The sequence below is a fragment of the Duncaniella sp. genome (assembly GCF_029056165.1).
Classification (GTDB): domain Bacteria; phylum Bacteroidota; class Bacteroidia; order Bacteroidales; family Muribaculaceae; genus Duncaniella.
This window is the reverse complement of record NZ_JAIDBW010000035.1, coordinates 1-115,343: the sequence shown is the minus strand read 5'-3', so window position 1 is coordinate 115,343 and position 115,343 is coordinate 1. Positions and strand designations below refer to the sequence as shown.

General features: G+C 51.9%; 85 protein-coding genes and 1 pseudogene. 58 read left to right on the top strand and 28 right to left on the bottom strand.

From position 1 onward, the window contains the following. Window positions 1–30 precede the first annotated feature (30 nt). The 11 genes and pseudogenes from nifJ to recA form a co-directional block, all read left to right on the top strand. The gene (nifJ, locus tag K2G41_RS07890; RefSeq protein ID WP_300117061.1) at window positions 31–3,585 is read left to right on the top strand and encodes a pyruvate:ferredoxin (flavodoxin) oxidoreductase; all 3,555 of its coding nucleotides are present in this window, start codon (window positions 31–33) and stop codon (window positions 3,583–3,585) included. 191 nt (window positions 3,586–3,776) lie between these two features. Further along, the gene (locus K2G41_RS07885; protein ID WP_300117059.1) at window positions 3,777–4,730 is read left to right on the top strand and encodes a phosphoribosylaminoimidazolesuccinocarboxamide synthase; all 954 of its coding nucleotides are present in this window, start codon (window positions 3,777–3,779) and stop codon (window positions 4,728–4,730) included. An 83-nt stretch (window positions 4,731–4,813) separates the two neighbouring features. Next, the gene (gene ubiE / locus K2G41_RS07880; protein WP_300117057.1) at window positions 4,814–5,554 is read left to right on the top strand and encodes a bifunctional demethylmenaquinone methyltransferase/2-methoxy-6-polyprenyl-1,4-benzoquinol methylase UbiE; all 741 of its coding nucleotides are present in this window, start codon (window positions 4,814–4,816) and stop codon (window positions 5,552–5,554) included. 48 nt (window positions 5,555–5,602) lie between these two features. Next, window positions 5,603–5,944, top strand: a complete 342-nt coding sequence (locus K2G41_RS07875; protein WP_300117055.1) for a DUF3467 domain-containing protein — start codon at window positions 5,603–5,605, stop codon at window positions 5,942–5,944. A 138-nt stretch (window positions 5,945–6,082) separates the two neighbouring features. Further along, window positions 6,083–7,564 (top strand): cysteine--tRNA ligase, encoded by a 1,482-nt coding sequence (gene cysS, locus K2G41_RS07870; protein ID WP_300117153.1) that lies wholly within the window; start codon window positions 6,083–6,085, stop codon window positions 7,562–7,564. Further along, a complete protein-coding gene (locus K2G41_RS07865) occupies window positions 7,549–8,766 on the top strand; it encodes a mechanosensitive ion channel domain-containing protein (protein ID WP_300117053.1) in 1,218 nt (405 codons plus the stop codon). Before cysS ends, K2G41_RS07865 begins: the two co-directional genes overlap by 16 nt. Window positions 8,767–8,792: 26 nt before the next feature. Further along, on the top strand, window positions 8,793–9,758 hold the full coding sequence (locus tag K2G41_RS07860; RefSeq protein ID WP_300117051.1) for an aldo/keto reductase: 966 nt from the start codon (window positions 8,793–8,795) through the stop codon (window positions 9,756–9,758). Window positions 9,759–10,017: 259 nt separating this feature from the next. After that, on the top strand, window positions 10,018–11,715 hold the full coding sequence (locus K2G41_RS07855; RefSeq protein ID WP_300117049.1) for a hypothetical protein: 1,698 nt from the start codon (window positions 10,018–10,020) through the stop codon (window positions 11,713–11,715). 551 nt (window positions 11,716–12,266) lie between these two features. Next, complete coding sequence (locus K2G41_RS07850) at window positions 12,267–13,031, top strand: hypothetical protein (protein WP_300117047.1); 765 nt, start codon at window positions 12,267–12,269, stop codon at window positions 13,029–13,031. A 14-nt stretch (window positions 13,032–13,045) separates the two neighbouring features. Continuing rightward, complete coding sequence (locus K2G41_RS07845; protein ID WP_300117045.1) at window positions 13,046–13,486, top strand: hypothetical protein; 441 nt, start codon at window positions 13,046–13,048, stop codon at window positions 13,484–13,486. Window positions 13,487–13,920: 434 nt separating this feature from the next. Next, a pseudogene (gene recA, locus K2G41_RS07840) lies at window positions 13,921–14,958 on the top strand (recombinase RecA); the annotation flags it as partial. Window positions 14,959–15,372: 414 nt separating this feature from the next. Here recA and K2G41_RS07835 read toward each other — a convergent pair. The 5 genes from K2G41_RS07835 to K2G41_RS07815 all read right to left on the bottom strand — a co-directional run bounded on the left by K2G41_RS07835 (window position 15,373) and on the right by K2G41_RS07815 (window position 19,781). Then, window positions 15,373–16,653 carry a DUF2851 family protein gene (locus K2G41_RS07835; RefSeq protein ID WP_300117043.1) on the bottom strand — a complete coding sequence of 427 codons (1,281 nt, stop codon included), beginning with the start codon at window positions 16,651–16,653 and terminating at the stop codon, window positions 15,373–15,375. A 69-nt stretch (window positions 16,654–16,722) separates the two neighbouring features. Continuing rightward, entirely contained in the window at window positions 16,723–17,193 is a 471-nt protein-coding gene (gene ribH / locus K2G41_RS07830; protein WP_300117041.1) for a 6,7-dimethyl-8-ribityllumazine synthase, read from the bottom strand. Between the two features lie 28 nt (window positions 17,194–17,221). Further along, window positions 17,222–18,238 carry a hypothetical protein gene (locus K2G41_RS07825; RefSeq protein ID WP_300117039.1) on the bottom strand — a complete coding sequence of 339 codons (1,017 nt, stop codon included), beginning with the start codon at window positions 18,236–18,238 and terminating at the stop codon, window positions 17,222–17,224. A 77-nt stretch (window positions 18,239–18,315) separates the two neighbouring features. After that, window positions 18,316–19,179, bottom strand: coding sequence for a hypothetical protein (locus K2G41_RS07820; RefSeq protein ID WP_300117037.1), 864 nt, complete (start codon window positions 19,177–19,179; stop codon window positions 18,316–18,318). Beyond that, window positions 19,176–19,781, bottom strand: coding sequence for an SIS domain-containing protein (locus K2G41_RS07815; RefSeq protein WP_300117151.1), 606 nt, complete (start codon window positions 19,779–19,781; stop codon window positions 19,176–19,178). Before K2G41_RS07815 ends, K2G41_RS07820 begins: the two co-directional genes overlap by 4 nt. A gap of 220 nt (window positions 19,782–20,001) precedes the next feature. Between K2G41_RS07815 and K2G41_RS07810 the strand changes: the two genes are divergently transcribed. The 4 genes from K2G41_RS07810 to metF all read left to right on the top strand — a co-directional run bounded on the left by K2G41_RS07810 (window position 20,002) and on the right by metF (window position 24,052). Further along, window positions 20,002–20,793, top strand: a complete 792-nt coding sequence (locus K2G41_RS07810) for a dihydrodipicolinate reductase C-terminal domain-containing protein (protein ID WP_300117034.1) — start codon at window positions 20,002–20,004, stop codon at window positions 20,791–20,793. Window positions 20,794–20,893: 100 nt separating this feature from the next. After that, window positions 20,894–22,363 carry a signal peptidase I gene (gene lepB / locus K2G41_RS07805; RefSeq protein WP_300117032.1) on the top strand — a complete coding sequence of 490 codons (1,470 nt, stop codon included), beginning with the start codon at window positions 20,894–20,896 and terminating at the stop codon, window positions 22,361–22,363. Window positions 22,364–22,390: 27 nt separating this feature from the next. Continuing rightward, a complete protein-coding gene (locus K2G41_RS07800; RefSeq protein WP_300117030.1) occupies window positions 22,391–23,056 on the top strand; it encodes a WbqC family protein in 666 nt (221 codons plus the stop codon). A 42-nt stretch (window positions 23,057–23,098) separates the two neighbouring features. Further along, window positions 23,099–24,052 carry a methylenetetrahydrofolate reductase [NAD(P)H] gene (metF, locus tag K2G41_RS07795; RefSeq protein WP_300117028.1) on the top strand — a complete coding sequence of 318 codons (954 nt, stop codon included), beginning with the start codon at window positions 23,099–23,101 and terminating at the stop codon, window positions 24,050–24,052. Between the two features lie 101 nt (window positions 24,053–24,153). Here metF and K2G41_RS07790 read toward each other — a convergent pair whose 3' ends face one another. The 6 genes from K2G41_RS07790 to K2G41_RS07765 form a co-directional block, all read right to left on the bottom strand. Next, window positions 24,154–26,190 (bottom strand): alpha-glucuronidase, encoded by a 2,037-nt coding sequence (locus K2G41_RS07790; protein ID WP_300117026.1) that lies wholly within the window; start codon window positions 26,188–26,190, stop codon window positions 24,154–24,156. A gap of 109 nt (window positions 26,191–26,299) precedes the next feature. Further along, window positions 26,300–28,204 carry an ATP-dependent DNA helicase RecQ gene (locus K2G41_RS07785; RefSeq protein WP_300117024.1) on the bottom strand — a complete coding sequence of 635 codons (1,905 nt, stop codon included), beginning with the start codon at window positions 28,202–28,204 and terminating at the stop codon, window positions 26,300–26,302. A 37-nt stretch (window positions 28,205–28,241) separates the two neighbouring features. Beyond that, window positions 28,242–29,963, bottom strand: a complete 1,722-nt coding sequence (recJ, locus tag K2G41_RS07780) for a single-stranded-DNA-specific exonuclease RecJ (protein ID WP_300117022.1) — start codon at window positions 29,961–29,963, stop codon at window positions 28,242–28,244. 389 nt (window positions 29,964–30,352) lie between these two features. Next, the gene (locus K2G41_RS07775; protein ID WP_300117020.1) at window positions 30,353–34,162 is read right to left on the bottom strand and encodes a C10 family peptidase; all 3,810 of its coding nucleotides are present in this window, start codon (window positions 34,160–34,162) and stop codon (window positions 30,353–30,355) included. A gap of 632 nt (window positions 34,163–34,794) precedes the next feature. Beyond that, window positions 34,795–35,718, bottom strand: a complete 924-nt coding sequence (locus tag K2G41_RS07770; RefSeq protein ID WP_300117018.1) for a mechanosensitive ion channel domain-containing protein — start codon at window positions 35,716–35,718, stop codon at window positions 34,795–34,797. Window positions 35,719–35,755: 37 nt separating this feature from the next. After that, window positions 35,756–36,976, bottom strand: a complete 1,221-nt coding sequence (locus tag K2G41_RS07765; protein ID WP_300117016.1) for a clostripain-related cysteine peptidase — start codon at window positions 36,974–36,976, stop codon at window positions 35,756–35,758. Window positions 36,977–37,322: 346 nt separating this feature from the next. On the opposite strand from K2G41_RS07765, the gene K2G41_RS07760 reads away from it, so the two are divergent. Further along, complete coding sequence (locus K2G41_RS07760) at window positions 37,323–38,990, top strand: nucleoside kinase (protein WP_300117014.1); 1,668 nt, start codon at window positions 37,323–37,325, stop codon at window positions 38,988–38,990. A 131-nt stretch (window positions 38,991–39,121) separates the two neighbouring features. On the opposite strand, the gene K2G41_RS07755 is transcribed toward K2G41_RS07760, so the two are convergent. The 4 genes from K2G41_RS07755 to pelA all read right to left on the bottom strand — a co-directional run bounded on the left by K2G41_RS07755 (window position 39,122) and on the right by pelA (window position 46,144). Next, window positions 39,122–39,739: a hypothetical protein gene (locus tag K2G41_RS07755; protein ID WP_300117012.1), complete on the bottom strand. Its 618-nt coding sequence runs from the start codon at window positions 39,737–39,739 to the stop codon at window positions 39,122–39,124. Between the two features lie 34 nt (window positions 39,740–39,773). Continuing rightward, a complete protein-coding gene (locus K2G41_RS07750; protein ID WP_300117010.1) occupies window positions 39,774–42,221 on the bottom strand; it encodes a thiol protease/hemagglutinin PrtT in 2,448 nt (815 codons plus the stop codon). 298 nt (window positions 42,222–42,519) lie between these two features. Beyond that, on the bottom strand, window positions 42,520–44,685 hold the full coding sequence (locus K2G41_RS07745) for a glycoside hydrolase family 97 protein (protein ID WP_300117008.1): 2,166 nt from the start codon (window positions 44,683–44,685) through the stop codon (window positions 42,520–42,522). A gap of 289 nt (window positions 44,686–44,974) precedes the next feature. Continuing rightward, window positions 44,975–46,144 (bottom strand): pectate lyase, encoded by a 1,170-nt coding sequence (gene pelA, locus K2G41_RS07740; protein WP_300117006.1) that lies wholly within the window; start codon window positions 46,142–46,144, stop codon window positions 44,975–44,977. Between the two features lie 395 nt (window positions 46,145–46,539). Here pelA and ruvX point away from each other — a divergent pair, with 395 nt between their 5' ends. Together ruvX and def are read left to right on the top strand one after the other, a co-directional pair. Next, window positions 46,540–46,962: a Holliday junction resolvase RuvX gene (gene ruvX / locus K2G41_RS07735; RefSeq protein WP_300117004.1), complete on the top strand. Its 423-nt coding sequence runs from the start codon at window positions 46,540–46,542 to the stop codon at window positions 46,960–46,962. A 73-nt stretch (window positions 46,963–47,035) separates the two neighbouring features. After that, window positions 47,036–47,602, top strand: coding sequence for a peptide deformylase (gene def, locus K2G41_RS07730; protein ID WP_300117002.1), 567 nt, complete (start codon window positions 47,036–47,038; stop codon window positions 47,600–47,602). 3 nt (window positions 47,603–47,605) lie between these two features. Here def and K2G41_RS07725 read toward each other — a convergent pair whose 3' ends face one another. Beyond that, window positions 47,606–48,757, bottom strand: a complete 1,152-nt coding sequence (locus K2G41_RS07725) for an MFS transporter (protein WP_300117000.1) — start codon at window positions 48,755–48,757, stop codon at window positions 47,606–47,608. Between the two features lie 205 nt (window positions 48,758–48,962). Between K2G41_RS07725 and ettA the strand changes: the two genes are divergently transcribed. From ettA to K2G41_RS07710, 3 genes are all read left to right on the top strand, one after another. Then, complete coding sequence (ettA, locus tag K2G41_RS07720) at window positions 48,963–50,648, top strand: energy-dependent translational throttle protein EttA (protein WP_300116998.1); 1,686 nt, start codon at window positions 48,963–48,965, stop codon at window positions 50,646–50,648. Between the two features lie 220 nt (window positions 50,649–50,868). Next, the gene (locus K2G41_RS07715; RefSeq protein WP_300116996.1) at window positions 50,869–54,120 is read left to right on the top strand and encodes a SusC/RagA family TonB-linked outer membrane protein; all 3,252 of its coding nucleotides are present in this window, start codon (window positions 50,869–50,871) and stop codon (window positions 54,118–54,120) included. A gap of 30 nt (window positions 54,121–54,150) precedes the next feature. Continuing rightward, a complete protein-coding gene (locus K2G41_RS07710) occupies window positions 54,151–55,575 on the top strand; it encodes a RagB/SusD family nutrient uptake outer membrane protein (RefSeq protein ID WP_300116994.1) in 1,425 nt (474 codons plus the stop codon). Between the two features lie 180 nt (window positions 55,576–55,755). Here the strand turns inward: K2G41_RS07710 and K2G41_RS07705 are convergent, their stop codons facing one another. The 10 genes from K2G41_RS07705 to bioA all read right to left on the bottom strand — a co-directional run bounded on the left by K2G41_RS07705 (window position 55,756) and on the right by bioA (window position 66,106). Continuing rightward, on the bottom strand, window positions 55,756–56,550 hold the full coding sequence (locus K2G41_RS07705) for a formate/nitrite transporter family protein (protein WP_300116992.1): 795 nt from the start codon (window positions 56,548–56,550) through the stop codon (window positions 55,756–55,758). Between the two features lie 49 nt (window positions 56,551–56,599). Then, window positions 56,600–56,800: a hypothetical protein gene (locus tag K2G41_RS07700; protein WP_300116990.1), complete on the bottom strand. Its 201-nt coding sequence runs from the start codon at window positions 56,798–56,800 to the stop codon at window positions 56,600–56,602. 60 nt (window positions 56,801–56,860) lie between these two features. After that, the gene (locus tag K2G41_RS07695) at window positions 56,861–57,502 is read right to left on the bottom strand and encodes a 3'-5' exonuclease (protein ID WP_300116988.1); all 642 of its coding nucleotides are present in this window, start codon (window positions 57,500–57,502) and stop codon (window positions 56,861–56,863) included. Window positions 57,503–57,653: 151 nt separating this feature from the next. Further along, complete coding sequence (locus K2G41_RS07690; protein WP_300116987.1) at window positions 57,654–58,175, bottom strand: hypothetical protein; 522 nt, start codon at window positions 58,173–58,175, stop codon at window positions 57,654–57,656. A 1,023-nt stretch (window positions 58,176–59,198) separates the two neighbouring features. Beyond that, entirely contained in the window at window positions 59,199–59,879 is a 681-nt protein-coding gene (locus K2G41_RS07685; RefSeq protein ID WP_300116985.1) for a hypothetical protein, read from the bottom strand. Between the two features lie 729 nt (window positions 59,880–60,608). Next, entirely contained in the window at window positions 60,609–61,382 is a 774-nt protein-coding gene (locus K2G41_RS07680; protein ID WP_300116983.1) for a hypothetical protein, read from the bottom strand. A gap of 170 nt (window positions 61,383–61,552) precedes the next feature. After that, window positions 61,553–62,188 carry a dethiobiotin synthase gene (gene bioD / locus K2G41_RS07675; protein ID WP_300116982.1) on the bottom strand — a complete coding sequence of 212 codons (636 nt, stop codon included), beginning with the start codon at window positions 62,186–62,188 and terminating at the stop codon, window positions 61,553–61,555. A gap of 30 nt (window positions 62,189–62,218) precedes the next feature. Further along, window positions 62,219–63,640 carry a pimeloyl-ACP methyl esterase BioG family protein gene (locus K2G41_RS07670; protein ID WP_300116980.1) on the bottom strand — a complete coding sequence of 474 codons (1,422 nt, stop codon included), beginning with the start codon at window positions 63,638–63,640 and terminating at the stop codon, window positions 62,219–62,221. Between the two features lie 13 nt (window positions 63,641–63,653). Beyond that, window positions 63,654–64,799 carry an 8-amino-7-oxononanoate synthase gene (locus K2G41_RS07665; protein WP_300116979.1) on the bottom strand — a complete coding sequence of 382 codons (1,146 nt, stop codon included), beginning with the start codon at window positions 64,797–64,799 and terminating at the stop codon, window positions 63,654–63,656. Further along, window positions 64,787–66,106, bottom strand: coding sequence for an adenosylmethionine--8-amino-7-oxononanoate transaminase (bioA, locus tag K2G41_RS07660; protein WP_300116978.1), 1,320 nt, complete (start codon window positions 66,104–66,106; stop codon window positions 64,787–64,789). The genes K2G41_RS07665 and bioA overlap by 13 nt, the downstream gene beginning before the upstream one ends. Window positions 66,107–66,354: 248 nt before the next feature. On the opposite strand from bioA, the gene K2G41_RS07655 reads away from it, so the two are divergent. The 32 genes from K2G41_RS07655 (at window position 66,355) to K2G41_RS07500 (ending at window position 106,021) form a co-directional block, all read left to right on the top strand. Next, window positions 66,355–66,903 (top strand): outer membrane beta-barrel protein, encoded by a 549-nt coding sequence (locus tag K2G41_RS07655; RefSeq protein WP_300116976.1) that lies wholly within the window; start codon window positions 66,355–66,357, stop codon window positions 66,901–66,903. Between the two features lie 675 nt (window positions 66,904–67,578). Next, window positions 67,579–67,932: an NADH-quinone oxidoreductase subunit A gene (locus tag K2G41_RS07650; RefSeq protein WP_289288125.1), complete on the top strand. Its 354-nt coding sequence runs from the start codon at window positions 67,579–67,581 to the stop codon at window positions 67,930–67,932. Next, window positions 67,923–68,531: an NADH-quinone oxidoreductase subunit B gene (locus tag K2G41_RS07645; RefSeq protein WP_300116974.1), complete on the top strand. Its 609-nt coding sequence runs from the start codon at window positions 67,923–67,925 to the stop codon at window positions 68,529–68,531. The genes K2G41_RS07650 and K2G41_RS07645 overlap by 10 nt, the downstream gene beginning before the upstream one ends. 66 nt (window positions 68,532–68,597) lie before the next feature. Next, complete coding sequence (locus K2G41_RS07640; RefSeq protein WP_300116972.1) at window positions 68,598–70,232, top strand: NADH-quinone oxidoreductase subunit C; 1,635 nt, start codon at window positions 68,598–68,600, stop codon at window positions 70,230–70,232. Window positions 70,233–70,316: 84 nt separating this feature from the next. After that, the gene (gene nuoH, locus K2G41_RS07635) at window positions 70,317–71,393 is read left to right on the top strand and encodes an NADH-quinone oxidoreductase subunit NuoH (protein WP_300116971.1); all 1,077 of its coding nucleotides are present in this window, start codon (window positions 70,317–70,319) and stop codon (window positions 71,391–71,393) included. Between the two features lie 80 nt (window positions 71,394–71,473). Then, window positions 71,474–72,979, top strand: coding sequence for a F0F1 ATP synthase subunit beta (gene atpD, locus K2G41_RS07630; RefSeq protein WP_300117147.1), 1,506 nt, complete (start codon window positions 71,474–71,476; stop codon window positions 72,977–72,979). A 59-nt stretch (window positions 72,980–73,038) separates the two neighbouring features. Next, complete coding sequence (atpC, locus tag K2G41_RS07625; RefSeq protein WP_300116969.1) at window positions 73,039–73,275, top strand: ATP synthase F1 subunit epsilon; 237 nt, start codon at window positions 73,039–73,041, stop codon at window positions 73,273–73,275. Window positions 73,276–73,282: 7 nt separating this feature from the next. Next, window positions 73,283–74,452: a F0F1 ATP synthase subunit A gene (atpB, locus tag K2G41_RS07620; RefSeq protein WP_300117145.1), complete on the top strand. Its 1,170-nt coding sequence runs from the start codon at window positions 73,283–73,285 to the stop codon at window positions 74,450–74,452. Window positions 74,453–74,491: 39 nt separating this feature from the next. Next, on the top strand, window positions 74,492–74,743 hold the full coding sequence (atpE, locus tag K2G41_RS07615) for an ATP synthase F0 subunit C (RefSeq protein ID WP_162496197.1): 252 nt from the start codon (window positions 74,492–74,494) through the stop codon (window positions 74,741–74,743). A gap of 24 nt (window positions 74,744–74,767) precedes the next feature. Then, entirely contained in the window at window positions 74,768–75,265 is a 498-nt protein-coding gene (gene atpF / locus K2G41_RS07610) for a F0F1 ATP synthase subunit B (protein WP_300116967.1), read from the top strand. Window positions 75,266–75,411: 146 nt separating this feature from the next. Then, the gene (locus K2G41_RS07605) at window positions 75,412–75,957 is read left to right on the top strand and encodes a F0F1 ATP synthase subunit delta (RefSeq protein ID WP_300116965.1); all 546 of its coding nucleotides are present in this window, start codon (window positions 75,412–75,414) and stop codon (window positions 75,955–75,957) included. 22 nt (window positions 75,958–75,979) lie between these two features. After that, window positions 75,980–77,551, top strand: coding sequence for a F0F1 ATP synthase subunit alpha (gene atpA, locus K2G41_RS07600; protein WP_300116963.1), 1,572 nt, complete (start codon window positions 75,980–75,982; stop codon window positions 77,549–77,551). A gap of 98 nt (window positions 77,552–77,649) precedes the next feature. Next, a complete protein-coding gene (gene atpG, locus K2G41_RS07595) occupies window positions 77,650–78,537 on the top strand; it encodes an ATP synthase F1 subunit gamma (RefSeq protein WP_300116961.1) in 888 nt (295 codons plus the stop codon). A gap of 59 nt (window positions 78,538–78,596) precedes the next feature. Further along, window positions 78,597–79,346 (top strand): 4Fe-4S dicluster domain-containing protein, encoded by a 750-nt coding sequence (locus K2G41_RS07590; protein WP_300116960.1) that lies wholly within the window; start codon window positions 78,597–78,599, stop codon window positions 79,344–79,346. Window positions 79,347–79,372: 26 nt separating this feature from the next. Beyond that, window positions 79,373–79,888 carry an NADH-quinone oxidoreductase subunit J gene (locus K2G41_RS07585; protein ID WP_300116958.1) on the top strand — a complete coding sequence of 172 codons (516 nt, stop codon included), beginning with the start codon at window positions 79,373–79,375 and terminating at the stop codon, window positions 79,886–79,888. Window positions 79,889–79,902: 14 nt separating this feature from the next. After that, the gene (gene nuoK, locus K2G41_RS07580; RefSeq protein ID WP_300116956.1) at window positions 79,903–80,214 is read left to right on the top strand and encodes an NADH-quinone oxidoreductase subunit NuoK; all 312 of its coding nucleotides are present in this window, start codon (window positions 79,903–79,905) and stop codon (window positions 80,212–80,214) included. Window positions 80,215–80,223: 9 nt separating this feature from the next. Continuing rightward, window positions 80,224–82,170: an NADH-quinone oxidoreductase subunit L gene (nuoL, locus tag K2G41_RS07575; protein ID WP_300116954.1), complete on the top strand. Its 1,947-nt coding sequence runs from the start codon at window positions 80,224–80,226 to the stop codon at window positions 82,168–82,170. A 33-nt stretch (window positions 82,171–82,203) separates the two neighbouring features. Continuing rightward, window positions 82,204–83,709, top strand: coding sequence for an NADH-quinone oxidoreductase subunit M (locus tag K2G41_RS07570; protein WP_300116951.1), 1,506 nt, complete (start codon window positions 82,204–82,206; stop codon window positions 83,707–83,709). A gap of 16 nt (window positions 83,710–83,725) precedes the next feature. Beyond that, window positions 83,726–85,168, top strand: a complete 1,443-nt coding sequence (locus K2G41_RS07565) for an NADH-quinone oxidoreductase subunit N (RefSeq protein WP_300116949.1) — start codon at window positions 83,726–83,728, stop codon at window positions 85,166–85,168. A gap of 148 nt (window positions 85,169–85,316) precedes the next feature. Beyond that, complete coding sequence (gene murI, locus K2G41_RS07560) at window positions 85,317–86,147, top strand: glutamate racemase (protein ID WP_300116947.1); 831 nt, start codon at window positions 85,317–85,319, stop codon at window positions 86,145–86,147. A gap of 231 nt (window positions 86,148–86,378) precedes the next feature. Then, on the top strand, window positions 86,379–88,919 hold the full coding sequence (locus K2G41_RS07555) for a DUF4493 domain-containing protein (RefSeq protein WP_300116945.1): 2,541 nt from the start codon (window positions 86,379–86,381) through the stop codon (window positions 88,917–88,919). Window positions 88,920–89,048: 129 nt separating this feature from the next. Continuing rightward, window positions 89,049–89,732, top strand: coding sequence for a DUF4923 family protein (locus tag K2G41_RS07550; RefSeq protein WP_300116943.1), 684 nt, complete (start codon window positions 89,049–89,051; stop codon window positions 89,730–89,732). A 53-nt stretch (window positions 89,733–89,785) separates the two neighbouring features. Continuing rightward, window positions 89,786–90,766: a glycosyltransferase family 2 protein gene (locus tag K2G41_RS07545; RefSeq protein ID WP_300116941.1), complete on the top strand. Its 981-nt coding sequence runs from the start codon at window positions 89,786–89,788 to the stop codon at window positions 90,764–90,766. Then, window positions 90,763–91,323: a phosphoribosyltransferase family protein gene (locus K2G41_RS07540; protein WP_300116939.1), complete on the top strand. Its 561-nt coding sequence runs from the start codon at window positions 90,763–90,765 to the stop codon at window positions 91,321–91,323. The genes K2G41_RS07545 and K2G41_RS07540 overlap by 4 nt, the downstream gene beginning before the upstream one ends. Then, the gene (locus K2G41_RS07535; protein ID WP_300116937.1) at window positions 91,296–91,982 is read left to right on the top strand and encodes an HAD family hydrolase; all 687 of its coding nucleotides are present in this window, start codon (window positions 91,296–91,298) and stop codon (window positions 91,980–91,982) included. Before K2G41_RS07540 ends, K2G41_RS07535 begins: the two co-directional genes overlap by 28 nt. Before the next feature lie 322 nt (window positions 91,983–92,304). Further along, window positions 92,305–95,343, top strand: a complete 3,039-nt coding sequence (locus K2G41_RS07530) for a TonB-dependent receptor (protein WP_300117141.1) — start codon at window positions 92,305–92,307, stop codon at window positions 95,341–95,343. 23 nt (window positions 95,344–95,366) lie between these two features. Further along, complete coding sequence (locus K2G41_RS07525) at window positions 95,367–97,151, top strand: RagB/SusD family nutrient uptake outer membrane protein (RefSeq protein WP_300116935.1); 1,785 nt, start codon at window positions 95,367–95,369, stop codon at window positions 97,149–97,151. 471 nt (window positions 97,152–97,622) lie between these two features. Beyond that, complete coding sequence (locus K2G41_RS07520) at window positions 97,623–99,140, top strand: NAD(P)H-hydrate dehydratase (protein WP_300116933.1); 1,518 nt, start codon at window positions 97,623–97,625, stop codon at window positions 99,138–99,140. A 69-nt stretch (window positions 99,141–99,209) separates the two neighbouring features. Next, window positions 99,210–100,304 (top strand): DUF4831 family protein, encoded by a 1,095-nt coding sequence (locus tag K2G41_RS07515; protein WP_300116931.1) that lies wholly within the window; start codon window positions 99,210–99,212, stop codon window positions 100,302–100,304. A 160-nt stretch (window positions 100,305–100,464) separates the two neighbouring features. Further along, complete coding sequence (locus K2G41_RS07510) at window positions 100,465–100,722, top strand: hypothetical protein (protein WP_300116930.1); 258 nt, start codon at window positions 100,465–100,467, stop codon at window positions 100,720–100,722. Window positions 100,723–101,630: 908 nt separating this feature from the next. Then, window positions 101,631–104,156 carry a hypothetical protein gene (locus K2G41_RS07505; RefSeq protein WP_300116928.1) on the top strand — a complete coding sequence of 842 codons (2,526 nt, stop codon included), beginning with the start codon at window positions 101,631–101,633 and terminating at the stop codon, window positions 104,154–104,156. After that, window positions 104,153–106,021 carry a hypothetical protein gene (locus tag K2G41_RS07500; RefSeq protein ID WP_300116926.1) on the top strand — a complete coding sequence of 623 codons (1,869 nt, stop codon included), beginning with the start codon at window positions 104,153–104,155 and terminating at the stop codon, window positions 106,019–106,021. Before K2G41_RS07505 ends, K2G41_RS07500 begins: the two co-directional genes overlap by 4 nt. Before the next feature lie 121 nt (window positions 106,022–106,142). Here K2G41_RS07500 and K2G41_RS07495 read toward each other — a convergent pair whose 3' ends face one another. Beyond that, window positions 106,143–106,316: a histone H1 gene (locus K2G41_RS07495; RefSeq protein ID WP_300116924.1), complete on the bottom strand. Its 174-nt coding sequence runs from the start codon at window positions 106,314–106,316 to the stop codon at window positions 106,143–106,145. Window positions 106,317–106,554: 238 nt separating this feature from the next. On the opposite strand from K2G41_RS07495, the gene K2G41_RS07490 reads away from it, so the two are divergent. The 5 genes from K2G41_RS07490 to folK all read left to right on the top strand — a co-directional run bounded on the left by K2G41_RS07490 (window position 106,555) and on the right by folK (window position 113,769). Beyond that, window positions 106,555–107,862: a pitrilysin family protein gene (locus K2G41_RS07490; RefSeq protein WP_300116922.1), complete on the top strand. Its 1,308-nt coding sequence runs from the start codon at window positions 106,555–106,557 to the stop codon at window positions 107,860–107,862. Window positions 107,863–108,125: 263 nt separating this feature from the next. Then, window positions 108,126–108,593, top strand: a complete 468-nt coding sequence (gene rimP / locus K2G41_RS07485) for a ribosome assembly cofactor RimP (RefSeq protein WP_300116920.1) — start codon at window positions 108,126–108,128, stop codon at window positions 108,591–108,593. 49 nt (window positions 108,594–108,642) lie between these two features. Continuing rightward, the gene (nusA, locus tag K2G41_RS07480) at window positions 108,643–110,025 is read left to right on the top strand and encodes a transcription termination factor NusA (RefSeq protein ID WP_300116917.1); all 1,383 of its coding nucleotides are present in this window, start codon (window positions 108,643–108,645) and stop codon (window positions 110,023–110,025) included. Window positions 110,026–110,101: 76 nt separating this feature from the next. Further along, window positions 110,102–113,188 (top strand): translation initiation factor IF-2, encoded by a 3,087-nt coding sequence (gene infB, locus K2G41_RS07475; RefSeq protein WP_300116915.1) that lies wholly within the window; start codon window positions 110,102–110,104, stop codon window positions 113,186–113,188. Between the two features lie 77 nt (window positions 113,189–113,265). Continuing rightward, on the top strand, window positions 113,266–113,769 hold the full coding sequence (gene folK, locus K2G41_RS07470) for a 2-amino-4-hydroxy-6-hydroxymethyldihydropteridine diphosphokinase (protein ID WP_300116913.1): 504 nt from the start codon (window positions 113,266–113,268) through the stop codon (window positions 113,767–113,769). A 441-nt stretch (window positions 113,770–114,210) separates the two neighbouring features. Here folK and tnpA read toward each other — a convergent pair whose 3' ends face one another. After that, a complete protein-coding gene (gene tnpA / locus K2G41_RS07465; RefSeq protein ID WP_300116911.1) occupies window positions 114,211–114,651 on the bottom strand; it encodes an IS200/IS605 family transposase in 441 nt (146 codons plus the stop codon). Window positions 114,652–115,343 lie beyond the last annotated feature (692 nt).

Below are 115,343 nucleotides of genomic sequence, written 5' to 3'. Positions count from 1 at the left end.
CAATTCTTTAAATAGATTACCCAAAACACTATGAGCAAAGAAAAAAAATTCTTGACCTGTGATGGTAACCAAGCTGCCGCACACGTGAGCTACATGTTCTCGGAAGTTGCAGCCATCTACCCCATCACTCCCTCGTCAACTATGGCTGAATATGTGGACGAATGGGCTGCCGCCGGTCGCAAAAACATCTTTGGCGAAACCGTGCTGGTACAGGAAATGCAGTCAGAAGGTGGAGCCGCAGGCGCCGTTCACGGTTCGCTTCAGGCCGGTGCTCTCACCACCACCTACACCGCATCGCAGGGTCTCCTGCTTATGATCCCCAACATGTACAAGATCGCCGGCGAGCTTCTCCCCAGCGTCTTCCATGTTTCGGCCCGTACGCTTGCATCTCACGCCCTCTCAATCTTCGGTGACCATCAGGATGTGATGTCCTGCCGTCAGACCGGCTTCGCCATGCTCGCCGAAGGTTCAGTGCAGGAGGTGATGGATCTCGCAGGTGTGGCTCACCTCGCCACCATCAAGAGCCGTGTGCCCTTCATCAACTTCTTCGACGGTTTCCGTACATCACACGAAATCCAGAAGATCGAGGAGATGGATCAGAACGATCTCGCTCCCCTCATCGATCAGGAAGCCCTCGCTGAGTTCCGCGCACGCGCACTCAACCCCAACAATCCCGTAGCCCGCGGTATGGCTGAGAACGGCGACGTATTCTTCCAGCACCGTGAAGCTTGCAACGAATACTACAACCGCGTTCCCGAAATCGTCGAGGCTTACATGAAGGAAATCACCCGTATCACCGGTCGTGAGTACGGTCTCTTCAACTACTACGGCGATCCCGAAGCAGAGCGCGTGATCATCGCTATGGGCTCTGTAACCCAGGCTGCTCAGGAGGCTATCGACCATCTCCGCGCACAGGGCGAGAAGGTTGGTCTCGTTGCAGTTCACCTCTACCGTCCCTTCTCTGCAAAGCACTTCCTTGCAGCAGTGCCCAAGACTGCCAAGGCTATCGCAGTGCTTGACCGCACCAAGGAACCCGGCGCAAACGGCGAGCCCCTCTATCTCGACGTTAAGGACTGCTTCTACGGCAAGGAGAATGCTCCCGTTATCGTAGGCGGCCGCTACGGTCTGGCTTCTAAGGACACCACTCCCGCCCAGATCATCGCAGTGTTCGAGAACCTCGCCCTCCCCATGCCCAAGGATCACTTCACCGTGGGTATCGTGGATGACGTTACTTTCACTTCACTTCCTGAGAAAGAAGAGATCGCCCTCGGCGGTGACACTTTCGAAGCTAAGTTCTACGGCCTCGGTGCTGACGGTACTGTAGGTGCCAACAAGAACTCTGTGAAGATCATCGGTGACAACACCAACAAGTATTGTCAGGCATACTTCGCATACGACTCCAAGAAGTCAGGCGGTTTCACCTGCTCTCACCTCCGTTTCGGTGACCAGCCCATCCGCTCTACTTATCTCGTGACCACTCCTAACTTCGTTGCTTGCCACGTTCAGGCATACCTCCACATGTATGACGTGACCCGTGGTCTCCGCAAGGGTGGCACATTCCTTCTCAATACTATCTGGGAAGGCGAGGAGCTTGCAAAGAATCTCCCCAACAAGATCAAGAAGTACTTCGCTGACAACGATATCACCGTTTACTATATCAACGCAACCAAGATCGCTCAGGAAATCGGCCTCGGTAACCGTACCAACACCATTCTCCAGAGCGCGTTCTTCCGCATCACCGAGGTTATCCCCGTTGATCTCGCAGTAGAGCAGATGAAGAAATTCATCGTCAAGAGCTACGGCAAGAAGGGTCAGGACGTGGTTGACAAGAACTATGCAGCCGTTGACCGCGGTGGCGAATACAAGCAGCTCGTCGTTGACAAGGCTTGGAGCAACCTCGAACCTGAGGCTCCCGCAGCTAACAACGATCCCGCATTCATCAACGACATCGTACGTCCGATCAACGCACAGGATGGCGACCTTCTCAAGGTCAGCGCATTCGCCGGCCGCGAGGATGGCACTTGGGAACAGGGTACCGCTGCTTACGAAAAGCGTGGTGTCGCAGCTTTCGTCCCCGAATGGCTCGAAGAAAACTGTATCCAGTGTAACAAGTGTGCATTCGTTTGTCCTCACGCTGCTATCCGTCCCTTCGTGCTCGACGCAAAGGAAATGGAGAACCTCCCCGTCAAGTCAGGTATCCCCGCTATCGGCAAGCAGTTCGCAGGCATGACCTTCATCCAGAGCGTTGACGTGCTCGACTGTCTCGGTTGCGGCAACTGTGTCGCTGTCTGCCCCGGCAAGAAGGGCGTGAAGGCTCTCGAAATGAAGCCCCTCGAAACTCAGCTCGAAGTCCAGAAGGAATGGGATTACTGCGTGAAGGAAGTTGCTTCCAAGCAGAACCTCGTCGATATCAAGAGCAACGTCAAGAACTCACAGTTCGCTACTCCGCTCTTTGAATTCTCAGGTGCTTGCTCCGGTTGCGGTGAAACTCCCTACGTTAAGCTCATCTCTCAGCTCTTCGGCGACCACGAAATCGTGGCTAACGCTACAGGCTGTTCTTCAATCTACTCTGGTTCAGTGCCCTCAACCCCCTATACTAAGAATGCCAAGGGTCAGGGTGTGGCTTGGGCCAACTCACTCTTCGAGGACTTCGCAGAATTCGGTCTCGGTATGACCCTCGCTCATGAGAAGCTTCAGGCACGTATCGCCGGTCTCATGCAGCAGGCTCTCGACTGCCCCGACTGCAGCGCAGAAATCAAGGAACTCGCCGGCAAGTGGCTTGAGAACCGCAATGACTTCGACGCTACCTCTGAAGTTGCCGAGAAGCTCATTCCTCTCTGCGAGGCTTGTGGCTGCGACATCTGCAAGGCTATCCTCGCCAACAAGGAGCACATCGTTAAGCGTTCACAGTGGATCATCGCCGGTGACGGTGCCGCATACGACATAGGTTTCGGCGGTCTTGACCACGTGCTCGCTTCAAATAAGAACGTCAACGTACTCGTTGTCGATACTGAGGTTTACTCTAACACCGGCGGTCAGTCATCAAAGGCTACTCCGCTCGGCGCAATCGCCAAGTTTGCCGCTGCCGGCAAGCGCATCCGCAAGAAGGACCTCGGCCTCATCGCTTCGACCTACGGTTACGTTTATGTTGCTCAGGTTGCCATGGGTGCTGACAACGCTCAGACTCTCAAGGCTATCCGTGAGGCAGAGGCTTACGACGGTCCCTCACTCATCATCGCTTACTCACCCTGTATCAACCACGGTATCCGCACAGGTATGGGTCACGCACAGGAAGAGCAGGCTAAGGCAGTTGAGTGTGGCTACTGGCACCTCTGGCGTTACAACCCCGCTCTCGAAGAAGAAGGCAAGAACCCCTTCTCACTCGATTCGAAAGAACCGCAGTGGGATAAGTTCGAGGACTTCCTCAAGGGTGAGGTGCGCTACGCTTCCGTAATGAAGCAGTATCCCGCAGAGGCAGCTGAGCTCTTCGCTGCAGCCAAGGCTAACGCACAGTGGCGTTATAACAACTACCGCCGTCTCGCACAGCAGCAGTGGGGTGTTGAGCCCGCTCCCGAAGTTAAGTAAGAATAAACTTACATAACATAGATCAGACAGTCACCCGTACGGCAACCCCGTGCGGGTGACTCGTTTTTTTATACCTTTTTTAGATGAGTTAGTGAAGAAAATATAATTGCCTGATGACTGTTTGACGCTATGACGAATTTTTTGTAATTTTGTCTCAATATATAACCTCATCAATAGCAAACAATACCATCATGGCTACAACATTGGTTAACACCGACTTTCATTTCCCCGGTCAGACCGCGGTATATCACGGCAAAGTGCGTGACGTTTATACCATCAATGATGATCTTCTCGTAATGGTCGCTACGGACCGCATTTCAGCGTTCGACGTGATCCTTCCCAAGGGTATTCCTTACAAGGGACAGGCTTTGAATCAGATCGCGGCATCATTCCTTGACGCCACGGCAGATATCGTTCCCAACTGGAAGCTTGCCGTGCCCGATCCGATGGTCACCGTCGGCTACCGTTGCGAGGGTCTGCGCCTCGAAATGATCATCCGCGGTTATCTTGCCGGCAGTGCTTGGCGTGACTACAAGAACGGTATGCGTGAGATCTGCGGCGTGAAGCTCCCCGAAGGAATGGTTGAGAACCAGCGTTTCCCCGAACCCATCATTACCCCCACTACGAAGGCTGATGCCGGCCATGACGAAAACATCTCGCGCGAGGAAGCTATCGCACAGGGAATCGTGACCGAGGAGCAGTTTGACACGATGGCTGCATATACCCGCGCCCTCTTCAAGAAGGGTACTGAAATGGCTGCAGAAAAGGGCCTTATCCTCGTGGATACCAAATATGAATTCGGTCTGCGCGATGGCAAAGTGATCCTGATTGATGAGATCCATACTCCCGACTCATCACGCTACTTCTATGCTGAAGGCTACGAGGAGCGTCTGGCCAAGGGTGAGCCCCAGCGTCAGCTCTCAAAGGAATTCGTGCGCGAATGGCTCATGGCCCACGGCTTCATGGGTAAGGAAGGCCAGCAGGTGCCCGAAATGACTGACGCTTTCTGCGAGGAAGTTTCGGAACGCTACATCGAGCTTTACGAACACATCACAGGCAAGAAATTCGAGCCCGCTCCCGAAACAAATCTTGCCGACCGTATCGCCGACAACGTGCTCAACTGTCTCAATACCCTCAATCCCTGATCGGATAGTCAGACAGGCTGTCGCACGGTCTTTAAGATCAACTCTATAACCGTCACACACACCATACCACTTTCCAACCGCAGATGCAGGTCGAGAAGATAACACCTTATACCGATGATTCGCGCCACAAGTCAGAACAGGTGCGCGAGATGTTCGATGCCATTGCGCCGGCTTATGACTTCATGAACCGCGCCATGACATTCGGCATTGACCGCCTGTGGCGACGCAAGGCCGTAAGGCTCATGCGTGACATCCCCCACGCTGAAGTGCTCGACATCGCTACCGGTACGGGCGATCTCGCCATACTTATGGCAGAGCGTCTCGGCGGCTCGCACATCACGGGTGTGGATCTCTCGGAAGGCATGGTGGAGATAGGATGCCGCAAGGTGGCCGACCGCGGGCTCTCTGACCGCGTGACGCTCACGACGGGCGATTGTCTCTGCCTCCCGTTTGCGGATAATTCATTTGACTGCATCACCTGCGCCTATGGTGTGAGAAACTTCGAGGATCTTGCGGCAGGTTATCGGGAAATGCAGCGAGTGTTGCGTCCCGGCGGACTTCTCGTGGTGCTCGAACTTTCTACTCCACCTTCGGCTCTGGTGCGCCCGTTCTATGATATATATACGCGCTATCTCATCCCGACGGTAGGGCGGATGGTATCAAAGGATACGCGTGCCTACAGCTATCTGCCGGAATCGATCGCAGCTGTCCCACAAAGGGAAAATATGTGTGAGGTGATGCGTGGTGCAGGTCTGACGGGCTGCAGCTATATCCCGCTGACGTTCGGCACGTGTACCATCTACACGGCTACCAAACCAAACTGAAAAAAGAATCAACTAACATTAAAAATAATCTCAAAAATCTAAAATCTTATGGCTAACAACAACAATAACCCCAATGAAATAAAGATCGAGCTTTCACCCGAAGTGGCACGCGGTATCTACTCTAACCTTGCCGTTATCTCACACGGTGCCAACGAGTTCTTCATGGACTTCATCACCATGGCTCCCAACATGCCTCAGGCCAAGGTGCAGTCACGCATCATCATGACTCCCGAAAATGCCAAGAATCTTCTCGGCGCGCTCATGGAGAACGTGAAGAAGTACGAGCAGACTTTCGGTGAGATCCGTCCCAAACGTCCCGTGAACACCGGTGGTGCCAACGGCGGCAACGGCGAGATCCCCAACCCCTTCATCATGGGTGGAAAGGCTTAAAGCTTAGTTCATAATTCATTTATTTAATTCATAATGCATAATGCATAATTCATAATAGGCTTACGCGTAACTTTCACCGTATCCACCAGTTATGAATTATGCATTATGCATTATGAATTATGAATTAATATAACGATGATTCCCAATAATCTAACTATCTACAACACCCTGACGCGCAGCAAGCAGCTTTTCGAGCCGCTCCACGAGGGAAAAGTGGGCATGTATGTGTGCGGTCCGACCGTCTATGGCGACGGTCACCTCGGCCATGCGCGTCCGGCTATCACTTTCGATATTCTTTTCCGCTATCTGCGTCATCTCGGCTACAAGGTGCGCTACGTGCGCAACATCACCGATGTGGGTCATCTCGAACACGATGCCGATGAGGGTGAGGACAAGATCGCCAAGAAGGCGCGTCTCGAACAGCTTGAACCGATGGAAGTGGTGCAGCACTATCTCACCCGCTACCATAAGGCTATGGACGCACTCAATGTGCTCCCCCCGTCCATCGAGCCTCACGCGTCCGGTCATATCATCGAGCAGATCGAGTATATTAAGAGCATCCTTGACAGCGGCTATGCCTACATCTCGGACGGCTCGGTCTATTTTGATGTCCCCAAGTTCAACAAGGAGCATCCCTACGGCAAGCTTTCAGGACGTAATATCGACGAGCTTTACGCCAACACCCGCACGCTCGACGGTCAGGACCAGAAGCGTCATCCCGCCGATTTCGCTCTTTGGAAGAAAGCTGCCCCTGAGCACATCATGCACTGGCCATCGCCTTGGAGCGAAGGATTTCCCGGCTGGCATCTCGAATGCTCGACGATGGGTGAGAAATACCTCGGTGAGACGTTTGATATCCACGGTGGAGGAATGGATCTCATGTTCCCCCATCACGAATGTGAGATCGCGCAGTCAGTGGCCCACAACGGTCATGAAACTGTCCGCTACTGGATGCACAACAACATGATCACCATCAACGGCAAGAAGATGGGCAAGTCGCTCGGCAACTTCATCACTCTCGATGAGTTCTTCAACGGCACGCATCCGCTGCTCGACCAGCCTTACTCGCCGATGACCATCCGCTTCTTCATCCTGCAGGCTCATTACCGAGGGACGGTCGATTTCTCCAATGAGGCCCTCAAGGCTTCCGAGAAGGCTCTCGGACGAATGCTCGAAGGCTATCGCCGTCTTCAGGAACTGACTCCGTCAGCCGAATCGACCATCGACGTGAGCGAAATCCGCCGCAAGTGCTATGAGGCTATGGACGACGATCTCAATACTCCTATGGTTATCGCCAACCTCTACGATGCCCTCCGTCTGGTCAATCAGGTAAAGGACGGCCATGCAAAGGCTACGCAGGCCGACATTGACGAGCTGAAAGCGGTATTCGACATCTTCCTTGTGGATATTCTCGGTGTGCGTACCGAAATGACAGGCAGCGGTGACAATCCAGAAGCTCTGCGTCCGTTTGAGGAAGCCGTCGATCTTCTGCTGGAAATCCGTGGCAATGCCAAGGCTGCCAAGGATTGGGCCACATCCGATCTGATCCGTGACCGCATGGCGGCTATAGGTTTCACAGTCAAGGATACAAAAGACGGTGCCGAGTGGAAGTTAAGCTGATAAGTGGTTACCTCGCTTGGGCTACTGAAACATTTCAAAGGTGGGGAGTGGGCGATGACCTGCTCCGCGCCTTAGCTACCTTGCTGATAGCCGGTGGCGCATTCCTTATAGCGTGTCTGCTCTACTTTGTGCTGACACGCTATGTCATTCCTGCGGTGTTGAAACTCGTGAGTTTCACCGAAGCGCGATGGGACGACGTGCTTTTCAACGAACGTCTCCTCCGCGTGGTCGCCGAACTCGCCTCCGTGCTGCTTATGCAGGCCACTGTCCCTCCGGGGCTTGAATATTATCCAACGTTGCAGACGGTTGCGGTCCTTACGTTCAAGATCCTGATCGTCTGTGTCGGGGTTCATCTCGTCAACCGCTTCCTGATTGCTCTCTACGATCTCGTGGAGAATTCCTCATCGGGACGCACGTCGTCACTCAAGGGTATCCGCCAGATGCTTCAGGTGATAGCGGTGTCGGTGGGCGTGATTATCGTTATCTCCATTCTTGCCGACAAGAATCCGCTTACGGTCATGACCGGTCTCGGAGCGGCAGCAACGGTGCTGATGTTGGTGTTCAAGGATTCGATAATGGGAGTAGTGGCCGGTGTGCAGCTTACGCTTAACGATATGTTGCGTCCCGGTGACTGGATCACAGTGCCAGCACGCAACATCAACGGAACTGTGCTTGAAGTTGGTCTGACGACCGTCAAGGTTCAGAATTTCGACATGACTATTGTCACTGTCCCGCCTTATGCGCTCGTCAGCGAATCGTTTCAGAACTGGCGCGGCATGACCGATTCGCGCGGACGCCGCGTGAACCGCGCAGTGACCATTGATGTGGATAGCGTCGATTTCTGCACGGACGAGATGATCGCTGCCTTCCGTCAGGAGGAGTGGTGGGGCGATCTTGATCCGGAGATGCGCCACGTCAATCTGACCGTCTTCCGCCGCTATCTGGAGCATTATATCTCACGGCTTCCCGATCTGAAATCGAGTCCGGAGATGGTCTATATGGTGCGAGAGCTTGCTCCTACGCCCAACGGCATACCTCTCGAACTCTATCTCTTCACATCGGTGACATCATGGAAGCCTTACGAGCACTTTCAGGCTGCCGTCATCGACCACGTGCTTGCTTCGGTGCATCGTTTCGGTCTGCGCATATATCAGGCTCCGTCGGGACGCGACATCGCGCTTCTGGCCGGCGCACGTCAATAAAAAAACTATACCATAAACCAATATTTATGAAATATCGCAAATGTGGGCGGAGCGGTGTCTTTCTGCCTGAAATATCGCTCGGCCTGTGGCATAATTTCGGTGAGGTCAATGACTATGCCGAGGCTCGCCGCATGATCCTTACCGCTTTCAGTAAGGGAGTGTGTCATTTTGATCTCGCCAACAACTACGGTCCGCCTCCCGGCAGTGCGGAGGGGACTTTCGGACGTGTGCTCCGTGAGGATCTTGCAGCTCACCGCGACGAGATGTTTATTTCCTCCAAGGCGGGTCACGATATGTGGCCCGGCGTCTATGGTACAGGCTCGTCGCGCAAGAATCTTATCGCTTCATGCGATGCGAGTCTGCGTCGCACGGGATTGGACTATTTCGACGTGTTCTATTCTCACCGCTACGATGGAGTAACGCCCGTCGAGGAAACCATGCAGGCTCTTATCGACATTGTGCGCTCCGGTAAGGCTCTCTATGCAGGTATTTCAAAATATCCTCCTGAGCAGCAGAAACTTGCTTGCGATATACTCCGTGAGGCCAAAGTCCCTTGTCTTCTGAGCCAGTATCGGGCCTCGATGTTTGATCGCAAGGCCATTGAGGAGAATTTCGACGTAGCGGTAGAGGCGGGGAGCGGAATCATCTGCTTTTCACCTCTCGCACAGGGCTTGTTGACAGATAAATACCTCAACGGTATTCCGGCCGATAGCCGTGCTGCAAATAAGGATGGCTTCCTTAAAATTACAGATGTCACTCATGAGAAAGTAGAGGCTGCACGGATGCTCAACGATATCGCGGCATCGCGCGGTCAGACGCTTGCGCAAATGGCCGTAGCGTGGCTTTTGGCCGACCGCCGTGTGACCTCGGTTATCATCGGTGCATCGTCAGTCCGTCAGCTTGAATCCAATCTTGCCGCCATCGACAGCCCGGAATTTACTTCCGGTCAGCTTGATGAGATCCGCCGTATAATAGAGCCATCCCTTTTATAAAATAAGATATTTATAAGTCAAAATGGGTGTTTTTATGATTTTTTTGCATGCACCAAATTACATAATGTTGATTTATAGAGAGACAAACCTCATAGAAATATGGAAATTTATTATAGCTCAAACGTTTTGAGCTATAATAAATCTCTGACTGATGGTATGTTTACAGAGATTTTAGCACCCATTTTGACCTATACGCCTAAAATAATCTCTGCTATCGTGTGTAAATGGAGTTTGAAATATTAAAATTATATTTTGATAAATGAAAATAAATATTGTTGTATGGCACATAGTATTATCAATAATCATCTTCGGACTAATGTCATGTAGATCTTCCGGGGAAAATAATGAAGTATTAGAATACATAGATAGTATGTGTTCCGTACATCCTCAGAAAGCCATTCAATTGCTTGACAGTATGAACGTCTGTGAGTTGTCTGAATCGGATAAACATTATTATGATTTACTTACTATAAAGGCAAATGATAAGGCTTATGTTGTTCATAAGTCTGATAGTCTAATCCGAGATGTAGTTGATTATTATTCTTCCTATGGAGATCAATCACTTTATCCAATTTCTCTATATTACGCTGGGCGCGTTTATTCAGATTTAGGAGATTATCCCACTGCGCTTCGTCACTTTCAAAATGTTCTCCAAATTATACCTGAGAAAAAGGAAAATTTATCATTCATCGCACCTGTAATAAGTCAAACAGCACGTGTTTTGGATCGTCTAAGATTGTACTCTCAGGCTCTTCCTTATTTACAGAAATCAATAGAAATTGGAGAATTATTGAACGATACTCTACAAATGGCCTATGGAAATGATCTAATGTGTAAGGTTCAACTTCACATAGGTAATTTAGATGCAGCGAGAAGATATAATTCCGAAGCCATAAAGTTTATGTCGTCTTTATCTTCTGTATCCCGCTCAGATATGAAAATTGACTTAGCGTCAATATTATATCGTGAGGGGAAAAATGATTCAGCACTACAAATCATTCGTAATTTACCGGATGAAGTAGATATCCTCTGTAGAAATTATGCACTTATAGTAGCTGCGAGGATATATCTTAAGGCAGGAATTGCGGATACTGCTTACATGTATGCCCATGAATTAGCTATGAGTAATGATCCCAATAATCGTAATGCATTCAAACTGATTTTTTCTTCTGATTTTTCTCAATATGTACCTAAAGATACCCTTCTTTCCTTTATCCCTCTATATAAGAAAGCTGTGGAGAATTACTTAAATAATAGTGAAGTAGAAGCAGCAGCAATTCAAAATTCATATTATAATTACCAAATGCATTTGCATGAAAAGGAGTCAGCTGTTAGAGTAAGGAATAGATTATTTATTATTCTTTTGATTGTATCACTAATAGCTATTTCAGCAATTGCCGTGGTTGTGTGTTTGCGATTAAAGAATCTTCAGCAGATTGTACGTCTTCAAAGAGCGTTGGCTTTAATAAAAGCCCTTCAACAATCCTCAACTGAACAAAATAAATTTATTACGGACTCATCTGTCAAATCCGAAACTACGGTTCTACGAGAGAAAATATTAAAGGAATTTGAAGTCTTAGAGAGAGATCGGAAACAGATATTTTCAGTACGACAAAATTTAATTCAGTCGGATATATATAACAGACTTTCTCTGATGATTCAAAAGAGGAAGGCACTTAAATATGATGATCCTCTATGGCATGATCTGCGACGAGTGATTGAGAATGATGCGCCTGGGTTTAAAGGTCGTCTAGATACTCTTACCAATTGTCATCTTTCCAATTCAGATTTCCAGATTGCTTTATTGATGCGTTTTGGGATATCTCCAACTAATATGGCTGTACTGCTGAATCGTACAAAAAGTACTATTACCTCCCGACGTTCGACCTTATGTAATAAAATTTTTGGTTCTAAAGTTAATATTAAGCTTTTAGATGCTCTAATTCTCTATATATAATTAATTGCTATTGATGTAGTTATAATGTAAAAGAACAAAACCGTACTATTTCCGTACTAGAAATTTTCGATATATATAGGATAAAGGTGTACTTTTACAAAAAATAACTAAATCAGTATGAACCGAAGTATTTTATTAATTACGTGTGTGATCTGTCTTTTATATTATGCAGTACCTGCGATGGCCAATAATTCTATCACAGTAGATATGGAAGAACAGATGTCCGAATCAGAGCCAGAGGATCCTGACGATATTCCATCAAAGGGTTTACGTTCACCGAGCAGAAGAATTATGTGTAAATTGAATATGGATAGTAAAACCATATTGCTACAATACTCATTAGAAATTACATCGTTTGAACTTTGGGATTCAGAACTAAATTACCCGATCATAATAACAGATGATCCGAATATTTTTGTAGACCGACTTCTGTATCTTGAGGGGTGTTATAAATTGAAGCTTATAAGTGAATCACACAAGTATGTCGGTAGTTTGTGCTTATAACTAAAAGTATTAGTAAATAAAAAAGTATTAGTAAATAAATTGTATTTATGCGGAAAATAATAACTTATTTTATAATAATTTTGGCCATTGGAATGGTAGCCTCATGTGCCTCAAATGAGGTAGCTCCCATATTTTCAACAGAGTCCAAAGAGCAGTATATGGATCCTACTATATACTCGATGATGATGTCAATACCTGAAAATGAACGACCGTTAGCATTTGAAAGAAGAAAGGCTGCTCAAATAGTGGGTGAATATATTGTGTTATCAGATAATCAATATTCTTTAGAACTCACACAGCAAGAAGCAGAAAAGCTTGGAGTCAGGGATACAATATATGATATTGTATTAAAAGAAATTAATGATATAAATAAATTTGTGACTGAACAAATGGAAAAGGGTGATACTCTGAGCCTTCCTGACATACAAGCATCACTAAAAAGATACAAGAATCCTGAAATTCAATATAAGCCCGAAACATTTAAATCTAAGAGACTTTCAAGAGCAGGTTCAATGAAGGCGGCTGGGCGATTAGAGTCGTTTTCGAATGAACCTGTGCAAGCTACTTTTAAAGCAGTTAGTGGTACTACTGAAGTGGTATTTTGGTGTGTTCCCAAAGTAGCTATCTTTCCAATTTATGTGTGCTCAGTATCTGCATTTGGTGCAACAAATTCAAAAACCTTGATAAGTGCAATTGGATGTAATAGAACTACTTCAGTCACCGTTCCTGCTTCAGGTTCAGATGTAATTGCTACTGTGGAGTTCAGAACTTCAGACATGAATGGAGGGTATTGTAGTTGGACCGCATATTAATAATTATTAGAAATATGAAGTATAAGAAACATTTTGAGGCACTGATGGTGCTTGCTCTGTCTTTTATCATGGCTGCGTGTTCGCAGTCAGCAACTCCTACGTCTGACACTCAGACGGGTGAAGAGATTATAGTGGCTTATGAGGATCCGGAAGCTGAACAGTTCGAAGACGCTATTAAGGATCTTCCAAAAGAGAAGCAGGACGAACTGCGTCTCCGGCGTAAGGCTGCACTTGCACTCTATCCTCACCTCAAACTTGATGGTCAGGAGTACCGTATTGATATCTCTGCGGAGGAGGCTGCAAAGTTAGGTGTTCCCGACTGGATCTATGAAGCGGTAAAGAGGGATCTCGCAGAAACCAATAAAACAATTGCCACCATGGCTGCCGAAGGTGTGGAATTGGATCTCCCCGATCCGGAAGAAATCGTCAAGAAAATGACTCCCATAAATAAGTAAGGAACTCGATGAAGGCGCACTGAAATCAACGGATAACAAAATAGCTGAGAATCTACTATTTTGTTATCCGTTGATTTTTTATATCCCTTCTCCGTATTCCAGATTCAAGGGTATAAAAACCAAACGAGAAGATGATATCACATCGTCTTCTCGCTTAGATAATAAACCAATCATTATCACATTTCTTGCAATGGAAAAAGTTTTTTTACTTTGTCTATAAAACGAATTAGCCTTGGAAATGGTTCGGTGCAACATAAAAAAAATGATATTTTATTTTAAATCCCTTGCCAGCTCCCTGATAAATGGCTAACTTAGCAATCGGAAAAATGAAACCGCTGTTAACATTGTTTAGCTGATGTGTGCATGATTGTTGCACATGCCATGTCTTAACTTTGCAGCGAAGGATGAATTGGAAATAATAAAACAAGATAAATATGGCAAAAAAAGAAGCAACCATAAAGGGAGCTAAGGAGAAGGAAACAGATCCCGCAAAGGCCAAACTCAACGCCCTTGCGCAAGCTCTCGGAAATATTGAGAAAAGTTTCGGTCGCGGAGCCATCATGAAGCTCGGCGATGAAAACATAGAGAATGTCGAGGTGATCCCTACCGGTTCGATCGGCCTCAATCATGCTCTCGGCGTAGGTGGTTATCCCAAAGGCCGAATCATTGAAATCTACGGTCCGGAATCGTCAGGTAAGACCACACTTGCCATCCATGCCATTGCCGAGGCACAGAAGGCGGGAGGTATCGCAGCCATCATCGATGCGGAGCACGCGTTTGACCGTTTCTATGCCGAAAAACTCGGTGTGGATGTCAATAATCTCCTCATGGCGCAGCCCGACAACGGCGAACAGGCCCTTGAAATAGCCGAGCAGCTCATCCGCTCGTCGGCCATTGACATTCTCGTGATCGACTCCGTGGCAGCTCTTACTCCCAAGAGCGAGATCGACGGCGATATGGGCGATAAGAACGTCGGTGTTCAGGCTCGACTCATGTCACAGGCTATGCGTAAGCTCACCGGTACTATCTCACGCACGAACACTACCTGTATCTTCATCAATCAGCTCCGCGAGAAGATCGGTGTGATGTTTGGCCCGTCGGAGACAACGACCGGTGGTAACGCCCTGAAGTTCTATGCCTCTGTCCGTATCGATATCCGTCCCAGCACAGCCATTAAGGACGGTGACGACGTGCTCGGCAAGCTCACCAAGGTAAAGGTCGTGAAGAACAAGGTTGCGCCCCCCTTCAAGCGTGCTGAATTCGACATTATGTTTGGTGAAGGTATCTCGCGCAGTGGTGAGATCATTGACCTCGGTGTGGAACTCGGCATTATCAAGAAGAGCGGTTCATGGTTCTCCTACAATGATTCCAAACTCGCTCAGGGACGCGATGCGGCCAAGCGTGTGATTCAGGATAATCCTGAACTTGCCGATGAACTTGAGGCTCTGATCATGGAGGCTCTGAAAAGTAAGGAAGCACGTCCCGGTGCTAAGAAAGACACTGCTAAGAAGGGTGACAAAAAGGAAGCGGCAGACTCTGACGAGCCTACAGCTGACGACATCAAGGCTGTCGATGACTCTCTCTTTGATGACGAAGACCTCCCCGACGACTTCTCGATCGAGGAAGATATCTGATTCCATACTCTCAAAAGCCCCTCACATCCACTGAATTTGTAGGGACGCGGCGTGCCGCGTATGCCGAATGAAATAGTAATAGCCTGTATTTCAAACAGATTGATTATCTCAGGCTGATGTATTCAATTCGGCATACGCGGCACGCCGCGTCCCTACAAATACAATTGTGATATTGCTGTAAGTCAATTTATTAGATGCGAGGATTTTTACCTGTTCAGTTCACTCCTAATTCCGGATGAGAAAGGTTTGTGCCTACCTCCTTGCCTTTGCGGCGAGTAGGCGATGGCCAAGGCGGCAATAGAGGCATTTGCGCGGTTGGCAATAGTTGCGTCGTAGATGTATTAGAGCCTGCGAGGTGAAAGCGTCCTTACTCCCTATTCCGGCCGAACCGAACAGAGTCACTATCGAATTATTCTCCGACGGTAAGTCATGCAGCAGATCCACGGCCCTGCTGCATAACTCTTCATCGCCATGTAGCGTTCCGTAGGCCATCATGAGCGGTGCGGCCACGTTGATCAGAAGAATGTCCGTCGAACTACGGCTCAGACATTCGTAACTGCGTTCGCTGGCCGGTCCGAAAGTGAAATGCGTGGCCCAGTAGCCAGTAAGAGGTTCATTGAATATACCACGGAGCGCATCAACTCCTTCCGACTTGATTATGCGGCTTACCAGACGGGAGTCGGAGGCCACGAGCCGTGCAAGTAAGGCTATGCGCCGGTGGGGAAAATTGTGCGGACGCATCCTTGCCATCTTCCATCCGAGAGGCTGGAGAGGCTTCAACGAGAATTTATGTGCGAAAAAGCGGTGTTCACGATCGAGAGTCGCCACGTAAGGGTCATCCTTGGGTGCTTTCTCAAGAAATCCTCCCTGTCCGAACATCAGAGCCTCGATAGCCACGTCTGAATCGCTGTGCTTGCGCAGGAAATGCAGCGGGAGCGACATGGCCAGACGCTCCATCGGTTCGGAATTGGTGCTGAAACCGAGGGCACGGGCAAGAATCACGTAGCAAGTCTGTTCCCAGTCGCCCGCATATTGTTTCAGCAGATCTTCGATATGACCCGCCTTGGCATAGAGGCGTTCGTAGGCAAGAGAGGTAAGCCAGTCAGTCAGATGGAGACTTGACAGCTCCGGAATCTCCCGCGCACATGGCAGGTCAATGTCGGCTCTATCCACGAGCTCATGATAACGGCAATGGAATTCCGGCGAGCAGGCCATGCGCATCTGGGGGATCACCTCGCCGTTACTGCGGCAGATCTGCGTGTCGTCCTTATCCACGACGTGGAGCACCACTGAATCATAAGCCCGGTCACCGTCGTGGCGATGACGGTGCCAGTCGCTTGCGCGGACATGAATCTCCACGTCACCGACCCAGAGATTGTCGCCGATCTTTACCTTGGCATTGAAAAAATCAGGCCCCGCGTCGGTATTGAGCCGACCGGGGTCTATGACTGATACCCTGCGGCCATCCACAGTGACGAGATCAGTCTGCACAAGCAGCCGATGTTGCCACACATATTGCATCAGTCGCTCCATTTTTGCGTCAGGAGTGGGGGATGGATTGGAGGGTAAGAATGGTTAGTTGTAAGATGGAAAGACAGGAGCTTAGAGATCGTCGGCAATACGGTTGAAAGCCACCATCTTCAGAGCCGTCTCGGCAAATTCCTTGCCTTTGCCTCCTGCGACACGGTCAAGAGCCTGCTGCTCCTCGTTGACAGTGAGCACACCGAATATCACCGGAATGTCGCAATCGGCATTGAGCTGTGTGATTCCCTGAGTGACGCTCTGACACACGTAGTCGAAATGGGGAGTATCACCCTTGATCACACATCCGATCACGATTACAGCATCGAAATTGCCCGACTCGATGAGTTTCGATGCAGCGAAAGTAAGCTCGACAGCACCGGGGACATCCACGGTAGCGATATCATCGTCCGTCAGACCGTAGTCTTTAAGCATCTTTACGGCATCGTCACGGAGCGCACCTGTGATGTGTGTGTTCCATTCTGCGGTAGCGATGGCGATTCTTACATTTTCAACTTCGGGGAGAGCACTCTTTGGGTTGTATTGTGACATTATTGTAGTTTAAGGTTATTTCTTTAATTTATTTCGGGAATATCTTGTGCCAGATGGCGAGTATGTCGAGCGATGAGCTGCGGGCGTTGAACAGTATATCCACAATTCTGCGGTGCTCCTCGGTCGCGTTGATCTTAGTGGCTTTATGGAGCATGGTGTTGAGCAGATGGATACCCTTTTCCTTCATGGCACTGACACGCAGCATAGCCTCTCCGAGCGATATGGACAGCTGCAGCTGGCGCAGGGTGAAGTCGGGTTCGATCTTGGTCAGATATTTCAGTGCGCGGGTATAGTACTGCATCGCTTCGCGGTGGCGTCCCATCTGTGCGAGGGTATCGCCTTCGGCCTTTATGGAATCTACCAGTCGGCCTGTGGCCTCGCTTACGCCAGCGTTGACCTCTTGCAGATAGGTTGAAGTGGCCACCTGATAGTGCGCGAGGAGTTCGGCTTGCTTCACGCGGTTACGGTAAGTGGCCGTCGCTGCGTTGAGAGCCATCACGTGGAGTGAGGCGTATCGTTCGGGATTGCTCTTGGCGAGACGTTCGAATATTTTAAGAGCCTTTGACAGTTCGCGTTCTGCCTGCTTGTATTCCTTGCGTTGGGTATGGAGGAATGCTATGTCGTAGAGCAACGCGCCGAGTATCTGCAGAAAGGGTTCATCCTTGCGCTTGGCTTCCTGCGAGAGCAGGGTCAGCACCGAGGCTGCGGTTGCTGTCGCAGCTTCAGTGTCCTCCTTCTCGATAAAGAGAGCGGTCAGTATCTGGAGGAGGGCTGCATGGATGTCAAGCAGGGCATGATCCTCCTCACCCGAACGTGTGATCAGCGCGTCGATTTCCTCAACATCTTGTATCGCCTTGTCGATTTCCCCACGTTCGACCATCTCGATGGCTGTCGTGCGCAGAAAATCGTAGGCAGTGTCAAACTCCACCTCACCTATGGCGTGACGGAGTTCCGACATGGAACGGTTGCGCTTCATCAGGGTGCGGAGCGAGGATATGTCGGTGGTCGGTTTTGCAAACAGACCTTCGAGCGAGATAGCTTTCATTTAGATGCTTCGGGGTTGGGGGAAATGGGTTGGGGGATGGTGTTGATCCGTCGGATAGTGCGTAGCGGGGACTGATATTATTTTATGCAGGGATGGCTGATGGTCGTGGCCAGTTCGCTGTGAGCGGTCTCATTGCCGTAAGCCATGATGTCGTCAGCATCGCGCTTTCCTTCGGTGAGCGCGCGGACGATACCTGCGAGTGCGCCCGCACTCCATTGAAATTCGGTATTCGTGGTAGGATGACATTGGCGTGTCCACGACTGATCCCCCTCGAAGAAGCGCATCACTTTGGTTGCGGGATCTATGTGGAGGAAACGACGGCAGTAAAAGAGGATATGATCCTTGAATACACCATCCATGCTTCCTGTCGGGAAGATGGCACGGATATCGGCATCACGTCCCACGACGAGGTCAGCGAGTTCGAGACAGTCGAACACAGAAGGCATCACACGGGTGATACGCGGCACCTGATGAGATTCAAAATAGGGGAGATATACGAGATAGGCCTTGCGTGCCTTCGCATATTTCAGGAAGTCGATCATACGGGCGTGATTGCGGGTCTCAAGAGCCATGTAAGAGCCGTAGATAATAATATCACCCTCGTCGATCCGGGGCCAGATGGCATTCATCGGTTCGGCCGGATATTTGCTGTGATCGACTGTGGTCGAGGAGTCATCGCCGGCAAACACTCTTACCGGACTCACTCCTTCGGTGAAGCGGTCGATGGATTCCGTGCCGACATTTGCCTCCTGAAGATATTTCAGGATATGGTCACCGACTGTTCCGGCCGCAGCTTCTCCGACCCAGATGGTCGGGAGTTCCATGCGTCCGTCGATCACGGCTGCGTTCACAGCCCAGTCTCCCACGCCGGTTTCGGCATGGCCATCGGCACACAGCGAGACGCTGAGTGCCAGTTCTCCGATGTAGATAGCCTTGTTCATATATCTGCTTCCTTTCGTGATTTGTATCCGAGAGAGCCTCCCTGATGTCGTTTGGCATACTCCTCGGCTGTAAAGTCTGTTAATCGTGTGACCGAGGCCACAAGCACGTCACCGATGACGCTCATGACCGTGGTCGAAGTGGTAGGGGTCAGACCGAGCGGACAGACTTCGTCAGGTCCACCGGTCAAAAGTGTAACGTCTGCCATGCGCGGAAGTTCACTTTTGTCATCGCCTGTCAGGACGATTATCGGAATTTCCGGGTAAAGTCGCTTGGCTATAGCTCCCAGCTCGACCACTTCGGCGGTATGACCGGAGTTTGAGACGAGGAGCATGATGTCGTTCGGCTGGAGCATGCCGATGTCGCCGTGCTGTGCCTCCGATGGATGAATGCTGACGGCGGGCGTACCCGTCGAGGAGAATTTAGTGGCTATGTTCAGGGCTATCTGCCCCGCTTTGCCCATGCCTGAGGCAACGAGTTTCCCACCGCGACGATGTACATGCTCGATTATCAGTCCGACGGCCTTTTCATAGGCGTCGCTGTACGGAATCGCTTGAAGAGCATGGGCCTCTGCCTCTATGATCTGCTTCATTGACTCCCTGATGGAAATCTGATGCATGACCTTGTGTAATCTTTTTTACTTAGATACTGTGTTTTTTCTGAAATTGGAAACGAAAGAAGGGGAGATATAAAGATCCGGACATTGTGAAAAATGACACCGGCTTCCCTACTGCAAATATACGGATTTTAGTCTATCCCTACAAAATAAATGGATTTTTTTGTAATTTTGCACAATATACTGAACCAACACTCTAAATAAAGTTATGAAAATAGCTCTGATAGGTTACGGAAAGATGGGTCACGCCATCGAACGCATAGCCCGCGAACGCGGCCATGAGATAGTTTCGATAATCGATCTCCATAACTCCGCCGATATAGAAGGCGAGGCTTTCGCTACAGCCGATGCCGCCATTGAATTCACCACTCCCTCCACTGCTCCTGACAATGTGATGCGCGCCGCCGCTGCCGGTGTGCCCGTCATCTGTGGCTCCACAGGCTGGGCTTCACGCCGTGACGAGGTGGAGAAGAGTGTCGTGGATGCAGGAGGTGCACTCCTCGCGTCAAGCAATTTCTCCATCGGAGTCAATATTTTCAACATAATCAACCGTAAGCTGGCCTCGCTCATGAGCCATCTTCCCCAGTACAAACCGCATCTCTACGAGACTCACCACGTGCATAAGCTTGACCATCCGTCAGGCACGGCCATCACTCTTGCCGAGGGTATCATTTCTGAGAACGAGCGCGTCAACTCTTGGGCCGACGAGGGTATGGTATGGATCGATGAGACCAATGCTTCGATGACTCCGCAGGAATTGGCCGCGAAGGTCGATGCTCCTGAAATTGCGTCAGACGCTCTTCCGGTGTTGAGTATGCGCGAAGGTGAAGTGCCCGGTACGCACACCATCGATTGGGATTCACCTGTCGATTGCATCTCGATCACGCATCGTGCCAAGAGCCGCGACGGTTTCGCTCTCGGAGCTGTCATGGCCGCCGAGTGGATCGCCGGTAAGAAAGGCATATTCACTATCGAGGAAATGATGTCGGAACTTCTCTGAATATCTTAACCGATTTTTTTATACAAAACGGTTTCGGCCATCGGTATGGCCCGAAGCATAGCTAAAGCAAAAATTTAAAAATATTCCCCCTTCTCCGTAAATGTCAACAACTACCTCTCCGCAACAGGAGTCAAAAAGTTTCACCGAGGATTTCATCCGCCGCGTGAAAGATAACCGTCCTACACGCTGGATACGTTTCGGTCTCGTATCGCTCATCTTTTTCATCTGGGTGGCATGGCTCGGAAGCTGGTGGGTGGCCCTTTTCTGGTTTCTCCTTTTCGATATCTACATCACGGGCTATATACCTCTGACATGGTGGAAGAAGTCGAAAAACGCTACCGTGCGTGCGGTCATGAGTTGGGTGGATGCTATTGTCTATGCCCTTATCCTCGTCTATTTTGTCTTTACTTTTATCGGACAGAACTATCAGATCCCGTCGTCATCGCTGGAAAAGTCACTTCTTGTCGGCGATTATCTTTGGGTAAACAAGATGGCCTACGGACCCCGTGTCCCCATGACTCCGGTTCATTTCCCGCTCGTGCAGAATACCTTCCCCATCATCAATACCAAGTCCTACCTCGAATCTCCCCAGTGGAGCTACAAGCGTCTTAAAGGTCTGGGTGAGGTGCAGCGTGGCGATATTGTCGTGTTCAATTTCCCTGCGGGTGATACGGTGGCCGTGAAGGTGCAGAATCCCGACTACTATACTCTTGTCAAAATGTATGGCCGTGATGCCATCTACAATAATCCCCAGACTTTCGGCGAGGTGATCTACCGTCCTGTTGACCGGCGTGAGAATTACGTCAAGCGTGCAGTCGGTCTGCCCGGTGAGCGTATCAAGATTGTTGATGGGGTCATCTATATCAACGGTGAACCTATAAAGCAGCCTGAAAATGTGCAGTACAACTACTATTTTCAGGTGAAGAATGGTTCGATGACCGAAGCAGACTGGGAGGAGCTCGGAATCTCTGTCGATGACCGCCATGAAGTGCCGGTCAGTCAGGAGGACACCCCCGGACTTCGTTCGCTCGGATTCACGGTCAACCCTGACGGTTCAGTCCCCTCGATCTATGCCTCACCCCTCACCCCTGCAATGGTCAAAGCCCTTGAGTCAGACCCTGATATCGCCAAGGTGATGAAGATGCCCGCACCTAAGGGTGAACCACTGTTCCCCGATGTCGTGAGTCTTGACTGGACGCGGTCGGACTACGGCGAGCTGTGGATTCCTAAAAAGGGTGCGCGTCTGGTCATGGGGCCGCGTGCATGGCAGATCTACGGGCGCGTCATCAAGGACTATGAGGGTAATTCCGATGCCGAATACCGCGATGGTAAACTATGGATCAACGGTGAGCCGCAAGATACCTATACGTTCAAGATGGACTACTATTTCATGATGGGTGATAACCGCGATAACTCTCTCGATTCCCGTTACTGGGGTTTTGTGCCTGAGGATCACATCGTGGGTCGTCCTGAACGTGTGCTCATATCCTTCGATAAGGATCATTCCATCTTTAACGGGGGCATCCGCTGGAACAGAATCTTCCGCAAGGCTAATGTGGATGAGTATTGATATGGTGTAAAGTTAAAGGCTTATCCGGTGGAAATTTCTCTGACTGAAGATATTGTGGTGTTGCCTCCGGTCTTTTGCGGATCGGTGGCCCACTATCTGCGTGTGCGCTTGGCCGGTGCTACCTCCATTGACTGGGGCAGACGTTTTGACAAGCGTTTCAAGGATACACACCGTTTTGCCATAGCCGATACCCGTGGCCGTCTCGAATTTACCGTGCCGATAGCAAAACCTGAGAGCAGTCGTTGCTCGTGGGGAGATGTGCGCATATCCGATCATGGAAAATGGTGGGATGTCCACCGTGTGGCTCTTGAAAGTGCCTACGGCCGTACACCGTTCTTTGAATATTATTTCGATGCGCTTCTGCCGATGCTTACATCCGGCGTTGAGGAGCGTTTCCCGTTGCTGCGTGATCTTTCTGATGCTTGGGACGGATGGATTCGCGCTAGACTGCTGCTTCCTGCTCCGGTTGTGTCCGCGCAGGATGGTATGCTTGATGAAGCAAGCGGAGGTGAGATGCTTCCCGCCAGTCCGGATGACTACGCTGTGGGTTACGATGATTTGCCTCCCTATTGGCAGGTGAGGGAGGATAAGCTCGGTTTTATCTCCGGCCTGTCCGTACTTGATCTGATATTCAATCTTGGACCTGAAGCAGTGGTGTATCTTGATCGGCTCTCGGAGTCTCCTTCTAAATAAACCAAAGAGCAATTAACGTCAGAATATAAATTTATAAATGTCATGAGAGTAATTGATCATCTCACTGCGCGTCCCGGTTCGACCGCGTTCTCTTTTGAGATCCTTCCGCCGCTAAAAGGCAACAGTATTGAAAAAGTCTATAATATCATAGACAAATTGCGTGAATTTGATCCCAAGTACATCAATATCACCTCTCACCGTAGTGAAATGATCTTCAAGGAGATGCCCGACGGTAGCTATCGCCCGCAGAAGATGCGTAAACGCCCCGGCTCGGTGGCCATAGCGTCGGCAATTCAGAATAAATATGGTATTACTGCAGTCCCCCACATTATATGTAAGGGTTTTACACGTGACGAGACTGAATATGCCCTGATTGACCTCAATTTCCTTGGTGTGCATGACCTCCTGCTGCTCCGTGGCGATTCCAAAGGACCGGAGAAGACTGCCGATCCCTCAAAGGTCAATCTTCATGCTACCGATCTGCAGGCGCAGGTCAATGATTTCAATCGTGGCATCTATGCCGACGGTGAGACTTTCGAGGCTAATGCCACTCCGTTCAGCTATGGGATGGCCTGCTATCCGGAGAAACACGAGGAGGCTCCGAATATGGAATCGGATCTCTATTATGCCCGTCAGAAAGTGGAAGCCGGAGCTGACTATCTGGTGACACAAATGTTTTTCGACAACGAGAAATACTATTCATTCGTTGAACGTTGCCGTGAGGCCGGTATCACCGTTCCTATTATTCCGGGAATAAAACCGGTAGTGTTCCGCAACCAGCTCAATGTGCTTCCGCGAGTGTTCCGTTCCGACATACCCGAACCCTTTGCGGCAGAACTGCGTAAATGCACTTCCGATGATGAGGTGAAGGAAGTCGGTGTCGAATGGTGCATCAATCAATGTCGGGAGCTGATGTCGCATGGAGTGCCAAGTATCCACTTTTACACCCTCATGGCCTCCGATTCAGTCCGTCGGGTCGCCTCTGCGATCTATTGATCCGGATGCTCCCCAATAAAGGGGGGAGTGGGAATATTGAAGGTTAATGCTGACACAGCCACAAACGGATTGGAATAATCCTGCTTGATGACTCATTTACCTCACGGGCGGAGGGTGTCGAGGAGAGCCGGGGAGGGGGATTCGTGGTTGGTGATGGGGAGTTTGATTTTCTTCAGATCCTCCAGCAGTGTCATCGTGACAGCGATCTCTGAAGGAATTTCCATACCGGAGAATTGTGCGAAGTATTGCAGACAGGCGTCACGCCACCAGCGTGCATCGCGTAGTTGTGTCTCCAGTCTGCGGCTCACGTCTGCATGGATGGTCTCATCCACGTAGGGACGTGCCGATTCCCAGACAGGTTGATATGAAGCGACCTTATCGACACCGCGCTGATATGCCTTACACAGCTCCTCCCACAGTGTATTGTCCGACTTCATGCGGTGATCCCAAGGCACGTGGTGAAACCATAGGATAAACTCTTCCGGACAGCTATCCATTGAAGCTAACCGCTGACGCAACGGTGCCGGATATTGACTGACAGCATTACTGCCTCCCGGCGACCGGTCGAAGCCAAGACCCGCGCTGTCGGCACGGTGATAGTATTTGGGAAGCCAGTCGGGACGTGCGCCTTTGACATCACACCAAGGTTCAGGTCCATAGTGATGGCCGAAGGCAAACAGATGGTGGAGGCCGAGAGGCATCATATAGTCAACCACTGCCTCGCGGCTTGAAGTCAGCATATCCTTTAGCGAGTTATAGATACCGGTGGGGACGGTCGCTTTGTTGACAAGCGTTTCGGACAGCCATTCATCGGCGATACTGTCTGCTGACAAATATGGATTCCATGCAAGACGGCCGAAGGCATACCAGTTGGCCTGTGCGAGAGGATTTCCGGTCCAGTTTGCATCATCGCCGATATTCGCCACACCTGCCACGGCCTTGATGGATACGGGCTTTACATAATCGAAAAATTCGGTCCACATCGGTGCGAGGAAAGCAAGGTGATTGGCATGGCCGAGATATTCCTGTGTTATCTGAAACTCCACCATCTCATCAGTCTGCGGCATCGCACCGAAAAGGGGCGAGTAGGGTTCACGCGGTTGAAAATCGACAGGACCGTTCTTTATCTGAATGATCACGTTGGGTTCAAGCTGTCCGTCAAACGGTTGAAATTCCAGATAAGCCTGTTTTGCACGGTCGGCATCGGCAGGTGAATATACAAACGCACGCCACATCACGATCCCGCCATAGATTCCGAGTGCTTTTGCAAGCATATTTGCACCGTCGGCATGACTACGTCCGAAATCCATAGGGCCGGGCTGTCCTTCCGAATTGGCTTTCACGAGGAAACCACCGAAATCGGGGATGAGGTTATGGATTTCTTCGGCTTTGTCGTTCCACCATCTTATGACCCTACGGTCGAGCGGATCGGCTGTCGGAAGACCGTCAAGCACCATTGGGGAGGCAAAATTGACCGATAGATATACCTTTATTCCGTATGGCCGAAAGAGGTCGGCAAGGGCTGCAACCTTCAGAAGATACTCCTCGGTAAGGATTTTGGGAGAGGCATTCACATTGTTGATTACCACTCCGTTAATACCGATGGCGGCATTGGCGCGCGCATATTCTTCGTAGCGTGGTGAAAGGACTGAGGGAAGCTCATCCCAGTTCCAGAGGGATTTACCTGCATAGCCGCGTTCGACACTGCCGTCGAGATTATCCCAGTGGTTCAGGAGACGCAGATCATAGAAAGGATTGTCGGTCAGATCGTACTTTTTCATGCTGGCCGGTTGACGCAAGAGGGCATAGACACCATAGAGCATACCAAGATCATCGGCAGCATAGATGTCAGCTTTTTTACCATCACGCTTTATCCGGAAGCCGTTTTGTTTCAGTCCGTAGGAACAATGGCCGTTATGGATAGTGACAGCTCCTCCTTTCCAATGGCGACGCAACTCATTGACAGCTATCTCCAGAGTCGCCGAGGGTTCTTTGGAGTCGTTAATGACCTTTACCTTGGTAGGCTTTTGGTTCAGCTCCGGAAGCCATCCGACGGATGATCCGTAAGTTGTGACCGATGTCTGAAAGATCAGAACAAAGAACAGTATTGTGAGAATAATGTGGCGGATATAGCGCATGGGATATACAGAAGAGTTGGAAGGAGTGATCGTTTATGTTGTGATTGTTGGCCGTCATGCCTGAGGTAAGTAGCGGTCAGAGACTGTAAGCGTCTTGTAGGTAGGCTTATTACGGCTGAGCCGTTATTCTCTGACCTGTGAGGTTGATATGGCCTGTATCGGCAAGCTCACGGATGATAGCTATGATCTTTTCGCGGTTCCCACGCAAGTCTGTGAGAAGACTTCCGACTTCCGCACCTCCCGGTTGCGTCGCACGGTAGATGATGCTTTTACGGAGGTCGTCATCGTCAGCGGATGAAGAGCGGGAGGCTGCTTTCAGGCGTGAACGGCAGACATCGCATTTGCCACAATCGGAAGCCTCTTCCTCACCGAAGTAGCGGAGCATACCTCTGACCCTGCATTGCGACGATGAAAAGACAAATTCTTTCATGGCATCGAGTCTCCTTGCCATTCTCTCGCGCTGTCGCTCATAAACTTCTGTCGGGATCACGATATGTTTAGGCAGTTCGCGTGAGGTGGTGTAGTATATGTAAGGTGTGGTGCGTCGCGGGATATAGTGTATGGCATGTATGCGGCCGAGGTAGAGGAGAGCCTGATAGACCTGTTCGGACGACAGCATTGTGGAGCGGGCTATGGTGATCTCGCTTATGCGCACATAGTCGGCAAAGAGCCCTGTATAGGTGCGTAGTATGCACTGGAACACATCTTCGGCTTCAGGCGTGAGGTCAAGGTCATAGAGCTCATCTTTTTTCATTATCACCATCATGCGTGACGATGAGGTCGTTTCCTCGATATATTCCAGATATCCGGCTCGTGTCAGGATATGCAGGGCACTCCTTGTAGGCGCGGGTGGCAGTGAATATGTACGGCAGAACTGTTCGAGACTGAATTCAAAGAGCTGTCCGTAACCGTCGCCGACGGCTACGTCGAGGAAATTTCCGGTAAGCTCATAGACACGCCTGATAAAGTCCTTTTCGGGGAAGCTCTCGCTGAGACGGCGCGAGAGAGAGGCTTTGTCGCGCTGTGAGGCTATCACTACTGCAAATGATTCACGTCCGTCGCGCCCGGCACGTCCTGCCTCCTGATAGTATTCTTCGAGTGACGAAGGGAGGTCGTGGTGGATCACGGTGCGCACGTCCGGTTTGTCAATGCCCATTCCGAACGCATTTGTAGCGACGATCACGCGCACAAGGTCATTTTTCCAAGCGTTCTGCCTCAATTCCTTCTCTTCCGGATCGAGACCTGCATGATAGTAGTCGGCACTGATCCCCTCGCGGAGTAGCATCTGTGCGATCTCACGGCATCGGCGGCGCGAACGGACATAGACTATGGCGCATCCCGTCGTAGCACGGAGCACGCGCAAGAGCACTTCCTCTTTGAAGTCGGTATAGCGCACGATGTATGACAGGTTGTCGCGTGAGAATGAGCGTGCAAACACTTTCGGTTCGGAAAAGTGAAGCTCGCGCATGATATCGGCGGTGACTTCGGGAGTGGCCGATGCGGTCAGGGCAAGGACGGGTACGTTATAACCGACGATCTCACGCAGACGTACGACTTTAAGATATGACGGCCGGAAATCATAGCCCCATTGGGAGATACAGTGGGCTTCATCCACTACGATCAGGCTTATCTTCATGGTGCGCAACTCGGCCATGAAATTGTCGTTCTGGAGACGTTCGGGCGAGACGTAGGCAAGTTTTGCCTTTCCGAGCCGGCATCTGGTCAGACCAAGTTCAGCCTCACGGCGTGTGAGTCCGGTGTGGAAGTGAACGGCACGGATGTCGCGTTCGCGGAGATTATCCACCTGATCTTTCATCAGGGATATAAGCGGCGTCACGACAATGGTAAGTCCCGGCAACAGTAGTGCCGGGACCTGAAATGTGATGGACTTGCCACCTCCGGTCGGAAGGAGTCCGAGAGTGTCGTGGCCTGCAAGCACGGAATCGATTATCTCGCGCTGCAGCGGACGGAAGGCGTCGTAGCCCCAGTATGTTTTCAGTACGCTCTGTGGCATCGTCGGAGAGTGGAATGGACTGTGGGGTCAGACCGGCCTATTCGAGATGGATAGCCTTGACAAAAAGCTGGATTGCCGAGCCTCCTTTATGCTTGTTCTCCTCAATGGTGTAGCAGATGCTGAACGGTTTGCCGGAGTGAATGTGGTCAAAGTGCTCGGCACTGTTGAATACAATGCCGTTCATTACCTTACCGCATGTCGGATCGACAAGATCGAGCTTGATGTGTTCGTTGTGACGGCCCACGAGTTTAGATGTGCCGAAATCGGTGACTCCGCGGGTGCAGAACACCGGTTTGTTATTGCCCGGTCCGAATGGATTGAAGAGACGCAGCAGTCCGAGGAACTCAGGAGTGATCTCCGAGAATGTGAGGTAGGCGTCGATATCGAGCTGCGGTGTGAGCTGATCAGGACGAATATTGTCGGCGACAAACTGCTCGAAACGGCGTGTGAATTCCGGGATGTTCTCCTCTTTGAGCGAGAGGCCTACGGCGTAGGTGTGTCCTCCGAAGTTTTCGAGTAGGTCACGCACCGATTCGACGGCACGATACACGTCGAATCCCTGCACCGAACGCGATGAGCCGGTAGCTAAGCCGTTTGAGAAGGTCAGGACGACCGAAGGCTTATAGTAAAGCTCTGTCAGACGAGATGCGACTATTCCGATGATGCCTTTGTGCCAGTTCTTGTTGTAGATGACTATCGACTTTTTGTCGGAGAGCGTCTCGCGATGTTCCTCAAGGATCGCGTTGGCCTCGTCAGTGATCTGCTTGTCAAGCTCCTTGCGGTCCTGATTGTAGCGGTCGATCTCCTTGGCACGGTTGTAGGCATCCATGACGTCGCGCGCCACGAGAAGATCCACGGCCTCCTTGCCGCTCTGCATACGTCCAGATGCGTTGATGCGGGGTCCGATCTTGAAGATGACGTCGCTTATGGTGATCTCGCGTCCTGAGAGTCCGCATATACGGATTATGGCACGCAATCCCATGTTGGGATTGGAATTGAGCCGTTTAAGGCCATGATAGGCCATTATGCGGTTCTCTCCCACCATCGGCACGATATCAGCCGCGATGGAGACAGCCACGAGGTCGAGCATCCCTTCGAGTTCGGCACTTCCGAGACCGTTGGACATGGCGAAGGCCTGCATGAACTTATAGCCCACGCCGCAGCCCGACAGGTGAGGGCACGGGTAGGGACTCCCTTCGAGTTTGGGATTCAGTATGGCCACCGCCGGCGGTAGAGTCTCGTCGGGCACGTGATGGTCACAGATTATAAAGTCGATGCCCAGAGTCCGGGCATATTCGATCTCTTCGGTCGCCTTGATTCCGCAATCAAGTATGATGAAGAGTTTGACCCCTTGTTCGGCGGCCGCGTCGATGGTGGCTTTCGAGATGCCGTATCCGTCCTCGTTGCGAGTCGGGATGAGGTAGTCGATATGAGAGTAGAAATTACGCAGATACTTATAGACGAGAGCGACGGCAGTAGTGCCATCGACATCATAATCGCCATAGACAATTATCTGCTCCTTTGCTCCCATGGCACGGTTCAGCCTGTTGACGGCTTTATCCATGTCCGGCATCATGAACGGGTCGTGCATGTCCTTCAGTGAGGGATGGAAGAATTTTTCCGCCTCCTCGACAGAGGAAATGCCCCGTTGCACCAGCAGCTCGCTAATAGGCGGCACTCCGGCATAGCGTTTCGCAAGGCCGGACTCCACTTCTTGTTCGTCGGATGTAAGGGGACTGTAATTCCATTTACTAGTCATTTATGTTGTTTCTTTTTTATTTCAAAAGAAGGCGGTCGGGGATTGGGCAGATTATACAGGCCATCTGCAATCCCCGATATGTCGGAGGATATCGGAGAGATGTGTATGAGGAGCCGGGGCTTATGTGACGCTTTATCCACACGCCGTGTGGCGGTCTCAGGTATAGTCCGAGTGTGCTTTGCACACGTCAGGATATACTGCCCCTATTATTTGCAAAAGTACGGAGAATATTTGGATAAATTGGCATAAGAAATGTTATTAATCCTTTAATCCAAACAAAAAGGAATTATAATGAAAAATCCCGCCCCCATCCGTCATAGGGTCATGTGACGGATGGAGGCGGGGTAGTTGAAATGTCCGGGTGTAGTGAGGCCGTAGGACTGAAAGAATCAAATTATCACCTTGAAGGTTTTCCCGGCGATGCGGATGAGATAGATGCCGCGTCCGCCGTCAATGCTGATTGATTCGTCAGTACCACGATAGATACACTGGCCGCTGATGTTGAAGATCTCCTTCATGCAGTCGGAGGCGGTGTGGATAGTGTTACCTTCGACGGTGATTTCATCGGTTGAGTCGGCCGTGATGTCGTCGATTGCCGTGATGCCTTCACGTGTCAGATTGATAGTGAAGTTAGTCTTGCGGTTTGTGGTCACATCGGTCAGGTACTTATATTCGAGTGTGACTTCTCGTCCGGCTTCCTCTGGAATTATGAGGACATCGTTGATGGTCGAAGCTTCCTGATGTTTCGATTCAGTCCCGTCATTCCAATAGATCCACCAATCGGATGCGCGTTTAGGGTCAAAACCTGTCGAAGAAATGGTCTTGAGATTGAGGTTTGGTGTCCCGATGGTGAGATTGGCTTTCTGTCCATGATGTGAATTTGAGATCAGGGCCTCAAAATCTTCCACATGGAAGTGGGTCAGGCAATTGTTGTCAATGTAGATTGTCTTGAGATATGGATGCTGGGCATATTTGAAGTAGGCAATATTGCTGCCGGATGCGTGGAGACTTTGAAGTTTCGGCGAGCCGGATATGTCGAGTGTGCCTGCGATTAGCGGGTTCATATCCATGTAAAGTATTTCCAGTTCGGGATGGTTGGTCAAGATGATTTCCTGAAGTTGATTGTTGTCCAAGTAGAGTTTCCGGATGACGGGACAGTGTGATAGATCGATTTGACCTTCAAGCCGGTTGTTGCTCACGCTGATGGTTTCCAGATCCGGATGGCTGCCAAACACGAGCTCGGAAAGTTCATTGTTGTAAGCGTAGATTGACGAGAGCTTGGTACAGGAACTTAAATCTATCTTGCCGGTCAGCTTATTATTGGATAGTGAGATGTTTTTGAGATTAGCGTGCTTTTTTAATAAGACTTCTTCAAGTGAGTTGTTTTCAGCATACAGGTTTTCGAGATTTTCGAGTGATGTCACGTCAAGGAGTCCTTTCAGTCGGTTGTTCGATAATCTGAGATAAGTGATCGCTTTATTTTTCTCACTTAAAATGAATTCATCAAGATTATTGTTGCTGACATCACAAGATTCGAGTAGGCCGTAGCCACTGACATCAATTTTGCCGGTCAGTTTGTTGTCGGAAGCATCTAAGGACTTGAGATCCGGATGATCACCGAGAACCAGTTCGGTGATTTCATTGCCCCATACGCTCAGGGATTTGAGTTGATTGAAATTCGACATGTCAAATTTGCCTGAGAATTTATTTTTGGCAACCTCAAGAGCAGTCAGATTGGTGTGGGCAGTCAGATCAATAGTTGTCAGATTGTTTGACGAACATTTCAACTGGGTTAGTTTGGTAAGTCCGGTCAGATCAAGTTCCGTGAGATTATTTTCGCCACATGAGATAGATTGGATGTTGGAAAGTCCACGGATCAGGAGTTTCTCAAGCTTATTCCGCACTAAGTATGGGCTTGTGACCTTGGGGCATCCCGTAAGATCAATTTCTTTCAGGGCAGTATTGTAGATGGTGAAGTACATCAGCTCCTTTCGGTTGCCGAGTGTGATTGTCTCAAGGGGTGTATCCTGAATGGAAAGATAGTTGAACGGACCGCAGGTGCTGAGATCTATTGCCGTACATTTTTCCTGAATGATTTCCACAAAACTTAAATTCGGAAGGAGTTCACATCCCTTGAAATCTGCGATACCGAGGCCATTGACCTGAATTGTATTGGCTTTGTTCAGTTCGGAGGACGAGAGTATTCCGTTATTGTCAAGGTCATACTTCGAACTGATGTAGTCCCTGAATACGGGGTCGGGGAAATTTGTTTCGTCAACGGCTAACACATACTCGTATAGTTCCACGGTCTTTGCCTCGCTGATGAGATTGTTGCAGTAGTCATAGATACCGACGGTGTATGTCCCTGGTGTGGCTTTGCCGAGATTGTAGAGCGTAAGGTCCTCGGTGATTTTCTCACCTGGAAGAAGGTCGAGCATCACATAGTCGGTAAGATTATTGAGGATGTTGCCCTCGGAATCTTTGAACAGGCACTTCACTGCGCCGATATATTCCGTATCGGACGTATTGGTGAAATTCACACTGAAATTCTGATTGGACTTTATCTGCAAGCGGTCAGAGAGAGTGGGGATGTCAGCTTTAAGCAGTACCGGAGTCTTGGGATAGATATATCTCAGGCTGTCACCGAATCGTTCAACGATGACGGAAGAACGACGGCCGGTATCGAATTCTACATCGTGATAGACTCCTTCCGCATCGTTTGAAAGATGATAGACGAGTGAAACCTCATATTTTTCATCCGGACGCAGATCAATGCTGAATCCATTATTGAAAAAAGATATATCTTCAGTATAATATCCCGACTTGATGCCTCTTACAAAATATTTTCCGCCTTTGATTGTGACTTCGCCGGTTGAGAGATTGGTCCATTTGGTCTGTATGATATCATCGTAGCCTATGAAGGAGGCGGCACCTACATTGGTGAAGCCGTTGTGTGGCAAGCCGTTTTCAGTCTTGAAGTATGGCTCCATATATGAGTAATATTTTGTCGTCACAGTGTCGCGTCCCTCTTCATAAACCCAGAGTAAATCACCGGAAGCCACGATTTTGGGAAGTAATGAAACTTCGTCAACGATATTCTTTTGAGGCTGGATGCCTACGAACAGGGAGACATTGAAGCTGTAACCCTCCTGTGCGCCACCTGTTCCGTAGTCCTCCGGACGGAGTGAAGTCAGACGGAAATATCCGTCGAGATAGCCACTCCATCCCCAGTTGACATGGAAAAAGCCGTCGGAAGTACAGCCGTCGAAGATGAATTCATGACCCATGCTGATTCCGGGATAGTCTCCGCCGACAATTACGGGGCGTCCCTCTTTCAGTTCGGTATTCAGAATTGAGTGGATTTGTTCGTAGCCGTAGGAGTTGCGATTGAGTCTCTGGATTTTTTCGCTGTCGTAGCCGAAGTCTTTGACGAGTGCGGATAGGATAAGGATGTCGGATGCACCGCTTGCCGACGAACCGTAGGTCATATTGACTGATTTTCCGCAGTGACTCATCAGCTTTGCCACTTGGTCGATAGATTCAGCGGATTCAGAACCGTCGTAGGACGGGAGCATCAGATCCCACTTGTACTCAAAATCATTGTAACTCTGTGGCCATTTATGGTAATTCATGACTTGAGCCATCGCGGTAGCGACGCATCCTGTCGGAGCGTGTTGCGATTCGTAGCCGATTGTCGGGCGGTAAGATCCGACCCAACAGTCATTGTTATAGGGTGCATTCTGCCCCCAAGTGGTGGTAAGCAGCGGAGCGACCTCCGTCATCACAAGCGATCCGCGGCTAAGATGGGTATCGGTATTCTTTTTGTCTGGTATGGCAGACATTTCTTGTTTCATACAGCTGAGCCAGAAGTCGAAAGCGGCATTGGATTTTGCTGATTCGTAGTTGCCGGAATCCGCATAGCCGAGGATTTCATTGAAACGGTCGTCACCGCTGACGATGACATATCCGTTGTCATCGGAGACATTAAAGATATAGTATTCGGCTGCTGTGGATCTGCTTCCGCCTTGAGTTGCGAGAGTTAGTTTAGTTTTGGTCGATGCTGCACTTCTGCTCAAATTGTCTTTTTTAATGAAAGAGGTTGCAATATCTCTGGCTTCCTCGACACTGTAGTTTCGTGCGGATATGGCTGTCGGCGCGAGAAGTGTAAGGGTTACAATAAGGGATTTTAATTTGTCCATTAAGTTGGGTTTTGTGATAATAATTGGTATTCAACAGTCAAAAAAGTAATGGAAAGAGAGTGGTGACGGCAGAAAGGAGTTTTTCGGTCGTCTCGGGTGTCGTTCAGGTCAAGGAAAGTGTGAAAATGGAAGTTATTGAAATTGTTATTGACTTATAGCTGAATAAAATGGATGTCAACTCTTTATCCCAATATGAGTCGTGGTTATACAAAAAAAGCGTGGGACGATGGTCGCTGTATATCACAACTGAGGCATCGCCAAACGCCTTGGATAAAATATGCAGCCCACCCCACGCCATGCTGATATATCGATCAGCCCCGCGCTTTGTGGGGTGGAGGATATAGCGCACGCATGGAGCGTTTTGTGACTGCTTCTCTCCTTATCCTTAAAATTTGGCGATTTCCAGTTGAAGAAAAAAGCAAAAACGCTCTATAAAAAATTTGCAGATGGAATGACACTCCAGCCATTCCATCTGCAAATTTACCTATATTATCCGAATAGACAATATATTAGATGGGTATTAACACTTATTTTATTTCATTATCGCACTGTCTGACGCTCGTTGCGTCGTAATTTTGTGTCGGGAAAATGAAGATGTGGGCACACGGTCGGCCTGTCGGTTATGCGACGGGCTATTCGGCTTTCGCTTCGGGGTTTATATGGACATCAAGCTGCGGGAAGGGGAAGGAGAGATCCGGACGCGCGGTGATGACATTATAGAATTCTTCGTTATGATCAAAGAACACTGACCAGTAATTTGCACTGGCCACCCATGCGCGCACTGTCAGGGTGACGGCTGAATCGTCGAGTGAAGCGAGATACACTACAGGAGCTGCCACGCTCGGACCATCGGCGGGTTTTTCCTGAAGTACACGCGTATCCTTGCTGAGAAGGTCGAGAATAATTCCTCGCGCGGTCTCGACACTCTCGCCGTATGAGATGCCGATTTTCCACTCTACGCGGCGGTAGGCCTGAGTGGAGTAGTTGTTGATCGTTCCGGTGGAGAGTCCCCCGTTGGGGATGATGATGGATTTGTTGTCGGATGTGCAGATGATGGTGTTGAATATCTCGATGCTGGTCACAGTTCCTGCGAAGCCCTGCGCTTCGATGTAGTCACCGACCTTGAAGGGCTTCAGCAGCAGGATGAGCACTCCTCCGGCAAAGTTCTGAAGCGTGCCGCTGAGGGCCATACCGATAGCGACACCGGCGGAGGCGAAGAGGGCGAGGAAGGAGCTTGTCTCAAGGCCGAGAATGCCGATGACGGTGACGATGAGGATGAAGTAGAGCACGATCCTCACGAGGCTCATGATGAATGTGCCTAACGATGGATCGATCTGTCGTTTGTTCAAGATGTTGACAACGAAGTTGTAGAGCTTCTTGATGATGAATTTGCCCACGTAGAAAACGAGTATCGCAACGGCGAGCGATATGGCGAAATGAACCAAGTCATGTATGAGTGTGTCCATTAGCTGGTCAAATGACATGTTTTTCAGCGCGGTTTTTTCCGCGTCAATCGTGGGGACTGAATCAGTCGGGAGAATGTCGAATTGTAACATTGGTGGTCGGTATGTAATTTGGTCAATTAAGAAGCAGTTATTTGAACAGCGGTGCGGTCGAAACGACATCGTTCCACCATGAAGTCAGTGTGTAGCCGTGATAATCGCCGTGATTAGCCTTGCGGACCACGTATGATCCGAGGCCGCAGTAATGGATGACGGGTATGCCTGTGAAATCGCGTGCGGTGGTGGCTTTGTAGAGGACAGTGTTGTCAAGAGCCTTTTGCCATTCGGTCAGGAGATCCGGATTATCGAATGTCATGGCCTTTATGTAGTCCTCCATGTCATAGACGGGATGGCAGTCGTTGCAAAGCGATGTGGTTCGGAAGAATTCTGAGTGGGTTTTCGAGAGTTCCTGCACATCCCAGAGCGTGAGGGGGAAGGAGGTCTGCGTGGCAAACACCTTGCGCGTGGCATCGGCGAGTGCGTCGAGGGTAGAGGTGACGATGACGACCATCTGGCAGCTTGACGATGCGCGGTTGTTGTAATATTCGAATGTATTTGTTGCCATCCCGATCACGTCAGGTTTGTCGGTAGCGAAAAAGGCAGGAATGTTGAGAGAGTATGGCATGCCTTCTCCCTCGACTTCCGTCGGTGAAGCAACGATGTAAGGAGTGATGTCCCGCAGTTCGTATGCCACCTCGACCGTGCCCATCAGACAGCAGTCGAAGTAGAGGAATGAGAATTTCTCATCCTTCAGGGCCTCGGCCATTGATGAGAGCGTCATCCACTTGTTTCGGTCCGATCCGTAGGAACGTTTCTTAGGAGCGGCTACGCTCTCCGTGATGTCCGAGCTGTCGTGGGTCATCCATGCGGTAGCGTGACCCCAGAAGATCATGCCGTAGTCATTGGCCGGAGCGAATGATTTCATGTCGGCAAGAACCTCGCGCATACGGCTGATCTCGACAGAATAGATCGAAGGATCGTCGGGGTAGGTTTTAAGCGTGTCAATACCCGTTGGAGTGATGTCAAGCAGCAGGGGCGGATTTCCTGCGGCGGTGTTGCGGCGGTTGTGATATACGAGCAATCGACCGCCGTTGAGTCCGTGTTGCGCAACGCCTTCCGACATCTCCTTCAGGTCGCTTGAATTCAGGTATGAACCGAGATTGTTGTCGGCCACCATATAGACAAGGACAGTCCGGCTGCTGATTTCAGGCTCCGGTTCGGGCGTTGGCTGAGGTTCGTCACTGTTTCCGCATGCTGCAAGCGTAAGCAGCGCGGCAAGTGAAAGGAATATATTAAGTAATTTGCTTGTCATTGCTTTAAAAGTGTGTATAGTGAATGATTTCTTAACTTACAAAGTTACGAAAAATGGCTGTATTCCCACTTGATTTCATGATTTTTAACCACTTGTGGCCTTTATGCAACACAGTTATCCTCGTGGTGATCCGGATGGGGACGGTATGGGGTGATGGCAGCATCATCTGTCATGCCCAGAACTGTCGTGCGGTCTCTGAACAAATTGGCTGAAATAGCCGTTAAATTCTCATAAAAGGTTTAAATTAACTAAAGTTAACTCCGTTGGAAAATGCCTTTGCAAAATTTAATTAAAAGCATGGTTAACTTTGAAAAATCCTCATCCCCCAATTTAATTCATCACAATTATGAGCAAGCAACTTAAAGTCTATTGCGCCAATCTTGGCGAATATATCCCCGTCGAAGGTGGAATGACCCTGAGTGATATATACGAGAGCCTCAAAGAGCGTATTCCTTTCGTCCCGGTCTGCGCGCGTGTCAACAATAAGGCTGAGGATCTTTCATTTCAGGTATTCATGCCCAAGCAGGTCGAATTCCTGCCTGTAGATTCCCCTTCGGGTCACAGATGCTACATACGGTCGCTGTGCATGATGCTTTATCGCACGGTTGCATCCATCTATCCCGGCTCACGTCTCGTTATCAGTCACTCCGTGTCGCGCGGCTATTATTGCCGTCTGGACGGAATTCATGTGGATCAGCAGGTGTGTGAAAGTCTGAAAGCGGGGATGATGGAACTTGTCCGCCGTGATCTGCCCTTCGAGCGAAAGGAGCGTCTGACAACCGATGTCATTGACATCATGCGTGCTCAGGGTCTCCACGAAAAGGTGGAGCTTCTGCAAACTCTCCATGAGCTTTACACGGTCTATTACCGTCTGGACGGTATAGCGGATACCTACAACGGAAATCTTGTACCCCGCACGGGACTTCTCGGTGTGTTTGATCTCATCCCATACGAGGAGGGACTTCTCCTGCTCGGTCCGGATCTTGCCGATCCCACCCGACCTGCCACCCCTCTTCCGCAACCCAAACTCTACAAGGCTTTCACGGATTATCTGAAATTCAATTCTATCATAGGCATACGCGACGCCGGTGACGTCAACGAGGTTGCTGCCGGAAAGGGTACGGGCATGATGATCAATGTCGCGGAGGCACTCCATACGAAATATATAGGGGCGATCGCCGACCGTATTACCACCCGTTACAACGAAGGCGGAGCGCGCGTGGTGCTTATCGCCGGTCCGTCATCGTCGGGTAAGACCACATTCACCAAGCGTCTGGCCGTGCAGTTGCTCACCAACCTGCTCAAGCCTGTGATGATCTCGCTTGACAATTATTTCGTGGATCGTCACCGCACGCCGCGTGACGAGAGTGGTGATTATGACTATGAGTCACTTTTTGCACTTGATCTGGAACTTTTCAACGATCATCTCAACCGGCTCATAATGGGCGAGGAGATCGAGATACCGTATTACAACTTCGAACGTGGCGAACGCGAATACCGTGGCGAGAGCATAAAGCTCGATTCCCGATCCGTCCTGCTCATCGAGGGCATCCACGGTCTGAATCCCGAACTGACACGTGATGTGGATCCGGAGATGAAATATCGTATTTACGTGTCGGCTCTCACCACTCTTGCCATAGATGATCACAACTGGGTTTCAACCACTGATACGCGTCTGCTGCGCCGTATCATCCGCGACTACAAATATCGTGGAGCAAGTGCGTTGGACACCATACGCCGTTGGCCGAGCGTGCGTCGCGGTGAGGAGAAATGGATTTTCCCATATCAGGAAAATGCCGATTCGATGTTCAATTCATCTCTCCTGTTTGAGCTTGGAGTGATGCGCGATGAAGCTGACAAGGTGCTTCGCAGCGTCCCCAATGATGTCCCGGAGTATGCCGAGGCTCATCGCTTGCGCAAGTTCCTCGGATATTTCTCACCGATCCCTTCCACTCTCATTCCGCCCACATCACTCCTGCGCGAATTCCTCGGCGGATCATCCTTCCACTATTGATATAATAGCCCAACGAGACCGGATAAATGTAGGGACGCGGCGTGCCGCGTATGCCGATTAGAATACGTCCGCCTGACATGCAGGCTACAACTATTTCATTCGGCATACGCGGCACGCCGCGTCCCTACATTTTATTCACCCAATTTCAACGATAGGATCAGGGATTTGCAGCCGGGCAGACCGGCTTTGATTAGGCTGTCGCAGCGGGCCGTCACATCTGTTGCGCCTACTGTGAAGGGCATTTCATAGAGCTGTGTCACGCGGGCATCAGGGATAATGTTGGCCAGTATCTCCTTAGGGGACGGCGCGGCCGGAAGAGCTGCATACTCCTGATAGGTCCAGCGGGTGAATGCGGAGTTGACTCCGATACCCCTGCGGTCAAGCAGGAAACCATCGGCAAGCTTCAGAGGCTCACTGTCGCGCAGATCGGATGGGGCAGGATAGGCCACGATGGCATTGCGCGCCTGATTGAGTGTCACCGGGACGCGATCGGCATAATCTCCGTTGGTTTTGTAGATGCGTGTCATGGGGAGGTCTGTCACCTGTCGTTGGCCACCGCTGATGCCATGCGTCGTTCTTGAAGGAACTGTCACTACGGTGATTGAATCATTGACTGCTGTCTCATGACTGCCGTTCCATCCGAGAGCATTTATGCCTGACGGATCGGCGGAGACTGTTGGCTTCTGTGTAGCACATCCGGCCATGATCATGCTTGTGATCATGGCCGGAAATATTAATGACTTGGTCATTGTGTTCATGAAAAAATGGGGGAGTGGATTGTCACTACTTCTTAATGATCTTGACAGTCTCCATGCCGTCAGCCGTGACCACGCGGCATATATAGAGACCGGAAGCAAGACCGCTCACGTCCAGACGGGCTGTGTTGCCGCTGATTTCTGCCGGAACTGAGACCGCACGGCCGGAGATGGCCACGAGATCTATGCCGCTGATCTCAGTCGGCGCGGTGACTACTGTGTAATCGAAGGCCGGGTTCGGGCTCGCGGTCGTCACGGCATTGTCGGCGATAACGTCGGCGATACCGCTCCGGTCACCGATTGTGCATTTGAGAGACATGGAGAGCTGGTGGGCATTTAAAGTGTAGGGAGCTACTTGATATACCTCACCGGCGACAGCGTTGGGGAGCTGAGCCTTAACGGTGATTTCCTTTGTTTCTCCGGGAGCGATATAGACGGTGTTGGAGTTGAACTGACCGACATTGCGACCGCCCAGATCGAAAAATGCCACAATCAGATTCGTAAAGAAGTAACCGGATGTGCATTTTACCTTGAGGTTCACTACGATATTATCCGGATCGACATTGTTGCGGTCCACGATGTTGAAGCTGACGAGTGTGATGTTAGGATCACCGGGATTGTTTTTCAGCGTGGTTTCAATGGGATTGGAGATGATTTTCCAACCGGTTTCGGCAGTATCGTCAGGTATAGCGAAAGCGAAATAGTAATTACCCGCAGTCAGACCGTTGGGATAGAGAGTCGAGTTATACTGGCTCAATTTCGACATGTATTCAAATTCCACAGGTTGGTTGTCGGCCGGGAATTCCTGCTGTATCGGTTCGGCGTATGCGATGACTGTTTCTGCGGTGGTACCGGTCATGAGAAGTCCATACACCGTGACCGACGTGCTGAATGATCCGGTCCACTGTGCCTTGCCTTTTACAAGGAATTCCATGCCGTTGTACATGGGTGTATCAAAAGTTACATCACTGATTAAGTAGCGGCCAACTTCGGGTGCAGTGATTTTCATGTCCTTCCCGTCATTGCTTACGATGAGGTAGCCTGCCTGATTAGTTGTGCAGGGGATGATCATGACGCTCTCGTCTGTGGGCTTGAAGATAGGATACATCCTGTATGTCCCTTGCGGCACACTATGAAGCGTGAGGCCGCTTATGCCGTAGAGGAAGTCGTAGGTGTTGGCCGTGTTAAAGATTTCCTCGATTTTACCGGTTGATTCGTTTATGAAGCGGAGACCGAACTGACCACTTACGGTAGCGGGAGAGAAGTTGTAGAAACCCCCGGTGATGGATAATTTGCCGTTATCGGTAGCAGTTGCCCAGAAAGTACCTTCGCAAAGGATGTTGAGTTTTATTTTGGAGTCGGCTGTCGGCTTACGGATGCCGAGTATGGCAGTCTGTTCGATATTGTAGCCTGACGTACTGCCGCCGATACCCTGTGCGTCAGGGTCAAGGGCTGTAAGAAGGAAATAACCGTCGCTTACGCCACTCCATCCCCAGTTGAAATGGAAATAACCGTTGTCGCTGTAGCCGTCGCAGACAAAGCAGTGACCTGCCGATGAATTGGCTCCGGAATAGACTGCCGGTCCGCAGTTGGCGAGATTATTGTAGATGAGGTTTTCCCAATCCATGAGGGTGTAGAATTCACGCATGGCGAGTGACGCTCCCTTGTCATATCCGAAAGTGTTGACGAGCTGATCAAGCACTGAGTATGATGATGCTCCCGAACCGCCTACGCTGGCGACATTGTAGCTCATATCGACCGAGTAGCCACAGGCTTTCATGAGGAGTGCCACTGCATCGGCCTGAGTCTCGTTGTAACCGGACTTATAGGAGTCGAGCATATTGTCCCAGTCAAGTCTGACATTTGCCTGCTTCCAGCTGAGTATTGCACCGCCTGCTTCCCATCTGTATGAGAAATTCGCGTTGAATGTCTCCGGATATTTGTGGAAGTTCATGGCCTGAGCCATCGCCGTGGCGACGCAGCCTGTAACCGTGCGCTCGTTGTTAAGTATGGGGCAATATGTGGAGTAGGGAGTGCCCTGATCCCATGTCGTTTTCAAAAGAGGAGCGATGGGATTGCGGGTCGGACGCGATAATTCGCTGTAAGTCTGCACTCCGTTGGCCTTGGCTGCTTCGATCTCGGCCTCATACTGTGAGAGCCACCAGCGGAGATTGTCCGGAATATTTTCGGGATCGAAAGTGCCGTTTGAGCTGTAGCCGAGCACCGGAGCAGCCACATCGTCGGCGGGGACGATGATATAGCCCTGCTGACCTTGGTCGAAAACGTAGATGGAGGGGCTTTCGGTTTCACCCATGGTCATTACGGGTGTCTTTTTCGCCGGTGCGCGGAGTGGTTTCGCGCTCGTGGCGTCATTTGATAAGGCTCTTGCGAGTGCCTCGGCCGGAGTCAGGGTGCGGGCGGAGGCCGCAGTACCGATCAAGCCGGCAATAGTGAGGAAAAGTAGGGATTTTCGCATAAGTGGAGATATGGAATAATATTATTTTTTAGGGTGTGGTATGTCACGGTTGAATCAAGCAATATGCATCATTGGCTATAGCGAAGACTATCTTTCTTCAAAGCGGATGGTTGGCTTATATGTAAATGCAGCGGGGACGCTTTTTTACGGCCTGACTTCAGCACATATATCTGTCGCCCGGTTTCGGAGGACAAATATAAGCAAAATATCCTTACGGAATGAAAATCAGGAGGTAAAAAGCGTCCCTGCGGCGTGGATTTTTTAGCGATTACCGGTCCGGAACTTAAAAATTGCCGTTTCAGAGAGGTTTGATCGAGATGGCGTAGCCGCCTCCGGCAAGTGCGTTGAGTGTGAGACGTGATTTTGAGGTCACGGTCTTGCGGGTAATGGTGTAGCGTGTCTGGCCATCGACGGTGTTGGCGTCAGGTGCTTCAGCATAGATTGTCGCCTCATATTTACGTCCCGGATCGAGGAACGAGAGGTCGATCGTGCTCTTGCGGTCAGCGGTTCCGGCTGTCGAGCCTACATACCATTCGTCGGAATTCTTGTCCTTACGCGCCACGGTCACATATTCCATTGGCTCGGCTTCGAGATATACCGAACGCTCCCACTCAACGGGCACATCCTTGATGAACTGGAAGGCATCGAGGTGTTTTTCGTAATGTTCGGGCAGGTCGGCAGCCATCTGGAGCGGACTGTACATGGTCACGTAGAGCGCGAGCTGACCGGGGATAGTCGAGGCGATCTTTGAATTGTTGCCGGGGGTGAATGTCGAGAGGTCAAATTCAAAGATGCCGGGCGTATAGTCCATCGGGCCACCCTGCAGACGGGTGAAGGGGAGTATGGATGTGTGGCTCTTGTCGTTGCCGCCCATTGCCTGATATTCCGTTCCGCGGGCACTTTCGTTGCCGATGAGGTTGGGGTAGGTACGGGCCAGACCGGTAGGACGTGATGCCTCATGTGCGTTGACCATGATCTTGTGCTTGGCTGCTTCCTTTACGGCGTGGAGATAATGGTTGTTGAGCCACTGCGAGTAGTGATACTCACCTCTGGGGATCATGTTGCCGACATATCCGCTCTTGACGGCATTGTAGCCATAGTCGTTCATGAGCTGATAGGCTTTTTCAAGATGGCGTTCGTAGTTGCGGACAGAACCGGAGGTCTCGTGGTGCATCATCAGTTTCACACCTTTTGAATGGGCGTAGTCGTTGAGACCCTTGAGGTCGAAATCGGGGTAAGGGGTCACGAAGTCGAACACATAATCTTTCGACTGTCCGAACCAGTCCTCCCAGCCTTCGTTCCAACCTTCGACGAGCACTTGGTCAAAACCGTGCTCGGCGGCGAAGTCGATGTAGCGTTTCACCTTCTCGGTGTTCGCGCTGTGGCGGCCGTTGGGCTTGGTCGCAGTGTAGTCGGTCTCGCCGAGTTTCACGGAATAGACATCGTCTGTGTAGTTCCACGTACCTGCTCCGGTAATCATCTCCCACCACACACCGATGTATTTCACGGGCTTGATCCACGATGTATCCTCGAAGTCCGTAGGATCATTGAGGTTATAGATCAGGCGCGAGGCGAGGATGTCGCGTGCGTCATCGGTGATCATCACCGAACGCCACGGACTCTTGGTGGGTGTCTGCATGTAGCCCTTGCGTCCCTGACTGTCGGGGGTTAGCCATGAACTGAACGTCATGGTGGTGTCGTTGAGGTTGAGGTGCATCGTGGGGTAATCCACTGTCCCCGCCTCGTGGATGTTGAGATAGACACCGTCGTCCGTCTTGAGCTGTAGGGATGTCTGCACGCCAGTAGGTGAGAATGTGGTGGTCGATGCATTGTCGGGATTGACTTTCGAGGGGAAGAGGTCGCGGATCTCGCTGAGGCGCGATTTGGTGTAGTTGTATTCCTGCGTGTCGTAATCTCCGGGAATCCAGTAGGCGGTGTGGTCGCCGGTCATGGCAAACTCGGTCGCTTCCTCGGCAATGACGAAGTAGTTGAGATTGGGCTGGCCGGGAAATTCATAGCGGAAACCGACACCGTCATCATAGACGCGGAAGCGGACGATCATCGTGCGGTCAAACTCCGGCTGGCGGAGCGTCACGGCCATTTCATTGTAATTGTTGCGGATCTCGGTCTCCTCTCCCCATACAGGGTGCCATGTTTCATCGATACTCTCGCGGGCCGTGCTGACGAGTTCGAACCCGTCTTTGAGTGACAGTGCGTCAGCTCCGGCTTTCTTGCCTTGGTGGTCGAAACTGTTGCGTCCCGATTCGCTGAATAGGTTAAAGCCGAGTCCGGAGGGGGCGATCACTTCCTTGCCCTTGAAATCTACGGAGTAGGTGGGGCGACCGTCGCGGATATCAAATGTGAGTGAGATGTCGCCGTCAGGCGAAGTCAGTTTTTCGGCAGCGGAGATGCCTGCGACACTGACAGCCGCAGATGCAAGAGCAAAAAATAAACGATAGTCCATTTTTGTGTTGTATCAGATATGGGTTTTGAAGATGTAAGAATATGTAAGTATGATAGTTATGCAAATTTACAAAAAATCATCGGAATGTCAAATATTTGGCGTGAAAGGTTGAGTTAAAAAGGGTTTATGACACATTTAATAATTTTTTAGTTTGTAGGGACGCGGCGTGCCGCGTATGCCAAATAAAATACATCAGCCTGAATCAAAGGCTACAACTATTTCATTCGGCATACGCGGCACGCCGCGTCCCTACAACCAGTTGGGGGATAATCGGTTGGGAATTAAAATGTTATTGGCGGTTGCCGTTGCGGTTGCCGTTTCGGGGACGGCGACGGTCGGTTGCAGGCGTTTTGGCCGCAGTCATATCGAGCTTCACTTTGCCGGCAGTATCGTAGCGGTCGGCCCACTTGTCATAGACGGTGTAAAGTTCGGCGGGATTGTCGTTATACCAGCTGTAGCCGTTACGGCGTTCGTGACCGATCTCTTCGAGTGATCTGCGGGGGATACCGTCGCGGTCCGAGACGTAGATTTTACAGCTGTCAAGGTCATAGAAACGTCCCCACAGCGCACCGGCCTTGGGGTCGGCCACGAGGCGGGTATTGACCTCCTCGGTGTGAGGACGACCAGTACGCTCGATGCGGTAGCCCATTAGCTTGTTTGCGTCAAACCACTTCATCGCGCCGTGGACGGCTGCTTTCACGCGGTCATCAGGATCGGGGAGCTGCATGAGCAGACCAACGATCTGCGCACTCTCAGCCGAGCAGAACGACGGCAGTTCGTAAGAGCGTGCCGGAGCCGGAGCATAGGTCTCGCGGTCGTGCTGCTGACACCACACTGTAGGCTGTCCGTTCACACGGATCTGCGTGGCGAGTATGCACTCGATGCCCTTGTCAAATGCGGTCCGGAGACGCTCGCGGGTAGCGTCATCGACCAGATTGTTGCCATAAGGGGCGTCGCCGGTGGCAATGTCGCGGAGGACGGTGAGAGTATTTGCCATCGCGCCGTCATTGTAAGTGATGTGTATCTGATAGCCTTGGGGATCTGGCCAGAACTGAGGCCATCCACCGTTGGCATATTGTCCCGACAGCAGATATTCCAGTCCGGCGATGAAAGCGTCGCGGTAGCGTGCGTCCCCCGTGGCCTGATACATATTGGCGAGGAAAGTCATTTGTGTAGTCGTAGCGTTGTTGTCCGTAGTCGAGTCATTGAGGCGGTCATGCTCGCTGCGCACCTTGGCCATCTCCTCCGGAGTGTGGGGCCGACACATGTCGATGTTCTTAGGCCATCCACCTGTGACACGCTGATAGGCAAGCACCTGCTCGCCGATGCGGGCGGCCTCCGCTGAGGTCAGAAACTCTTTGTCGGTACGGCGCAGCCCGTAGTTCTTGGGGGCGGCGAGAGCCTCGCACGGCATCCCGGCCAGCACGGCTGCTACTAATAATTGCAATAATTTTTTCATGGGTGATAATGATTTTCAGTATGCAAAAGTAGGTAATAAATCGGCAATATACAATTGAACCGGTCTAAACTTATTGTAAATTAAAAATTAAGTCGTCTTATAACGCGCAATTCTTAATTATGACCCGCGGACAACTAAATCCTGTCATAAATTGGGCTTTGAGTATCAATGGGAGCATGATCAATTATCGTATGAACAGAGGAATGTCTGTGGATATATTCACTCTCCGTAATTGGATAGCTTGATCTATTCCACATATTTTAACTGTATTTTAAGCCAATTTTTTATCGGTTTTTCTCATGGTGAAACGGTTTGCGGCAGGAGAAGTAAGGGGAGGTAAATTCGGGGATTTACGAGAGTAGTTTCAATTTCTTTTTGTAACTTTGCGGGCGAAAATGGGACGATTACTTGCAATAGATTACGGACGTAAACGCTGTGGCCTTGCTGTGACCGATGTGTTGCAGATTGTGGCGACGGCTCTTGACACTGTGCCTTCGGCACAGCTGATCCCCTACGTCAAAGCCTACGTCGGGCGTGAACCGGTGGATGAAATAATAGTCGGGCTTCCGCGTACACTTGATGGAAATCCCTCGGAATCAATGCGCTATATCACTCCGGCCATCAACCGGCTGCGCAAGGAACTACCGGGGATGGAGGTGCGGTTTTTCGACGAACGCTTCACCTCGACGCTGGCCCACAGAGCCATGATCGACTCCGGAGTCAAGAAAAGCGACAGGCGGGACAAGGGGGCGATAGACCGCATGGCCGCCGTGATCATCCTCAACGGTTATCTCGAAAGCCGCGACATGATGCGCTGACATTGACCGGCGCGTCGCCCCCGGCATTCAATAAATCAGTATTTATCCGATTAAAACAACATACGAAGAAAAAATGCGTTTACCTGTGTATTTGTACGGGCATCCGGTGCTCCGTAAGATCGCCGAACCGGTGGCAGAGGGCCGCGAAGGCCTGAAGGAACTGTTGGCCGATATGTATGCCACCATGTATGCCAGCGAAGGTGTCGGACTGGCCGCTCCTCAGATAGGCCGTTCCGAGCGTATCGTGGTCATCGATGCTGATCCTGTCAAGGACAGCTTCCCCGAATGTGCCGGGCGCAAGCTGACACTCATCAATCCAGAAATCGAGATACTCGACGGTGACACCGTCAGCCGCGATGAAGGCTGCCTCAGTCTCCCCGGTCTCTCCGAGAAGGTCGGACGTGTGGAACACATCCGTCTGCGCTGGGTGGATGAGGATTTCAAGCCCCACGAGGAAGAGATCAGCGGTTTCCTTGCCCGAATAGTGCAGCACGAGTGTGACCACCTCGAAGGAAAGCTCTATATCGACCATATTTCGATGATCCGCAAGCAGCTCATCAAGTCGAAGCTCAACAATATCATCGCCGGAAAGACCCGCTGTGACTATCCGGTGAAGTATGCCCCCAAGTCGAGAAAGTGATCCTCACGCTCCCTGCGAAGCATAGCGGCGACGCAGGATGAAGAGTGCGACAGCTCCGACAAGTGCGAAGGGGACTCCGACGAGCGCGGGCGACGCGAGGCCGAAGCCATGATGGATGGCAAGGCCGCCGAGAGCCGCACTGACGGCGTTGGAGACGTTGAAAGCTATCTGTATGCCCGCACCGCCGAGCATCTCGCCCCCTTTGGCAAAGCGGACTATGAGATACTGCAACGGCCCTCCGATACCGAAGAGAGCTCCGGTGGCGATGAACATGAGCACGAGTGAGACGAACTTCATGTCGGCACAGAAGTAGAGCAGCGGCATCACGACCATCATCAAGGCTGCAAGCGTGGCGCAGACACGGGCCACACCGTAGCGGTCGGCAAGTTTGCCGGAGATGGCGTTGCCTGTGACCATACCGATGCCTGCAAGCATCATGATCCACGTCATGTCGGATGTAGTGAAGCCTGTCACCTTGGTCATGATAGGCTCGACGTAGCTGAACCAGCAATAGACGCTCGCTTGTCCGAAAAAGACGCCCGCATAGATGAGCCACGGGGCTGCGCTACGGAGAAACTTGAACTGACCCTTGATGCCGGTGTCGGGCACAGGTGCGAGGCGCGGAATCCACGCTCTGATCCCGATGAGGGCGAGAATGCCGAACACGGCAACTATGCCGAAAGCCATGCGCCAGTTGAGGAGGTTGCTGACGAGCGTCGCGGCGGGGACTCCCGCCACATTGGCCACGGTCATGCCCCCGACCATCACGGAGACAGCCTGCGCGCCATGACCCGGCTTGGCAAGACGCGCGCAGACAATGGCACCCGCGCCGAAGAATGCGCCGTGGGGGAGCCCGGAGATCAGACGGGCACAGAGCAGCATCCCGTAGGACGACGAGAGGGCAGCCATGGCATTGCCGGCACTGATGAGCACGGCAAGCATGAGGAGCAGCCTCCGCAGAGGCATCTTGTGAAGGAATATGAGCATCGGTGCGCCTATGGCCACACCGAGCGAGTAGGCCGAGATGAGGTGTCCGGCCTCAACGACATTGACATCGATGCCGCGGGCCACGTCGCCGAGTATGCCCATCATGCCGAATTCGGCTATACCCAGAGCGAATGTGCCTATGGCAAGTGCGATAAGTCCACGCTTCATGATGAAAAAAGATTTTTTTTCGTTTGATTCAGATACATCACGGATGATCCGGCGCATCACTGCTTCCGGATTTCGGGGGTGCAAAATTATAAAACTCTTTCCGACTGATAAAGATTGACGGATAAATTTTTCCCGGAGATCATAGTTGAAAAGACATAACGTAAATATAAATCTATAACTATACAATAAAGTTCAAGCAACCATTATGGCTGACGACAAGAAAGTGATTTTTTCGATGGTGGGAGTCTCCAAGACCTACCCCCCGCAGAAGCAGGTGTTGAAGAATATCTACCTGTCTTTTTTCTACGGTGCCAAGATCGGCATCATCGGTCTCAACGGTTCGGGTAAATCCTCGCTCCTGAAGATCATTGCCGGAATCGACAAGAGTTATCAGGGCGAAGTTGTGTTCTCGCCGGGCTATTCCGTGGGCTATCTTGAGCAGGATCCTCAGCTCGATCCGTCCAAGACAGTCATCGAGGTGGTCCGCGAGGGTGTGCAGCCCATCATGGATCTCCTTGCCGAGTTCGATAAGGTCAACGAGTCGTTCGGCGATCCCGACGTGCTTGAGGATCCCGACAAGATGGACGCTCTGCTCGCACGTCAGGCCGAACTTCAGGACAAACTCGACGCTGCCGACGCTTGGAACATCGATTCGAAGCTCGAACGTGCGATGGACGCACTCCAGTGTCCGCCCGACGATCAGAGCGTGACCACTCTTTCAGGTGGTGAACGCCGCCGTGTGGCCCTCTGCCGCCTCCTGCTCCAGCAGCCCGACATCCTGCTCCTCGACGAGCCTACCAACCACCTCGATGCCGAGTCGATCGACTGGCTCGAACAGCACCTCCAGCAGTATCCCGGTACTGTCATCGCCATCACGCACGACCGCTACTTCCTCGACCACGTGGCCGGCTGGATTCTCGAACTTGACCGCGGCGAGGGTATTCCTTGGAAGGGCAACTACTCGTCGTGGCTCGACCAGAAGACCAAGCGCATGGCTCAGGAGGAAAAACAGGCATCGAAACGCCGCAAGACTCTCGAACGTGAACTCGAATGGGTCCGCATGGCTCCCAAAGCCCGTCAGGCCAAAGGCAAGGCCCGTCTTTCAAGCTATGATCGCCTCCTTAATGAGGATCAGAAGGAGAAGGAGGAGCGTCTGGAAATCTTCATCCCCAACGGCCCGCGTCTCGGCAGCAAGGTGATCGACGTTCAGGGCTTCTCGAAGGCATTCGGCAAGAAGCAGCTGTTCAAGGATCTCAGCTTCTCGCTCCCGCAGGGTGGCATCGTGGGTGTGATCGGACCTAACGGTGCGGGTAAGACCACGCTTTTCCGCCTCATCATGGGTCAGGAGACTCCGGATGCAGGCACCTTTGATGTCGGCGAGACCGTCAAGATCGCCTACGTGGATCAGACCCACCATGACCTCCTCCCGGAGAAGAGCGTCTATGAGGTGATCTCGCAGGGTGTCGAGAGCTTCCGCATGGGCGGCCGCGATGTCAATGCCCGCGCCTATCTCTCGCGCTTCAACTTCACCGGTGCTGATCAGGAAAAGAAGATCTCGGTGCTTTCTGGTGGTGAACGTAACCGTCTGCACCTCGCAATGGCACTCAAGGAGGAGGGCAATGTGCTGCTCCTCGACGAGCCGACCAACGATATCGACGTCAACACTCTCCGTGCGCTTGAGGAAGGTCTCGATGATTTCGCGGGCTGTGCAGTTGTCGTGAGCCACGACCGCTGGTTCCTCGACAGAATCTGCACGCACATACTCTCGTTTGAGGGCGACGGCAATGTGGTGTTCTTCGAAGGTTCGTATTCCGACTACGAGGACTACAAGCGTGCCCACAACGACGGCAAGGAACCCACCCGCCGCCGTTACCGCAAACTGATGGAGTGATAATAAACTCTGCAGGTAAAAAACTCCCGCTGTAAGGATGAGCCTGTGTCGGAATTAGCTCGGTTGTAAGCCCGACGCAAGCCTGTGGCCGAAAAGATTTAATTACTTTGACACAGCCTCCTCCTGCCGGGAATCCATGGGAAGGAAAATTGAAAAAAAAGATAGTCAATCTGACTAATTTAAAATCCATATTTATCCATTCATCTATCCATTCTTAATTATGGGAAATCATTCATTAGAGAAGAGGGGCGGGATGCACATACTCCTATGTGCAGTGCTTTTGCTTCTGGCTACCTTTCATCCCGTGCGGATGCAAGCCGCTGCCGAGACCGTAGTGGCCAAAGGTATAGTGATCGATATTGAAGGCGAGCCGCTGCCCGGTGTGACCGTGACGCAGGAGGGCACAGCCAATGCCGTCGCAACTGACGTTGACGGTAAGTACAGCATCTCTGTGCCCAAGGGGAGCAATGTGGTGTTCAGCTACATCGGCAAAGACCCTGTCACAATCACTGTCAACGAGTCCAAGGACTACAATGTCACACTCTATGACAACGAGACTATGCTGGACGAGGTTATGATCACCGGTTACTCCACTATCTCCAAGGCACAATCCACCGGTGCTTTTCAGAAAATATCAGGCGAGACCCTGCAGCTGCGCCGCATGGACAATCTCTCCGATATTCTCGAAGGTAATATAGCCGGCTTTGTCGATGGTAAGATCCGCGGTGTCACCACCATGAACGCCATCGCCAATCCGCTCGTGGTGATCGACGGATTCCCTGTCGAAAATTCATCGCTCAACCGCGTAGGTCAGACTTCCGAGGGTATGCCCGACCTCAACCCGGAGGATATCGAGAGCGTGACCGTCCTGAAGGATGCTGCCGCAGCGTCGATCTACGGTGCGCGTGCTGCCAACGGTGTCATCGTCATCACAACCAAGAAAGCCATGCAGGGCCGTCCGGAAGTAAGCTTCTCGGCCACATGGACCACTCAGAAGTATTCACAGTATATCGATAACCGCACTAATTCAGCCGACGTGGTAGCCATCGAGCGTCAGTGGGCCTCGCAGTATCCCGACCTCGTGGCCGGTGGCGAGTCCGCAGCCAAGGTGGCCGATGACCTCCGTCTCGGTGCCATTCCGAGTCAGGGTGTCAGCACACTCCTCGACATGTACACAGGTGCTATCTCGATGGCCGACGGCGATGCCAAGCTTAACGCTCTCGCCGCTATGGGCTATAATTACTACAATCAGGTTGCTGACTACGGAAAGCGCAATCCTTTCCACCAGCAGTACAACGTGCGCGTAGCTCAGTCATCTGACCGCAACAGCTTCAACGCTTCGGCAACTTACTGGAAACATAATTTCGAGGATATCAACCACGGCGACCACTCGCTCGGTATCAATATCAACGACCAGATGAAGATTGCTGACTGGGTGACCGCCGATTTCGGTGCCTACATCAGATATGGCCGTGAGAAGATCCAGAACTACAATCTTCTCAACCCCGGTTTCAACTTCCTTCCCTACGACGGTCTTGTCGCAGCTGACGGCAGCTACATCGATGCCCCCGCTCAGGGAGAGGCAAACCGTCGCGAGACCATCGAACAGTATGGCATGGTTCCTGAGACCCTGACTCCCATGAACGAGCTCAAGTGGGATATTTCAAAGGCCAAGTCGCTTGAAACACGCGTATTTGCAAAACTGCGTTTCGACTTCACGTCATGGCTCAACTACACCGTGCAGTTCCAGTATGAGACAGGTAACACCGACACCGAATATCTCCAGAACCGCTACAGTCACGACGTGATCGGAATGCTCAATAATTACGTCACACAGAATCAGTGGACCGGTGACCTTCAGTACAATCTTCCCGAAGGCGACGTGATGTACCGCACGGCTCAGAAACAGCGCGGCTATGACTTCCGTCAGCAGCTCAATTTCAACTACCGTTTTGGTGACCTCCATAACCTCCTCGTGTTCATCGGTCAGGAAGTGCGCGACAACCGTATCACCTTCACCGACAATACTTACTTCGGCTACGATCCCGAACTCCTTTCATGGAAACCTTATGATCAGGATGCGCTGAGCTATTATTTCTCAGCCCTTCTCGGTGCTTCAAGCCTCGACATGAACAATCTTGAGTCAATGCATGAGATTTCAAACCGTTTCGTGTCGTTCTACGGCAATGCATCTTACTCGCTCGCCGATAAGTATAATCTCACCGGTAGTCTCCGTTGGGACCGCTCTAACCTCTGGGGCACAAGTTCCAAGTATCAGAATAAGCCCATCTGGTCAGTAGGTGCGAGCTGGAACATCAACCGTGAATCCTTCTTCAACGAGATCGACTGGGTGAACAACCTTCAGGTGAGAGCCTCGTATGGTATCGGCGGTAATATCGGCCGAAACACCGCTCCCTACATGACTGCGCAGTACTATCCCGGAAGCCTCGGCACGACCGGTAATGTCATCGCTCCCCCTAACAAGGACATCCGCTGGGAAAAGACACGTACAATAAACTTCGGTGTTGACTTCGACCTGCTCCGCAACCGTCTCTGGGGTAGCATCGATATCTATCACAAGAAGAGTACCGACCTCCTTGCCGTGATCAACGGATCGCCTACTCAGGGCTTCGGTTACACCACCCTCACCACCAACAACGGTGCCATGAACAACTCCGGTTTCGAACTCAACCTCTCCGGACAGATCATCCGCAACAGTGAGCTGACATGGACCTCGACCCTGCTCTACGCACTCAACCACAACAAGGTGAAGAAGATTTCGATCCAGCCGTCGAACTATGATTCACGCCTGACGCTCCCCACCTCATATCCCACTATCGGTAATCCCTACAATGCCATCTATGCTTATCGCTGGGCCGGTGTGAGTGCCGACGGTGAGCCGCAGATCTATGATGCCGAAGGCAACGTGACCACCGAGAACATACGCGACGTGAACGCCATTGTCTATTCAGGCTCCACTGTACCTGTCCACAGCGGTTCGTTCAACAATGTGGTCCGCTGGAAGGGTCTTGAATTCTCCGCAATGGTCACTTTCGCATTCGGACATAAGATCCGCGAGACCCTCACTCCTAACATCTCCATGACATCAGGCCGCATCTCATCGACCAACAAGGCCATCATGAACGCATGGACGAAACCCGGCGATGAGGCTCATACCGACGTGCCCCGTCTGCTCTTCACCAACGATACCGACAACTATAACTCATACCGCAACTCGCTCTACCGCTATTCGGACCTCTTCATCTATGATGCCTCGAATATCCGTATCCGCGATCTCGGTGTGGCTTATATCCTGCCTGCAAACCTCTCGCGCAGTGCCTACCTGCGTCTGGTCAAGTTCAGATTCTCGCTTGAGAATGTGGCCACTATCGCTATGGATCACAAGGCTCACTATCTCCTCGGAGGCAAGCAGAACCCCAACATTGTCTTTGGTCTAAATCTCGGCTTCTAATCTCTCCCCATTACAAAAAAGATAAAGAAAATGAAACTTATCAATAATATCCTGTCCAAGTTCTCTCTTGGCGTCGTGCTGCTGGCCGCGACTTCATGTGACGGTTATCTCAACGAGATTCCCAAGGGTCAGAAGACACCTACCACATGGGAGGACTATAATGCGTTCATGCGCAACAACAACACCTCATATTTCGAGTCCGAACAGCTTCTGTTTCTCACCGGTGACTACTTCCGCTCGCCAACGGCACTCAACAGCAGTGAGCTGACCCGTGCCAACTACCTCTATCTTGAGGATGTCGATCGTACGCTCATCAACAGTTCAGACTATCAGGCGTATTACAGTGCCTACGAGATGATGTTCTACTGGAACCTCATCATCGAGGAGGGTATGAATTCGACCGAGGCTACCGATGATCAGCGTCGGATGCTCGTCGCTCAGGCCAAGGTGCTCCGTGCGATGACCTATCACTATATCGTGAACTATCATGCCGATCAGTACTGGGAGACCACCAAGGATCAACTTTCAGTGCCTCTGGCAACATCCGCTTCCGTCGAGTCCGCCACTCCGCAGGCCACTCTTCAGGAGATCTATGATTTTATGGTCTCGGATCTCAAGGAGGCTATCCCTTACCTGCCCAAGCATGGTGAGACTATTCTCCATCCCACCAAGGCTGCCGGCTACGGTATGCTTGCGCGCGTGCTTCTTTCGATGGGCCGTTACAGCGAGGCCCGTGAGGCTGCCGAGAGTGCACTCGCTGAGAACAGCGCGCTCTATGACTGGGTGAAATTCTATAATGACGAAAAGGACCGTATCGAGAACACTGCCGTATGGAATGCCGGTACTAATGTCAATCCTGAGATCGATAACCCTGAGAACTATGTCTATCATCAGGCTTCGTCAAGCTACTGGCAGGGCCAGAGCGGTGGCGCGCTTACAGTACCAGTCGAGCGTGCGGCCAAATTCGAGGAGGGCGACATCCGTCTCATAGGCCACTGGCGTTATTACGTCACCGGAGCAGGTGTGGAGTATTACCGCGGTATCTATGCCAATGTGCCCAACTACGGTGGTATCCGCTCGGCCGAGATGTATTACATCAAGGCTGAATGTCAGGCACGCGCAGGTGAGTGGGAGGATGCTCTTGAGACTGTCAATACAGTCCGTCGCACCCGTTTCCTCCCTGAATATTATAAGGATCTGACAGCTGCTGACCAGACCGAGGCTATCAATAAGATCATCGATGACAAGGCCAACGAGTTCATCCAGACTCAGGTAATCTTCTGTGACTACCGCCGTCTGAACAAGGAGGGTCTCTATCCCCGCACACTCACCAAGACTATCGATGATGTGACTTACACTCTCAAGCCCAATTCTCACCTCTGGATTATGCCTTATCCCATTCAGGTTCTCAATAATCCCGGCAATAACCCGATAGTCCAGACTGTGGATATGTAATCGGAAGATAATCAATCCTGACAGCAGTCGAAACTGAATAGCAAACCCCGCCCGGCGCGATCGTGTGCCGGGCGGGGTTCGTTGTTTTATTTATACTTTTAGTCCTTCAGTGAGGGAAGGGATATAGGCTTGTCAGGGATTGTCCGCGTGGCCTAAGGATGGTTACGGGATATATTTTTCTTATTTCCTGATTTCGTGGAGATAGGCGTTGACCGCACCGACGAGGAGCGCGCCTCCGACGATGTTGCCGAGAGTGGCGGGGATCAGGTTGACCCAGATGGCTTCGGCCGCGCTTATCTCCGCGCCTTCCATCATGCCGAGGGGTATGAAGAACATGTTTGCGATGGAGTGCTCATAACCGAGTACCACGAAGGCCATCACCGGAAGCCAGCAGCCGAGGGCTTTCTCAAAGAATGTCTTGCCCGAAAGGGCGAGCCACACCGCGAGACAGACACACCAGTTGGCACCTATGCCCTTGATGAATACCGTCAGCCACGACATCGATACCTTGGCCTTGGCCACGGCGATGATGGCCGAATGGTAGGGCTCGCCGGCTGTCAGGCCACAGGCATATACCATTATGTATGTAAAGGCGATCGCACCGATGAAGTTGCCGACATAGACAAGCACCCAGTTGCGCAGGACTGTGGCGAAGTTGTGGCTTCCCTTCATGTAGGATGGGATGAGGAGGGCGTTGTTGCCGGTGAAAAGTTCCGCACCGAGTGTCACGACGAGTATGAGTCCGATGGGAAACATGCAGCCGCTCAGCAGTTTCTGCAGCGAGGGATTGGCGGCGTTGAGCCCCGGAAAACCGAAGCCGACCATAAGCGAGAGGATGCCTCCGAGAGCTATGAACGCACCTGCGAGACAGGATGACAGCATGAGGCGTGGAAGACTGTTGACGGTCAGGGTGGCTTTCGCCGCGCCGACTGAGGCGGCTGTTTCGGTTATTTCACGCGGGACTCTTATCTGCATTGTGATGGATGATGGTTTGGATATGGATGATTACTGATTTTGATTGTGTTCAGTTCGATCTGTTTTCCTTCATCCGTTCACGCTTTTTGAGGAAGAAATGGAGTATGACTATCAGGACGAGCGTCACACCGATGACTCCGAAATAGTAGAGGTAATGGCCTTGCTGAAATTCGGGATAGCCGATGTAGCTCATCACACACAGATAGATCAGCAGGACAGCGGGGATGAAGGTTGAACGTCGTATCTTCATGGTATTCTCAGGACAGTAAGGTGAAATGTATGCGTAAGGGGGTGGGGGAGGATCGGCCGCTCATTCAGCCGTATCGGGGGTGTCGGGATGGGCATAGCTGCATGTGGCTGGATCGAACTCACCGGCCATGAGGTAATTGTAGATGCGCAGGCAGGCCCAAGCGTCGATCGAGGCATAGACCTGCTGCCCCGTGCTCAGTTGCTGGGCCTCCCAGTTGCTCAGACGCTGACTTTTAGAGATGCGGCCGTTGAAGATTATGCCGTAGATTTTCTGCAGGCTCGAATCAGAGATGTTGAAATCTTTCACCACAGCCTGCAGGTCGATGAAATTGGCCGGTTCGAAAGGTGCGATACGGTGGAGCACATGGAAATCATCGCGGAGCGATAGCCCGACCTTCTCGATCTTGTCCGACTCCATGAAGTCGCGCAGTTCCTGAAAGAAACCGAGCTTGTTGAGGCGGAACAGGAATGAGCGTTCGAGGGTTGAAATCTGTATGAGCGAGACGGTGTTGGTCTGGCCCTTGCGGAAATTCGGCTTTGTTTCGGTGTCGAAACCGACCCGATCACATGTATTGATAAAACGCAGGGCTTCCAAAGCATCCGGGAGTGTCTCAATCACCGTTATAGAGCCGGGAAATTCGACCGTCGGAAGCCCCGACAGCTGTTCCTTGGTGATTGATATGGTGAATGAGTTGAAGTCCATTTGTTTATATGTCTCTGTGGGTGTTAGGCTTCCCGTGACAGTGACCGCAAAACCTATCACCGATGAGGAAGCGAATCTTTTTTGATGGCGCAAAGTTAACCATTATTGTTGAAAATCCCTCAAAAAAGCCTCCAAATAGTGTTAAGTCACCTCATCTGATGACGGCTGGCCATTCACCCTTTTTCGCGTATTGGATTATCCTGTCATCCCACGGAATCCTTTTTCCACGGCGATACATGAAATGTCTGTCAATCCCATAATCATTCCCAAGATATTTGAATGATTTTGGATCAGCACCTTCTATTAGATATTCTTTAAAGTAGTCGATATCAGAACAGCCTTCGCTATCCGGTTTTGACCAGTCTTCGCAAACAATGCTTATTGGATAATATACATGGTTCTTATCTTTGACATAATCGCAGTCTTTGAGAACTTTAAGTGATTTTGCATCAATTTTCAGTGGGTCAGTATATTTTACGCAACAGTGTATCTCATCCACGCTACTGCCATATATTGAGTCGCCGACCCGTATATACCATCCTTCACGTTCCCCATCGTTCAACTGATACCATTGATCAATATCATTCACCTCGTCGTATCCTTCGTGTGTATATGACATCCAAGTGACCACCCCTAACAGGAGCACAATCATTAATATGTCTATTCGCTTCATTGTATGTAGAAATATATTACTTATCATCTTGTGTATCTTCCCAGTCGTTCTGCATGTTTCTGTCGGTATCTCAATGTCACAGAATCCGCGAGCTCATTAGGGATACTGGGAAGTTTATAACTGGTAGCATCAATTTTTAAATTTTTATTTGATACGATGAATCGTACAAGATATATATAAGGAGGACTCGCTATTTCTGCAGGTAATAGGGTTAGAACCTTTATGCTGTCAATATTCCAATCCTCAATCAGTTCTTCCTCCCAGTATTCAAACATAGAACTATTTTTAGTGTGAGTGGAATAAGAATAAGTCCCAAAAAAGCAATCCGGAGAATATATTGTCATGCTATTCCTCTTTTTTCTTTCTCTTGAACTTTCTCTTAAACTCTTCGCCGTTCTGAAATCGATAATACAGCAGACCGTATTTCTTTGAGATGACGAATTTATCAATCTTATCCGTAATTTGATCTATCCAGTAAGGTCGGTAATATGCATTGGTGGAATCAGCAATAATACAATCATTATAAATCACAGAGTCCATTTCGAAATTGTGGGTTTGTAGGGGGATAAAATTGAATTGCGTTATTTCGTCGGATGTGAAATGGTTTAAAGAGAAAGCTACCCACAGATTATTTTCATTTACAAATCTGATGATACTCAGCCAGCCTTGAAAAACTGTATCTGATTGAGATATATCAAATCCGTAACCCGCGTTTGCCTCATAGGTATATGAGCCGTTCGAACTAATATAGAATCGATTTGTGGAATTCGCAATCCACACATCTTGATAAGATAACTTTGCGACCTTACCAGACTCGGAAATGAACTTTGGTGATGGAAACCGGTTGTAGCACTGAATCCATTCTAAATCATCCTTTGACAGATGGGTCATGCGGAAATACACGCAGTTGGACAGCATGAGGCATATCAGGAATATAAATCCCAATGTACGCCATATAACGGTTCTTTTATACGAAATCATGATATTAAGTGTCTAATATTTTCAATTACATCATCTTCATCATCAGAAGATCGCGTTCCACAGCCTGCGGAACCAATCAATGATCCGCTGCCACCATGATAGCGAAGATTGTTTAGGGGAGAGCGTATTATCTTTCTGTTGCAGGTCGGATTGGTGAATAGAATCGATCTTGGATTGGCGACTTTCGTCATATTCTGTTTCTGAAAGTTTCACCCAGTATTCACGTGGTATAGGTGGATAGATTGGGTCAACATGAAAGGTATCAAGAGTAATCTTCCCATTCCGGATGATTATCCTCTGCATCGTATATCTTGATAGAGGAACTCTTCCCTCATAGATTCCTCTAATGCTATCAATTTTCCATTCCCTCATAAATCTATTTACAGGGGCGTTTTTATCTATTGTGAATCGGCTTATAGTGACGAGGGAATCTATCAAGTCTTTTTTTTCTGCAGATAGTCCTTGGGAATTATTCCAAATAGCGACACTTATTTGACCGACATCTCCTTCATAAAACTTAAGGAAAATTGTGTCCTCTTTCTGATTTATTTTAAATTCCTTTATGATTGGATGAGAAAGTAAGGCATCCGACGTTACCCACTCCCAGTAGTTGCTGTTCATTAAGTGCAGGTTGATTATATCAGGAAGTGATAAATCGCGGCCATTAACGGTGAAAACTGGTGTAGCCAATAATGATATTATTATTGTGATTATTAGCTTCATATAGTCTTATTTCACATTTGATTGTAATGATTTCTTGCCTTGTTTGATTTTTAAGAGTTACTTATCATCTTGTGTATCTTCCCAGTCGTTCTGCACGTTTCTGTCGGTATCTCAATGTCGCTGAATCCGCGAGTTCATTAGGAATACTGGGAAGTTTATAACTGGTAGCATCAATTTTTAAATTTTTATTTGATACGATGAATCGTACAAGATATATATAAGGAGGACTCGCTATTTCTGCAGGTAATAGGGTTAGAACCTTTATGCTGTCAATATTCCAATCCTCAATCAGTTCTTCCTCCCAGTATTCAAACATAGAATTATTTTTAGTGTGAGTGGAATAAGAGTAAGTCCCAAAAAAGCATTCCGGAGAATATATTGTCATGCTATCGGAGTTATTCCATATTGTGACAGATGTCCCGCCATCTCCGGCATTATGCCGAAATCTGAAATATACGGTATCTTTATTGTCGTTAAGTTTGAAATCCTTTAGTGGTACAGGCGTCATTATTGACTCAATCGTTAGCCACTTAGGGTCATAGAACCAATTATCCGGCCAAAGGGTCTGACAGGATTGTATCATATCAAAGATTAGGGATTCGGACGATACGTGAAGTCCTATCAAGGATGCAAGTAGAATAAATAGTTTTCTCATACAATTGTCTTTTAGCTCGTTTGATTTAAAATGATTGATTTGGTAGCAAAAATATACTTCCCTTTCAGAATCCGTCATCCGAAAATCGCCCTCCACAGCCTGCGGAACCAATCGACGATCCGCTGCCACCATGATAGGGATGGCTGCTGTGGATTAATAGTACGAGAATCTTTTTCAACGTCATTTTTCTTGGCGACGGTTGATGGAATACTATCTATGTCCGTTTGGTATTCTACAGAATCGGCTTTTGCATACAGCTTATTCAATCGTATGACTTCACGTAGGGAATCGAGTTGATGATTTGTTAACTTCTCAATATCACCCAAATTAAGGAAAGATACTGTGTCAATTTGAGTCGCTCCTTTGTGGAAGATAATTCTTGCAAGATAATGTTCGGTAGTAGGAACAATATGGCATTGGGCTTCATTGCCGATAAGCCTTACCAGATCCGTTTCCCATAATTTAATAAGATTATTGTAAACAGTGGAGTTCTCAGGGCTTTTAGATATTGAGACCGTAGAATCAGTGTAATGGATAAATGTTTTACTATTCCAAACGTTAATCCAGTGCAGACGATTATCGTGTACGACATCAACTACATAAACAGTATCGTTTTGCTCGTTAATGTAGATATCTTCCGAAGTATCATTGTACAAAATAGAATCCTCGATTGTAAATCGAGTTTCGTCAAGTTCTGGAAATATCCTACGTGGAGTATTAGCGATCCATACGGAAGTATTCTCCATCAATTGAAAAGCAGGGGTTGAGGGCTTACGGTCTGTTGTCCCATAGATTTTTCCTACGGAACAGCATAAAAAAATCACTATTACTTGCGTTGCCCTTTTCATGGAGCGCAAGATAGTGATTTATAGGCAAAAAAGCAAATAAATTCAGGCATAACGCCTGAATTTATTTTAAGGTGAATACTTCAAATAAGAAGTGTAATGTTTTTCGATTCCCACAGGATAGTTTTTCGATTCCCACAGGATGTCTGACGACTCTTTTCCCACCCTGCGGATCAGAGGGAGGGGATGGAGGCGAAGGGGGTGGAGGGGAAATGGGTGGTGACGTAGCGGCGGATGAAGGCTTGGGTGTCGGCTGCTATGGCGCGGTCGGTGTCGAAGTGCTCATTGTAGATCACGGCTGCGAGGCGCAGTCCGCGGGCCCTGATAGCTTCGAGGGAGAGGATAGTATGGTTGATCGAGCCGAGGATACCGTTGGTCACGAGTATGACGGGAAGGTGACGCGTAGCCACATAGTCAATGGTGAAGAAATCATCGGTAATAGGGACCATGAGACCGCCCGCCCCCTCGATCAGCACCACGTCATAGCGTGAGGCAAGGGTCTCGGTAGCCTTGTCGATTAGGTCGAGATCGATCTCACGTCCGTCGATGCGTGCGGCAAGCTGTGCGGACGCGGGATAGGAGAAGATGACCGGTGCAGTGGTATGGTCGATATCCTCCGGGAGCGGGCCTATGCCCATCAGCCGGCGGTGGAGATCGATGTCCTCTGAGAAACCTGTGTTACCTGTCTGGATGAATTTCTGTGTCACCACGCTTTTCCCTTCCTTCATAAGTCGGGCTGCAAGATAGCCGGTGGCGTAGCTCTTGCCGGCGTCGGTGTCAATTCCTGAGATAAAATATACTTGGCTCATGGCGGGAGAAATAGGGGTTATATTAAGGTGTTATAAGTGCATAGATGGGTGTCGGGGTCTGCCGAACACGATATAAATGGGCTGGTAGGTGAGGGGAGCGGAGCCGTCAGGCGCGAGAGGATAGGCGGCCATGACACTGCGGGCTGTCGCACCGCTGGCGTTGCGGCTAAGGGCGTTGACTCCGGTGAGACTCACGTGGCGCAGCGCATCGGCCGGGGTAGGGAAGTGGATTGTATGGATCTCGGAGGACAGATGGATCTTCTGACAGCCCGCCGGAAGCATCTGACCGATGGCTGCATCGTCGGGATACTGTCGCCGTGCGGGCGCACCGCTGATCTCGTGCATGGTCTCAGGACCGAACGTGGAGATGACGGCATGGCCTCCCGGACGGAGCACGCGCAGACATTCGCGCAGGAAAGAGCCCGGAGAGTTGAACCACTGCATGGTCGAAGCGGAGAAAATCAGATCCAGACTGCCGTCGGGCAGACGGCGTATTTCAGTCTCGGCGTCACATTCGCGTCCCGTGATCCGCGTAGATCCGATGGAGGAGGGCAGGGAGGCGGGAAGATGCAGATCCCACACCTCAAGATCGGCGACCGGTATTTCACCGACGAGCATACCGGTGGTCATCCCTGTCCCACATCCGATTTCAAGCGCGCGTCCGACAGTGGCGGATCTCCGGGGGACAAGGCTTATGAGTTTCCGGGCAATCCTGCGCTGGACCACGGCGTTGTCATCGTAGGTCAGCTCCGCACGGGCAAATCTCTCCGCCACAAGACTCTTCTCGGTGAGCAGAACGGCAAGCAGCCTGTTGAAATCGGGCAGATGCGGGGCGTCGGTCCGGATTATACCGAAAGCTTCATCACGCCACGCGGCTTCCTGATTGTCGGGCGGGATGATACGGTCACCCTTGCAGATGACGGCGCGGTCCCACACGCCACGCGGGGCGATCGCCTGACGGTCGGCTATGGCCGAAAGCTCCTCGCGTAATTCATCAACCGTCCGCTGGGGATAAGTCTCACTGAATTCACGGAAAAGTGCCGATGATCCACACATCCGGAGATAGAATTTCGAGAGTGATTTCTCCGTCAGCCCTTCGAGCGTCCCCCGGAATATCTCAGCCGGGATGCCGAGATGGTCATGGACGGGGTGCATGGTCCCGTTGACGGCAATGCGTGCCGTGACAGGCAGATCAGGATTGGAAAGTATGAATTCGGTGGCGGCCGGAACGCCGAACGACCATCCGATGACGGCTATCTCCCTGAAGTCCCGGAGCATGCCGTGGAGCTCTGGCGGAAAAGAGCTGTCGCGGTAATCCCAGATGACGATAAGCGTGTAGCCCTGAAGTCCTGTGCGGACAAAGGGTTTCTCGTCCATCCCCCATCCGGCAAAGAGCAGGATGGCGCGGGTGGCTGAGCGGGGATCGTCGGCGGGGAATATATGGAATTTCATTGCGGGTGGGGGATCAGTTCATGAGTTTTGAAAGGATCAGGCCGAGGCGGTCGATCTCGGCTGGATCTATGGCCGAGCTGAGGCTGAAACGCAGCCGTTCGGTGCCCGGTGGGACGGTCGGTGTGCGGATAGGCAGGACTTTGAAACCTTCGGCAAGGAGTCCTTGGGAGAGCGACACGGCTTTTTCCGCCGACCCTACGATGAGGGGCTGGATGTGGCTCGGCGTGATGGCTGTCGAGGGGGCGACGGCCTGTAGGTGGGCGTAAAGCTTCTCGCCGAGTGAGCGCAGGCGGTCGCGCTCGCTGTCCATCGGCAGGAAGGTTTCGATCATATATCGCGTCCACGCCACAGTCATGGGCGGGAGGGATGTGGAGAAGATGAAACTGCGCGCACGGTTGATGAGGTAGTCGCGCATGAGGGGTGATACGCAGCAGAATGCGCCCATCGAGGCACATGCCTTGCCGAAAGTGCCGACGATCACGTCGATCTCCTCGATCAGCCCGCTCCCTTTGCAGAGGCCGAGGCCACCCGGACCTTCGACACCGAAGGCGTGGGCTTCATCGACATAGAGCATGGCATTAGGATAGTGACGCTTGAGATCCACCAGTCGTTCAATGTCAGTGCGGTCACCGTCCATGCTATATACGCTCTCGGTCACGATGAGCACCCGGTCGTGAGAGGCCGCTTCCTTGTCGAGTATTCTTTCAAGGTGATTGAAATCATTGTGGCGGAAGCGGGTGAACGGAGCTTTAGAGAGCGTGATGCCGTCGATTATGCTGGCGTGGACGAGCTTATCGGCGACGATGAGGGTTTTCGGATCGGCCATGGCCTGCATGATGCCCGTGTTGGCATGATAACCGCTGTTGAAGAGTAGGCACGGGCGGCCGTAGAGTGACGTGAGGAGGCTTTCAAGCTCATCATATTCCCTCTGCCGTCCGCTGAGCAGACGGGAGGCCGAGGATGTCATCGGGATGAGGCGGTTTGAAGCGTCGGCGAAGAATTCGGCTTGGATTTCCGGATTCGCGCCAAGTCCGAGATAGTCGTTGGACGACAGATCCGTCACACGTCTCCCGGCTGAAAGCTCGCTGGGGATGACGCGGAAGTTTCCCTCCGCGTGCAGACGGTCGAGTATGTCGCTGTAGCGGTTCACTTTATGCACTCGATCATATTTTCGATAAGATATTTCAACTCGCTGTCAGAGATAATGTAGGGAGGCATGATATAGACATTGCGTCCGAACGGCCGTACCCAGATACCGCGCTCTACGCAGCGTTTCTGAAACTCTCCGACATTTACCGGTCCTTCCATCTCGATCACACCGATCGCGCCGAGCACTCTGACATCTTTTACCCCCTTCACAAGCGCGGCTGCGGCGATGTAACGTCGGATCACGGCTTCTATGTGGGCTATGCGGCGGCCCATGTCCTGCTTGTTGATGAGAGAGAGCGATGCAATCGCGACGGCACAGGCCAGCGGATTGGCCATGAATGTCGGGCCGTGCATCATCACTCCCGCTTCACCGCGAGAGATAGTGTCGGCCACCTCGCGGGTGGTCAGTACCGCGCTCATGGTCATGTAGCCGGCGGTCAGGCCCTTGCCGATACACATGATGTCGGGTTCGACTCCGGCGTGTTCCCATGCAAAGCAGCGTCCCGTGCGCCAGAAGCCGGTGGCGATCTCATCAAATATCAGGTATATGCCCGCCTCGTCACACAGCCGGCGCGCTTCGCGGAGATATTCGGGATGATAGAAGCGCATACCGCCCGCTCCCTGAACTATAGGTTCGAGGATCAGGGCTGCAAGTTCGTCCTTATGTCCGCGGATGATCTCTGCGAGGGGTTCGATGTCAGCCGGATCCCACTTGCCGTCAAACGACACTTCAGGCGCAGGGGCGAAGTAGCGGATGGGCAGGGCGGGGCCGAATGCTCCGTGCATACCGGTGACGGGGTCGCAGACACTCATTGCGTTCCACGTGTCGCCGTGGTAGCCGCTGCGGATGGTGACGAAGTTGGTCTTGTCGTGATTACCGGAGCGCGAGACTGATGCCTGCACGGCCATTTTCATGGCCACCTCGACGGCTACCGAGCCGGAATCGGCATAGAAGATGTTGTGCATCGACGGCGGAGCCATGCTCAGAAGAAGCCGGCCGAGTTCGATAGCCGGTTCATGCGTCAGACCGCCGAACATCACGTGGCTCATCTTGTGCAGCTGTGCATCGACGGCGGCATTTATCTCCGGATGGTTGTAGCCGTGGATCGCGCACCACCATGACGACATACCGTCGATGAGTTCGCGTCCGTCGGCAAGACGGATTCTGACACCCTCGGCGGAATCAACCTTGTAGGTGGGGAGCGGATCGATTGTTGAAGTGTAGGGATGCCACAGATGCTCACGGTCAAAGGGATCGTGAAGACTGAATGTTTTTTCAGTGGCTGTATCTTGGGCTGTTGGTATTTCGGGCTGCATTGTGTTGGAGTCGGAATGAAAAACTTTGCTGCAAAGTTACACCTTTTTTGTCATAATGCTATGTGCGTGTCTAATGATAATGCTGCCGGACCACCTTCCACCGGAAAGTCGATTTTTAAATTACGCTTTACTTTTTAAACTTTTTTCAGAAAGGAATGTTTATAAAGGTGAAAGTGTATCAAACACTCCGACACCCGAAAAATAATTAATCATCAATATTCTAACAACATTAAAAATCTCCTACTGTTATGAAGAAGTTTTTACTTATGGCAGTCATGGCAATTATGACTTTAGGCGCATCCGCTCAGACAAAATGGTATTCAGGTGGTCAGCTCACCCTCGGCAGAACTACTACTGAACTTAGTGGAGTAAGCCTCAAGAGCACCCAGATCGCAGTCCTTCCTGAAATCGGTTATAACGTTACCAATAACTTCGCACTCGGTGCTAAATTCGGTGTCGATTACCGCAAGACAGGTGACAGCAAGCTCACGACTTTCCAGATCAACCCGTATGCCCGTGCCACATATTTCCATTCAAAGATGGTGGACCTCTTTGTTGATGGTGAAGTAGGTTTCGGTATCGGCCGTGCTCACAGCCACAATGCAGTCACTTATGAGATCGGTTTCCGTCCCGGTGTGACACTTAATCTTAACGAGAGATTCAGCCTTGTCGCACACGTCGGTTTCCTTGGCTACCAGAGCGGCAACCGTCCTGCAAAGCGCAACGGTGCTCCTGAGAACTGGGGTCTTAACCTCGACAGCACAGACCTTATGTTTGGTTTCTACTACCACTTTTAACAATTATTCCGCTTAAAGGCGATTAAAGTAATATTACCGGTCGATGATTGACCGGCTAAGTATGAAATTTGCCGGCCGCGATCCTGTCAGGGTTCGTGGCCGGTTGCTTTTGTTGCGGTTTGCAGACATGTCAGGGATGAATTTGATAATATTTGGAATGAATATGACTGTCTGTCTGCGGAAAAATGACTCACTTTGCAAAGTCGTTTAACCGAACATTCTTCTGCTGCACACATAGTATGAATTTTATCAAGTAGGGAGGCTGTGTCGGAATGGATAAATTCAGAGTTGATTTTGACGCAGCGTCCCGAAATCTGAAAGCCGAAGTCGGATCTGGGTCGCGGACGATGTGACATGCGCTCATTGTCTCGTCTCAGATCCGTTGTTTTCTATCCTTTGATGGGACAATGGGCAGCATGGAGGGGTAGATGGAAAAAGTAACTGTCCGGCAGAAGCAAACGGCATTATTTGGTAATCTAAATGGCAGTGTGTCAAATTTTAAATTTTATTAAAACAGTTGGCTAAATTTTTGAGTGATTTCGGAAAAATTTCAGTATATTTGCACTGCGTTTCGTGCCCTCCGCGTCATTACGGCTGCGGTAAGGCTTGTAACTCCATGATACACAGATTCTTGGAAACAAAATCAGTATTTATCACTATATGATAGCATTGGCAATTCAAAATGCGACTTTGGCCGTGGTAGCCCTCCTGACAGGTGTGGCTCTCGTGGCTATTGCTCTTTGGCTTGCGGGACTCATCTCACCCCGCTCATTCAATCCCCAGAAAGGCGAAGCATACGAGTGCGGTATCCCCACCCGTGGCGAGTCGATGGCTCAGTTCAAGGTAGGTTACTATCTTTTTGCCATCCTCTTCCTGATGTTTGACGTCGAGACCGTGTTTCTCTATCCTTGGGCGGTGCGTGTGCACGAGCTTGGGACTTCCGGCCTCACAGCCATAGCAGTCTTTTTTGGAATCATAGTGCTGGGTCTCGTTTATGCCTGGCGGAAAGGAGCTCTTGAATGGAAGTAACCACCAAAGGCATGCCGTATGAGGCATGGAAGGACAATGAATACATCGAAAAGCTCGTGAAAGAGCTTCAGGACAGCGGCGTCAATGTTGTCGTCGGCTCTCTTGACAAACTTATCAACTGGGGGCGTTCCAACTCTATCTGGCCGCTCACCTTCGCCACCAGTTGTTGCGGCATCGAATTTGTGTCGCTTGGAGCAGCGCGTTATGACATGGCGCGTTTCGGCTGGGAAGTTGCCCGCGCCTCGCCCCGTCAGGCCGACTTCATGATGGTGGCCGGTACGATTGTCCACCGTATGGTGCCTGTGTTCCGCCGTCTCTATGATCAGCTTGCCGAACCCAAATACGTGATTGCCTGCGGTAGCTGCGCCATTTCCGGCGGTCCTTTCAAGAAGAGCTACCATGTGGCTATGGGTATCGAGGATATCGTCCCTGTGGATGTCTTTGTCCCCGGCTGTCCTCCCCGTCCCGAAGCCATGATCTACGGTATCATGCAGCTCTCCCGCAAAATCAAGGTCGAGAAGTTCTTCGGCGGTGTCAACCGTCAGGAAAAGCAGGAGGATTTCCTCAAGGCTCATCCCGTCCCCGGCGTAAACGATTGATCCTCGTCCGCGCCTCCGTCAAAGAATCAGAATCAAGAATAACGTTCATACACCTTATTATATATTATGTCCAACATCCGGGAAAAGATTTCAACCGTGTTGCCTGAGGCCGTCATCGAGGATGGCGATATCATGCAGGTGACCGTCCCCGACGCAAAGTGGCATGACTTCGCCAAGACTCTCCGCGACGACAGCGATCTCGCGTTTGACTTCCTCGTGACCATCGTCGGTATGGACTGGAAGGAGAACGGCATGGGCTGTATCTACTATCTCACATCCACACGCTACAACACCCATATTTCAGTCAAGGTGATGGCTACCGGCGACCGTGAGATGCCTCTCATTCATTCCATCCATGACCTCTGGGCCATCGCTACCATCTTCGAGCGCGAGGTCTATGATTACTTCGGCATTATCTTCATCAATAATCCCGATATGCGCCGCCTGTTCCTCAACATCGACTGGAAGGGCTATCCCTTGCGCAAGGACTATAATGATGATCCCAACCTCAACCCCGTCTCCATCGAGAACGAACGTCAGACAGACTTTACTGATGTCTGGACCGAAAATGCAGAGGGCAAGGTCGTAAAGCACGAACGCCGCATCTTCGCCCCGGATGATTTCGTGGTCAACATCGGTCCGCAGCACCCCGCCACCCACGGTGTGCTCCGTTTCCGTACCGCTATCGACGGTGAGATCATCAAGAAAATCGATATCTATTTAGGCTACATCCACCGAGGTGTCGAGAAAATCTGCGAAGGACTCACTTATCCGCAGACTCTCCATTTCATGGACCGTCTCGACTATTTCTCCGCCCATCCTTATCACCACTGCCTCTGTATGCTCATCGAGGAGGCAGCCGGCATTCAGATCTCGCGCCGTGCGCAGGTGATCCGTGTGCTGATGGACGAGCTTTCGCGTATCGCATCCCACTGTCTGTTCATAGGTACTTACTGTATGGACCTCGGTGCGACCACCATGCTCTTCTACACACTCCGTGTCCGCGAGCAGATCCTCGACATCATGGAGAAGACCTGTGGCGCGCGCATGACGTTCAACTATGACTGCATCGGCGGTGTCATGCAGGATCTCCATCCCGATTTCGTGAAGGATGTCCATGCTCTTCTTGACGTGCTCCCCGCCAATATCAAGGAATACAACAAGATCTTCACCGGTAACGTCATCGCCAAGAACCGTATGGAAAATATCGGTGTCCTTAGCCGTCACGATGCCATTTCTTGGGCAGTAACCGGTCCTAACGGCCGTGGTTCAGGCTGGGCTTGCGACGTCCGCAAGTGTGCCCCCTACAGCATCTATCCCGAACTCGAATTTGACGAGGTGATCCGCGAAGAGGGTGACTCGATGGCCCGTTTCAAAGTCCGCATGGACGAGATGGTACAGAGTGCCCGCATCATCGCGCAGCTCATCGACAATATTCCTGAAGGCGAGTATTGCGTCAAGGTTCCCAAGGTGCTGAAGCTCCCCGTAGGCCACTGGTTCAAGATGGTGGAAGGCTGTCGCGGCACATTCGGTATCTATCTCGAAAGCGACGGCACTGTCAATCCTTACCGTCTGAAGATCGCGCCGCCGTGTCTTCCTGCCGCGGCCGTGGTTGACCACATTACTGAAGGCCAGAAGATCGCCGACCTCATTACCATCGGAGGTTCGCTTGACTACATTGTCCCCGACATTGACCGTTAAGCCGATCATTTCCCCGTTAAGCAATGGATTTTTTCCAAGAGTGAACTAACACAGAGAGAATAAAAAGTAATTTCAATAGACATTATGCAAGACCTATCAGTCGGAACCGCATGGCTTCACTCCTTCCTCACCGGATATATCCCTGAATGGGCGGCAGTCACTTTCGAGTGTCTGCTCATCGGAGTCGGCCTGCTGCTGCTCTATGCAGTGCTCGCACTGTTCTATATCCTCTTCGAGCGTAAAGTATGTGCCTACTTCCAGTGTCGTCTCGGCCCTAACCGTGTAGGCCCTTGGGGCTTGATGCAGAGTATCGCCGATATGTTCAAGATTCTCATCAAGGAGCTTATCTCACTGAACCATATCGACAAATTCCTCTTCGCCCTCGCGCCTTATCTCGTCATCATTGCCTCGATGCTCGCGTTTGCGGTGCTTCCGTGGGGCAACGGCCTTCAGATCATCGACTTCAATGTCGGCATCTTCTTCCTGCTTGCCGTATCGTCCATCGGCGTGCTCGGTATCCTGTTGGCCGGATGGTCATCCAACAATAAGTTCACCCTTATCGGTGCGCTCCGTTCAGGTGCCCAGATGATCAGCTACGAACTTTCGATGGGTCTCTGCGTCGTTACCATGGTCGTCATGGCCGGAACGATGTCAGTCGGCGGTATCGTTGAAGCCCAGAATCATCTCTGGTTCATCTTCTCAGGCCATATCCCTGCCATAATTGCCTTTGTCATCTTCATGATCGCAGGTACGGCCGAGACCAACCGTGGCCCGTTTGACCTTCCTGAAGCCGAGAGCGAGCTTACCGCCGGTTACCACACTGAGTATTCCGGTATCCACTTCGGTTTCTTCTACCTCGCCGAGTATCTCAACCTCTTCATCGTTTCAGGTGTGGCCGCGCTCCTCTTCTTCGGAGGCTGGATGCCCCTCCACATCCCCGGTCTTGATGCGTTCAACCATATCATGGACTATATCCCCTCGTTCATCTGGTTCATCGGCAAGGCTATCGCCCTCTCGTTCATCATCATCTGGTTCAAGTGGACATTCCCCCGTCTGCGTATCGACCAGCTTCTGACCCTCGAATGGAAGTATCTCCTTCCCATCAACCTCTTCAACCTCGTGCTTATGGTTCTTATCGTGACCTATAAGCTCTATCTCTAAGCTAATTTCCTCAAAATTATAACTCCAATCCCCCCAAGTAGTCCGGTCGAACGGTCTGCATGCCAAAAAATCTAAACGCGATGAGTGAAAAATACGGTAAAATCGCCCAAGTCATCGGCCCGGTAGTCGATGTGATTTTCGAAGGTGATGACAACATCATCCCGCCCATCTATACCGCCCTCCGTGTCGTCAATGACAACGGTGCGGAGACCATCCTCGAAGTCGAGCAGCATATTGGTGAAGACACTGTCCGCTGTGTTTCGATGGAAAGTACCGATGGCCTGCGTCGCGGAATGCGTGTCGATAACCTTGAGCGTCCTATCGCTGTGCCTACGGGTGATCAGGTGAAGGGTCGCCTGCTCAATGTGCTCGGTGATGCGATCGACCGTCTCCCCGAACTCAAGCGCGATGACCTGCGTGCGATCCATCAGCCCGCTCCTGAATTTGAGGATCTCACGATCGGTACGGAGATTCTCTTCACCGGTATCAAGGTGATCGACCTTCTCGAACCATATAGCAAGGGTGGTAAGATCGGTCTGTTCGGTGGCGCAGGTGTAGGAAAGACCGTGCTCATCATGGAGCTTATCAACAACATTGCCAAGGGTCACAGCGGTTTCTCTGTGTTCACCGGTGTGGGTGAGCGTACCCGCGAGGGTAACGACCTCCTCCGCGAGATGATCGAGAGCGGTGTCATGAAATATGGCAAGAAGTTTGAGGAAGGCATGGAAAAAGGCGAATGGAATCTTGCCGACGTAGATATGGACCAAGTGGCACAGTCACAGGCCACCCTCGTGTTCGGCCAGATGAACGAACCCCCGGGCGCACGTCTGCGTGTGGCTCTTTCAGGTCTGACGGTTGCCGAGCAGTTCCGTGATCAGGATGGCGGCGGTAAGGACATCCTTCTCTTTATCGACAACATCTTCCGTTTCACTCAGGCCGGTTCTGAGGTGTCGGCTCTTCTCGGCCGTATGCCTTCGGCCGTGGGTTATCAGCCTACACTCGCTTCCGAGATGGGTGCGCTTCAGGAACGAATCACTTCGACCAAGAACGGTTCGATCACTTCCGTACAGGCTATCTATGTGCCTGCGGATGACTTGACCGACCCCGCTCCTGCAACGACCTTCAGCTTCCTCGACGCCACTACCGTGCTTTCGCGTAAGATCTCCGAGCTCGGTATCTATCCTGCCGTCGATCCCCTTGAATCAACATCGCGTATCCTCGATCCCAACATTATCGGTGAGGATCACTACAATACCGCTCAGGCTGTCAAGCAGCTCCTCCAGAAGTACAACGAGCTTCAGGATATCATCGCCATCCTCGGTGTCGATGAGCTTTCCGACGAGGACAAACTCGTCGTTGCCCGTGCTCGCCGTGCACAGCGTTTCCTCTCGCAGCCTTTCCATGTAGCGGAGCAGTTCACCGGTCTCCCCGGTGTGATGGTGCCCCTCAGCGAGACTATCCGAGGCTTCAAGATGATCCTTTCCGGCGAAATGGACGAGTATCCCGAACAGGCGTTCCTCAATGTCGGTACTATTGACGACGCTATTGCCAAGGGTAAGAAACTCCTTGCCGAGGTAGTGAAATAATTCGTCAGGTCTCTCAGAATTCCAAATAAAGTCTCTCACACTCATCAGCAGACACAGAAATGACACTCAAAATCATATCGGCCGAAGACATAGTCTTTCAGGGTGAAGTAAAAGTCGTGCATCTTCCCGGTGCAATGGGTGCTTTCACCGTTCTCCCCGGCCACGCAGCCCTGATCTCAACCCTTACTCCCGGCGACATCCGCTACACTGCCGCCGACGGTGAGGAACACAAGGTTGGCGTTGAAGGCGGAATCGTCGATGTCGATTCAAATATTGTGTCGGTCTGCATTTACTAACTCTATGGTGACGATGAAAAGAAACATATTCACGACTCTTATCTTGGCTGTCATAGCCCTTCTGCTCCCCGTCGTGGCGTCTGCCGAAACTGATCATGCGGCTGATGCTAAGGAGGACGGCAGCGGCAAGGTGGATGCTCAAGGTATTATCTTCGAGCACCTCGGTGACCGTTATGGTTGGGAGATGCCCTTCAATCACCATAAGTCAATTCCGCTCCCCATCATCGTATGGGGATCTGACGGTCTGCATGTATTCTCCTCATCGCGCGTCGAGCATGGAGCTGTCTATCGTGACGGCAATGCCGAGTTCAAGGTTGCAGGCAAGGAGAGCCCCTATAAGGGTAAGGTCGTAGAGATCATTGATGGTAATGAAGTGAAGCCTGTCGTCGATATCTCCATCACTAAGAATGTCTGCGGACTCTTCATCTCCGTCCTCGTCGTCATCTGGTGTATCCTGTCTGTGGCCAAGTGGCATCGCACTCAGGGCATGAAAGGCCCGCGTAAGATGACCGGTGCTATTGAATTTCTGATTCTCTTTATCTATGACGGAGTCATCAAACCTACCCTCAAGGATAAAGCCAACAAATTTGCACCATATCTGCTGACTGTGTTCTTCTTCATCCTTGTGATGAACCTTCTCGGACTCATCGTCGTGTTCCCCGGAGGTGCGAACCTCACCGGCAACATCGCGGTGACTCTCGTACTTGCGATACTCACTTTCCTTATCACCAATATATTCGCCACGAAGCATTATTGGAAGGAAATCTTTAATCCGGATGTGCCTTGGTGGCTCAAATGGCCCATCCCCATCATGCCTCTCATCGAGGTCTTCGGTATTTTCACCAAACCGGCTGCGCTTACGGTCCGTCTGTTTGCGAATATGATGGGTGGTCACATGATCGTCATAGTTCTGACCCTCCTTATCTTTATTTTTGCAATCATGGGCCCTGCTGTTACAGGGGCGACAGCCGTGGTCAGCATTATTTTCTCGGTGTTCATGCTTCTGATCGACGTCCTCGTGAGCTTCATTCAGGCATACGTGTTCACCATGCTCTCCACCCTCTTCATTGCCCTCGGGCAGGAGGACGGTCATGGCGAGCATAAGAAAGATGACAGCCATTCGGCCTCAGAAACTCCCGCCGTGACGGATAAGACTCCGGCAACAAATCCCGCATAACTTAAAAAACTATCAAAATAAACCATTAAATCTCCCGCAATTATGTTAGCAATGATTTTAGCAGCTATCGAAGGAACACTCGGCATCGGCGTATGTATCGGTGCAGCAATCGCAGCAATTGGTGCCGGTATCGGTATCGGTAAGATCGGTGGCTCAGCCATGGAAGCAATTGCCCGTCAGCCCGAATCAACCGGCGATATCCGCAGTAACATGATCGTAATCGCCGCCCTTATCGAAGGTGTGGCTCTCTTTGCTGTCATCGTTTGTATCCTCGCAATGTTTGTGGGCTAATCCAACCTTCAACTATTTGAAAGTATGGAACTTTTCACGCCTGATTTCGGTCTGGTATTCTGGATGTTCGTGTCATTCGCCATCCTCTTCTTCGTTCTCTGGAAGTGGGGCTGGCCGGTGATCATGAAAGGGGTGTCTGACCGAGCCGACCTCATCGACAAAGGTGTGGAGTATGCTCAAAATGCCAAACAACAGCTTGACCATGCCCGCGAAGAGGCGGATAAATACATAGCCGACGCACGTCGCCAGCAGGCCGACATGCTGCGTGAGGCCGACAAGATGAAGACTCAGATCATCGAGGAAGCCCGCTCTGCAGCACAGTCAGAGGCAAAGAAGGTGATGGACGCAGCTAAAGTGTCTATCGAACAGGAACGCAAACAAGCCGAGCAGCAGTTCCGCAACGAAGTCTCATCATTCGCTCTCGATATCGCACAGAAAGTCGTGCGCAATCAGATGAAGGACGAGAAAGCTCAGGAACAGCTCGTCAGCTCCCTGCTCGACGAGATGGAAAAACAGAACTGATGTCGCGGGGAACACCGGTGTCGGACACATTGTGTAACGACACCGGTACTCCCGACTCCGGATTACAGGTCTCCGACTCCCGGCCCCTGACTATAATTAACTCTATCAAAGATTTACTCATCCTCTAAGGCTCTCATCTCCACGCAATGAACCAAGGTCTCATCCCCAGCCGCTACGCGAAGGCCCTTTTCGAGTTCGCCTCTGAAAAGGGTGCTGATGCCCGCATTTATGAGCTTATGCACGGGCTTGAAAGCTCCTTTGTCACCGAGCCCTCGCTCCAGCAGGCCGTGGCCAATCCTTTTATCCCCGCGCCCGACAAGGTGAAACTTCTCACCACTGCCGCCGGCGCATCGGATAAGGATGAAGTCTATGCTCGTTTCCTCCAGCTTCTGGCCGAGAACAATCGCCTCGACGCTGCGCGCGACATAGCTCTTGCCTACATGAAAATATATCGTAGCGAGCACCACATCTACCTTGTGACCGTCACATCGGCCGCTCCAATGGGTGCAGCTGAGGAGGATCGTCTGAAATCGCTCATCGAGCGTCATCTCAACGGCGGCACGATGGAATATCACCATCGCGTCGATCCCGATCTCATCGGTGGCTTCACAGTGACGATTGACAACGAGAAGCTTGACGCTTCTGTCGCTGATGAACTCAAACAATTGCGTATTAAACTTTTAAGCAACTAACCATTTTCACCCAGATATAACAATGATTAATCCAAGCGAGATTTCTCAGGTATTAAAACAGCAGCTGGAGAATATCAACTCCAAGGTCTCATTTGAGGAAACCGGAGTTGTCCTCGAAGTCGGCGACGGTGTGGCCCGTGTCTATGGCCTCGACAATGTCTGCGCCAACGAGCTTGTTGAATTTGAAAACGGAGTGAAAGGTGTGGCCCTCAACCTTGAGGAGAGTAATGTGGGTGTCATCCTGCTCAATAATGTAAATACCGTGACTGAAAACATGACCGTTAAGCGCACTGGCGAGATCGCCTCGATCAAAGTGGGCGACGGTGTTTTCGGACGCGTCATAAACGTACTCGGCGAACCCATCGACGGTCGCGGTCCCATTCAGGGCGAACTCCTCCACATGCCTCTTGAGCGTAAGGCTCCGGGCGTGATCTTCCGTCAGCCGGTCAAGCAGCCTCTGCAGACCGGTCTCAAGGCAGTCGATTCAATGGTGCCCATAGGTCGTGGTCAGCGTGAGCTCATCATCGGTGACCGTCAGATCGGCAAGACTGCCATCGCCATCGATACCATCATCAATCAGCGGGCCAATTTTGAAGCCGGCAAGCCCGTTTATTGCATCTATGTGGCCATCGGCCAGAAGGCTTCATCAGTGGCAGCCATCGTGGAGACCCTCCGTCAGCACGGTGCGCTTGACTATACAGTCGTCGTAGCGGCTACTGCAGCCGACTCAGCTTCGATGCGTTACTACGCACCCTTTGCAGGAGTAGCGATCGGCGAATTCATCCGTGACACCGGCCGCGACGCCCTCATCGTCTATGATGATCTCTCGAAGCAGGCTGTCGCTTATCGCGAGATCTCGCTCGTGCTCAAGCGTCCTTCCGGCCGTGAGGCATACCCCGGCGATATTTTCTATCTCCACAGCCGTCTGCTCGAACGTGCGGCAAAGATTATCGACAACCAGCAGGTGGCCGAGAACATGAACGACCTTCCCGCCTCGCTCAAAGGCAAGGTGAAAGGCGGCGGTTCGCTCACCGCGCTCCCAATCATCGAGACTCAGGCAGGTGACGTGTCGGCCTACATCCCCACAAACGTAATCTCAATCACCGACGGTCAGATCTTCCTTGAGACCGCACTCTTCAACCGCGGTATCCGTCCTGCCATCAACGTAGGTATCTCCGTATCCCGTGTGGGTGGTAATGCACAGATCAAGTCGATGAAGAAAGTGGCCGGTACACTCAAGATTGATCAGGCACAGTTCCGCGAGCTTGAATCATTCACCAAGTTCGGTGGCGATATCGACCCCGTGACCGCACGCACAATTGATAAAGGCCGTAAGAACGAACGCCTTCTCATCCAGCCGCAGTACTCACCGATGAAGGTCGAGGACGAGGTTGCCGTGATCTTCTGCGGTACCAAGGGTCTGCTTGAGAATGTGCCCCTCGATAAGGTGGCTGAGTTTGAAAAGAACTTCCTCCAGCTCGTCAACACCAAGTATCCTGAAGTCATGGATTCCATCCGTGCCGGAAAGCTTGATGACGACGTCGCTGCCAAACTCTCAGAGGCCGCCACACAGATCTCAGGATCATATAAATAAGAAATCATGGAGAGCTGGACGCACTTCCGCAGCGGAAGTGCGTCGCAACTCCGAACAGAATAAACGAATCAAATCACTGACAGTCATTTACCTCAATCATGGCTACACTTCGTGAACTTAAAGGACGAATCGGCTCAGTAGCTTCCAGTGAGAAAATCACCGGAGCTATGAAGATGATCTCCTCGGCCAAAATGCACCGCGCCGAGTCGGATCTGCGTCGCCTTCTTCCATTCCGTCAGCAGATCGAGAATATCATCGGCAATCTTCTTTCGGCTGATGCCGAGTTCTCTTCCCCCCTCACAGAGGAACGCGAAGTGAAGTCGATAGCCGTCGTGGTCTTTGGTTCGGATGACGGCCTTTGCGGTGCTTACAATATCAATATCTTCAAGGAGCTCCTTGCCACCGTCCGTTCCTATCGGGAGCGTTTCGGCGAGAATGTGAAGATAGCCGTTATCCCCGTAGGATCAAAAATGGCCAAGGCCACTTCGCGCATGGCTCTCCCCGGAGTGAGTGTTGAGCAGCAGGCCGATGTGGATTCCAAATCCTCCGGTGATGCTGTCAAAGCTTTCACCCGCCGTCTGGAAGACCGCTTCCTCGCGGCTGACTTTGACCGTATCGACCTCCTCTACATGAATTTCCAGTCAGTGAGCCGGCAGCGTCCCAAATGTGACCAGCTCCTGCCCGTCAGCTCCGATGCTTTCAAGAACGAAGATGTCAAGGCCATCTGCCGTCCGTATATCTTCGAGCCTGACGCGGCCACGATCTTCGTTTCAGTTCTCCCGATGTTCCTCCTCGCCGTGGTGCAGGAAGTTTTCACCGAGAACCGTGCTTCAGAGCAGGCCGCCCGAATAATGGCCATGCAGAGTGCGAACGACAATGCCAAAAAACTCCTTGAGCAACTCCAGCTGGAGTTCAACAAACTGCGACAGCAGAGTATCACGACCGAACTTCTCGACATCGTCGGCGGTCAGATCAAAAACGATTGATACCGTCCACGCAAAGTCAAATCTACGAATTTATATAGCACAACAGATAATAAACCGACATGGGAAGTGTAAAAGAGTATTTCTCAAATCTTGGCTCCGGCATTGCAAGCCTTCTTAAAGGTATGCAAGTGACCGGTAAGGAATTTGTCACCCCCAAAATCACTGAAGAGTATCCTGACAACCGCGACAATCTCCCCGTTGCCGACCGCTTCAGGGCTGTCCTGACTCTCAAGTATGACGATCAGGGCAACCACAAGTGTATCGCCTGCGGAACTTGTGAGCGCGTATGTCCCAACTCTACTATCAACCTTGACATAAAGACTGTCGAGACTTGGGACGGCAAGAAAAAAAAGAAACTTGACAAGTACATGTATGACCTCGGAAGCTGTACGTTCTGTCAGCTTTGTGTCACGAACTGTCCGACGGACGCACTCGAATTCAGCAACGATTTCGAGCAGGCAGTCTTCACGCGCAGCAAACTCGTCAAGAAACTCAACTATCTTCCTGAAAAGGAGGAGCCGCAACCCACTCCTGAGGAAATTGCCCGCATGAAGGCCGAGAAGGAGGCCAAGATCGCAGCCGCCAAGGCAGCTGCCGAGGCTAAGAAGGCCGCTGCAGCCGGAGCCGCTTCGAAAGCTGCAGAAGCCGCTCCCGCCCCTAAGGCCGCTGAACCGAATGATGCCGCTGCCAAGGCTCTCGCAGCCGCAGCCGGCGATCCGGTGAAGGAAGCCAAGATCCGTGCAGCACTCGAAAAAGCTGCTGCCCTCAAGGCTCAGCGTGAGGCCGGTAAGACTCCCGACGCCAACTAACTCTAAATTAATTACTATCACAGTATATGGAATCAGTAGGAAGTACAATTTGTTACTGGATAATCGCGCTTGCGATTGTCATCTTCTCGGTACTGACTGTCACCACGCGCAAGATCCTGCGTGCGGCCACATATCTGCTATTCGTGCTCTTTGCCACTGCCGCCCTTTATTTCAAGCTTGACTATGAGTTTCTCGGCGCTGTGCAGATTGCTGTCTATGCCGGCGGTATTGTGGTCCTCTTCGTGTTTGCGATCCTGCTCACGACTCACCCCGGTGACAACAGTCAGCAGTTAACCTCAAGGAAAGAAATCCTCGGCATCATCGGTGCGGTGGCTACTGCCGGAGCATGCGGTTGGGCTCTCTGCTCACGTTGCGCCGACCTCTTCACATCGCTCCCCGCAATGGCCAATCCGACCATGCAGCGCATCGGTCAGGCAATGCTGGGTACGGGCTATGAGCAGTATCTCCTTCCCTTCGAGGCTGTCAGTGTGTTGTTACTCGCATGTATAATCGGTGGCGTAGTAATCGCCCGTAAACGCTAATCACAACTATCATCATGGATATTACATTGATCTGGTATCTCGTCCCGGCCCTCGTGATGTTCTGCTGTGGCGTCTATGGCTTCCTGACACGCCGCAACATGATCGCCATGCTTATCTCCCTTGAGCTTATGCTCAACGGGGTCGATATCAACTTCGTGGTTTTCAACCGCTATCTTTTCCCCACATCGATGGAAGGATGGATGTTCACTCTCTTCGGCATCGCTATTGCCGCCGCCGAGACCGCGCTCGCCATCGCTATCATCGTCAACCTCTTCAGGGTCAGCAAAAATATTGACGTTCGTGACGCAACAAAAATGAAAAATTAATCACGCCCTATGGATATTACAATACCTATTCTTATATTGGCCATCCCCCTCTTCATGTTCCTCCTTCTGGGACTGGCGGGAGTTAAGATGAGCCACAAACTCGCCGGCATCCTTGGTTCGCTCGGCATGGGAACCGTGTTGATCTTGTCCTATTACACGGCGTTCACCTATTATTTCTCAGGAAATCCTGAATTTATCGACGGCACGAACCGTCTGCAGTACGTGGTGTTCAACCAGACTTGGCTGCAGTTCACTCCCAATCTTGCCATCAAGCTCGGTTTCCTTCTCGACCCGATTTCAGCCCTGATGCTCATCGTCATCCCGACGATCTCGTTCATGGTCCACATCTACTCGCTCGGCTATATGGAAGGTGAGAAAGGCTTCCAGCGTTACTACGCTTTCCTTTCGCTCTTCAGCTTCTCGATGCTCGGCCTCGTTGTCGCTACCAACATTTTCCAGATGTACATCTTCTGGGAGCTTGTGGGTGCATCATCGTTCCTCCTCATCGGTTTCTTCTACACCCTTCCCTCAGCCATCTCGGCTTGTAAGAAAGCATTCATCGTAACGCGCTTCGCCGACCTCGGCTTCCTCATCGGTATCCTCGTGCTGTCGTTCTACACCCAGCAGCTCGACTTCCTCCCGATGACTCAGAATCCGCAGGGCGTACTCGCAAGCTTCGGCGGTGCCTCCTTCCTCGGTGCTTCTGCCCTTACTTGGGCTCTCGTGCTCATCTTCACCGGTGGTATGGGTAAGTCAGCCATGCTCCCTCTCCACATCTGGCTTCCCGACGCAATGGAAGGCCCGACCCCCGTATCGGCTCTCATCCACGCCGCTACGATGGTTGTCGCAGGTGTCTATCTCGTTGCACGCCTCTTCCCCCTCTACATGCTTGAGGACTCGGCCCTGATGTTTGTCACCGTTGTCGGTGCGGCCACTGCCTTCTATGCCGCTATGGTTGCCTGCACGCAGATCGACATCAAGCGTATCCTCGCTTTCTCAACTATCTCGCAGATCGCGTTCATGATGGTATCGCTCGGTGTTGCTTCACGTGACAATGTCGCTATCCACGAAGGTCTCGGTTACATGGCATCCATGTTCCACCTCTTCACTCACGCGATGTTCAAGGCCCTCCTGTTCCTCGGTGCAGGTTCGCTCATCCACGCAGTTCACTCGAACAACTACACCGCTATGGGTGGTCTCCGCAAATACATGCCCATCACTCATATCACCTTCCTCATCGGCTGTCTCGCCATCGCCGGTATCCCTCCCTTCGCCGGTTTCTGGTCCAAGGACGAGATCCTCGTGGCATGTTTCGCCAACCATACCTTCTGGGGTGTCTGGATGACGATTATCGCCGGTATGACCGCCTTCTACATGTTCCGTATGTACTACCTCGTGTTCTGGTGGAACAATCCTGACTATGCCAAGGAGCACCACGGTCATCTTCCCCACGATCCGGGCGCAGCCATGACATTCCCTCTGATTTTCCTTGCGATCGTCTCGACTGTCTGCGGTCTCATTCCTTTCGGAGAGTTCGTGACATTTGACGGACATGAGTATCACATCCATCTGAACTATGGCGTTGCCGGCCTCTCTGTCGCAGTGGCTTGCTGCGGTATCTTCTTTGCAAGATGGCTCTATATCAAGGAGAATGATCGTCCCCGCCGCATGGCCGATTCGTGCCGCTGGCTCTGGACTGCTGCTCTCCACCGCTTCTACTGGGATGAGATCTATCTCTTTGTCACCCGCCGCATCATCTTCGACGGTATCTGTAAGCCCATCGCATGGTTCGACCGTCACATTATCGACGGAACTATGAATGGTCTCGCCATCGTGACCAACAAGGCTTCCGTAGCCATCAAGGGATTCCAGAGCGGCAAGGTGCAGATGTATATCTGGTGGTATCTCATGGGTGCCGTCGTTCTCGGCCTCATAGTCGCAGTGTGTGTCCTCTGAATCTAATAACGTGCTGAAATTTATAGTAACGATATGTTTTCCAATATATTAATTTACTTCGTGGTGATCCCCTTGGTCATGATGCTGGGGCTCGCCCTCTGCCGGAACATCAAGCAGATCCGTGCAGTGGCCGTCACGGGTTCAGTCGCTCTGACAGCCCTCTCCGTATGGCTTCTTGTTGACTATCTCGCGCTTCGTGCCGCCGGAGCTGACGCCCCAATGCTTTGGGTTGACTCTTGGCAGTGGTTCGCTCCCCTCAACATCAATCTTGCCGTCGGAGTCGATGGTATCTCGATCGCCATGCTCATTCTTACCGGTATCATTCTCATCACCGGTAGCTTCGCATCGTGGGAGATTCCCCAGCCCAAGGAATTTTTCCTCTGGCTCATCCTTCTTTCCACCGGTGTGTATGGTTTCTTTATTTCGATCGACCTTTTCACCATGTTCATGTTCTATGAGGTCGCACTTATCCCGATGTACCTTCTCATCGGCGTTTGGGGTAGCGGCAACAAGAACTATTCGGCCATGAAGCTCACCCTTATGCTCATGGGTGGTTCAGCCTTCCTCATGCTCGGTCTCATCGGTATTTACTACCATTCGGCTCCCGAAGGTCAGCCCCTCACTTGGAACATCCTTCAGATCGCCGAATATGACGCCATCAGCCACGGCTGGCAGAAATTCCTCTTCCCGATGACTTTCGTCGGCTTCGGTGTCCTCGGTGCTATGTTCCCCTTCCACACATGGTCACCCGACGGTCACGCATCAGCCCCTACGGCTGTCTCGATGCTCCACGCAGGTGTGCTCATGAAACTCGGAGGCTATGGCTGCTTCCGTGTGGCTATCTACCTCATGCCCCACGCCGCTCACGAACTTGCATGGATCTTCCTTATCCTTACAGGTATCTCGGTTGTCTATGGTGCGTTCAGCGCATGTGTGCAGAATGACCTCAAGTACATCAACGCATACTCATCGGTGTCACACTGCGGTCTGGTGCTCTTCGCAATCCTCATGCTCAACACCACAGCAATGACCGGTGCGATCATGCAGATGCTTTCTCACGGTCTCATGACAGCCCTCTTCTTTGCTCTCATCGGTATGATCTACGGTCGTACACACACACGCGACATCCGCGAGATGGGTGGTATGATGCAGATCCTCCCTTACCTCTCCGTATGCTACGTCATCGCAGGCATGGCCTCGCTCGGTCTCCCCGGTCTCTCCGGCTTTGTGGCCGAAATGACCATCTTCGTCGGATCGTTCGAGCATACTGACCTCTTCCACCGCATCTTCGTCATCGTGGCCTGCAGCTCCATCGTCACCACTGCGGTCTATATCCTCCGCGTCGTCGGTAAGCTCCTCTACGGTCCGGTCTATGACGAGCATCATCTCACACTCACCGATGCCAAGTGGTGGGAACGCCTCTCGACCGCTACACTCATCATCTGTGTGGCTTGCATCGGTTGCTTCCCCAACTTCTTTGCCGATCTTATCAAGTTCACTTTCAGTCCCGCAATCTTCACTGTAATCGGTCTGAACTAATCACGGATTAATAGCAATGGATTACTCACAGTTTTTAGCACTCAAGCAGGAAATAGGATTGTTAATCGTATTCCTATTAGTCTTTCTCTACGATACCTTCTGCTCCCCGAAGGCCGGTAAGAATGTCCCCGGCATCGCAATTATCTTCTTCGGTCTCCTGACACTCGCCGGTTTCGGGCAGGCATGTGCCCCCGCTACATCCGCATTCGCAGGCATGTATGTCACGACACCTACGATCGTTGCGATCAAGAACATCCTCAATGTCGGTGTGTTCATCGTCCTCATCCAGTCCATCAAATGGGCCAATTCGGAATTCATCTCCGTTCGTCGCGGTGAATTTTACGAACTGATCCTGCTGACGCTCCTCGGCATGTATCTGATGATCTCAAGCCGCCACTTCCTGATGTTCATCATCGGACTTGAGACTGCATCGCTCCCCCTCTGCGCCCTCGTTGCCTTTGACAAGAAGCGTTATGAGAGCCACGAAGCGGCCATCAAGTATGTACTTACCGCCGTATTCTCTTCTGCCATCCTTCTGATGGGTCTCTCGTTTGTCTATGGTCTTTCCGGCACTCTCTATTACAGTGGCATCGCCGCTGCCCTCTGCGGCAACATGGGTGTGATGCTCGCCGTGGCCCTCGCATTCGTTATGGCTGGTTTCGGATTCAAGATCTCGCTTGTTCCCTTCCATCTCTGGACTGCCGACGTGTATCAGGGCGCACCTACATCAGTCACCTCTTACCTGTCAGTCATCTCCAAGGGTTCAGCCGCTTTCGCTTTCCTCGTGGTTCTCACTCAGGTGTTCGGTTCAGTCTATGAGGCTGCATGGGAATGGATGCTCTACGCACTCATCATCCTCACCATCACCATCGGTAACCTCTTTGCGATGCGTCAGACCAACATGAAACGCTTCCTCGCATTCTCGTCAATCTCACAGGCCGGCTACATCATGCTTGCCATCGTCGGTGACAATGCCATGGGTGTTTCAGCCCTCATGTTCTACACGCTTGTCTATATCTTCTCCAACCTCGCCGCCTTCGGTGTCATCGGAGCTATCGAGAATGCGACCGGCAAGCTTGACATGACTGACTACAACGGTCTCTACAAGACAAATCCCCGTCTCGCCTTCACGATGATGCTTGCCATGTTCTCACTCGCAGGTATTCCCCCCTTCGCAGGATTCTTCAGCAAGTTCTTCGTGTTCACCTCGGCTCTCAACGGCACCAACTCGGCTGCGCTCTATGTCCTCGTGCTCATCGCCCTCATCAACACCATCATCTCCCTCTACTATTATCTCCTTGTTGTGAAGGCAATGTTCATCAATGACAGCGAAAATCCCATCGCCACATTCCGTTCAGCTTGCAGCGAACGTCTCGGCATGTGGATCTGCGTCGCCGGCATCATCGGCCTCGGTATCGTAAGCTACGTCTATAATTATCTTCTTACGGTCGTAGCCTGATCAGCCGCATTGATCCGTATTTTGAAAAACATTTCAATACCTTTCAACAATCTCCGGCTGCGAGGCGTTTTGCTTGCAGCCGGAGATTGTCATAAAATCCCCTTGCGTTTCCACACCCATACTTATCATTAAATAATCTTTTCCGCCTATGTTTCCTTCAGCAGCAGGCCCTATCGGCGTTTTTGACTCAGGCTACGGTGGCCTGACCATCCTCAAAGAAATCCGCGCAGCTCTCCCCGAATATGACTATATCTATCTCGGAGACAATGCACGTGCCCCTTACGGTACACGTTCGTTTGATGTGGTCTATGAATTTACACGCGAGGCGGTCAAGACGCTTTTCGAGCGTGGCTGTCATCTCGTCATCCTTGCCTGCAACACAGCGTCCGCCAAGGCCCTGCGCTCCATACAGCAGAAGGATCTTCCCGGATGGGACAGCTCCCGCCGCGTCCTCGGCATCATCATCCCTACCGTCGAGGCTCTCGGCTCGATTACCAAGAACGGAAACATCGGTGTGCTCGGAACACCCGGCACTGTCAGCTCCGGCACCTACGACATCGAGATCGCAAAATTCTTCCCGCAGTTCCGCACTGTCTCTGTCGAATGCCCCATGTGGGTGCCCCTCGTCGAGAACCGCGAGTATGACTCGCCCGGAGCAGACTATTTTGTGGAGAAATATGTCGAGGAACTTTTCGCACAGGAGCCCGACACTGACACTATAATCCTCGGATGTACACACTATCCGTTGCTGATCGATAAGATCCGCCGTCAGGTGGCCGGTCGCGCCACCATCATCACTCAGGGCGAACTCGTGGCCGCAAGCCTGCGCGAATACCTTGCGCGCCATCCCGAAATGGATGCCGTATGCACCCGTGGCGGCAACTGTACCTATCTCACCACCGAGAATCCCGACAAATTCACTGCACTTGCAGGGACATTCATGCACACGCCTGTACGCGCCGAGCATGTGACACTCTGACACGTATCTGTCGTTGAAACTAAACAGGGGAGACAATCCCAGAATTAAATCGGTTGTAGGGCCTGCGCTCGCGTTGGCCGTGATTCGAGTATTTATGGCAATAAGCATGGAATTCGGCCAGCGCGAGCGCAGGCCCTACAACCGGATATTTAATCGTCTTGGAATCACTTGATAACCCTCCACTCCCCTCTGCCATATCAGACTGAAGAAACATCCAAATAAACCAATCTCATGTCCGTTATCCGCCGCCCTTTACTCCGAGTGCTTGTGGGGCTATTCTGCCTGTCCGTCATGGCCTCGTGCAGCGAAAATAGCAGTGTCACCGACACCGGGACAGCCAGACTGTCGGTAAACGTCAGTATTGATAACACATTCACGTACCCCGACGGAACGATCGTTGGCGCAACAGACTTCAGCGCGCCTGCTCCTGCGGATGTGAGTATGGCCATACGTTCACTTGCAGGTGACTATTCACACGTGTGGACCTCATTCGGTGATTTTCCTCAGGACGGCATCTATTATGTCGGAACATATTATATCGAAGCTTTCCACGGATATGCCAGCGAGGGCTTCGACAGCCCCTATTATCTTGCCGAGGACAAGGTCGATCTTCTGCCCGGCGACGTAACTACCGCCGAGCTGACCCTCCGGCCTGTGAGTACCGCCAACATGGTGCATTTCACTCCCACTGTCCTCGATTATTTTTCATCTGTCCGGGCCTATCTCCATGCTGTCGGAGGCGGTTACTTCGACTATCTGCCGTCGGACGACGGAGTGCTCTATCTCCTTCCCGGCACGACATCACTCTATCTCGAACTCACACTCCCCGACGGCACTCTTGCCGGCTACAAGGCTGCGGAGCTGACCGATGCGAAGAGCGGAGTGCTTTATGACTATACGATCGACCTCGCCGTCAGTCCCGACGGCATCCCTGAAGTGAGCTGCACGGTCAGCGGTCAGACATCACGCCGTCTTCTCGATGACGCTTTCCTTGCCTCGCCGCCACCGGTCATCACCCCTCTGGGTTGGAATCCCGGTGAGACATACGTGCTTCCCGAAGGTGAGAGTCCGTCCGAGCCGGTCAAGGTATCCGTCAGAGGTGCGTCACCGATAGCAAGAATAGTCATGACCGTCAACTCCCAGAGCCTTAACTCCATCGGTGTGCCCGAACAGTGCGACCTCCTGAATCTTGAGCCTGCTCAAAAATCACTCTTGGAATCGCTGGAACTGAAAATCGGAGGCTCGTCAGATGCGATAGAGATCGATTTCACCGACTTCCTCGGCCATCTCGTATTCCTCAACGACGCTCAGGCCCTCACCACTATCGGTCTCTTGGCCCGTGACAATGACGACAGGGTCGGAATACCTGTCATGGCAACGATCCGCACCGTCCCTATGGACATAACTGTCACCTCTGTCCCCTCCGTGATGGTCGGAGCGAAGGAAGCCGACATCACCGTCACCACCCTCGCCAATGATTTTGGCTCGAATGTTGCAATCGAACTCCTTGACGATGCCGGTCACTGGCATCCGACGTCCATCATAAGTGTCGAGCCGACCGGCGATGATGTCAATGCCGGCACTTACAACGTCCGCTTCGTCATTCCGGAGGGAAACTCCGGGATCACCGCGCGCATACTTTACTGTAATGAGGTGCGTGGTGACTTCGTAATGAGCCGTTACATGCCCGACTTCACCCTTGAGGTGGATGCCTTCGCCACCTACGGGTGCATACGCGTCAACGCCGCCGATGAGGAACTCCGTGCAATGGTGGTCCGCGGTCTCCGTCCCTACCTTAACGGTGCGCCGGCCTCCGTGCTTGCCCGCTATCCCGATCGCGGAATAGTGGTGATAACCAACCTTACGCCATCAACCTCCTACACACTCACATCAACCATGATGGGTAAACCGGGCAGTGACGATTTCACTCCTTCACAGCGTTTCTCCACCGAATCCACCCCCTCGCTCCCGAATGCCGAGTTCGAGGATCGTAAGAACGGCATTGAGTATGACAATCTCCCCTGTGGCGGACGCTACTCGCAGACAACCGTGGCGATATTCAACTGGCAGAACCACCGTTCGTATGACCAGCGTGTCCCCAAGGAGTGGGCCAATACCAATGCCAAGACCTTCTGCCGCCACAGTTCCAACCATAACACTTGGTACATGCAGCCCTCCGTCTTCACCGTCAACGCCGAGACCGATGAAACAAGCTTCGCCGTCTGTCTGCAAAGCGTGGCTTTCGACCTCAACGGCCCTATCATCCCGGACTACACCCAGACCGGACAGCCGTATCTGAAATATTCGCCCATTGTGCCTGAGATCGCGTCGCGCGCGGCCGGTAAGCTATTCCTCGGATCATATTCCTTTGACCCGGCCACCATGCAGGAGACCTACAGGGACGTGGTGGATTGGAACTCACGCCCGACGTCGCTCAACGGTTACTACAAATACAACCCCTCGTCGTCCGACCCGTCCGACACCGGTCTGGCCATAATCGAAGTCTATGGCGAGATCGACGGCCGGAGAGTCGTCATAGGCTCCGCGACGGCTCATCTCCCCGTGGCCAACGGCTACACGGCTTTCAAGGCATCTGTCACCTACGAGCATTTCGGAGTGAAGGCCAAAGGGCTGAAGGTAATGTTCTCGTCATCCTGCACCATAGGCACCATCGCCGAGGAGACTGCCGGAGTAATCACCACTCCTGATCCTGTCGAGGGTGTGTCGCTCGGTAGCATTCTCTGGCTCGATCATGTGACTCTCGCTTATTGATCCGCCTCAACTCATGGCTTGTGTCATCGCTGTGGTCATCGACATGGAAAAAAAGGACGCCCCGCTGCCGAACTATATGACATCACGCAACGTTAGACTATTAATACACACCCTTTTATAATTAACGAAATGAAAAAATTATTTGCCTCTCTGCTCCTCGGCATTCTCGTGTCGGCCCTGTCACCTATCCACGCTTCAAACTGGGATGTCAACGATATTCTCGGCAATCTCAAGTCCGGTGCGGCTCAAAAGACCGATTCCACCTCAAGTCAGAAAGGCGGACTCGGTGACCTGATCTCCGGAGTGGCCAACAAACTCGGAGTGGGCACGTCGTCACTCTCAGTCGATAAGCTCGTCGGAACGTGGAAATACACCGGTCCGGCCGTCTCGTTCCAGAGCGACAACCTTCTCCTCAAGGCAGGCGGTGCGGCCGCCGCTTCGCAGGTCGAGGCAAAGCTCGAACCCTATTACCGCACAGCCGGTTTCACCTCGCTCGTGCTCACCATCGAGAATGACTCGACTTTCAACTTCAAGGCGCGTCTCGTCAACCTCAGCGGCACCATCAGCAAGGACGACGCTTCCGGCCACTTCATCTTCCATTTCAAGGCCCTGAAATCGATCAACGTCGGTTCGATGGAAGCCTATATTGTGATGAACGGCAACAAGATGGAGCTCACATTCGATGTCAGCAAGCTTCTCACACTGGTTGAGAAAGCTGGAAAGATCACCGGCAAGAGCAGCATATCCACCATTTCGTCGCTCCTCAATCAGTACGACGGCATGACGGCCGGTTTCGAGCTCCAGCGGCAGTGATCCCCTCTTATTCCTCCGGGCCGCGAGCATGACACACGTCTGTTGACCTGATTATGGTTTCCGTCATTATTCCCGCATATAATGCCGCCGATTATCTGCGCGAGTGCATTGACAGTGCGCTCGCGCAGACCTGTCGTGACATTGAGGTGATAGTGGTCGATGACGGATCGACCGACTCCACGCCTGAAATCATAGCCGGATATGCCGCGCGCGATCCGCGGATCAGACCCTTGCGTCAGTCCAATCAGGGGCTTTCTTCGGCGCGCAATGCGGCCATAGCTGTCGCAAAAGGGGAGTGGATTTCATTTCTTGACAGTGACGATGCGATGAGTCCCGATTGCATCGCCACGATGCTCCGGGCTGCTGAAAAAACGGGGTGCCGTATGGTCCATGCCGCTTGGGTGCGCGGATCTGATCCGTCGGTGCTCCACGGCGACGGGCAGAGGACTGCCGTAGCCGCTGTGCGTGTCATGGATGCGGTTGGGTTCATTGAAGATGTGCTTTACCAGACGTCAGGACTCGTTCCCGTAGCTTGGGCGAAGCTCTACCGTCGGGAACTGTTTGACGACATACGGTTCAGACATGGGATCACCTACGAGGATCTCGATATGTTCTATGAACTGGCGTTCGCGGCCGGTCGGATTGCAGTCACCGACACCCCGGTCTATTACTACCGCGACAATCCGGCGAGCATAACGAACACATTCACGCCGTCGCGCTTCGATGTCCTTGACGTCACCCGTCGGCTCGAAGCCTATATGTCGGCCCACTGTCCCGCACTTCTTCCCGCCGCCCGCGACAGGCGTCTGAGTGCCAATTTCAATATATATGGCCTTCTTGCGACCTACGATAAGGAGGGCCGCTACGCCTCCGTGGCCAAGGAGTGCATGGATGTCGTCAGATCACACCGCCGGGGGAGTCTGCTCAACCCCCGTGTGAGGTTGAAAAATAAGCTCGCCATACTCCTTTCGATGTTAGGGGAGGGAGTGCTGCGCCGTGTCTCACCGTTGGTCTATGGGAGGAAAAGCAAATGAGAGTCATCACGCTCGACAGTCATAATTTCACCGCGGCCTGCCGCGATCTTGCCCGCGAGGTAGCCGCGTCGGGCTTCACGCCATCACTTATAATAGGTATCCGCACCGGAGGCGAGTTCGTGGCGCGCGAGTTCGTGCCCTTTTTCCCCGCCTCACGTCTCGCCATAGTCTCGCTCCACCGTCCCTCGACGGCCTCCAAATCCCCGTTCAGGCGTGTGCTTGCCTCGCTCCCACGGCCGGTGCTCGACCTCATGCGCGTGGCCGAATCGCGTTTGCTGTCGCTGCTTCCGAAGCGGAGAGTGCCGCGCGTTGAACTTCCCGGTGAGCTGACCGGCGCGCTGTTACGACGAGTGCTCGTGGTGGATGATGCAGCTGACAGTGGCGTGACGCTCCTCGCCATCGCCGAGGCTGTCAGGCGTGTGCGTCCCGATGCCGACATCCGCACGGCCGTGCTCACCGTGACGACGGCTTCGCCGGCCGTAGTGCCTGATTTCGCACTTTACCGTAACCGAACACTCCTGCGTTTCCCATGGTCGATGGACATGAAAAGACAGTGACCGGTCGGTCAGCCGACCCCCGGACTGAAATCCCCTGCATAGTTGTGGATCTCGACGGCACGCTCCTGCGGGCCAACTCGTTGCGTCTATTTATCCGCTTCATGGCCCGGAAATTCGCCCGCGAGGGTAGGGTGGTGCCGCTCGTAAGGATCTTATGGCTTCTCGCTGCGAGGAGGGCGCGACTTATCCCTCACGTCGGGATGAAGTATCCCATCCACCGCTTGGCTGCAGCGACCGTCGGCGAAGATGAGCTTGAGGAATTTGCCGGAAGTCTGCGCGGATATGTCTGCGCCCCCCTGCTCGACGAACTCTCGCGGCTGAAAGGAGAGGGGTGGCGCGTGATGCTCGCCACCGCAGCCCCGTCGCTCTACATCCCGCGGCTCGCCGGTCATCTTGGGATCGACGAGTGGGTTGCGACACCGTTGACCGACACTCCTGCCTCATATACCGAGACCCGTGGCGAGCGCAAGCTTGAGCTTGCTCTCGGTCGCGCTGCCGCGAAGGGATGGCGGATCAGGGCGGTGGCCACCGATCATGAGGATGACCTTCCGATCCTGCGGCTGGATGGCGTGAGGAGGCTTCTTGTAAACTCGACGGACAGGCTTAGTGTGATGATGGCCGGGCTGGGCCTCGCGTTCGAGAAAATTGATTGTCGATAACTGATATCAGAGTTTCAGGCGATTTTTTTCTTATTAATTGGCTATTTTTGAATTCTTTTCGGGCTTATTGTATGTTTAGGATAATACTTTTTTACTAAAAAATTGTGTATATTCTTGAAATTATTGTTAACTTTGTCGCCAACTTATTGTAAATCTAATCCATCAGATTTAACCTGTCACCTCATAACCGATAATAATACCAATCATAATTATTAATACCACTCATTATTACATCATGGAAAACAGAACGATGTTAAAGGATGTTAGATGGGGAGGGGTAAAAAGCCTCGGCAGATACCTTCTAACCCTGTTGATCGCAGTGATGACCCTCACGGCCACTGCACAGACCAAGTCCGTAACCGGTACGGTAACCGATGAAAGCGGCGAACCGGTAATCGGCGCGAACGTAGCGGTGCAAGGCACCAAAATGGGAACCGTCACCGACTTTGACGGTAATTTCGCTCTCAACAACGTGGCTGACAACGCCGTCCTCCTTATCAGCTATGTGGGCTATGTGACCGAGGAGGTTTCAGTAGCCGGAAAGAGCGTGATCAATGTAACTCTTAAAGAAAACCGCGAGCTTCTTGACGAAGTAGTTGTCGTGGGTTACGGTACAGTGAAGCGTAAAGACCTTACCGGTGCGGTTGCTTCAATGAAAAATTCCGATGTGGTCATTGCTCCTACCAACAACGTCATGGAAGCCCTTCAGGGCAAGGTGGCCGGTATGGACATCACCAAGGCGAGCGGTGAGACAGGCGCGGGAGTAAATATTCTTCTCCGCGGTTCTCGCTCGATCTATGGTAGCAACGAGCCTCTTTTCATTATCGACGGTATGCCGGGAAGCTACAATCAGGTAAACCCCAGCGATATCGAGTCAATTGATATCCTTAAAGATGCATCCTCGACCGCTATCTACGGTTCAGCCGGTGCAAACGGTGTCGTAATCATCACCACCAAGCGCGGACAGGAAGGTAAGGCAGTCGTTAACTTCGATGCATATTATGGTTTCAGCGGCGATGTCAACTACAAGCATGGTATGGTAGGTGACGAATGGATCAACTATCAGCGTGAGGCTTATAATTACATCAATGGTAATTATCCCGCCGATATGGCAACAATCCTCGGTAACCCGATCTACACTGAAGCTTACAACGAAGGAAAATGGATCGATTGGGTTGATCTTGCATCAGGTCATCGTGCAACCTCGCAGAAATATGCTCTTTCTGTAAGCGGAGGCACAAAGCAGACCCGTATTTTCGCCTCTACCTCCTACGCCAAGGAAGAAGGTCTGCTCAAGAACGACGAACGAGACCTCTATACCCTGCGTCTCAATATCGATCAGGAAATCAACAAGTATGCCACTATCGGTTTTACCAGCAATCTCACCTATACCGATCATGACCGTGGCGTGAAAAACACTTTCACCAAATCACTGACAGCATTCCCTCTCGGTGATGCCTACGATGCAGAGGGCCGCCTTAATAATGAATTCATCAACGGCCAGTTCTCGCCGCTCGGTGACTTCATTCAGGACCAGTATGCCTACAATACCAAATCAACCTATATCAATTCTATAGGCTACCTTGAACTCAATCCTTTGAAAGGACTGAAACTCCGCTCTCAGATCAGCACCACTCTTGCAAACAGCCGTCAGGGTAACTACTGGGGTGCTGAGGCAAATGCTAATCCTCCGTCCTACTCCAAAGCTCCCTACGCACAGAAGACCCACTCAAACACTTGGTCCTACACTTGGGAAAACATCCTCTCCTACAACGCTGACATCAAGGATCATTCATTCCTTGCACAGTTCATAACTTCTTACACCAAGAATACTAATGAGGGTACTATCGCCGGCAGCGGTGGCTTCCTCGTTGACAGCTGGCAGTACCATCGCCTCATGTCAGGTACTGAAGCTCTCCATGTTGAGTCAAGCTTCTCGCGTGACCAGAAGATGTCATACGCTTTCCGTCTCAACTACAACTACAAGGGTCGTTACCTCTTGAACGTTTCAACCCGTTGGGACGGTGTCAGCTGGTTCTCTGAGGGTCACAAGTGGGACTCATTCCCCGCTGTGGCTGCTGCATGGCGTCTGTCAGAGGAAAGCTTCATGTCGGATACCCGTAGCTGGCTTGACAATGCTAAACTCCGTGTCAGCTATGGTATCACGGGTAACTCCGGTGGTGTCGGTGCTTACGGCACGAACGGTCTGGCTTATATATTTTCTTCAGCCGGCGTGACCGCAGATGATCAGGCTGTACCTTTCGTTCAGTATTCCCAAACAGTACCCAGCTACGGACTCGGTTGGGAGAAATCCTATAACTGGAACGTCGGTCTTGACTTCGGTGTCCTCAATAACCGCATCGACGGATCAGTCGAATGGTTCAAGACCAACACAAAGGGTCTTCTCTACAAGCGCACAGTGCCCATCACTTCAGGTCTGACCGGTTGGGGATCGCCCCTCGGCCAGTGGCAGAACCTCGCCAAGACTGAAAACCACGGTGTCGAATTTACCATCAACACCCGCAATATCGTAACCAAGGACTTCACTTGGAGCTCAACCCTTACCGCTACATGGAACAAGGAAAAGATCGTATCGCTCCCCGACGGTGACATCATTGGCGAAAGCCTTTTCGAGGGTCATCCTATCAAGTCGATCTACGGATGGAAGTATGACCGTCTGTGGCGCACGAGCGATGATGCAGCCTTGATGGCTAAGTACGGTGTCGAGCCCGGTTTCATCAAGATCGAGACCGTACCGGTACTTACTCCTAAAAAGGATGATAATGGTAATGTGGTGAAGGATGCTAATGGTAATGTAGTTATGGAGAGTGACAATGGCGAGCATACCTACGGCAATGACGACCGTCAGATACTCGGTCACACTAACCCCAACTGGATTCTCGGTTTCAACAACACATTCCGTTACCGTGACTTCGATCTCTCAATATTCATGATGGGACGCTTCGGTCAGACCATAGAGAGCAATCTCCTCGGCTACTATACAGCAGACAATTCCATCACTACCAACCAGCTTTCGGGTGTGGATTATTGGACAGAGGACAATCAGAATGCATATTATCCCCGTCCCGGTTCACGCAACAAGCAGAGCACAGTGATGTCCTCGCTCCGCATTGCCGACGGCTCATTCGCCAAGATCAAGAATATCACTCTCGGCTACACCGTTCCCGCAAAGTGGACAAGAAAGGCCATGATCGAGCGTCTGCGCATCTACGGTACGGCTTACAATCCGCTGATCATTGTAAACGACAGCAAGCTTAAAGGTACAGACCCCGAAATGGGCGGTTCTGACAACTTCCCCACCTATAAGCAGTATGTTTTCGGTGTTAACCTTACATTCTAATTCCTAAAAATACAAGACAACTTATGAAACTCAATATATCCACCATACTTACCGGTTGCGGACTGGGCGCAATGATCGCCCTTCAGTCCTGCTCCCTCGACGAGTATAATCCCGGCGGTTTCGATATCGACAATATCGCCACCAGTACCACCGGTTACGATTATATCATCAACCAGTGTTACTTCGGTCTTGAACGTGGTTTCTACAACACTACCGACTTCATGAAGTTTACCGAAGGTAACACCGACCTTTGGACTTCCAAGACAAATACCAAGGGTGAGGAAGATCATTTCTTCCGCTACTATGCTGGTGCAGTGACGCGTGAATACACCAATACATTCTGGAATGCGGCCTACGACGGTATCGGTGGCTGTAACATCGCAATCCGCGATGTCAACAGCGCACCCTTCTCAACTCAGGCTGAGCGTAACGAGAAAGTAGCTCAGGCATATTTCCTACGTTCGCTTTATTACTATCATCTTGTCGAAATGTTTGGTGGCGTTGTCATGATCGATGAGAATACTACGGTGACCACCTATTCGCCGGAGCGTACGGAACCTATCGACATTTATACCAAAATTATCATTCCCGGTTTCCGTTTTGCAGCCGAATGGCTTCCTGTCGGCGATGAGACCGCAGACGGCCGACCCACCAAAAAAGCAGCCCTCGCATTCCTGTCCAAGGCATGTCTCGCAACTCAGCAGTACGGGACAACCGATTTCCTTCAGGAAGGTCAGGAGGCAGCCCAGAAGCTTATCACCGACTGTGAAAACGGTGGCGGCACTTACGGTGCATACATGTATCCTACGTTTGATGAAGTGTTCAAGGAGGCCAATAACAAGACCAACAAGGAGGCACTTTGGAAATATTCTATCAACGAAAAGGGTGCAAGCCTCGGTAACCAGAACCTCAATCAGAACGACAAGCACTTCATGTGTCAGCTCAACCACTTCGGTGCACGTATTTTCGGCACTGAGGAGTCCATCAAGGCTTGGGATGGCGGTCAGGCCGGTGACTGTATGCCTACTCAGCATCTGCTGAACCTCTTTGTGCAGGCTGACGGAACTCTCGATCCCCGTTTCCACCAGAGTTTTATCACCCAGTGGAATGCAAACAACGCGTATGCATGGAGTGAGGGAGACTGCAAACTGTATGACAAGGATGCTTCTAAAAAGGACACCCCTATTGCTGTCGGAGATCTCGCGATCAAGATCGTTATGCCTCAGGATGCAGACTATGCTTCGGAAGTTGCTAACAAGGCTAATTCCAACTATCTTCTTGTAGATTATAAGGATGTGTATGACGATGCGTCCAAATCAATCATCATGAAGAAAGGTGACGGTGAAAACAATTACCGCTATTTCTATCCTTCGCTTAACAAGCATTGCAGTACAAACTACTATAATGCCAATGTGAACAAGCTCCGTTTCGGTAACAAGAATGCTATCATCGTTATGCGTATGGCCGAGATTTATCTCATTGCTGCCGAATATGACATCCTTCTCAACGGTGGCAGCAAGGCTATGGGCTACATCAACAAGGTGCGTCAGAGAGCCGGCGCAAATGCCCTCACCGGCACTGCCGATATCCGCACAGTCATCGACGAGCGTGGTCGTGAGCTTTGCGGTGAATTTACCCGCCTCTATGACCTCAAGCGCGTAGGTCTGCTGAAGAACGACTCTTATATCAAGAGCACACGTCCTGAAGTTGCTGAATACTTCAATGTTGACTATGTGCTTCGTCCGATTCCGAAGCAATACACTGACCTGATCCTTAACGGGCCGATGTTCACTAATCCCGGATATTAATAGAATCTGATACAAACCTCTCATGTAAATATTTCAAGGGTGCTTTCATGTTGAGAAAGACACACTGTTATTTAAACCGTCAACGTCGAAATTAGACTACCGTAACCCTTGGCGTGCATCGTCCCCCCTACAAGACGATGCACGCTTTTTTTCGTGTAGAGTTTTTAGTACAGAGTATAGAAGTTAGTATAGAGTTTAAAGTATAGAGTATAGATAATTGATTGGAGGGGTGGAGTCGGGCAGGAATGGATGGTTTGCGGGCCGTTGGTGATTTGCGGGCCGGATGCGGTCGCATTGAAATGCGACCCTACAGGGGTATTATCTATACTCTATACTTTAAACTCTATACTAACTCCTATACTCTATACTTTCATTACTTTAAAGAATAATTTCATGTGGATTTCTGATTATTCGACGAAATTTCCTTAATTTTGCGTGGGCAATTCTGTCTGGTTGATTGTTACATTGATTATGAAGATTTTTACCACCGAAAATATACGCCAAATTGACCGCGTGACCATCGAGGAGGAGGGTGTCAGCTCGATCGAGCTGATCCACCGTGTAGCCGAAGGTGTGGTCAGTGAGATACTTAGCCGCTGGAGTCCGTCGAAGCCGACCATGGTGTTTGCGGGTTCGGGCAACAACGGTGCTGACGCTCTGATTGTGGCCAAGCTGCTTATCGAGGCCGGTTTCAATCCTCATGTCGTACTGATCAACGTGCAGGGCAATTCGCTGTCGCGTGACTGCCGCGAATGCCGCGACGAGCTTCTGAGGATGGGCAATGTGTCCATCACGGAGATCGTGCGCACGTCCAACATCCCGCCTCTCACTCCGGATCATCTCGTGATCGACGGCCTTTTCGGATCAGGCTTGCGCAACCCCCTCGAAGGTGGCTACATGGGCATGGCGCGCTACATCAATGAATCGGGCGCGACCGTGGTGTCGATCGACGTACCTTCGGGTATGTTCGGTGACTGGAACACCCGTGTGCTGGCACGCAACGTGGTCCATGCCGACCTGACGATAGCCGTGCAGTTTCCGCGCCTCGCTTTCTTCCTCAGCGACAACGCTCCGCTGACGGGTGAGTGGAAGACGATAGACATCGGTCTCAGCCGACGGGCCATCGAACAGATCCCGACAAAATATTTCCTCATCGAGCGCGATGACGTGAGACGTGTGCTCAAAGCGCGCACCGACTTCTGCTCGAAGGCTGATTTCGGCCACGGCCTGCTCTTTGCCGGTTGCTACGGCATGATGGGAGCGGCGGTGCTTGCGGCGCGGGGTGCGCTCCGTGCGGGTGTCGGCAAACTGACTGTCCATGCGCCCCGCTGCGGATTCGGCGTGCTGCAGACGGCTGTCCCGGAGGCATTGTTTCTGCCGGACGCCAACGAGAACGTGATCTCCAACATGACGCCGCGCGTCAATTTCACCGCCATCGGTGTCGGGCCGGGCATAGGCACTAACGATGCCACCCGCGGAGCGGTAGAGACGCTCATAAAGAGCATAAAGCGACCGATGGTGCTCGACGCGGATGCTCTCAACATCATCGCGCGCACGCCCTCGCTGATCGACCATATAGCTCCCGGCTCGATCCTCACCCCCCACGCCGGGGAGTTTGACCGCATATTCGGATCGCAGGCTTCGGCCGAGACCCGACTGCTGAAAGCACTTGAGGTGGCCCACAAATATAAGCTCATAATCGTGTTGAAGGGTCACTACAGCGCGACCGTGCGGCCGGACGGCAAGGTGTTTTTCAATTCCACCGGTTCGCCGGCAATGGCCACGGCGGGTAGCGGCGACGTGCTCACTGGCATAATCACCTCGCTTCTCGCCCAAGGCTACAAGTCGGAGATCGCCGCCACGGCCGGAGTGTATATCCACGGTCTTGCGGGCGACATAGCCGCGGAGACCGAGGGTGACTACGGAACGTCGGCCGCCGACATCGCCGCAGCGGTCGGCAAGGCCATAAAGGCCATCATCGGCAAGTGAGCGACAGCCGCGGATTCGTAAAAAAATATAATCACAGTAATCACAGCATACAGGATCATACCCTGAAAAATGATGAAAAAACTATTCTCAATATTCCTCTTGGGCGCGATGGCGAGCCTTCCGGCATTCGCACAGACATCGGCTAAACTCACCGCCACAAAGGCCAATGAGTTCGGCCTGATCTACACGCTCCCCCTTACGGCTTTCGAGGTGACGATAGCCGTTGAAAAGACCGTCAGCACTCCCGGCGAGCACTATCAGTATGCCCGGAAGTATCTCAACGCCGATCCGATCATGAAACCGGCGGTGGCGTGGCGCATCACGGATGCGGTGATCAATCCCATAGCCATCGCTGACGAGGATCAGCGTTATCTGGCCAATTTCAAGGGTGGCAACGGTACGTTCATGATGCTTACGGACAGTAATTTCCCTCTCTCGGTCAATGATGAGGACTACGATCCGGACAGCCAGCTCATGGAGCTGCCCAAGGCTGTGGCGGCTGAGCCGACGGTGCTTCAGAAGCCGATAGCCCAGCAGGCCATCACGCCCGAAATGATCCAGAGCAAGTCGTCGGCCAAGCGCGCGGAACTCGCTGCCGAGAAGATCTATGAACTGCGCACCAACCGCAACGAGATCATCTCCGGTCAGGCTGACGCGATGCCCTCGGACGGGGCGGCCATGAAGCTTGCGCTCGATCAGCTTTCGGCGCAGGAGGAGGCTCTGACGGCGATGTTCCTCGGCACGGTGCAGAAGTCGGTCGAGGTACGCACTTATACAGTCTATGTACCCGACGAGGGTGAGGCGGCGCGCACTGTGGTGGCCCGTCTGTCGGCTCTCGACGGACTCGTTGCTCCCGATGATCTTTCGGGTGATCCGATTTATGCGGAGATCACTCCGGTGAGCCGTGGCGAGCTCCCTGTGAATGAGAAGGGTGTGGCCAAGACGTTCCCCAAAGGTGGGGTGGCTTACCGCATTCCCGGCTCTGCGCGCGTGAGCCTCAGCTACGAGGGGCGGACGCTTGCCGAGAAGGAGTTTGACGTCGCGCAGTATGGCGTCGTGTTCGGTCTCGATCCGGCTCTGTTCACCAATAAGCGCGAACCGGCCTATCTGCATTTCAATCCTCTGACCGGTGCCGTCCGCGAGCTTGGGACGGTGGGGAATTGAGCGAAAGAAAAGACATGATATATAAACGATCGGGCCGCACATTGCCGTGCGGTCCGATTTATTTGTGTATAACCGGTTTTTGGATTAAATTTAATGCGAAATGGGTTGCAAAAGCGATAATTTGTAACTAACTTTGGGGTGAAATGAAAATTATAATCATATGAAACTTTTGCAGGCTCAGTTCAGCGATTTCATGCCCATGCCGTGGCAGGGGTTGTTGCTTTTGCTGTCGATAATCGTTGTGGTTCAATTGATCACCAACAGGATAATAAAGAATCGTGTGACGAATGAGATTCAGAGGGCAGTCATCGTTTTTGTAGTCGGTGTCATATCGTTCGTGGTCGGTGTGTTTGTCGTCGGCTGGGTTTTCAATATGTCTTTTGGAGAGATGATAAGGAATATTCTTCCCGTATTGTAAGCGGGCCATATTATACGTTTGGGAGTGGAATTACATCCCGCTCTCATAAAGTATTTTCAGTCTATTTTCAAAGCCGTGGCGCAATGGGTCGCTGTCAGTAAAGCCGCGGAGCGGCGATGCAGTCATAGCTCCACCACGAGGAGTTAACGGGCAATGAAGCCCGTCAGGGCGAGAATTGCCCGGTGACGACGAGGCGTGGGGGAAATGAGAATGTTAATATTAGTGGGCGTCGGAGACGTCCGACAATGGGGCTAAACGCCTAGTCAATCCACCAGAAATGGTTGATTGTCATGTCTTTGTCGGACGTCTTCGACGCCCATATTATGGTGTAACGTTTGACCCCGCGCCTCCCTCGCTTCGGCAATGCCAAAATTTCCCTTCGGTCAATTTTTTGGTCTTGCCTACGCTCAGTCGTGGCGGGGCTATGACTGCATCGCCGCTTCGCGGCTTTCCTTGGTCGTGATGGGGCTATGATTGCATCACCGCTTCGCGGCTTTCATGATTGGTGCTGGCCGTTTTGAGGTTTCTTATATGTAAAAATATTGCTATGGCGTTGGGCATTTTAGCTATAAAAATTTGTGGGTGGTTTTCATTATCGCATCTTTTGGGGGTGGGGGTGAGTGTAATTTTGTAGTGAAATAACGTGGTTCGTTCGGCAAGACGCGTTTTTCAGCGATATTTTCATAGTTTTCGTAAGTCGTTTTTTTATTAATTCATTTTATTGTAATGTATTTATTTTAAATGATTTAATTTTTTTGAGCTTTGGATTTCATTTTGGGATTCATTTTGGATTTCACATGGATTTCATTTGTATTTCATCGGGCATACGCGGCACGCCGCGTCCCTACAGGCTTAACAATTAATAATTCTACAAGCTTATCAATCAATTAGATATTAATCAATCGTTTATGATCTCTCTCCGTATTCCTGTTTCTTCGCTTTTGAATCAGTCGGTCTCGCTCTGTCATAATCTCCGTCCGCTGCGGCGCGGGACGGGGCTTGAGATTGTCGGTAATCCCCGTAGGTTGGGGCTTTCTATACCTTTGCCCGGTGGGCGGCTGCTTCCCGGCGGCTCCATTGCCACCCCTGATGGCCGAAACTGGCTTTTCATCGAGCATGACGGCCTGTTGAAATGTCACGACGGAGTGAAGCTTACGGCCCTCCCTGCGGCTACGGGAAAGCCATGCGGTATAGTCAGTTGTGGTGATCGTTATCTCGTGATGATGGGGCAGGATGCTGCTCCCATGTGGCTACGCTACGACGGAGGCGGGGGATGGACGTGGCGCAGTGCGGCCTCTTTGCCCCAACCGCTCGCCATGATCCGCAAGGATGAGGGTAGCGTCAGCGTGACAGCCGGTGGGATAAACCTGCGCGACACTTATTCCTCCCGCTCGAATCTCCTCACCGAGAGGGATCGCGCCACTGTCGGTGAACTCATCGGCAAGGCTTATCGCACGCTTGCATCAACGGCTGCAAACCGCCGGGTGTGGTTTCAGCCGGTCATTGCCCGTTACCGTCTCTGCGGACTGCAGGGTGAGACGCTCTACACCTCCCCGCCGGTCATGATCGGCCCCGCTTCGGGTCCACAGCTTACGGAGACGGATTTCATCCTTAGCGGGAGCGGATTCGCCACGCTATCCGAGGAGAAGATCACCGTCAGCACCTTCCGCATCGCTCTGCGTCCGTGTGCGCCGCTCGGAAGCGACTGGCATGATGTGGTCGGTAGTGTAGAGCTTCTCGTGAGCCCACAGCTCCATCCTTACGACGGCACTTCTGATTCCGCTGTCCGTTTCGGATCGTTCACGGCCACGGCGGGTGCGCTCCGCGTGTTCACTCCCGGAGTCAATGACCTGCTTACGGCTCATTGCGGCGAGGGATCGCGTCTGCGGACGCTTACCGAACAGCTGCTCGGTAAGCTCGACACCAATCTGCGCCCCATCGGATCGGTCCGTTTCGATGCCTCCGCCGGCGAGTGGGCGGTTGAGGGGCGGGCGTTCGGCCATCTGCTCGTGACACTGACGGATGAACTCACCTCGCTCGGCACCCTTGCGCGGACAGTGGAGGCGGGGACTGCGGCATATACAGACCGTGCTCTCGCCGCCCTCACTAATCCCCATTGTATCTGCGGGAGCGTCGCGGGAGAGTGTGGCGACACACTCGGTTTTGCCAGAATTGCAGCCATGCGCTTCAAGGGCTGGTTGCCCTGCGAGTTTGCGGTCGGGACGGCGGACAGTGATCCTGATGTCCCATCCGCCGGTCCGGTAGCAGTGAAAGTGAATTTTACAGATGGTTCGAGCTGCGTGCGCGGCGGAACTGTCAATGGTTTTCCGATCGGTGAGCTCTCGCCTCTCATCACTTATCCTGCCGCGGACGCAGTGAGCATGGAGCTGTATTACGACACGCATTCTCTCCACCTTCCGCTTAGTCCCGATCCGTCGGGGCGATTTGCCTACTGGCTTTCCGAAAGTGGCGCGGCAGTCAGGATGACGGCGGGAAGCCGTCCGTCGTTTATACTTCCGGCTGAATCACCCCGCAGTGTTCCGTTCCCCGGTCTTGTAGTTGCGTCGGCTGTCTCCGATCCGCTCATGCCGCTTGCAGCTACTGCGCTGACGGAGGAGAATCCGGTGAGTCTATGCGCCACGCAGTCGGCCACAGGCGGATGGGACGCGGGAAGCTCACGCTTCTATCTATTGGGAAGCTCCGGAATCCATGCGCTCACCCTGAATTCGGGACGCCGCTCCCTGACAGCACGCATTATCGACAGCCGTCCTGTCGGTTGTCGGGATGCCGTCTGCGAGTCAGGCGACGGCGCGATCTTGGCCCTTGCGGGGGGTGATCTCGTTAGGATAGCGGGACAGAAGGTCACCACCCGGCGGTCATTTGTCGGGGCATGGGGACTGGCTATGGATGCCGTCCGGGGTGAAATCATCTGTTTCCACTCCTCGGAGAACCCGTGTCCGGAGAATTTCAGCATTATCGAGGGGCGCACGGTCATCCCACTCTTTCCGGATGCGATAGTGACAGATCTACAGGGCAGGATGCTCTACAGCCGGTCAGTCCCCGCAGTCCGTTCGCTTCTCACAGCGTCCGGAAGAATGCTTGCACTCGATTCCTCCGGTCAGCTCCACGATTTCAGCGGAGTGGAGGAAGGACAGGAGAGGGTGGAGGTGTATTACCGCGCTTCGGCTTCCGCATGTGTCAGGAGGGCTTCACGATCGGTCTTTGATGTAAGGCTCTTTGCCATCGATGCCATAGGACGTATGGAGATAAGGGGCGACAATTGCGGCGATCCGCTGCTCTCCGATCTCCTGACGAGCTTCGAGGTGCGGGGCGACATCCGTCATCTTCCGCCGCTCACCGTCATGACTCCCCATAGACACAATTATGTCCTTAACCTTCATCTACAAGCTGTAAATCTTAGTCTCTTGCCATGATTCCACACGAAATTCTTATTGAAAACGCCCGGCGAAACGCCGCAGTGATCCCTGATCCCGACCCCGTAGCGGGTGATCCGGCTGATCCGGACCGCCGGCCGTTCACTTTCGGCGGCCGGACGTATATGCTCCCTTCGTCCATGCTTGCCGACCCGCGTCTGCTCACCGTCGGCAATGAGCGCGATCTCGCCCGTCTGCGCTTCAAGCATGATTTCCCCTTCTGGGCGGTGACCTGCGTGGTGATCAATGACAAGATCACCGCGCGCGACATTCCGTTCCGTCTCAACCGTCCGCAGCGACGGCTCGTCAGCCTGCTCGAACGCGAACGGCGTGCCGGCCGTCCCCTGCGCCTGATTATGCTGAAGGCGCGCCAATGGGGCGGATCGACCCTGATCCAGATTTACTTCGCGTGGATTCAGATCATCCATTGCCGCAACTGGAATTCGCTCATCTGTGCACATGTCAAGGATACGGCGGCTACGATCCGCGGAATGTACACCAAGCTTCTGACACGCTATCCGGAGGAATACTGGGAGGAGGAGACGCGTCCTGAATTCCGGCCGTTCGAGCGCATGACCAACACACGTTTCATTCCCGGCCGTGAATGTAAAGTGACAGTCTGTTCGAGCGAGAATCAGGAATCGACACGCGGTCAGGACTGTGCGCTGGCTCATCTGAGCGAAGTGGCATTCTGGAAGGATTCGCCGCTCCACAATCCGGCAGACCTGTTGCGGTCGGTCACGTCGGGCATAGCATCGAAACCACTGTCGTTCATCGCTATGGAAAGTACCGCCAACGGTGTGGGCAACTTCTTCCATCGCGAATGGCTCCGCGCATCAAGACCGGGCGGCAGTGACAAGTTGCCATTCTTTGTCCCTTGGCATGAGATCGGGATGAACCGCACGGAGATTACCGATCCCGATGCGCTTTGGGAAAGTATGGATGACTACGAACGCAGTCTCTGGTCACTCCACGGATGCACGTTGGAGGCGATAAAGTGGTATCACGACAAGCGTCTCGGTTTTCCCGACCATCGGTCCATGATGGCCGAATATCCCACCACTCCTGACGAGGCTTTCGCTTCGACGGCACGCAGCGTGTTCGCTTCAACTGACGTGGAAGCTCTGCGGGCGAGTTGTATGATTGCCGCGGAGCGCGGCGAGGTGATAGCGTCGGCCTGTGGCGATGCAGGTCTGACAGGTGATGCCCGTTTCCAGCCCTCGGCCGACGGATTGTGTGAAATGTGGTGCAGGCCGCGTCGGGGAGGTGATTACATAGCTTGTGTGGATATCGGCGGTCGCACGCGCGAAGCCGACTTCTCTGTCATCTGTGTCATGGACCGCCACAGCGACTCCGGGGATGCTCCGGAAGTCGTGGCGCAGTGGCGCGGACATATCGATCATGATCTTCTTGCACGAAAGGCTGCTGCGATAGGGCGGTTCTACAATGATGCGCTGCTTGTGATCGAGAGTAATTCGTGGGAGAGCTCATCGGAGGGACACGGCCGCTATCTCCTCGACATGCTCTCGGCAATTTACCCCAACCTCTATCATCGTCCGTCGGGGCAGGGTGGGGAAGCGGCCGGTTTTCACACAAATGTCCGTACAAAGGCCGCTATTGTGGCCAATCTCGTGGCCTATGTGCGTGACCGGGGCTATGTGGAGCGATCGACGGCTGCTTGCGACGAACTTCTGCAGTATGAATCGCTTCCTGACGGATCATACGCAGCCTCACGTGGCTGTCACGACGATATGCTCATGACCCGTGCGATCGCCCTCTACATCCACGCTTCGACGCGCGCCGTCGCCCCGTTCCACTTCACTGAACGCACCTTCCACACCCTCCTCAGCCGCTGCATAAGGTAAGGACGGCCTATGAAAAAGGAGCATAAACGCCGCATCAACGGCATTTATGCTCCTTCGGTGTTTTACGTCAGCAGTTATGATTTGTTCATGGATGTGTTGACTGACGGATCATGAAGATCAATTATTTTCCGGCAGCGATCGAATCCTTGCGGAACTGCTTGAGAAGTTTTTCGATTTCAAGAGAGATTTTGCGTGCGCGTGCTCCGGCAGCCTTGTTGCCGTTTTCTACTTGAGCCTGAGCGTCTTTAGCAAATGTTTCGAAATGTGAAGCGAGTTGGTCAACGAGATTTTTCATTGGTTAATCAGGGGTGTTAAAGGGTTAATATTTCAGAGAATACAGGCCATGAATCCCACTGGAAAGCTATGACCAATTGCTCATGCTGCAAATATACGGACAAAAAATTTAAACTTCCAATAATTTTGTTAAAAATTACCGCATAAATCCCTCAAATTCTACACTTTTTCAGTTTTTGATCCTCATTTCACTTATTTTCCCTAACTTTGAACCCTATTTTGAGCGTTATAGGTATATCATGATTGACTACAATAGATTTACGCTCTCAAACGGACTGAGAGTGATACATAATTACGATCCGACCACTGCGATGGTGGCCGTCAACGTGCTCTACAATGTCGGAGCGCGTGACGAGGATTCCGAAATGACCGGTCTCGCCCATCTTTTCGAGCATCTTATGTTCGGTGGTTCTGTCAATATCCCCGATTTTGATGCCGAGATCGAGCGGGCCGGCGGAATGAACAACGCTTGGACCTCGAATGACTTCACGAACTTCTATGATGTCGCTCCGGCCCGCAACTTCGAGACACTTCTCTGGCTCGAAAGTGACCGCATGCTCGGACTCGCATTTTCCGACAAGGCTCTTGAAGTCCAGCGCAACGTCGTGATCGAGGAATTCAAGCAGACTCATCTCAACCGCCCATACGGCGATCTCAGCCATCGTCTGCGCGAGATGGTCTATCGCCAGCACCCCTACGGTGTCCCGACAATCGGTAAAGATCCGTCGCACATCGAGAAAGTGACCCAGCAGGATGTCCGTGACTTCTTCTTCAGTCACTATGCTCCAAACAATGCCGTGCTCGCCATCAGCGGAAATGTAAGTCCCGATCAGGTGCGCCGTGGTGTTGAACGCTGGTTCGATTCCATCCCTTGCCGTGATGTCGCTCCGCGAAACTATGCTCCCGAACCGCTTCCCGATGGCCCGCGCGAGACTGAGGTCCGCGGACATGTCCCGCAGACCTGTGTTGTCGTGGCCTATCCTATGCCGGGCTATGGCCAGCCGGGCTATATAGAGTGTGACCTGATTACAGACATCCTTGCTTCAGGACGCTCGTCGCGTTTCTACCGCCGTCTGCTCCTCGGAAGCGATCTATTCACGTCGGCCGATGCCGTGATCACCGGAAGCGAGGAGCCGGGTATGCTCATGCTCAAAGGTAATCTCGCCGATCCTTCCGAGGAGGCGGCGCGTGTGGCCGTAGAGCGTCTGATGGCTGAAGCCTCGCAGCTGTGTTATCAGGCTTCGCGTCCTGACCGCCTTTCCTACACGCTCACCGAGGCGCGTCCCGGAGGAGTGACACCTTATGAGGTCGAGAGGGCCATAAACCGTTTTGCCAGTGACTTCACATTCTCATCGCTGAGTTACCTGCAGAGGGCGCAGTCACTTGCGATGGCCGAGATGCACGGCGAGGATATCAACGAGATAGTCCCCGCCTACCGTCGCGTGACCACGGCGATGATCGCCAACACTGCGCGTCGGGTGCTCGATCCCCGTCATGCCTGCGTGTTGATCTACAGGCCGACGGAGCAGTCAGGACCCACTGCCTGACGGCGGGGGTACACATGGCCATGGCGGCGATGGAGATGGCAATTTCAGGCAGCTTGCCCTTGATAGGGAATCGCTGATGTTAAAAAATGATAAATAAAATCTCTACTCCCTATGCTTTAGGGGCTTTGATTTGCGGGAAAGCATAATTTTTATTAAATTTGCACTCAGAAAGTCACGGAGGAGGCCACGAGCTTCCTCCCTTGTTTTTATATAGTCGGAAATTATCCGATCCGATACGCTAATATAATACGCTCATATAATATATGATAGATAAGAATGAAGTCCGCCGTCTGGTGGACGAGGCAATAGCTGCGACGGATGCGTTTGTGGTTGACATAACTGTGTCGGCTGCGAATGATGTCGTCGTGGAGCTTGACAGTCCGACCGGTGTCGATCTTGATTTCTGTGCCGATCTCAACCGCCGTCTCAACGAGGTCTTTGACCGCGAGGATGAGGATTACAGCCTCGAAGTCGGTTCGGCCTCCCTTACCGCTCCTTTCAAGGTGAAAGGTCAGTACGAGAAGAACATCGGCAACGAAGTGGAAGTGCTCACGCGCGACGGCAAGAAGTTCAAAGGTATCCTCACCGCCGTCACGGACAGTGACTTTACCGTTGATGTCACCCGTAAGGTCAAAGAACCGGGAGCGAAGCGTCCGGTAATGATGACCGAGCCTGTGGTCGTCCCGATGGAACAGGCCAAGCAGGTGTGCTACGTCATCAATTTCAAGTAAGAATCAATATCCCTCTCAGTAATAAAAATCAACTCTCAAAATACCCCCTATGGCAAAAAAAGAAGAAGCTCCCAACATGGTGGAGCGTTTCGCCGAATTTAAGGAACTGAAAAACATCGACAAGACCACCATGATCAGTGTGCTGGAGGAGTCGTTCCGCAACGTATTGGCCAAGATGTTTGGCACTGACGAGAATCTTGACGTCATTATGAACCCCGACAAGGGCGACGTGCAGATTTTCCAGAATCTCGAAGTCGTACCCGACGGCGAGGTTGCCAACCCCAATCTTCAGATCTCGCTGACCGATGCCCGCGCTGACGATGATCCCGATGTGGAGATCGGCGAGGAGCACACCAAGGAAATCTTCTTTGCCGACTTCGGTCGCCGTGCCATCCTCAACCTCCGTCAGACTCTCCAGTCCAAGATTCTCGATCTGCAGAAGGAGGCCGTCTATGCCAAGTTCAAGGAGCTTGAAGGCGAACTCGTGTCCGGCGAAGTCTATCAGACATGGTCACGCGAGACCCTCCTGCTCGACGATGAGAAGAATGAGCTTCTACTGCCCAAGAGTGAATCGATCCCCGGCGACTTCTTCCGTAAGGGTGAGAATGTCCTCGCCGTCATTGCCAACGTCGATAACAAGAACAACAATCCCAAGATCACCGTATCGCGTACAAACGAGGCATTCCTGCGCCGTCTTTTCGAGCGTGAGGTGCCTGAGATCGTCGATGGTCTCATCAGCATCCGTGCCGTGGCCCGCATTCCGGGTGAGCGTGCCAAGATCGCAGTCGAGAGCTTTGACGACCGTATTGATCCTGTAGGCGCGTGCGTAGGTGTGAAGGGTTCGCGTATCCACGGTATCGTCCGTGAGCTCCGCAATGAGAACATCGACGTGATCAACTATACCTCCAATCCCCAGCTCTTCATCCAGCGCGCTCTCAGCCCTGCCAAGATCTCAAGCATCCATCTTGACGAGGAGGAGAAGAAAGCCGAAGTGTTCCTCCATCCGGAGGAAGTCTCGCTTGCCATCGGTAAGGGAGGTCTCAACATCAAGCTTGCATCCATGCTCACGGGCTATGTGATCGACGTCTATCGTGACACTCCCGAAGAGATCGACGAGGATATCTATCTCGACGAGTTCAAGGACGAGATCGACGGCTGGGTCATCGATGCTCTCAAGGATATGGGCTGCATCACCGCCAAGACCGTACTCCGCACCCCGCGTCAGGAACTTATTGACCGTGCCGACCTTGAGGAAGATACTGTCGATAACGTGATCCGCATCCTCAGTGCCGAATTTGAGGACGAGGACACTGCCGCTCCTGCTCCCGCTGAGACACCTGCCGAAGCTCCTGCCGAGGTTTCAGAGACTTCTGCAGATGAGCCCGAAGCTTCAGCTCCCGCCGAAACTCCTGCCGAGGAGCCTGAAGTCTGATCCCGGCCCAAAAGCCTCCCTGCTGCATCCTCCCTCTCACCTTCTAACAGATTAAAACATTACCACAAAGCAATATATGCCGAGAATAAAAATCAGTCAAGCCGCCAAAGAGTTCAACGTCACTATCCAGTCGTTAGCTGACCAGTTGAACAAGAAGGGTATCTCAATTGATGCCTCGAATCCTAACACGCGTCTGGATGAGAGTGCCTACGATATCCTTGTTCAGGCTTTCCAGCCCGATCGCAAGGAGCGCGAGCGCATCGACCGTATCCGTCAGGAGAAAGAAAAAGAAAAAACAGCGTCAGCTCCGGTTTCACAGCCTGCTGCTCCGGCTTCCGCTCCCAAGAGCGCACCGGCCGACATTCAGGGACCTAAAGTGATCGGTAAGATCTCGCTTGACAAGAATAATAATCCTATCCCCACCCCCAAGGCCGAGGTAAAGGCAGAGCCTAAGCCTGCTCCCGCTCCCGTAAAGGAAGCTCCCAAGGTCAAACCTGAAGCCCCCAAGGCTGAAACTCCTAAGGCTGCACCTGCAGCTCCCAAGGCTGAGGCTCCACGTAAGGTTGAAGCCCCCAAGACCGAGACTCCCAAACAGGAGGCCCCGAAACCCGCTGCACCTGCAACTCCTGCCGCTCCCAAGCAGGAATCAAAGTCTGAAGCCCCTAAGGCCGAGGCTCCTAAGACCACACCTGCAGCTCCCAAGGCAGAAGCTCCCAAAGCTGCTCCCCGTCCTGAAGCGAAGCCCGCTCCCAAGGCTGACGAGTCCAAGGCTCAGCCCAAGGCCGCCTCTGAATCAAAGCCCGCAGCTCCCGCTCAGGAAGCCGCCAAGGCTGAAAATAAGTCGGGCAGCGATGATGACGGAGTGTTCCGTTATCAGTCCGACGCTCAGGTTGTGGCCCCCAAGGTCATCGGCCATATCGATCTCTCGGCTCTCAATCAATCTACCCGTCCTAAGAAGAAGACCAAGGAGGAGCGTCGCAACGAGCGCATGAACCGTGGTGGCCAGAACGCAGCTGCTTCATCGCAGGGCGGTGACCGCAAGAAGCGTCGTCGCATCGGCGGTAAGGTCGATATCGAAAAGACCGTAAGCCAAGGTGTGAACGACGGTGAGCACGGCAAGGGTCACGGTAAAGGTGGAAACGGCGGCAACGGTAACAACGGTGGCGGCAACAACGGTGGTAACAATGGTGGCCGTGAGCGCGATAAAGAGCGCGGAAGCCGTCGTGACCGCAATAAGCGTCCAGTACATACCGAGGTCAACGAGGAGGACGTACAGAAGCAGGTACGCGAGACGCTCGCACGTCTGACATCCAAGGACAAGGGTCAGAAGAAGGGTGCGAAGTGGCGTAAGGAAAAGCGCGAGGCATTCGCCAACCGTGCGCATGAGGCAGCCGTCGAGGCCGCTGCAGAGAGCAAGGTGCTTAAACTTACTGAATTCGTGACTGCCAATGACCTTGCTGTCATGATGGATGTGCCCATCAACAATGTGATTGCGACATGTATGAACCTCGGCGTGATGGTTTCGATCAACCAGCGTCTCGACGCCGAGACTATCAATATCGTGGCCGAGGAGTTCGGCTATCAGACCGAATACGTGTCGGCTGAGGTAGTCGAGGCTATCCAGCAGGACGAGGACAGCGAGGACGAACTCGTAACCCGTCCCCCGATCGTGACCGTCATGGGTCACGTCGATCACGGTAAGACATCGCTCCTTGACTATATCCGTAACGCCAACGTTATCGCCGGTGAGGCCGGAGGTATCACGCAGCACATCGGTGCATACAACGTGAAGCTCTCCGATGGCCGTCACATCACCTTCCTCGATACTCCGGGCCACGAGGCGTTTACCGCGATGCGTGCCCGTGGTGCCAAGGTGACCGACCTCTGTATCATCATCGTGGCTGCTGACGACAATGTCATGCCGCAGACAGTCGAGGCCATCAATCACGCCTCTGCAGCCGGTGTGCCAATAGTATTTGCTATCAATAAGATCGATAAACCTGCCGCTAACCCTGACAAGATCAAGGAAGAGCTTGCCCAGATGAACTACCTCGTCGAGGAATGGGGTGGCAAGTATCAGTCGCAGGATATTTCCGCTAAGAAGGGTATCGGCGTTGAGGAGCTTATGGAAAAGGTGCTTCTCGAAGCCGAGATGCTCGATCTTAAGGCAAACCCCAACCGTCGTGCCACCGGTTCTATCATTGAATCGTCGCTTGACAAGGGTCGCGGTTACGTGGCTACGGTGCTCGTGCAGAACGGAACACTCCGCGTTGGCGATATCATCCTCGCAGGTACTCACTTCGGTCGCGTGAAGGCTATGTTCAACGAACGTAACCAGCGCATCACAGAGGCCGGCCCTGCTGAACCGACCCTCATTCTCGGACTCAACGGTGCGCCTACAGCGGGCGATACCTTCAACGTCATGGAGACTGAGCAGGAGGCACGCGAAATTGCCACCAAGCGTGAGCAGCTTCAGCGTGAACTCGGTCTGCGCACGTCCAAGCGTACTACCCTTGAAGAAATCGGCCGTCGTCGTGCCATCGGTAACTTCCATGAGCTTAACATCATCGTCAAGGGTGACGTTGACGGTTCTATCGAGGCTCTTTCCGACTCGCTCATCAAGCTTTCAACCGAGGAGGTCAAGGTCAATGTGCTCCACAAGGCTGTGGGTGCGATCTCGGAGAGCGATGTCACTCTTGCTGCTGCTTCGGATGCCATCATCATCGGCTTCCAAGTCCGTCCCTCGCAGGCTGCACGCCGTGCTGCCGAGCGTGACGGAGTCGAGATCCGTCTCTATTCTGTCATCTATCAGGCCATCGAGGAGGTCAAGGACGCAATGGAAGGTATGCTTGCTCCCGAAATCAAGGAGGAAGTTATCGGTACAGCCGAGGTGCTTCAGACATTCCATATCTCCAAGGTGGGAACAATCGCCGGAGCTATCGTGCGTGAGGGCCGTATCAAGCGTGGCTGTAAAGTGCGCCTGATCCGTGACGGTATCGTTCGTTACACCGGTGAACTCGGTTCGCTCAAGCGCATGAAGGATGACGTGAAGGAGGTTACTTCCGGTTATGATTGCGGTCTGTCAATCGCCGGCTACAATGATGTGCAGGAAGGCGACCTTGTCGAGGCATACGAGGAGGTTGAGGTTAAGAAGAGCCTCTGATCCCCCATTACCGATGCGGATATTACCGTGAGAGAGGCTCAGATTTCCTCTCCTGCATGGATAAACCGACATAACCAATGATTGATATTCATATAAATATCGGCTCAAACAGCGGCCACCGCGAAGCTCTCATAGAGCGTGCGGTGGCCGCCGTGCGTTCAGCCTTCCCGGATGCGGATATTAGATGCTCCGACGTGATCGAAACCCCGCCGTGGGGTTTCGATTCGCCTAACCCGTTTCTCAACGTCGGCGTAAAGATGTCCCTGCACCCACATCCGGATATTCAATCGGAATGTCAGACCGGATTTGCCCTTGCCGTTCTGCACAAACTACAGGAAATCCAGAGCAACATCGATCCCTCGCCACACCGTGATGCATCCGGAGCTTATATTGACCGTGCGATAGACATTGATCTTATTGCCATTGACGATTGGGTGATCGATCATCCTGATCTCATACTTCCGCATCCGCGTATGCACCTGCGGGACTTCGTACTTATCCCCCTCCACCAACTTTCCCCCGACTGGGTGCATCCCAAATTTGCAAAGACACCTGTAGAAATGATTGAAGAGCTGAAATGATTTCCCCACCCGGCAAAGCCACATCCCGCCTGCCAAGTCTTGAATCTGTTTTCACCCGTTAATTAGTGAATTGTATATATATATACGTCTCCCCATGGTCTAAACCGCGAAACCATTGCCATTGGACTCCTTACGGTGAATAGGTTATGTCTCCGCCCTCCCGTCAGCTGAACCGCAAACCGACGACATCACCCCAACAGCCAATCCGCAAACCAACGGCATCGCCCCATCAGCTATCCGTAAACCAACGACGCATCCGTCTCCCAAACGGCCTAACCGCGAAGCGGTGATGCATTCGTAGCCCCATCACGACCGAGCATAGGCGAGGCAAAAATTGACCGCAGGGAGATTTTTGTCCGCCGGCGCGAGGGAGGCATGGGGTTAAATGACGTACCAGCCAACATCGGCGTCGAAGACGTCGAACAAAGGATCATCCACCCCTCATTTATCACCCGAATATATCTGCAATCCGGCTTTCATTATCAATCTATGGTATTCATTTTCAAGCGAATTAATGGCATGATGATTCAGTTGGGCAAGAATGTAGGCATAAACGGCCTCCCGATGGCTTGCAGAGATGGAAAAGGCTCCATATTCCTTTTCCCAACCTTCAAATAGCGGGAACAATCCGGAGGCTTTCATCCACACGGATGATTTGGATTTGATCACACGCATCAGATCGGCTATCGCAACCGACGGATGCAAATGTAACAAAACATGTATATGGTCTTGCGTACCGTTAATTATCAAGGGTTTGCATCTGAGCGTTTTTATTTCCTCCGCGATGACGGCATAAAGATTATTCCGATAATCATTATTTATGACGGGTTTGCGCCCGTGGGTCGTAAAGACGATATGAAATAGGGATGAAATATAGCTCATGGCGGAAATGAATTAGGATCTAAAATTAGTAATTCATTTTATGATAGGCAAATGTGAGGGCGGTTATTTGTCCGACGTCTTCGACGCCGATGTTGGCTGGTACGTCATTTGACCCCACGCCTCGTCGCCGGCGGACAATGTGCGCCCTGAGGGGCTTACATTGCTCGCCGTCTCCTCGTGGTGGGGCTATGAATGCATCACCGCTTCGCGGTTTAGCTGTTTGGGGGACGGACGCGTCGTTGGTTCGTGGTTAGGCTGATGAGGACGCATTGTTGGTTCGCGGTTAGGCTGATGGGGATGCGTCGTTGGTTTGCGGTTTGTCTGATGGGATGACGTCGTTGGTTTGCGGTTTGTCTGATGGGATGACGTCGTTGGTTTGCGGGTTGGCTGATGGGGCAGCTGATGGTAATTTTATTATTCATTTGTAATTTCTGCTGCTATTCATTTGTTATTTCTGCTATTGTTTATTCGTTGTTCATTTGTATTTCATTCGGCATACGCTGCACGCAGCGTCCCTACAGACATGAAAATTTTTTGTATATTTGCGGTTGAAACGATAAAATATAAACCTATCATGCGCATATTCCTGCAAATTATTGTTATTTCAGTCTTGGCTGTATCAATGTTCAATCTCACGACGGGATGCAGCAGCGGTGGCCGTGAACTTGACGGCTACCTTGAGCGTGCGGAGG

Coding starts and splice junctions, on each gene's coding strand:
- K2G41_RS07835 (WP_300117043.1), bottom strand. CDS start 16,653: ATGGAGCGACTGATGCAATATGTGTGGCAACATCGGCTGCTTGTGCAG.
- K2G41_RS07700 (WP_300116990.1), bottom strand. CDS start 56,800: ATGAAGATACGACGTTCAACCTTCATCCCCGCTGTCCTGCTGATCTAT.
- nusA (WP_300116917.1), top strand. CDS start 108,643: ATGGCAAAAAAAGAAGAAGCTCCCAACATGGTGGAGCGTTTCGCCGAA.
- K2G41_RS07775 (WP_300117020.1), bottom strand. CDS start 34,162: ATGGACAAATTAAAATCCCTTATTGTAACCCTTACACTTCTCGCGCCG.
- def (WP_300117002.1), top strand. CDS start 47,036: ATGCGTTTACCTGTGTATTTGTACGGGCATCCGGTGCTCCGTAAGATC.
- K2G41_RS07765 (WP_300117016.1), bottom strand. CDS start 36,976: ATGACAAGCAAATTACTTAATATATTCCTTTCACTTGCCGCGCTGCTT.
- nifJ (WP_300117061.1), top strand. CDS start 31: ATGAGCAAAGAAAAAAAATTCTTGACCTGTGATGGTAACCAAGCTGCC.
- ubiE (WP_300117057.1), top strand. CDS start 4,814: ATGCAGGTCGAGAAGATAACACCTTATACCGATGATTCGCGCCACAAG.
- K2G41_RS07770 (WP_300117018.1), bottom strand. CDS start 35,718: ATGTTACAATTCGACATTCTCCCGACTGATTCAGTCCCCACGATTGAC.
- bioD (WP_300116982.1), bottom strand. CDS start 62,188: ATGAGCCAAGTATATTTTATCTCAGGAATTGACACCGACGCCGGCAAG.
- K2G41_RS07655 (WP_300116976.1), top strand. CDS start 66,355: ATGAAGAAGTTTTTACTTATGGCAGTCATGGCAATTATGACTTTAGGC.
- K2G41_RS07645 (WP_300116974.1), top strand. CDS start 67,923: ATGGAAGTAACCACCAAAGGCATGCCGTATGAGGCATGGAAGGACAAT.
- atpG (WP_300116961.1), top strand. CDS start 77,650: ATGGCTACACTTCGTGAACTTAAAGGACGAATCGGCTCAGTAGCTTCC.
- K2G41_RS07755 (WP_300117012.1), bottom strand. CDS start 39,739: ATGACCAAGTCATTAATATTTCCGGCCATGATCACAAGCATGATCATG.
- murI (WP_300116947.1), top strand. CDS start 85,317: ATGTTTCCTTCAGCAGCAGGCCCTATCGGCGTTTTTGACTCAGGCTAC.
- K2G41_RS07515 (WP_300116931.1), top strand. CDS start 99,210: ATGATGAAAAAACTATTCTCAATATTCCTCTTGGGCGCGATGGCGAGC.
- K2G41_RS07565 (WP_300116949.1), top strand. CDS start 83,726: ATGGATTACTCACAGTTTTTAGCACTCAAGCAGGAAATAGGATTGTTA.
- K2G41_RS07875 (WP_300117055.1), top strand. CDS start 5,603: ATGGCTAACAACAACAATAACCCCAATGAAATAAAGATCGAGCTTTCA.
- K2G41_RS07495 (WP_300116924.1), bottom strand. CDS start 106,316: ATGAAAAATCTCGTTGACCAACTCGCTTCACATTTCGAAACATTTGCT.
- K2G41_RS07825 (WP_300117039.1), bottom strand. CDS start 18,238: ATGAAAGCTATCTCGCTCGAAGGTCTGTTTGCAAAACCGACCACCGAC.
- K2G41_RS07585 (WP_300116958.1), top strand. CDS start 79,373: ATGGAATCAGTAGGAAGTACAATTTGTTACTGGATAATCGCGCTTGCG.
- bioA (WP_300116978.1), bottom strand. CDS start 66,106: ATGCAGCCCGAAATACCAACAGCCCAAGATACAGCCACTGAAAAAACA.
- K2G41_RS07525 (WP_300116935.1), top strand. CDS start 95,367: ATGAAACTCAATATATCCACCATACTTACCGGTTGCGGACTGGGCGCA.
- K2G41_RS07590 (WP_300116960.1), top strand. CDS start 78,597: ATGGGAAGTGTAAAAGAGTATTTCTCAAATCTTGGCTCCGGCATTGCA.
- K2G41_RS07500 (WP_300116926.1), top strand. CDS start 104,153: ATGATTCCACACGAAATTCTTATTGAAAACGCCCGGCGAAACGCCGCA.
- K2G41_RS07885 (WP_300117059.1), top strand. CDS start 3,777: ATGGCTACAACATTGGTTAACACCGACTTTCATTTCCCCGGTCAGACC.
- K2G41_RS07550 (WP_300116943.1), top strand. CDS start 89,049: ATGAAAAAATTATTTGCCTCTCTGCTCCTCGGCATTCTCGTGTCGGCC.
- ruvX (WP_300117004.1), top strand. CDS start 46,540: ATGGGACGATTACTTGCAATAGATTACGGACGTAAACGCTGTGGCCTT.
- K2G41_RS07845 (WP_300117045.1), top strand. CDS start 13,046: ATGAAGTATAAGAAACATTTTGAGGCACTGATGGTGCTTGCTCTGTCT.
- K2G41_RS07860 (WP_300117051.1), top strand. CDS start 8,793: ATGAAATATCGCAAATGTGGGCGGAGCGGTGTCTTTCTGCCTGAAATA.
- K2G41_RS07605 (WP_300116965.1), top strand. CDS start 75,412: ATGAACCAAGGTCTCATCCCCAGCCGCTACGCGAAGGCCCTTTTCGAG.
- K2G41_RS07520 (WP_300116933.1), top strand. CDS start 97,623: ATGAAGATTTTTACCACCGAAAATATACGCCAAATTGACCGCGTGACC.
- K2G41_RS07785 (WP_300117024.1), bottom strand. CDS start 28,204: ATGCCACAGAGCGTACTGAAAACATACTGGGGCTACGACGCCTTCCGT.
- K2G41_RS07760 (WP_300117014.1), top strand. CDS start 37,323: ATGAGCAAGCAACTTAAAGTCTATTGCGCCAATCTTGGCGAATATATC.
- K2G41_RS07850 (WP_300117047.1), top strand. CDS start 12,267: ATGCGGAAAATAATAACTTATTTTATAATAATTTTGGCCATTGGAATG.
- K2G41_RS07745 (WP_300117008.1), bottom strand. CDS start 44,685: ATGGACTATCGTTTATTTTTTGCTCTTGCATCTGCGGCTGTCAGTGTC.
- K2G41_RS07640 (WP_300116972.1), top strand. CDS start 68,598: ATGTCCAACATCCGGGAAAAGATTTCAACCGTGTTGCCTGAGGCCGTC.
- K2G41_RS07670 (WP_300116980.1), bottom strand. CDS start 63,640: ATGAAATTCCATATATTCCCCGCCGACGATCCCCGCTCAGCCACCCGC.
- K2G41_RS07530 (WP_300117141.1), top strand. CDS start 92,305: ATGACCCTCACGGCCACTGCACAGACCAAGTCCGTAACCGGTACGGTA.
- K2G41_RS07540 (WP_300116939.1), top strand. CDS start 90,763: ATGAGAGTCATCACGCTCGACAGTCATAATTTCACCGCGGCCTGCCGC.
- nuoL (WP_300116954.1), top strand. CDS start 80,224: ATGGATATTACAATACCTATTCTTATATTGGCCATCCCCCTCTTCATG.
- nuoH (WP_300116971.1), top strand. CDS start 70,317: ATGCAAGACCTATCAGTCGGAACCGCATGGCTTCACTCCTTCCTCACC.
- nuoK (WP_300116956.1), top strand. CDS start 79,903: ATGGATATTACATTGATCTGGTATCTCGTCCCGGCCCTCGTGATGTTC.
- K2G41_RS07570 (WP_300116951.1), top strand. CDS start 82,204: ATGTTTTCCAATATATTAATTTACTTCGTGGTGATCCCCTTGGTCATG.
- K2G41_RS07750 (WP_300117010.1), bottom strand. CDS start 42,221: ATGCGAAAATCCCTACTTTTCCTCACTATTGCCGGCTTGATCGGTACT.
- K2G41_RS07715 (WP_300116996.1), top strand. CDS start 50,869: ATGGGAAATCATTCATTAGAGAAGAGGGGCGGGATGCACATACTCCTA.
- K2G41_RS07505 (WP_300116928.1), top strand. CDS start 101,631: ATGATCTCTCTCCGTATTCCTGTTTCTTCGCTTTTGAATCAGTCGGTC.
- K2G41_RS07510 (WP_300116930.1), top strand. CDS start 100,465: ATGAAACTTTTGCAGGCTCAGTTCAGCGATTTCATGCCCATGCCGTGG.
- atpD (WP_300117147.1), top strand. CDS start 71,474: ATGAGTGAAAAATACGGTAAAATCGCCCAAGTCATCGGCCCGGTAGTC.
- tnpA (WP_300116911.1), bottom strand. CDS start 114,651: ATGAGCTATATTTCATCCCTATTTCATATCGTCTTTACGACCCACGGG.
- atpF (WP_300116967.1), top strand. CDS start 74,768: ATGGAACTTTTCACGCCTGATTTCGGTCTGGTATTCTGGATGTTCGTG.
- K2G41_RS07555 (WP_300116945.1), top strand. CDS start 86,379: ATGTCCGTTATCCGCCGCCCTTTACTCCGAGTGCTTGTGGGGCTATTC.
- recJ (WP_300117022.1), bottom strand. CDS start 29,963: ATGACTAGTAAATGGAATTACAGTCCCCTTACATCCGACGAACAAGAA.
- K2G41_RS07855 (WP_300117049.1), top strand. CDS start 10,018: ATGAAAATAAATATTGTTGTATGGCACATAGTATTATCAATAATCATC.
- K2G41_RS07810 (WP_300117034.1), top strand. CDS start 20,002: ATGAAAATAGCTCTGATAGGTTACGGAAAGATGGGTCACGCCATCGAA.
- K2G41_RS07705 (WP_300116992.1), bottom strand. CDS start 56,550: ATGCAGATAAGAGTCCCGCGTGAAATAACCGAAACAGCCGCCTCAGTC.
- K2G41_RS07685 (WP_300116985.1), bottom strand. CDS start 59,879: ATGAAGCTAATAATCACAATAATAATATCATTATTGGCTACACCAGTT.
- K2G41_RS07490 (WP_300116922.1), top strand. CDS start 106,555: ATGATTGACTACAATAGATTTACGCTCTCAAACGGACTGAGAGTGATA.
- K2G41_RS07710 (WP_300116994.1), top strand. CDS start 54,151: ATGAAACTTATCAATAATATCCTGTCCAAGTTCTCTCTTGGCGTCGTG.
- rimP (WP_300116920.1), top strand. CDS start 108,126: ATGATAGATAAGAATGAAGTCCGCCGTCTGGTGGACGAGGCAATAGCT.
- K2G41_RS07725 (WP_300117000.1), bottom strand. CDS start 48,757: ATGAAGCGTGGACTTATCGCACTTGCCATAGGCACATTCGCTCTGGGT.
- K2G41_RS07535 (WP_300116937.1), top strand. CDS start 91,296: ATGGTCGATGGACATGAAAAGACAGTGACCGGTCGGTCAGCCGACCCC.
- K2G41_RS07690 (WP_300116987.1), bottom strand. CDS start 58,175: ATGAAGCGAATAGACATATTAATGATTGTGCTCCTGTTAGGGGTGGTC.
- K2G41_RS07695 (WP_300116988.1), bottom strand. CDS start 57,502: ATGGACTTCAACTCATTCACCATATCAATCACCAAGGAACAGCTGTCG.
- atpC (WP_300116969.1), top strand. CDS start 73,039: ATGACACTCAAAATCATATCGGCCGAAGACATAGTCTTTCAGGGTGAA.
- pelA (WP_300117006.1), bottom strand. CDS start 46,144: ATGAAAAAATTATTGCAATTATTAGTAGCAGCCGTGCTGGCCGGGATG.
- infB (WP_300116915.1), top strand. CDS start 110,102: ATGCCGAGAATAAAAATCAGTCAAGCCGCCAAAGAGTTCAACGTCACT.
- K2G41_RS07545 (WP_300116941.1), top strand. CDS start 89,786: ATGGTTTCCGTCATTATTCCCGCATATAATGCCGCCGATTATCTGCGC.
- K2G41_RS07680 (WP_300116983.1), bottom strand. CDS start 61,382: ATGAAAAGGGCAACGCAAGTAATAGTGATTTTTTTATGCTGTTCCGTA.
- atpA (WP_300116963.1), top strand. CDS start 75,980: ATGATTAATCCAAGCGAGATTTCTCAGGTATTAAAACAGCAGCTGGAG.
- folK (WP_300116913.1), top strand. CDS start 113,266: ATGATTGATATTCATATAAATATCGGCTCAAACAGCGGCCACCGCGAA.
- metF (WP_300117028.1), top strand. CDS start 23,099: ATGAGAGTAATTGATCATCTCACTGCGCGTCCCGGTTCGACCGCGTTC.
- lepB (WP_300117032.1), top strand. CDS start 20,894: ATGTCAACAACTACCTCTCCGCAACAGGAGTCAAAAAGTTTCACCGAG.
- ribH (WP_300117041.1), bottom strand. CDS start 17,193: ATGTCACAATACAACCCAAAGAGTGCTCTCCCCGAAGTTGAAAATGTA.
- ettA (WP_300116998.1), top strand. CDS start 48,963: ATGGCTGACGACAAGAAAGTGATTTTTTCGATGGTGGGAGTCTCCAAG.
- K2G41_RS07820 (WP_300117037.1), bottom strand. CDS start 19,179: ATGAACAAGGCTATCTACATCGGAGAACTGGCACTCAGCGTCTCGCTG.
- K2G41_RS07790 (WP_300117026.1), bottom strand. CDS start 26,190: ATGCGCTATATCCGCCACATTATTCTCACAATACTGTTCTTTGTTCTG.